Genomic DNA, 113,110 nt, shown 5'->3' with positions numbered 1-113,110 from the left:
GTCGTTAATCTGGGCACAAGTTTTGATCGACTGTGATTGTTTGAAGTTAACGAGAAAGGGAGTTTTAAATGATGAATATTAAGAAATGTGCCTTGCATACTGCGGTAGCGATGGCGTGTGGCCTGGGTGTGCAACTGGCAAATGCGGGTGCCACGATCAGCTTTGGTGAAGACAAGTATATCAGTGCTGGCTTTGGTTTTATCACGAGTTACAACTCTGTTGAAGATGCCGCTGCAAACGGCAGTGACCGCTCAAATGATTTTACGCTGGATAGTGCGCGTTTGTATTTGTCAGGTTCGTTCAATAAATACATCAAGGGCATGTTGAACACCGAGAAATCCGGTGGTGGTTCTGCAGGCAGTAACTTTGAAGTGATCGATGCCAACGTGCAGTTCCAGGTTACCCCTGAAATCTCTATCTGGGCAGGTCGTTTCCTGTCTCCAAGTGACCGCGCCAACATGGCAGGCCCTTACTACTCTATGGGTGGTGGCTACTGGGCAAACATCGCTTCCCGCTACGGCTGGAACGGTGGCGTGATCGGCCGTGATGATGGTGTGGCAGTGGTTTCCAGCTTTATGGAAGACCACGTGGCTGTTTCTTTCGGTGCGTTTGAAGGCGACAACATTTTCCGTTTCAGCGGTACTGGCGCGCAATCTGAAGCCAACGGCACAAAAGACAAATTGATGTATGCCGGTCGCGTACAGATCGACTTCTGGGATGCAGAACCAGGCTACTACGGTACTGGTAACTATTTTGGTGCCAAAGACATCCTGGCCATCGGTATCGCTGGCCGCATGAAAAAAGACGGCGTGGTCAGCACAGTGCCTGGCATCGTTGGTGACTATAAATCTTACAGCGTGGATTTCCTGCTGGAGAAAAAAGATGTAGGTCCAGGCACTTTCTCTGCTGAGGCTGCTTACTACTACTACGACACAGATGATGTCTTCTTGGGTGAACAAGGTAAAGCTTACTCTGCAGGCCTGGGCTATCTGTTTAACGACCCGATCGGCTGGGGCAAGATCATGCCTATCGTGCGTTACCAGAAATTTGACGCAGATGGCGTGACAACTGCAGCCAGTGTGAATACCCGTACCGGTGCAGATACCAAGCGTTTTGAAGTGGGTGCGAATTACATTATTGCCCCATACAACTCAGTCATCACCGCCACTGTAGGTAAAACCGATACACCGGCCACTTCTAGCGACAATTTCTTCCGTGTCGCCTTACAGATGCAATTTTAATCGGACCTTATAAACCTTTCTCACCTAAATTTATTTATTAGGAGCTGAGCGTAATGAAAACAATAGTGAAGTTGGATTTGGATAAAAAGCCATGGGAACAGGACGGTCAGATCCATAACCGCTGGCATCCTGACCTGCCCATGATCGCCATGGTCAAGCCTGGTGATGAGTTCCGCGTGGAATGTATGGACTGGACCGGCGGCCAGATCGGTAACAACGATAGCGCCAACGATATCCGTGACGTGGACCTGACCCAGGTGCACTACTTGAGCGGCCCTATCGGTGTTGAAGGTGCCGAGCCAGGTGACCTGATGGTGGTAGAGATTCTGGATGTTGGTACCTTTGACGACCAGCAATGGGGCTTTAACGGCCTGTTTGCCAAAGAGAATGGCGGTGGTTTCCTGACTGACCATTTCCCTAAAGCCAGCAAGTCGATCTGGGATTTCCACGGCGTATATACGACTTCCCGCCATGTGCCTAAGGTCCGTTATGCCGGCATCATGCATCCGGGTTTGATCGGCTGCCTGCCATCACGCGAACTGCTGGAGACCTGGAATGAGCGTGAAGCGGCGCTGATCGCCACCGATCCAGACCGCGTGCCAGCACTGGCGCTGCCACCTGAGCCTAAATCTGCTGTCATGGGCCGTTTGTCCGGTGACGCTGCCAAGAAAGCGGCGGCAGAAGGTGCGCGTACTGTGCCACCACGTGACCACGGCGGTAACTGCGACATCAAAAACCTGACCAAGGGTTCGAAAATATTCTTCCCGGTCTACGTGAAGGATGGCGGCCTCTCCATGGGTGACCTGCACTTCTCCCAGGGTGATGGAGAGATCACTTTCTGCGGCGCGATCGAAATGGCTGGCTATCTGGATATCAAGGTCAGCCTGATCAAAGACGGCGTGAAAAAGTACGCGATTAAAAACCCGATTTTCCAGCCTAGCCCGATCACACCGACTTATCGTGATTACGTGATTTTTGAAGGGATTTCTGTCGATGAAGCTGGCAAGCAGCATTACCTGGATGTACACGTCGCTTACCGTCAGGCTTGCCTGAATGCGATCGAGTACCTGAAGAAATTCGGTTACAGCGGTGAACAGGCAGTGGCGATCCTCGGTACCGCGCCGGTAGAAGGCCATATCAGCGGCATCGTGGACATCCCGAACGCGTGTGCCACTTTGTGGATCCCGACTGAGATCTTCGAGTTTGATATCCGTCCGAATGCCGATGGACCGAAGATCGAAGTGCCGCCGGGTATCAGCGTGGCGCCGAGTACTTAAGAGATAAACGCTTAAGGTCAAGTTTTCAAAAGCCAGGTTTGCATAGGCCAAGTTTAAAAGGGAAGTGTACAGATGCCTCTTTACGAATATGAGTGTGATAGTTGTGGCGTGTTTACTGCGCTACGCAAAATGAGTGAATCCAGTTTGCCAGCCGATTGCGACTGCTGTGGGTCTGAAAGCCCGCGCATCTTGTCGGTGCCCAAACTGGCCATCATGGGCAAGCAGCAGCGGTCCGCACATGAACGTAACGAGAAGTCTGCCCACGAGCCACGCAGTGGTCGCCGTTCAAGTTGTGGTTGCACAGGGTCACATACCTGCAAAACCACCACCAAGGTGAACCCTGATAACGGCAAACCGGCCATGCAGATGCAAACCAAGAAAACGGCCAGGCCCTGGATGATCGGGCATTAGCCTGATCGACCAAGTAAAGCTGATCGGACACTAGTCTGATCGACCTGGTATAGCTGATAGGGCATTAAGCAGTCATCCATCAGTCATGCAGTCCCTGAACACAGTATGTAGTGAGCAATGTTTAATTTTGAAGTTAACTGATTTTTAAAGGAGAAATGTAATGAGTACCTTGAACAGAAGGGGTTTTATCAAAGGCGCGATGTTAGGTGCCATGATGGCAGCGGGTCTCGTTACCGGACACGTATTTGCCGCAGACTTTCCCACGGCAAAAGTGAATACCACCGGCCTGGCAGTGACTGATACCACCGTGAAAGTCGGTATCCTGCACTCCGCTACCGGCACTATGGCGATCAGTGAAACCGGCTCTATCCAGGCTGAAAAGCTGGCGATCGAGCAAATCAACGCCATGGGCGGTATTTTGGGTCGCAAGATCGAAATCGTGCAGGAAGACGGTGCTTCTGACTGGCCAACCTTTGCTGAAAAAGCGAAAAAACTGCTGGAAAAAGACAAAGTGGCTTCTGTAATGGGCTGCTGGACCTCTGCTTCACGTAAAGCCGTATTGCCAGTGTTTGAAAAAGACAATGGCTTGCTGTTCTACCCGACTTTCTATGAAGGTCTTGAGCAATCCAAAAACGTGTTCTACACAGGTCAGGAAGCAACACAGCAGATCCTGGCAGGCGTGGACTGGATCGCCAAAGAGAAAAAAGCCAAAACTTTTTACCTGATCGGTTCTGACTACATCTGGCCACGTACTTCCATGAAGATCGCCCGCAAACACATCGAGCAGCATCTGGGCGGCAAAGTGGTGGGCGAAGAGTACATCGCTCTGGGTGACACGCAATTTGGTTCTGTGATCAACAAAATCAAACTGAAAAAACCTGACGTGATCTACGCAGCGGTGGTAGGCGGCAGTAACGTAGCCTGGTTCAAACAGTTGAACGCAGCTGGCTTGAACTCCAGCAAGCAAACCATGTTGACCATCTCCGTGACTGAAGATGAAGTATTAGGTATCGGCGGTGAGAACCTGGCTGGTTTCTATTCAGCAATGAAATACTTCCAGTCGCAAGACAATCCTGAAAACAAGAAATTTGTTGAGGCTTTCAAAAAACGCTGGGGTAAAGATGCTGTGATCGGCGACGTAACCCAAGCTGCTTACCTGGGCCCATGGTTGTACAAGGCTGCTGTTGAACGTGCTGGTAGCTTCGATGTAGATAAAGTACAAGCAGCATTGCCAGGTTACACCTTGAAAGAAGCGCCAGAAGGCCCTGTGACTGTAGAAGCCAACCATCACCTGACAACCAAGTTGCGTATTGGTCAATGGGGTAAAGATGGCCAGGCCAAAGTGGTTTACACCTCTGATTACATCAAACCTGATCCGTTTCCAAAAGGCTACCAATAAACCGGTGTTGTCTTAAATAGCTGACACGGTAGCCGGTAACCCCGGCTACCGTTTGGCGCAAGTGATAAAACCAGGTCACAAATACCAAGTAACAAAACTCAATACAGAATCATTATAGAAATGGCATTTAACAGGAGACCGCTATGTTTGGTTATTCGATGGCAGAAATAGGCAATATTGTGGTGATGCAGGGCTTTTCGGGCCTGAGCATGTTTACAGTGTTGCTACTGATGGCACTAGGTCTCGCGATTATTTTCGGGCAGATGGGTGTGATCAACATGGCGCACGGTGAGTTTATGACCATAGGTGCTTACACCACAGTCATGCTTTCCAAAGTGGCTGCCACTTACGGGTTCACTAATTATTACTTTGTGTTTGCCATTGCGATTGCCTTTGTACTGGCGTTCGCCGTCGGTTACTTCATTGAATTCATTATGATCCGGCATCTCTACAAGCGGCCGCTGGATACCTTGCTGGCGACCTGGGGTTTGAGCCTGGTCATGCAGCAGATCTTCCGTTCCTCATTTGGCGCTAAAGAAGTGAGTGCCGAATTGCCCGAGTGGATGCTGGGTTCTGTGAATCCAACCCCGGATATCGATATTCCGATCAACGGTCTGTTCGTGATGGTGCTGGCAGCGCTGGTGACCTTTGGCGTGTACATGTTTATGTATAAATCACGCTGGGGCCTGCGTGTGCGTGCCACCGTGCAAAACCGCACCATGGCTGGTGCAGTAGGGATTAACACGGCCAAAGTCGACCGGGTGACGTTTGCCCTGGGCTGTGGCATTGCCGGTATCGCGGGTGCCGCATTTACTACCATTGCTTCTACCGGACCGACTACAGGCACGCTGTACATCGTAGACAGCTTTATGGTGGTGGTGTTCGGTGGTGCCGCCAGTATCGTCGGTACGATTGCTTCCGCCTTCGGTATCGCCCAGGCGCAATCAATACTGCAATTCTTTATGACCAGCTCTATGGGCAAGGTGTCTACTTTGCTGGTCATCGTCAGCATTTTGATGATGAAGCCAGAGGGCTTGTTTGCCTCCAAACTGCGTAAATAGCGGGTGATGGCAACGTGTGAACAGGTTTCTCACGCGTTGCCATAAGTAAATGAACGTATTAATTGTTTCCACCCGCCGCAATAGAATCAACGCATCAACAGAGGAGAATCTTGATGACATTATGGGAAAAAATGAAAGCCAGCCCGTTACTGGGTGGTAAGGAGGGTGTGATCAGCCTGGCTGTGCTGGCTGTAATCATCTTCGTTGTACTGCCACTGGGCGTAGATATCTTCCGCCTCAATTTAATCGGTAAATACCTGACTTACGCGTTTGTGGCTGTCGGCCTGGTCATGCTGTGGGGGCACGGCGGTATCCTGAGCCTGGGCCAGGGCATCTTCTTCGGCCTCGGCGGATATGCCATGGCCATGTTCCTGAAACTGGAAGCGTCTGACCCGCTCAGTACCAAGATCCAGTCTACGCCAGGGATTCCTGACTTTATGGACTGGAACCAGCTCACCGCCTTGCCATGGTTCTGGGAGCCGTTCAAGAGCTTACCATTCACTATCTTTGCCGTACTGACCATTCCGGCATTGTTTGCCTACATCATCGGTTATGCCATGTTTAAACGGCGTGTGGGTGGCGTGTATTTCTCCATCATCACGCAAGCGGTGGCGCTGATCCTGAGCATCCTGATCATCGGTCAGCAAGGGTATACCGGTGGTGTGAACGGCATGACGGATTTGCGCACCCTGCTGGGCTGGGATATCCGTACTGACTCTGCCAAATATATCCTGTACTTTGTGAATGGCCTGTTGCTGTTCGGTGCGATCTTCTTATCTAAATACATCATGAGCAGCAAGTTCGGCATGTTGCTGCTGGCGATGCGTGACAAAGAAGAGCGCGTACGTTTCTCTGGTTACGACGTTTCCAATTTCAAAATCTTCATCTTCTGCCTGGCAGCCATGATGTCTGCGGTCGGTGGCGCCATGTTCACCTTGCAGGTAGGCTTTATGTCACCTTCTTTCGTCGGCATCGTGCCATCGATTGAAATGGTGATCTTCTGTGCGGTAGGTGGTCGTGCCTCACTGGTGGGCGCGGTGTATGGCACCTTGCTGGTCAACTACGGTAAAACCGTGTTCTCAGAAACCTACCCTGAAATGTGGTTGTTCCTGATGGGCGGCCTGTTTATCGCGGTGGTGATGTTCTTCCCAAGCGGGTTGGCAGGTATCTGGGATAAATACGCCACAAAATATGGCTGGTTCAAAGACAAAGCGCCAGCTGCAAAAAAGCCTGAGGTAAGTACTTCTAAGGTAGAAGCACAGGCAGTACTTACCGAAACAGCCATTGAAACAGCCATTGAAACAACCCTGGTCACTGAATCTACCGGTGTGGCCACCAGCAAATCAACACGCAAGAAAGCAGATGCCACTTCTGCGATCGAAAGTAACAAATTGAGAGGAGCAGAAGCATGAGTAATACAGACTTCGTCTTGGCTGTAGAAGATTTAACCGTCTCCTTCGATGGCTTTAAAGCCGTGGATAAGCTCACCATGTATATCGATAAAAATGAATTGCGCGTACTGGTCGGCCCTAACGGCGCCGGTAAAACCACTGTGCTGGACCTGATCTGCGGTAAAACCAAATCCACCGCCGGGTCTATCAAGTTCAACAATATCGAACTGACCAAACTTTCGGAACACGAGATCGTGCGCTCCGGCGTAGGCCGCAAATTCCAGAATCCGTCTATTTATGAAAACCTGACGGTCTACCAGAACCTGGAAGTGTCTTACCCCAAAGGCCGTGGTGTGTTTGGCAGCCTGACTTTTAAACGCACGCAGGAAGTGGAAGACCAGGTGCGCCGGGTCGCCGATGACATCATGCTGACCGAGTTCCTGGATATGGAATCTGCCTTGCTTAGCCATGGCCAGAAGCAATGGCTGGAAATCGGCATGCTACTGATGCAAGAGCCTGAACTGTTAATGCTGGATGAACCGGTGGCCGGCATGAGTGCCAAGGAACGTGACCAGACCGCAGCACTGCTCAACCGCATCTGCCAGAACCGTTCGGTGATTGTGATTGAACACGATATGGAGTTCGTGAAGAAGATCGCGCACAAAGTCACCGTGTTACACCAGGGCAAGATCCTCGCCGAAGGGCCGATGGAAAAGGTGCAGGCGGACGAAAAAGTCATTGAAGTTTATTTAGGCCATTAATTCAATTGGATCATTCATTAAATAGGCCAGCAGAGGAGCACAGCATGTTTGAAATTGAGAATTTGCAGGTGAGTTATGGCCAAAGTCAGGTGATACACGGCCTGAATTTTAAAGCCAACAAAAATGAAACCCTGGCCATCATGGGCCGCAACGGCATGGGTAAAACGACTTTATTCAAGTCGCTGATGGGCATTTTGCCGAGCAAAGCCAGCAAAGCCACTGTGGATGGTGTGGATCTGCAAGGCGCTGCCACGCATGACCGCGTCATGAAAGGCCTGGCCTATGTGCCGCAAGGGCGCTGGATTTTTCCTAACATGACGGTGCAGGAAAATATCGAAACCGGGCTGGAGAAGTCTGCCACGCGCGAAATTCCCGAAGATATTTTTGCCTTGTTCCCGGTGTTGCATGAAATGCGCAAACGCAAAGGCGGTAACTTGTCTGGCGGGCAGCAACAGCAACTGGCGATTGCCCGTGCGCTGGTGACTAACCCTAAAGTCCTGTTACTGGATGAGCCAACCGAAGGCATACAGCCATCCATTATTAAAGACATCGCCAAGGTGCTGAACGAGATTCGCAAGATGCGCGAGATCACCATCATCGTGTCTGAACAGGTGTTGAGTTTCACCATGGAAGTCGCCGATCGTATTATCGTGATCGATAAAGGCCGCTTTATTCATGAAGACACGCGCGACAATGTCGATGCCGCCAAGGTGAAAAGTTATTTATCTGTGTAAGTGCTTTTTTAGCCACAGCGGACACAGAGCTCACAGAGAAAAACTAATTCAACAAGTGTTTGCATTTGAAATCTCTGTGCACTCTGTGGCAAGTATTAAAAGAGTAATCTTGATGAGCTGTGGCATGATGCCGGTATGGATGATTTAAAGCCTGCGATTTCATCGCCACCTTTACAAAGTACTGTTGCAAAACACTGGCAAGCCAGACTGGAACTTGGCTTTGCCAGACGTGATGCACGCTCTTATCTGGCGCATAGGCTGCATCATGGACCATTAGTCGTTCAGAAAAGTCTGCATCCTGAAGGCGAGGATATCTGTCATGCGGTGGTAGTGCATCCGCCCGGTGGCGTAGCAGGTGGCGACGCATTGCATTTGCAGGTCAATGTAGCACCCGGTGCGCGAGCCCTGTTAACCACGCCAGGCGCGGGTAAATGGTATAAGGCGAACGGCACCAAAGCCACGCAAACCTTGCAGTTCCAGTTAGCTGCAGGCAGTGGGCTGGAATGGTTGCCGCAGGAGAATATTTTATTTAACGCGGCAGAAGTGGCTTTTTCTGCCGAGATCGCATTAGCTGCGGATGCTACCTTAGCCGCCTGGGATATCGTCTGCCTGGGCCGCCAGGCGCAACAGGAAGTCTGGCAGCACGGCCTGTATCAGTTAAATCAGCGCATCTCGCGCAATGGCCAACTGATCTGGAACGAACGTGCACACATGCAGGCAGAGGATGTGGTCAGGACCAGTCGTGCCGGTTTAGGGAGTGCGGCGGTATTTGGCACGTTTCTGGTGTGTGCTGGTGTGGTGCCTGCCGAAGTAGTGCAAGCCTGCCGAGATATTGTGGTCGCAGATGCCAACGTAGGCATCACGGCTTTACCGGAAGTGCTGTGCATCCGCTATGTCGGCAATGCCTCGCAGCAAGCCAGGCAATACTTTGAGCAGTGCTGGCAGTTATTGCGGCCATGGTATTATCAAAAACAAGCCATCAGGCCACGTATCTGGAATACCTGACCTGCCGCAGAAAAAGACTTAGAGAATCAGCCTACTGGAACACACCGTTTATGGAACTCACCCCAAGAGAAAAAGATAAATTATTGATTTTCACCGCCTCGCTATTAGCTGAGCGACGCAAGGCCCGTGGTTTAAAACTGAATTATCCTGAAGCGGTGGCTTATATTTCAGCCGCCATTATGGAGGGGGCGCGTGATGGCAAAACGGTGGCCGAACTGATGAGTTATGGCACTACCTTGCTGGCGCGGGATGAAGTGATGGAGGGGGTGCCGGAAATGATTCCGGATATACAGGTGGAAGCTACTTTTCCCGACGGAACCAAGCTAGTCACCGTCCACCACCCCATTCCATAACGGCTCGATGTTGCAAGCGCAGATGGCGGTGTTGCTTATCCTTGCCGTACTTATTGTACTGTCTGCGGATGCGCGCCTTGCCCTCTACGCTTGCAACATCAAGCCTGCGAATTAAGGTTAACGATTAAAAGAATGCGGATTTTTAGGTTCATAGGAGCATATAAATGATTCCCGGCGAAATGCAGGTCGCAGCAGGCGACATCGAATTAAACACAGGGCGTGAAACGGTGACGCTGGATGTCGCTAATCAAGGCGATCGGCCTATCCAGGTCGGGTCGCATTACCATTTTTACGAGACGAACGAAGCGTTATCGTTTGACCGCGCATTGGCCTATGGCGCCCGCCTGAATATTGCCGCAGGCACTGCGGTACGTTTTGAGCCGGGCCAGACGCGCACCGTGCAACTGGTTAAACTGGTGGGCAAACGCGAAGTGTATGGCTTTGCCGGCAAGGTCATGGGCGCCCTGAAGTAGTTAGGCCAATACAGTACAAGTAACAAGGATAAGCAATGACAGTCAAAATGGATAAACGCGCCTATGCCGAAATGTTCGGCCCCACTGTCGGCGACAAGGTGCGCTTGGCAGATACCGAGTTGTGGGTGGAGGTGGAGAAAGATTTCACCATCTATGGCGAAGAAGTGAAGTTTGGCGGGGGCAAGGTCATTCGTGATGGCATGGGCCAGGGGCAAGGCCTGGCGGCTGAAGTGGCTGATACCGTGATCACCAACGCATTGATCATTGATCACTGGGGGATCGTCAAAGCCGATATCGGCATCAAAGGCGGCTATATTTCTGCCATCGGCAAGGCCGGTAACCCTGATATCCAGCCCGGCGTGACGATTGCGATTGGTGCGGGTACCGAAGTCATCGCTGGCGAAGGCATGATCATCACAGCCGGCGGCATTGATACGCATATCCACTTTATCTGCCCGCAACAGATTGAAGAAGCGCTGATGTCAGGCGTCACCACCATGATAGGTGGTGGCACCGGCCCTGCGACCGGCACGTTTGCCACCACCTGTACGCCTGGGCCGTGGCATATCCACCGCATGCTGCAGGCCGCAGATGCTTTCCCCATGAACCTGGGCTTTTTAGGCAAAGGCAATGCGAGCCTGCCGGAACCGTTGCGTGAGCAGGTGCAGGCGGGCGTGATCGGTCTTAAACTGCATGAGGACTGGGGCACGACCCCGGCGGCGATTGATAATTGCCTGAGCATTGCCGACGAAATGGATGTGCAGGTCGCTATTCACTCCGATACCCTGAATGAGTCTGGCTTTGTAGAAACCACCATAGGCGCTTTTAAAGGCCGCACCATCCATACCTTCCATACCGAAGGCGCGGGTGGCGGTCATGCGCCGGATATTATCAAGGCAGCGGGCTACCCTAATGTGTTGCCTTCATCGACCAATCCCACACGGCCGTTTACTGTAAACACCATCGATGAACACCTGGATATGCTGATGGTTTGTCATCACCTGGATCCGGCGATTGCCGAAGATATCGCGTTTGCCGAAAGCCGCATCCGCCGCGAAACCATCGCAGCGGAAGATATTTTCCATGACCTGGGCGCATTTTCCATGATGTCATCTGACTCGCAGGCCATGGGGCGCGTGGGCGAAGTCATTATCCGTACCTGGCAAACCGCGCATAAAATGAAGATCCAGCGTGGCCCGTTGGTGGAAGACGCACCGGGTAATGATAACTTCCGTATCAAGCGCTATATCGCCAAATACACCATCAACCCGGCCATCACGCATGGCGTCTCGCATGTGGTGGGTTCGGTCGAAGTCGGTAAACTGGCCGATCTGGTGGTCTGGAAACCCGCATTCTTTGGGGTAAAGCCTTTTACCATTATTAAAGGTGGCATGATCGCCGCTGCGGCGATGGGCGACCCGAATGCTTCCATCCCGACCCCGCAACCCGTGCATTACCGCCCCATGTTCGGCGCGTATGGTGGTGGCTTGAAAACGGCAGTCACTTTTGTCTCACAAGCCGGGCTGGATAACCCCGAGCTGAAAGCACTGGGTTTGCAAAAAACGCTGGTGGCGGTCAAAGGCACACGTGGCGTGAAAAAATCCGATATGGTGCATAACACCTGGATGCCAAAGATAGAGGTGGATCCGGAAACCTATGAGGTATTGGCAGATGGTATGCCTTTGATTTGCGAACCGGCGGAAGTGTTGCCGATGGCACAACGTTATTTCCTGTTTTGATCAATGACTATGCGGGAAAATTGCGGCGTTACGCGGTTTTTTAGTGACGGCATAACCTTAAGGTTACCGTACACTGAAACTGCGTTTTCGAAATCCTCATGTACTACATGTACATTGGTTTCGGCCACTTCGTTTAACATCGCTACGCGAGTTAGCCTACGCCGCAACACTGCGTTAGTTGTCCGGTTTCTGCGTTCCGGATGCCTTGCACTTTATCCCGCGCGCATTGATTTTTAATTGAGCTCTTATGATTCATTTAACTGAACGTATCACTGTCAGCGGCCACATCGATGACACGCTAGAATTACCTTTTGACCTGCGGCAGAAAAGTCGCCTGCGCGTGACGCTGGCCTCAGGTAATGAGGCGGCACTTTTTTTAAGCCGCGGCATTATTCTGCGCGGTGGCGATTTGATCCAGTCTGCAGATGGCAAGCTGGTGGTGCAGATCGTGGCTGCACAAGAGCCGGTGTATAACGTGATCGCACCGACGCCACGCGACCTGATGCGGGCTGCTTATCATCTGGGCAACCGGCATGTGCCGCTGCAGATTGGTGATGGCTGGTTGCGGCTGGAGCAGGACTATGTGCTCAGAGATATGCTGGTGGGGCTGGGCATGCAGGTGAGTGAAGTACAGGCGCCATTTGAACCGGAGGCCGGTGCTTACGGCGGTGGCCACAGGCACGGTCACGAAGACGATGGCTTGCAATCCTTGCGTCCGCGTCTCAAAGGGCAGGGTAGCTAGATGGCCAATGCCCTCGCATTAAGCCGTTTATTGCAATTGGCTAGCCCTATGCTGCCGGTAGGCGCCTATTGCTATTCGCAAGGGCTGGAGTGGGCGATTGAATCAGGCGAAGTGAAAGATGTGGCTTCGGCCCAGGCCTGGATCAGTGATAGTTTGCAGATCTACCAGGCGCGCTTCGAGTTGCCGGTGTTATATCGTTTATACCAGGCATGGCAGGCAGGTGACCTGGTTGCAGTGCGTGAGTGGGACAGTTTTTACCAGTCCGGGCGCGATACGGCAGAAGGCTGGGCTGAAACACGGCAGATGGGCTACTCCCTGCGCCGTTTACTGAATGACCTGAAACCCATGTCAGAGGAATTAGTCGCGCAGGTAAATACCCTGGAATCGCCGGCTTTTCCCACCTTATACGCCGCGATTGCCCATCACTGGCAGATTCCGCCTGAACAGGCTTTGCATGGCTACGCCTGGGGCTGGCTGGAGAACCAGGCCAGTGCCGCCATGAAAACAGTGCCGTTAGGTCAGGTTGCCGGACAAACCATTTTATTCGCCATGGGTGAACAGTTGCCACACGTGGTAGCGAGCGCCATGGCTTTACCTGACGATGCCATGAGTAATTTCAACCCTTTACTCAGCATCGCCGGTTGCCAACACGAAACACAATACAGCAGGTTATTCAGATCATGAAAATACATACCCAGTTTGATACTCCCACTCCGGCAGTCACTGATTTTAAAGAGCCATTACGCGTAGGCATCGGTGGCCCGGTCGGCTCCGGTAAAACGGCACTGACACTCGCGCTATGCCAGCGCTTGCGCGAGGCATATAACATCGCCGTCGTCACCAACGATATCTACACCAAGGAAGATGCCGAGTTTCTGACGCGCAACGAAGCCTTGTCGCCCGAGCGCATTATCGGCGTGGAAACCGGCGGCTGCCCGCATACGGCCATCCGTGAAGATGCGTCCATGAACCTTGAAGCGGTCGCGCAATTGAGCAAACGTTTCCAGACACTGGACATCGTGTTTGTCGAAAGTGGCGGCGATAACCTGGCGGCGACGTTTAGTCCTGAACTGTCGGATTTAACCATTTATGTGATTGATGTGGCGGCAGGCGAGAAGATCCCGCGCAAAGGTGGCCCGGGTATCACCAAGTCAGACCTGCTGGTGATTAACAAGATAGACCTGGCGCCTATGGTTGGCGCCTCGCTGGAAGTGATGGCTCAGGATGCCAAACGCATGCGTGGTGAAAAACCGTTTATTTTCAGTAACCTGAAGAGTGGGCAGGGGTTGGAGGAGATCATCACCTTCATCGAAAAACAAGGCCTCATGCAATAAAGCTGAACGCTGCCTGCCTGTGGCGGTGTTGCATGGGCTTGCCGTACTATTTGTACTGTCTGCGCCCATGCGCCTTGCCACAAACAGGCAGCGTTCAGCTTTGAGTAGCGTGTTCATGGGCGAGCTAAGTAATATAGTTACAATTCTGTGGGAGAAGATTTAATGAAAAAAAGTATTCTGTTAGCTATCGGGGCGAGCGTGGTTTCAGGTTCTGCATATGCACATCCGGGGCATGATTTGCAGGTGGGGTTTGCGAGCGGGTTTTTGCATCCGCTGACGGGCTGGGATCATTTGCTGGTCATGTTGTCATTGGGTATCTGGGCGGCGCGGCGTCCGGCGCAGCAGGGCTGGCAGTTGCCTGTATTGTTTGTCAGCGTGATGGCGGTATTTGCGGCGCTGGCCATGGTTTGGCTGCCGATGTCACTGGCTGAAGTACTGGTCGCGGCCAGTGTGCTGGTGATGGGTGGCTTGCTGATTGTTAAAGGTCAATTCTCCAGAGGGGCACAATTTTCAGTGGTGGCATTGGTAGCGGCGGCCCATGGCTATGTGCATGGTACAGAGCTGGGCCAAAGCTGGAATGCCTTGGGCGGCATGGTCTTGGCGACTGCTGGCTTGCATGGGTTGGGCTGGGTGCTGGGCCGGCAGCAGCAACCATGGCTTAAAATGGTGACCCGGCTGCTGGGTGCGGTGATGATGGGCCTGGGGGCTTACTGGCTGGTGGCCTGATCCAGTAATTTCCACGCCACACAGTGTAGTTTTAAAAGCGGATCATGCAGGTCCGCTTTTTTATTGTGTTGATCTAAATGTAAAGCCCTGTCAGTATTCTTGCCTTAGCCGCCTGCGTCAATTAACGTAGTGATTGATTGGCCTGCCCGTTTTAAGATAGCTTCGGGCAGCGCTATGGCCTTGTGTCAAGGCATCGTCATTGCTGCGTTCTGAATACCTATCCTCTTTAAGGGTTTTGATTGTCTATACCGTCTGCCGGAATATCCGCTGAAGTCACTGCCGAACCGATACAGCGTATCGTCAAGATCCGTCGCGACTATAACAACTGGGTAGCCAACGAAACAATTGAAGATTATGCGTTGCGCTACACGCCACGCGCTTTCCGCAAGTGGTCTATTCTTCGCGTCTCCAATACCGCGCTGGGTGCGATCTCTTTCCTGGTGCTGGAGGCGATTGGCGGCACGATCACCATTAATTATGGTTTCCCCAATGCTTTATGGGCGATTCTGGCGGTAGGTGCGATCATCTTCCTGACCGGGTTGCCTATCAGCTATTACGCGGCCAAGTACGGGCTGGATATGGATCTGCTGACCCGCGGCGCCGGGTTTGGCTATATAGGCTCGACCATATCTTCGTTTATTTACGCTTCGTTTACGTTCATCCTGTTTTCGCTGGAAGCGGCGATCATGGGCTATGCGCTGGAACTCTATTTCCATTTGCCGCTATATCTGGGTTATCTGGTCAGCGCGCTGATCGTGATTCCGCTCGTGACGCATGGCGTGACGCTGATCAGTCGTATCCAGATGATCACGCAGCCGATCTGGATCGCGCTGATGTTCCTGCCTTTTTTCGCGATTCTGCGCGCAGACCCGAATGTGTTAAGCCGCTTGAGTGATTTTGCCGGTGTATCTGCCAACGGCGGGCATTTCAATTGGTTGATGTTTGGCGCGGCGACTGCGGTGGGTGTGGCGCTGATTCCGCAAGTGGGCGAGCAGGTGGACTTTTTGCGTTTTATGCCCGCGCGCACTAAAGAGAATTACTGGCGCTGGAACCTGGGTGTATTGCTGGCCGGGCCTGGCTGGGTGATCCTGGGGATGCTGAAAATGCTGGCAGGGGCCTTGCTGGCTTATCTGGTATTTAACCGCGACATGCCGCTGAGTTCAGCAGTCAACCCTACGCATATGTACCTGGTGGGCTTTGAGCATGTGTTCAGCAACCACGAGATCGCGCTGGCGGTGACAGCACTGTTTGTCTGTGTCTCGCAAATCAAGGTCAATATGACCAATGCCTATGCCGGTTCACTGGCGTGGTCTAATTTCTTCGCCCGGCTCACGCATAGTCACCCTGGTCGCATAGTCTGGGTGGCATTTAACGTGATGATCGCCATCGTGTTGATGGAACTGAATGTGTTTCAGGCACTGGAAGAGATTTTAGGGTTATATGCCAATATTGCCATTGCCTGGATTGCCGCAGTGGTGGCTGATCTGGTGATCAATAAGCCACTCGGCCTAAGCCCGAAAGGCATAGAGTTCAGGCGCGCTTATTTATATGACATCAACCCGGTAGGCGTCGGTGCAATGTTCATTGCTTCGGCTGTGTCTATCGCTGCCTATACCGGTTTTATGGGGGTAGTGGCGCAATCCTTTTCTACCTTTATTTCATTGTTCACCGCGCTGTTGTTATCGCCGCTGATCGCCTGGTATACCAAAGGCAAGTATTACCTGGCCAGGCAACGGCCGGTCTATCTGCAACCCGCCGCGACTAAGCAATGCGTCATCTGCGAGCGCGAATATGAACTCAGTGATATGGCGCAATGCCCGGCTTATGGCGGCGCGATCTGTTCGCTGTGTTGCTGCCTGGATGCCAGGTGTCATGATGCCTGTAAACCGCAGGCGCGACTGAGTGCGCAGTGGGAAGCGCTGAACCGCAAGATTCTGCCAAAAAGCTTATGGCCGCATCTGAATGGGGGTGTTGCCCATTTTTTGTTGCTGATGGTCATTGCCATGCTGTTGTTCGGCGCCACTATAGGTTTGATTTACCTGCATGATTCGCTGACCATAGGCCAGGAATCGCCTGAGCTGATGCGGCGCTTCCGCCTGGGTTATCTCAAGGTATTTGTCGCATTGCTGTTTCTGGGCGGCATTGTCGCCTGGTGGCTGGTACTTACTTCTGCCAGCCGTCGCGTGGCGCAGGAAGAATCCAACCGGCAAACCGGGCTGTTGCTGGAAGAGATCGAGTCGCACAAAAAAACCGATACCCAGTTGCAAAAAGCCCGTCGCCTGGCTGAAGAGGCCAACCAGGCCAAAAGCCGCTACATCACCGGTATCAGCCATGAGTTGCGCACGCCGCTCAACAGTATCCTGGGTTATGCGCAGTTGCTGACCAATGATGACAGCATCCCGGACCACCGCAAGCAGGCGATCAAAACCATTAGCCGTGGTGGTGAGCATTTGCTGTCACTGATCGAGAGTACGCTGGATATTGCGCGTATTGAAAGCGGCAAAATGGCGTTTGATGTCAAGCCGCTGCATTTCCCTGAATTCATCACGCATATCGTCAGCATGTTTGAGATACAGGCGCAAAACAAAGGCCTGACTTTTCATTTTGAACAGGTCGGCAGCCTGCCTGAATATGTGCGGGCAGACCATAAACGCCTGATGCAGATACTGGTGAATATTCTTGGCAACGCGGTGAAATTCACCACCAAAGGCAGTGTGACTTTCCGCATCAGCTATGCCCGCGAAATTGCGCAGATCGAGATACAGGATACCGGCCCCGGCATTGCGCCGAATGAGGTGGAGAAAATATTTGAGCCGTTTGAGCGTGGCAGCGCGGCCAATGTGGTCGGCATAGGCGGCACTGGCCTGGGCCTGACCATCAGCAAGCTGTTGACGCAACTGATGGGTGGCGAGATCCATTTCGATAGCGTGGTTGGCTATGGCACGCGTTTTGATATCCGTTTGTTTTTACCGCAGATCCGCGAAACGGCGCATTTGTCCAAACAGGCAGTGCGCCAGCGTACCGGCTATGAAGGCCCGCCACGTACCATCCTGGTAGTGGATAATGAAGACGCAGACCGCGAGTTATTACGCGACACTTTGCAGCCACTGGGCTTTATCATCCACGAGGCGGCTAACGGCCAGGCCTGTGTGAACCAGTACCAGGCAGTGAAGGCCGATTTGATACTGATGGATCTGGCCATGCCGGTGATGGACGGCTGGGAAGCCGCTTATATCATCCGCGAGGTGCATCACTCGCAGATCCCGATCGCGATCGTGTCGGCCAATGCCTATGACCGCAGCCTGGACAACCAGGCCAAGATCCCGGCACAGGATTTCTTTGTCAAACCGGTCAATCTGGACGAAGTGCTGGATTGGGTGGGGCACCGGCTTGGCCTGACCTGGCGCTATGTGGATAGCAGCCTGGACCGACAGGCGCTTTCAGTCGCCGAGTCTGCCGTGGCGATTGAACCTGTCGATACTAAAGCGATCCCCGAAGCCTTGCTGGATAACCTGATGCAGTTTGCCAAGGTTGGCTATGTCAAAGGCGCGCGCGAGGTGATGGCGACACTGACACGCGAATACTCACACCACCAAACATTGATTAACGCGCTGAATGCGGCCATGGAACGCTTTGATTTTGCTACACTGCAGCGCCTGATTGAGGATGCGAAATGACCAACCCACACTATACCGTCCTGATTGTGGATGATGTGCCGGAAAACCTGGCTTATCTGCATGACGCCCTGGATGAATCGGGCTATCAGGTTTGCGTTGCCAATTCCGGCGAAATGGCCTTGCAGGTCGCGCATCTGGTGCAACCGCATGTGATATTGATGGATGCCATGATGCCAGGCCTGGATGGGTTTGCCACTTGTAGACGTATCAAATCCACGGCTGAAACCCAGCATATCCCGGTGATTTTCATGACCGGCCTGACCGAGATCGAACATGTGACCATGGCATTTGATGCCGGCGGGGTTGATTATGTCACCAAGCCGGTACGTCCGGCAGAAGTACTGGCGCGCGTGAAAGCGCATGTGCAGAATGCCACCAAAATGCATCAGGCCACTTCGGCTTTAGACGCGTTTGGTCAGGCCACCATCGCCATTTTACCGGCGGATAAACGGCTGGTATGGCAGACGCCGTTAGCCAAGCAATATCTGGAACAGTATTTTGCCGAATGGGTAGCCAAAGAAGCCTACAGCGCAGTGCAAACCCTGCCGCCCATGATTTACCAGTGGCTGGAAAGCTGTGTGCAGCAATTCGCCGCCGGGCAGGGCATGCAAACCCTGAGTGTCAATCAGGGCAATGCGCGGCTCAGCCTGACCGTGGCCAACACCAGTGAAGAGCAATGGGTGATCGTGTTGCGCGAGCACTCTGATGAGTTGCAGATCGAGTCACTGGGTAAAGTATTCCAGCTCACCAAGCGTGAGTCGGAAGTGTTGTACTGGACGGTGAAAGGCAAAACCAATAAGGATGTCGGCGAGATCCTGGGCACCAGCCCGCGCACCATCAATAAACATCTTGAGCATGTGTTCCAGAAACTGGGTGTAGAAACCAGGACCGCGGCTGCTTCGCTGGTAACTTCAAAAATCAAGTTTTAACGGCATGACCTTTTGCCGCCAGTTCCTGCTTTATAAATTGGATAAGCAGCTTCACATTGGGTAATTGCCCAGGCTTCTGCGTGGTCATCGCGTTGAGCGGCGCACGTTCTGCTTCATAATCAGTCAGCGCTGCCACCAGTCTGCCCGCCTGCAAATCCTCAGCCACATCCAGCCGTGATTTGTAAGCGATGCCGTATCCGGCCAATGCCCATTGACGAACGATCTCACCATCATTCGTGACTTTGCTGCCAGACACTTTGACATGTATCACGTTGCCATGATGTTCAAACCGCCACTGGTTGTGCACGGCGCTCTCCAGCATAAAACACAGACATGCATGGTTGAGCAACTCTTCAGGGTGTGCTGGCACGCCATGCAATTCCCAGTATTCAGGGCTGGCGCAAATCACCCGTTGATTGGCGGGCATCAGGGAAGTGGCGAATAAATTTGAATCGTCGGGGACACCATAGCGTATCGCCATATCTACCGTTGATTGGTAGAGATGCGTGACTTTGTCGCTCACCAGTAGTTTGATTTCCAGCTTGGGATGCTGGTGCTGGAATTGATCTATCAGTTTTCTCAGTATGCCCCGACCTAGATCCGAAGGTGCGGAAATCGTCATGCGGCCACTGATCTCCCGTTGTTCCTGATGTAACACTTGCTGGCCTTCACGCATGGTATCCAGCGTGGCTTTGGCAAATGGCAGGTAACGCTGGCCGGCCTCGGTCAGTGCCACATGGCGCGTAGAGCGTACCAGTAATTGCGTATCCAGATGTTGCTCAAGGCGCTTCAACGCCAGGCTGGCGACAGCAGGGCTGATCTCCAGCACCTTGCTGGCAGCAGAGAATCCCTGATATTCACAGACAGTCACAAATACTTGTAAATCGTTAAGGGTAATCATTGTTAATAATTTATTGATTAATAATCAAATAATACATTGTTTTTTATTGATAATCGTAAATGTAAGATACGTGCAGTGAATCAATAAAGGACACACGTATGAAAGCGATTGGGTTTTATCAAAACTTGCCTGTGCAGCAAGCCGACGCATTACAAGAGATCGAGCTGCCTATACCAACGGCCAGCGGGCATGACCTGCTGGTGGAAGTGAAAGCGGTATCCGTCAACCCGGTGGATACCAAACTGCGTCTCGGCAGTGCGCCGCCCTCAGGGCAGGCCAAAGTGCTGGGCTGGGATGCGGCTGGGGTGGTCAGTGCGGTGGGTGAGCTGGTGACACTTTTCAAGCCAGGCGATGAAGTCTGGTATGCTGGCTCGATTACCCGCCCGGGCAGCAACGCCGAATATCAGTTGGTGGATGAGCGTATAGTCGGTCGCAAACCTGCCAACTTGTCCTATGGCCAGGCCGCTGCTTTGCCATTAACGGCACTTACTGCCTGGGAGTTGCTGTTTGACCGCTTGCAGGTGAGCAAGCTGGATTGCCAGGTGACAGCCTGGGAGTTACTCCATGACCGATTGCCGCCCAACAGTGAAGATCACAAGGCCAGTATACTGGTGGTCGGGGCTGCTGGTGGCGTTGGTTCTATCCTGATCCAGCTATTAAAGCAGCTCACTGATTTAACCATCATCGCCACCGCCTCACGGCCTGAGAGCCGTGACTGGTTGTTGCAACGGGGCGCCCATCATGTGCTCGATCATAGCGCTGCTGGAAAAGAGCAGGACATGCCAGCACAATTACAGCGACTGGGTTTGCCAGCGGTAGACTACGTGATTGGCCTGAACAAGACAGAGCAGCATTTTGCTGCCATGATTGAGATGCTTAAGCCACAAGGCAAGCTGGCACTGATCGATGACCCGGAGTTGATCGATGTGCGTCTGCTCAAGAAAAAAAGTCTTTCTTTGCACTGGGAACTGATGTTTACACGCTCACTGTTTGGCACCGCGGATATGATCAGGCAACATGAGATATTGAATGCGGTGGCTACAATGGTGGAACAGGGGCAGATTCAATCCACCGTGCAACAGCATCTTGGCAGGATCAATGCGGAAAACCTGCGTCGAGCACATGCCTTGATAGAGCAGGCGCAATCTATAGGCAAAATTGTTCTTGAAGGTTTTTAAACACGACAGCTAAAGGAAAACATATGGACTTGCAACTGGCAGGCAAAAAAGCATTGGTGTCCGGTTCTACGGCAGGCATTGGCCTGGCGATTGCGCGTTTGCTGGCACAGGAAGGCGCAGAAGTGATTATCAATGGCCGCTCCGATGCTTCGGTGCAGCAGGCAGTTGCGGACATCCAGCAAACGACTGGCAAAGCGGTGTCGGGTTTTGCAGGCGATCTGACACAGGCCGCTGTGGCAGAGGCTCTGGTTTCCCGCTATCCGCAAGTCGATATATTGGTGAACAACCTGGGTATTTTTGAACCGAAAGCGTTTGAAGATATCCCTGATGCCGACTGGCTACGTTTTTTTGATGTGAACGTATTGAGTGGCGTACGCCTGGCCAGGCTCTACCTGGCGGGTATGAAGCAAAAAGACTGGGGCCGGATCGTGTTTATCTCCAGCGAGAGCGGGGTGCAGATCCCTCCGGAAATGATTCACTACGGCATGACCAAATCTGCACAGATCGCAGTGGCGCGCGGCCTGGCAGAATCACTGGCTGGCACGCAGATCACCGTCAACAGTATATTGCCCGGGCCTACGCGCTCACGTGGTGTTGGCGATTTCGTTGAGGCGCTGGCGCAAGCAGAAAACAAATCGCAAGCGGCATTTGAACAGGACTTTTTTGAGCATGTCAGGCCGACCTCGCTGATCAAACGCTTTGCAAGCACAGAAGAAGTCGCCAGTCTGGTGGCTTATATTGCCAGCCCCTTATCCTCAGCCACTACTGGCGCCGCTTTACGTGTCGATGGCGGCGTGATCAAAAGCGCGTTTTAGCCTGCTATTCGCTCTCCCGGCCAGGCGCTTTTGCTGTTGATGTCGTGCCAGGCAGGGTGACTCTGCTGGCCGGGCATGTTAATGTCACCCATCATCGATCATTCACGGATTAGACTTGATGCGGTTGTTCCGGCATGCACACTCCTTTGACGCACTAGCGCAACACTATGGCGAGCAATATAAATGGATGGTGCTATGCATCATCGGCCTTGGCACCATTGCCGGGGTGTTGTGCACCTCCAGTTTTAATGTGGCGGTGCCAGCGCTCACCAGAACCTTCCATCTGGGCCAGGACCATGTGCAATGGGCGATGACCGCCTTCCTGGCTGCCATGACTATCGCCATGCTACCTGCCGCCTGGCTGCTGGAGCGCTTTGGCTTGCGGCGTGTGTTTATGGCGGCATTGTGGCTGCTGATCGCGGCCAGCATCGCCGGGTTCTATTCGCATACCTTTGTGCACGTCGTGATTGCACGCCTGGTGCAAGGACTGGCAGCCGGCGTGTTGCAACCTTTGGGTATCATGGCGTTGATGCGCTTGTTTCCACCCAACATTCAGGGACGCGCGTCTGGCATCCTGATCGTCGGCATTGCTTTTACGCCTGCCATCGCGCCTTCCATCAGTGGCTGGATGCTGGACCAGTTTGGCTGGCAGGCTATTTTCCTGTTAGGTGTGCCGTTTGCTTTTCTGGCCCTGATCGCTGCCCGCATCTGGTTGCCGGCCCCGCGTAAAAGAGAAGTACAACCGTTTGACTGGGCTGGCCTTGGCTGGTTATCGGCTGCCTCGATAGGGTTAATCGAGTTTGTGTCCAGCTTGCACCATAGTGGGGTGGCCGCATTCTGGACCTGGGGCTATGCCATCTTGCTGGTTGTCTCCATGACTTGCTACATCCGGCATGCGCATCGTTTGCCGCATGCGATTATCCAATTACACCTGTTCTCCCGGCCTACATTCAGCCGCGGTACTTTCGTGGCATTTGCCTATGGCTTTGGCTTATTTGCCTCGACGTATCTAATCCCGGTATTTTTGCAAACAGCAATGTCTTTCAGTGCAACCGACGCCGGTCTGCTACTGCTGCCTTCCGGCATTGCGCTGGTGCTGACCATTCCATTTGCCGGGCGTATGGCGGATCAACTCTCGCCCAGGCGCATCACGCTGGCAGGCTTAACGATATTCGGCGCCTCATTTCTGGTGTTTGTCTTCGCTGCCGATACGGTGCAATACTGGGAGATCGTCGCCGCCACTGTGGTTGGCCGCATAGGCCTGGGCATGATACTACCCGCACTCAATCTCGCCACCTTGCATGAAATGGAGCCGCAACATCTGGGGCAATCTTCTGTGGTCGTCAGTTATGCCAGACAATTAGGCGGCGTGGTCGGCGTGACCATGATGGCGGTTTTTCTCGAGTGGCGGCAAGAGATGTGTGGCGCCAGTGCTGCCGGCATCTTCCAGGCTTATGCGCAGGGCTTTTTGTTACTTTCTGTGGTGTTTGTGCTGGCGATTATAGTCGCCACAGGCATGAAAGACGCCAGGCGTTAAAGTTTCAATCTCCAGGCCTGCATGCTGGACGGTTCAAACCCGTGCTGTTGGTAGAGTTGCTGGGCGGCAATATTGTCGTGATCAGTCAACAAGGTCATTCTGAGTATCTGCTGGCTACGTGCAAACGCCAGGGTATATGCCAGCAATTGCGAGCCTATGCCCTGGCTACGGTATGCCTGGTGCACGACCATATCTTCCAGTAAGGCGGCACGGCCACCCAGAGCGGTAGAAATCGTGAAGAGTAAACTCACCATGGCAATCACTTCACCCTGATGTCTTGCCACCAGAATACGGCCGGTGTCCGGTTGCTCAAGGATGGCACTCAGGCCGCGTTGCTGGGCGGTGATATCAGGCGTGAATTCGTGTTCTTGCGAGAACAGCAATGTGAGCAGGGCGTTTAATGCAGGCAGGTCAGCCAGTTGCGCTGGCGCAAAAGAAATCGCAGTGTCAGATATCTTGTTCATACTTTAGATATCTGCACACTGCGATCATATGGCTGTGCTAGTTTTTTGATGAAGGCTTATTTTTCTACGAAAGCTTTTTCAATCACGTAGTCACCGAGCTCACCGATACGTGGTGAAACCTTGAAGCCACGTTTGTCCAGCATGTCGGCAGTATCCTTAAGCATCGCCGGGCTACCGCAGATCATGGCGCGGTCTGTTTCCGGGTTCAGTGGCGGCAGGCCGATATCTTCAAATAGTTTGCCACTTTCAACCAGGTCAGTCAGACGGCCCTGGTTTCTGAACGGCTCACGTGTCACTGTCGGGTAGTAGATCAGCTTGTTTTTCACTTCTTCGCCAAAGAATTCATTATTTGGTAACTCCTGGCTGATAAAGTCGGCATAGGCCAGTTCATTCACATAGCGCACACCGTGAATCAGGATCACTTTTTCAAAGCGGTCATACACTTCGATATCCTGGATCAGGCTCATGAACGGGGCCAGGCCGGTACCGGTAGAGAAGAAATACAGGTTTTTGCCTGGTTTCAAATCGTGCGTCACCAGGGTGCCTGTTGGTTTGCGGCTCACTAAAAGCGGATCGCCCACTTTCAAGTGCTGCAGGCGAGAAGTCAGCGGACCGTTAGGTACCTTGATGCTGAAAAACTCCAGATGTTCTTCGTAGTTCGGGCTGGCGATACTGTAAGCACGGGTCAGCGGCAGGCCGTCTACTTCCATGCCTATCATCACAAACTGGCCGTTTTCAAAACGCAAACCTGGGTCGCGCGTGGCCTTAAAACTAAACAGGGTGTCGTTCCAGTGATGAACGCTCAAGATCGTTTCGGTGGAATATTTTTTATTACTCATGTCTTATTTTTACTCGCGACTAGGCAAAGGATTTGAATTTAAAGGGTTTATTCTAAGCGACTATTATAACGCAGCTGTCAGTTCTGGCACGGCTTCAAACAAGTCAGCCACTAATCCGTAGTCAGCAATCTTGAATATCTGCGCTTCCGGGTCCTGGTTGATTGCGACCACCACCTTGCTGTCCTTCATGCCATAAGCATGCTGAATCGCGCCAGATATACCGACAGCGATATACAACTCAGGCGCGACCACTACACCAGTTTGGCCCACTTGCAGGTCATTCGGCGCGTAACCGGCATCTACCGCGGCACGGCTGGCGCCAATCGCGGCATGCAATTTATCCGCCAGTGGTGCGATGACCTGGGCGAAAGCGTCAGCACTGCCTAAAGCACGGCCACCGGAAACCACAACTTTGGCCGCGGTCAGGGCAGGGCGTTCGGATTTATTGAAGGCTTCGGAGACCCAGCGGCTGCCTTGTGGTGCTGCAGGTGTGTCAATCGCTTTGATCTCGGCCGTTGCGCCTGTAGCAGCAACCGCAAATTTGCTGCCGCGCACGGTTAATACCTGTGTTGCATCCTGGTTATGCACGGTTGCCAATACGTTACCGGCGTAAACGCCACGCACGTAAGTATTACGATCCTGGATCTCCAGCACGTCGGACAGCATGTTCACATCCAGCAACGCGGCCACGCGTGGCAGCACATTTTTGCTAAAGGCGCTGTGTGCAGCCAGCACCACGTTGTAATTGGCGGCCAGCGGCACGATGATATCAGCCAGGTGCTCGGCGGTCGGATGTTGCAAGGCCGCGTCAGTGGCGACTAACACTGTGCTGATACCTTGCAGGGCAGCCACTTGTGCGGCCAGTGTTTCTGGTTGTGCGCCAGCGATGAGCACGTCAACCGGCTGTTGCCAGTGTTGCGCCGCAGTTACGGCACGGGCTACTTGTTCGTTTAAATGCTGGCCGTCATGTTCGGCAATGATCAGTGTTCTCATGAAATAATCCCTTGATGTGTCCGCAGTTTGCTTAATAACTCATTCACGTCTTTCACCATCACGCCAGCAGGGCGTGCCGGTGGCGCGGCTACTTTCAACTGTTGCACATTGTGGGTGAGAGTAACGATGAGCGAATCGAGCGGGATGTTTTCCAGCGGTTTTTTCCTGGCCATCATCAAATTAGGCAGTTTTACGTAGCGCGGCTCGTTCAGGCGCAGGTCAGCCGTGATCACGGCAGGCAGGTCGACCACCAGTGTCTGTGTGCCGCCATCAATTTCGCGGACTACAGTGGCCTGGTTATCGGCAATGGTGATTTGCGAAGCGTAAGTCGCTTGCGGCAGTTTCAGCAACGCAGCGAGCATTTGGCCGGTTTGGCCGGCATCGTCATCAATCGCTTGCTTGCCGAGTAAAATCAGCTGCGGCTGCTCACGCTCTGCCACGGCTTTCAATACTTTGGCGACGCCCAGTGAATGCAGGGTTTCCTGGGTTTCTACCAGCATGGCGCGGTCTGCACCCATGGCCAGGGCGTGGCGTAAAATATCCTGATTGGCAGCGCCACCAATGGTGACGGCGATGATTTCAGTCGCAATGCCTTTTTCTTTCAGGCGGATGGCTTCTTCAATCGCGTTTTCATCAAATGGGTTAACGCCCATTTTCACGCCTTCAATCTCCACATCCGAGCCGTCTGCCTTGACGCGCACCTGGATGTTGTAATCGACGACCCGTTTAATCGCCACCAATATTTTCATAAACCTAATACTTTCATAGAACGTTTGATTTGGTAAAAAATTGCTTGCACGTTGCCGAGCATTTTAAGCTAGCTTATAATATTTATTAAATTGATTATTATAATAATATATATCTGTTTTTTAGATGGATTTGATGCCGCTCAATATTGGCGTGTATAGCCTAATGACAGTACCGTTATCATCTCAATGAAATATACCCTCAGGCAGTTGGAGATATTTGTCGCTATCAGTCGCGCTGGCAGCGTTTCACGCGCCTGCGAGCAATTGGCGTTATCGCAATCTGCCGCTAGTACCGCGCTGATCGAGCTGGAAAAACAATTTGAGATCCAGCTGTTTGACCGCGTCGGCAAAAGCTTGCGTATCAATGAGTCTGGCCAGCAACTACTGCCCAAAGCGGTGGAGTTACTGGACCGCGCCCGTGAGATTGAACGCATGCTACATGGCCAGCAGGGTTACGGGCACTTGAAAATAGGCGCCACGCTCACTGTCGGTAATTACCTGGTTGCATTATTGGTCGCTAAATTCCTGCAACAATACCCGCAAAGTCATATCCAGCTACAGGTGCAAAATACGCGCACCATCGTTGAGCAAATTGCGAATCATACACTGGATTTGGGTATGATAGAGGGCGAATGTAATCACCCGGATATTGCCGTAGCGCCATGGATCGCCGATGAATTGGTGATTTTTGCCGCCCCGTCGCATTCGCTGGCGAAAATCGCACAGACTGGTAAAACCATCTACAAGTCTGATTTATTATTGCAGCCATGGATAGTCCGCGAAAAAGGCTCAGGCACACGCGAGACATTTGACCGCGCGTTCAGCCAGGATTATTCCAGGCTGAACATCACGCTGGAGCTGGAGCATACCGAGGCGATCAAGCGTGCCGTGGAATCTGGCCTGGGCATAGGCTGCATCTCCAGGCTGGCGCTCAAGGACGCGTTCCGTCGCGGTAGCCTGGTGCCTATCGAAAACCATAGTTTGCAGTTTCACCGGAATTTTTATTTTTTGTGGCACAGGCAAAAATATCAAACCGGCGGTATCCGCCAGTTTCTGGCGTTTTGTCAGGCGTTCACCCAAGGCGCAGCGCGCAGTGACCTGATCGATATCCCGGCGATTGCCTGATGGCTCAAGTCTGATTGTAGGAGGAAGTATGGAAAGAGATGTAATGGAATATGATGTGCTGATTGTCGGCGCTGGCCCTGCCGGACTGTCCGCAGCCATCCGTCTCAAACAATTAGCACAGGCGCAAGGGCAGGAACTGGGCGTGTGCGTGCTGGAAAAAGGCGCCGAAGTCGGCAGCCATATATTTTCAGGCGCAGTGCTAGACCCGAGAGCGTTACAAGAACTATTGCCAGACTGGCAATCACTGGGCGCGCCGCTCAATACGCCGGTAGATAAAGATACGTTTGTTGTGCTGGGTGAGCAAAAAGACTGGGCGTTGCCTGAATGGACATTGCCACCCCTGATGCGCAACCATGGCAATTACATCGTCAGTCTGGGCGAAGTATGTCGCTGGCTGGCGACGCAGGCGGAAGAACTGGGTGTAGAGATCTACACCGGTTTTTCTGCACAAACGCCAAGTTATGACGAAGCCGGCCGCATGATAGGTGTGATCACTGGCGATATGGGTCTGGATAAACAAGGCAATCCCACCGCCAACTACACGCCGGGGATTGAAATCCGCGCCAAATATACCCTGGTCGCCGAAGGCACGCGCGGCTCACTGACCAAACAGCTGGAAGCGCGTTATGGCTTGCGCGCAACTTCCAGTCCGGCCAAATACGGCCTGGGGTTCAAGGAAATCTGGCGCGTGAAACCGGATCTGCATCAAAAAGGCCTGATTGAGCATACGCTGGGCTGGCCGCTGGATGCCAACACTGGTGGCGGTGGCTTTATTTACCATCATGGTGAAAACCAGGTGTCGGTCGGCTATGTCGTGCACCTGGATTACAGCAATCCATATTTGTCATTATTTGATATTTTCCAGACCTATAAAACCCACCCGAAACTGAAAGCGCTGCTGGAAGGCGGTCAGCGCCTCAGCTATGGCGCGCGTGCTATTTCAGAAGGCGGCATACAGTCGCTGCCAGAACTGGCCTTCCCGGGCGGCGCATTGCTGGGTTGCAGCGCCGGCCTTGTGAACGTGCCCAAAATCAAGGGCAGCCACTATGCCATGAAATCCGGCATGCTGGCGGCAGAATCGGTGTTTGACGCCATTCAGCAAGGCGCACCTGAAATCTTGGCCAGTTATCCGCAAAAACTGCGTGCATCGTGGATCTGGCAAGATCTAACTGCGGTGCGCAATGTGAAACCCTACTTGTCCCGCTGGGGCACCTGGGTAGGCACCATGCTGGGCGGTGCGGAAATGTGGTTATCCGGCTTTGGGATCACCTTGCCCTGGACCCTGCAACATACCGCTGCCGATCATTCCACCCTAGAGGAAGCTGATAAAAGCCGCCAGCCTGTGTATGCCAAACCAGATGGCGTACTGACGTTTGATAAACTCAGTTCAGTAAGCCTGTGCAATATCGGCCATGATGATCAGCAGCCATGCCATTTGAAACTGACGGTGCAGGATATCCCGGAACGCGTCAATCTGCCCAAATATGCCGGGCCGGAACAGCGCTATTGCCCGGCGGGGGTGTACGAGTTTATTGAGCAATCTGGTGAGCAGGTATTGCAGATCAATGCGCAGAATTGCATCCATTGCAAAACGTGCGATATCAAGGACCCGACGCAGAATATTAACTGGGTGCCACCGGAGGGTGGGAGTGGGCCTAATTATGTTTCGCAGTGATTTGGTTGCACGCGTAATGGCTGTTTAAGCGGCCAGTCTGCACGGTATGTAGAAAACCAGTGACTATCTATCTCCTCGCGTAGGTGAGGGGCGTAGTGAGTGATGTGCGCGTGCAAGAGGGCCGGCTTATTTGGTCGCATTATGCGCCAGAATGACGGTCTGTTGCAGCACACAACAGCTTTCGCGGGTTAAAGAATAGACTTCAGATGCGCGTGGCCGCTCAGCGTTTCTGCGTCAAAGCAATAAACGCCGCTATCCAGCCTATCAACGTCGAGGCCAGTAAAATCAACCCGCCAATATTCACCAGGTGGAACACAAGCTGAAAACTACTCTGGTAATTATTAGCCAGCAGCTGCACCGGCTGTTTCAAGTTCCAGACGATTGCGAATAACAAGCCGACGGCGATTAAGCCACCACCCAGGCCATAAACACTGCCCATATATAAAAACGGGCGGCGGATAAAGCTGTGCGTGGCACCAATCAAACGGCTGACTTCGATCTCGGGCTCATGCGTGAGCACCTGCATGCGCACGGTGTTGCTGATGACTGTGACCATGGCAATGCCCAGCAGGCAGGCGAAGATCAGGGCGATGCGTTTGCCTAATAGCAGCATGGCGTTCAGGCGTTCGATCCAGACGCTGTCGATGACCAGTTCTTCGACTTCATCGCGCGCTTGTAGCATTTCCTGTACCGGTTTAGCAGTGTTGGGCTGTGTGTCAGCCAGGGTGATAAACAGGGCGTCGGGCAGCGGGTTTTGCGGCAAATCGGCGAGCAGGTCTTTTTGCAGGAACTGTTGGCCCAGTTGCTTGATCGCTTCTTCCTTGGGCACATAGCGCACTTCTTTGACTTGCGGTAGTTCCTGCACGTCATTGATCAGGCGTTGGATGACGTTGCCGTTAAGCGCCGGTTTGAGGAAGGCACTCATTTGCGCGTCCTGCTTGATGGAGCGCGAGGCGTCCTGCAGGTTGTCCACGCCAACGAAAAGCAGGCCTGGTAGCGTGACGGTGATGCCTATCACCAGCCAGATGGTGAGTGTGTTGAGCCAATGCGCTTTCAGTCGCTGCAAGACCAGTTGCATGGCCAGGGTGTGTTGATTCAGCCAGTTTTTCATGCTTGTACCCTCATAGCATGCCTACCTGGGCGGGCATGGCCGTGATCGTTTGCTGGTCTATATGCAGGGTTCTATAAGCGATGGTGCTGACCTGCGCCACATCGTGCATGGCGATGACGACGGTGACGCCGACATCGTTAAATGCTTTGAGCAGTTGCATGATTTCCAGTGAGGCAACCCTGTCCAGGCCGCCGGTTGGTTCATCGGCAATCACGATAGAAGGGCGGCTGACCACCGCGCGTGCAATCGCCAGGCGTTGCTGTTCGCCACCGGAGAGGGTGATGGGCATGGCTTTTTCTTTGTTCAGTAATCCTACTTTGTCCAAGGCGGCGCGCACGCGGCGGGCGGCTTCTTCGCCGGTAATGCCCTGGATGCTGAGCGGCAGGGCGACATTGTCAAAGCTGTTACGGTCATACAGTAGTTTATGATCCTGGAACACCAGGCCAAAACGGCGGCGCAGGTAAGGAATGGCGTTTTGATGTAACTGGCTGATGTCTTGTTCATTGATCAGGATATGGCCGCCGGAGGGCGCTTCTATGCCTGCCATCAGTTTGAGCAGGGTGCTTTTGCCGGCGCCGGATTGGCCGGTGATCAGCACAAAGTCGCCTTTTTCAATATTAAAACTGACCTGGCGGAACAGGTGCGCGCTGTTGGGATAGCGCATGCTGACATTATTAAATGCGATCATGGGTTTGCAATCTGGTTTGATGATCCATAGTTAAAGAGTGTCATGGCTAATCAATCAATGCATCGATAAAGTCATTGGCTTCAAACGGGCGCAAGTCATCAATGCTTTCACCGACGCCGATAAAACGGACCGGAATCGTGTGTGCGGATTGTCCGCTTAAATGGGCAATCGCTGCAATCACGCCGCCTTTGGCGGTGCCGTCCAGCTTGGTCAATGCCAAACCGGTGACGCCTAAAGCCTCATTGAAAGCTTTGAGCTGGTTAACCGCATTCTGGCCGGTGTTGGCGTCCAGCACCAGCAGAATCTCATGCGGCGCGCCTGGCAATGCCTTGTCAATCACGCGTTGCACTTTCTTGATTTCATCCATCAGGTGCAGCTGTGTGGGCAGGCGGCCAGCCGTATCGGCGATCACTACATCTATTTTTCGGGCAATCGCAGAATTGACTGCATCATAGATCACGGCGGCGGGGTCCCCACTTTCCGAGGCAATCACCTGCACCTCGTTGCGTTCACCCCAAACCTGCAATTGTTCACGCGCGGCAGCACGGAAAGTATCCCCGGCGGCAATCAATACGCTGTGGCCTTGCCCTTGCAGGTATTTCGCCAGTTTGCCTATGGTGGTGGTTTTGCCTGCGCCATTGACGCCGACCATCATCATCACATAAGGCTGGTGGCCGCTGACATCCAGCGGCGCTTGCAAAGGCGAGAGCAGGTCAGACAAGGTTTCTTTCAGCGCCTGTTTCAATGCGATGGTGTCTTGCAACTCTTGCCTTTTCACGCGGGCGCGCAATTGCTCAAGCAGGTGCCCGGTGGCACTCACGCCCACATCCGAGGTCAGCAGGATGGTTTCCAGCTCCTCGTAGATATCTTCATCTATCTTGCCGCCACCAAACAGCGCACTGAGTTGCCCGCCCAGTTGCTGGCGGGTTTTTGCCAGGCCGTTTTTGAGGCGCTGGGCCCAGCTCAGGCTGGTGGTTTCTTCGGGGGCAGGGGATGAAGACTCGGTTTTTTTGGCAAATGGATTGAACATGGCAGCTTAAAACTCGGTAATATGCCTATTTTAAGCCGAATCGACATTTACCGCCACGACCATGGCTTTGCAATGAGTGACAAAAGCCCATGGATGTATTTTAAACCCGGCTTGTATCAATAGATTCATGCGAACTAAGTCGTGACGGCATCAGTCACACCCACTGCTTTTACAACCTGTCTCTTATAGTGATTTCATCATGAAAAAAAGTTTCCCTCATCGCAGCCGCCCACTATTGTTATTGGCTGCGTTGCTCAATGTCTGCACCGCGCAGGCCGCTGAAATCGTCCAGACTACGCTGAAAAATGGCTTGAAGGTCATTGTGCAGGAAGATCACCGTGCGCCGGTTGTCGTGTCGCAGGTTTGGTATCGTGCCGGGTCGCTGGATGAAGTCAACGGTAAGACCGGGGTGGCGCATGTACTGGAACATATGATGTTCAAAGGCACCAAAAGCGTTCCTGCTGGGCAGTTTTCACGTCAGGTCGCAGCCGCTGGTGGTAAGGAAAACGCGTTTACCAGCAAGGATTACACCTGTTATTTCCAGCAGCTGGAAAAATCCAAATTGCCACTGTCTTTCAAGCTGGAGGCAGATCGCATGGCTCATTTGCAGATCACCGATGCCGAATTCGCGAAGGAGATTGAAGTCGTCAAAGAGGAGCGCCGCTGGCGCACAGAAGACAAGCCGCAATCCCGCGTCAATGAACAGTTCGATTCTTCAGTCTATCGTGCCCACCCGTATGGCCGCCCGGTCGTCGGCTTTATGAATGACCTGGATAATATGACCGCCGCCGATGCGCGCGAGTGGTACAACACCTGGTATACGCCGAATAATGTCACCGTGGTGGTGGTTGGCGATGTGCAGGCTCAAGCCGTATTCAAGCTGGCGGAAGAAACCTTTGGCAAATTGGCAGCCAAACCCTTACCGGCGCGTAAACCGCAGGTAGAGCCTGCGCAATTGGGTGAGCGCCGCGCGATTGTTAAAGCGCCCGCCAAATTGCCTACTTTTGTGATGGGTTTCCAGGCCCCGGCCATGAAAAATGGCGCAGGTTACAGCGAGCAGGATTGGGAGCCTTATGCGCTGGAGGTGTTATCCAGTGTGTTAAGTGGCAATGGCTCCTCACGCCTGAATCAGAAACTGGTACGCGAACAGGCGATTGCACTGGATATTGATAGCGGTTATGACGGCACTAACCGGGGCCAGTCCTCAGTATTTGAAATCGCTGCTTCGCCCAGCGAGGGCGTAGCGCTGGAGGACTTGCAAAAAGCCATCTGGGCAGTGGTGGATGAAGTGAAAAACAAAGGCGTGACGGCTGCCGAATTGCATAGGGTAAAAGCGGCAGTGATTGCTGCTGATGTGTATAAGCGCGATTCCATGTTTTACCAGGCCATGCAGATCGGGCAACTAGAAACCATGGGCTACCCCTTGAGCCTGCTGGAAAAAAACGCTGCGCGGGTAGAAGCGGTGACTTCAGAGCAAGTACAGGCCGTGGCTAAAAAATACCTGCTACCCGACCAGTTAACCCTGGTGACGCTGGACCCGCAACCTATGGACCCGAACGCCAAACCGGCCGGGCGACCTCACCAGCACTAGCTTGAACCATTATTGTAAATAACCACAGGTTATTTCGTCTCACCAGTGATGTAGGAAACAGAATGAACGCTTTGAATGTATTGAAAATCACCGTGCTGGCATTGCTGCTGCAAAGCCATGCCATCCATGCACTGGCCGGGTTGAATATCCAGCACTGGACCACCAGCCAGGGCAGTGAGGTCTATTTTGTTGAAAACCATGCTTTGCCTATGATGGATATCAGCGTGAACTTCCCCGCGGGTAGCGCACGTGATACACCAGAAACCTCAGGTGCTGCAGGTGTGACACATCACCTGATGGCATTGGTGGCAGGCGGGCTGGATGAAGAAGCGCTGACCAACCGTTTTGCCGATATTGGCGCCGTACTAGGCGGTAATTTTGATGCAGACCGTGCCGGATTCAAGTTGCGCACCCTGACCAGCGAGCAGGCCAGTGCGCTGGAAGCTTTCAGCTTTGTGTTGCACAAACCTGATTTCCCCGAAGCGGTGCTAAAACGTGAACAAGCCCGTATCGTGGCCGGATTGCAGGAAGCAGAAACCGAACCCGACAGCATTGCGCAAAAAGCGTTTATGCGTTCGGTGTATGGCATGCACGCTTACAGCCTGGACCAAAGCGGTGAGATCGATACCGTGCAATCCTTGACGGTGGCGGATTTATCCCGGTTTTACCAGACGCATTACACGGCAAAATCAGCCGTGATCGCCCTAATAGGAGACTTAACCCTGACGCAGGCCAGGCAGATTGCAGAACGCTTAAGCACAGGTTTGCCGCAAGGCCCGGCAGTTGCGCCAGTCGCACCGGTGCCCGCCTTAAAAACAGCCAGCGTGAAAAAACTACCGCACCCGGCCTTGCAAGCGCACATCCTGCTCGGCCAGCCGGGTAATAAACGTGGCGATGCGGATTTCTTCCCTCTATACGTCGGCAACTATATTCTGGGTGGCGGCGGTTTTGTTTCGCGCCTGACGGAAGAGGTGCGTGAGAAACGCGGGCTGGCCTACAGCGTATACAGTTATTTCCTGCCCATGGCCGAACTCGGCCCTTTCCAGATCGGTCTGCAAACTAAAAAAGAGCAGGCGGAAGAGGCGCTGAAGCTGGTGAATGCAACCGTGCAGAAGTTTGTGGAAAAAGGCGTGACCGAGCCAGAGCTCAAGGCGGCTAAAGATAACCTGATCGGTGGTTTCCCGTTGCGCATAGACAGTAATGGCAAAATACTGGAATACCTGAATATCATCGGCTTCTACAAACTGCCGCTGGACTATCTGGATAGTTTTAACGATCACGTTGCACAAGTGACCGTGCAGCAGGTGAATGACGCATTTAAACGCCGTATCCATCCTGAGAGTTTTGCCACCGTGATCGTTGGCGCTGAGTAAGCTTTATAAAATATAAAAGCCGACGATTGTCGGCTTTTGATTGTGTGACGCTAGATAAAAGATGCTTCTACAGCAATGCACCCTTGCGTTTTTTGCGCGCCAGAAAGTAATACAGCACCGCGCCCAGCAGGTTCAAAAAGAAAATCACCAGGAACCAGACCAGTTTATCGTCCTTCTGATCAGCCAGGCAATCCACCAGCATCCATAGCCAGAATACAGTCAGTGCTAGCCCGATCACGCTGCCCAGCAGGCCGAAACCAAATAAAAATTCCATGTCTATTTTCCTTATCAATTTTTATGAATGATAGCACGAACCGTTTTTCAGCCAGGCAATGCAAATCCCGCCATTGGCTGGAACCCATTTATAATAACGCTTTCTGCTCGCTGATCGATTGAATTACCTTCATGAATCAAGTTCGTATTAATGCCGGTGTCTGGCGTAGCCGGGTACTCAAGTTCCCGGATGCCGATGGCTTGCGCCCCACGCCGGACCGTGTGCGCCAAACCGTGTTCAACTGGCTGGGGCAAGAATTAACCGGTAAAACCGGCCTGGACCTGTTTGCCGGCACCGGTGCGCTGGGCTTTGAAGCGTTGTCACGCAATGCCAGCCAGGTCACCATGCTGGAACTGGCCAAAGGCCCATTCCAGGCCTTGTTGCAAAATCAGGCCTTGCTGCAAGCCACCAAGGCCGATATCCGGCAGGCCGATGCGCTGAAATTCCTGGCGAAAAATACACAACGTTACGACGTTATTTTCTGTGACCCGCCTTATCACAAACAGTGGCTGGATAAACTGTTGCCACTGCTCGCAGGGCATTTGTCTGCAGAAGGCTGGGTTTATGTAGAAGCCGAATATGCGTTAAAATCCGATTCGGGCTGGCAAGTGGTCAAATCTGGCAAAGCCGGGCAAGTGTTCTATCACCTGCTGCAACCCGCCGCCACATCAGCGACGCACCCTTGAGTGCACACAGACTTTCGGGATATTGGGAATGAATAAAACCAGAATTGCAGTCTATCCGGGCACCTTTGACCCGATCACCATGGGGCACGAAGACATCGTGCGCCGCGCAGCCAACCTGTTTGACCAGGTGATCGTGGCCGTGGCCGGCAGCACCAGCAAGCAGACCCTGTTTAGCCTGCAAGAGCGCGTGGTACTGGCGCAATCAGTCTTCAGCGGCGAAAACATCAAGGTCGTCGGCTTTGATGGCCTGTTGATGCAGTTCGTCCAGTCACAAGGCGCGCAGATGGTCATTCGTGGCCTGCGCGCCGCCAGTGATTTTGAGTACGAATTCCAGCTGGCCGGCATGAACCGCAAGCTGTATCCCAAACTGGAAACTCTGTTTATGACGCCAGCAGAAGAATACATGTTTATTTCTTCCAGCCTGGTGCGCGAGGTGGCGCGCCTGGGCGGCGATGTAAACCAGTTCGTATCACCCGGCGTTGAAACTGCCATCAAGCAAAAACTGATTGTATAAATGTCCCTGTTTATTACCGACGAATGCATAAATTGCGATGTTTGCGAGCCTGTGTGCCCAAACGAAGCCATTTTTCAAGGCGAAGAGATTTATGAGATCAATCCGGATCTGTGCACCGAATGCGTAGGCCATTTTGACAAACCGCAGTGCCAGCAGGTGTGCCCTATCAGCTGCATTCCGCTTGACCCTGACCGCGTGGAAACCCAGGAACAGCTGATGCAAAAGTACTTGCGCATTACCCAAGCCTAAATCCTGTCTGCACCCTCCCAGAACAAAGACGATAAGCAGCCTGAAATGGCTAAATACAGCCAGTTTGGCTATAAACAGCCAATTTAATTCTGATTCAATTAAATTTTATTTTACAAAGATATTCATAATCAATAGCTTGATGTGAGGTCAGGTGCCGGGAATGGCCCTTGCTTGATTCTTTCAAAGCATTTTTTTGAAAAGCATCTGCAATGAATTCCTCGATCGAATGGCATGGCATTAATTTAAGGTGGGCATACAGCGAGTTGCTGCCTGCCATTTATAACGACATTCGTTGCCGTCATAAAGCCTACGATATCCTGCATGATGCGCTATTGAAATTCGCTATTTCGCCGACCGCCATCAACCTCGAAAAACCGCATGCCTACCTGCGCGTCATCGCGCAAAACCTGGCCAATGAAGACCGCAGGGTCAGTAAAAGATTAATTGCATTTTCAGCCAGCGAAGAGTTCAGCCTGCCGGAATTTATCAATGATCCGACAAGACTGGCGCCGTCGCCGGAGGAATTGACCTCTATCAAACAACGGCTAGAAGCCTTGCAAAGAGTCATTAACCGGCTCCCGCCCAAGTGCCGTGAAGCGTTCTGGTTATATCGCGTAGAGCAAATGCCACTCAAAGACATTGCTGAAAAACTGTCTATCACGGTGAACATGGTGTCACGCCACATCACCCGCGCCATGCTGGATTTAACAAAACTGCAAGACCAGATCCGCTAATCATGCCCGCCACCCATACCGACAAATTGCGCGAATCGGCGATTGCCTGGTTTATCCGCATCAGGGATGCTGAAGCAGATGACGCCGTTCGCGGCAAGTTTGAGCAATGGCTGATGGCAAGCCAGGCACACCAGCAAGCCTATGCGGACGTGTCCAAGGTATGGGAATCGTTTGACTCTACCCCTGAGCTAGAAAAGCTGGCCGGTATTGCCGAGCAAAATACTTTCTTCCAAAAAGCAGAGCGCGCGCAACGTATCAAAAAATACGTGGCCGGGGCGATGGCTGCGGCAGTGATCGGCCTTGGCGGATTATTGGGTCTGCAAACCTGGCATGCACAACCCACCTTGCAACTGGTGGCTCAGGCCGAAGTCGGCGAAGTGAAATCGCAACGCCTGGATGATGGCACCTTGCTGACCATGAACACCGGTGCCGAGATTGAAATCACGTATTACCGTGATCGACGCCTGGTAACCCTCAAACAAGGCGAAGCCATTTTTGAAGTGGCACGCGACGAACAACGCCCGTTTATTATCGATAGCGGCAAAGCGCAGATTACAGTACTAGGCACGCGTTTTGCGGTAAACAGGCTGAAAAAACTCGTGCGCGTCAGCGTTGATCACGGCACTGTTAAAGTCGAACAGCATGACGCTGATAACACCTTCAACCCGCATGCATTGATATTGCACGATGGTGAAGTGGCTGAAGTGAACACCGGTGGCACAGCGCCAGTGCACACCAAACGTCAGGCCGCTGATGCCTTCGCTTTCGAAAAAGGCATGGTGATTTTTGAAGAGGCCGATATGGATGAAATTGCTGAGACGTTATCCAGGTATCGTAAATTGCCGCTAATCGCTGAGCAGCCGATATCCGCAAAAGTACATATTAGCTCAATGCTAAAAGCGGATTCGATTGAAACCTTTATCAATCAAATGCCTGAAATGGCCCCGGTACGTATTGTGCAAACAGCCAAGGCCACGATGATTAAAAACGCTTCATCAAATAAAGGAAATGCGCAATAAATGTTTGCGCGGGTAAATTGCTGCGTTGCGCGGTACTCATAGCCTCGTTGTATATCACATACTATCTCGGCTTCTGCGTTCCGTGCGCCTTGCACTTTATCCCGCTCAACGACTTATTTCATGTTTCCTAAATAATTTTAAAATAGACATCACAACTTTGCTCTCTCAAAACATCATTGCGGTAATAAGATGAAATTCAGGGATGGGCAATGGCGAGGAAGTTCACACAAACACGAAGCCTGATAGCAGGGGCCGTGTTATCAATACTGGGTATAGATCAGGCTGGGCTGCATCATCTGCATGCCGCCGAACTCAACACCAAAGTGCCTGCAACAGTTGACGGAACCGGCTTTCCGCAGCAATTCAACTTGCCTGCCCAGCCTTTGAACCAATCCATCAGGCAACTGGCCAACCAGACCGGCTTAAGCATCTCGTACGATAGCGAACTCACTAAAAATAAAACCGCACCTGCGGTTAAGGGTTTGCTTTCTCCGCAAGATGCCTTAAAAAAAGTACTGCAAGGCAGTGGCTTGCAACTCAATATCACTGGCGATTCTGCTGTTATTAAACCTGAGCCAGAACCGAGTTCTAAAAGTCTAAAACTTGAAGGCGTTGAAGTCCGGGCAAAACGTTTTTACGAGATTGGTCCTTTACCAGGCCTTGGTCTTACCAAAGAGGAAATCCCAGGCAATGTCCAAAGTATTTCTGCCAAAGAAATTAAAGAAGCACATTCGCTTAGCTTGACTGATCTTATGAACCGAAAACTGCAATCAGTGACGGTAAACGATTACCAAGGCAACCCATTTCAAATGGATGTGCAATACCGTGGCTTCACCGCAGGTCCGCAAATTGGTACGCCCCAAGGGCTAAGTGTGTTCTTGGATGGTGTTCGCATGAATGAGCCATTCGGTGATGTTGTGAACTGGGACATGCTCCCAATGAATGCGCTGGCAAGTGTTGATGTTTTCCCAGGATCTAACCCAATCTTTGGATTGAATACCTTGGGAGGCGCTTTTGCATTAAAGACTAAAGATGGTTTTAATAATGCTGGCGTTGATGCAGATGTACTCACTGGTTCGTTCGGACGTAAACAATTACAAGTCGAAGGTGGCTGGAACAATGGCACTGTGGGTTTGTTTGCTGCAGGTAATTTCTTTCTAGAAGATGGCTGGCGCAAAAACTCACCTAGTAAGGTAAACCAGCTCTTTACAAAAGCCAGCTATCGTGGCGATAAGATAGATCTCAATCTAAGCGCCTTATTAGTCCAAACCGATTTAGTTGGTAACGGACTGGTTCCAAGTGAAATGTACGAGCGTGATAGGAACGGAGTCTTTACTTCCCCAGATACAACTAAAAACCGACTACAACAATTCCAGTTAAGCAGCAGTTATTTTGTAAACGATACTTTCTCTATCACAGGCCAGATTTACCGCAGGAATAGCAAGCGGAATCAAAAAGGGTCAGATGTCATGACAGGCTACGATGAGCAATTGACTGCAAAGCGATTACCCAATCCTGGCGACCCTGCGAATGGTATTCCTGCTGAAGAGTTTACATGTACATTCACCAGCACTACTAGTAGTAATCGGTATGGCCTTCCTGACTATTTTGTAATCCCTGTTAACGTCACCTCGGGGAACGATAGCGATCTCTCTAACTTTCTTGCCGATGTCGATACAAATTTAAATGGAGGAACCGTTGACTTACGTGCTAGCTATTCAAGTTTTCTTAACTCTGCTATCACACAGCAAGGTTTCGTTGACTTCTATCGCCACTATTTCAACGAATCTGCTAATTTTACAGAGAATAATTTTTATAACCGAGACTCTCCGCCGCCGCCTTCCGATAGAGGAGCTATTGATCCTGCTGCTGGAGACTTTTCATACCTTAGTGACTTCAACGCGTTATTTCAAAGTTTTGATAGCCAAGGAAGTGGCATTTTGCTGTCTGATAGTAACTATTTCTATAGTTCAGGTGGGAATTCCGGAACTGAAGTAATTAAGAATTATGTATTTGTACTTGCCGCTACTAACGAAGCGCAGTGTTTGTCGCTACGTCCTCCGACGTCACCTGGGTTTGTAATAAAACAACCTAATGGTATTGATGATACATACATTGATGGTGCAGGGACAGGTCAGCCTGGGTATGTACCGGGCACGCCTACTGCATTACTAACTGATAACCAGATTGATCAAATTGTAGACGGCGCTTCTATTCAATTTAACTGGAACTTAGAGAATCATAAATTTATGGTTGGTGCAGCCATCGATGCAGCAAATGCCGACTATACCAATTCGCAACGACTGGGGTTCTTTGATGCAGATAGAGATGGCTATTTAGACCCTGCACAAGCACATCCGCAATTTGTAGGTGCATTTATTCCTATCGAGAACAATAATTTTAAAGGTACACAGACCACAAAGAGTGTTTATTTCTCTGAAACCTGGAGCCCTGTTGATAGCTGGCACTTCAATGTATCAGCCAGGTATAACGAAACACAAACTCAAAACAAAATTGCTGCACGTCGTGGATTGTTTGCCTATGAAATTGGCGATGTGATTGCAATTCCTAGTGAGCTTGCCGTTTGTCCAAATGGTGATTGCTCTAATGTGCCCCTGAACTTCAGAATTCCGAACTTATATAATCAACTGGATTCTGCAGAGACAGAGAAGTTCAGCTACTACTCATTAAATCCTTCTATCGGTGCGACTTGGCAGGCCAAAGAAAACCTCAATATATATGCCAATGTGGCACAGGGTACCCGAACCCCAAGCGTGATTGAATTAGGTTGTGCACTTGACCATACTCCGACAGGAGTATTTTCAACCGATGGTCAAGGAGGGCTCTACCAAGTGCCTAAAAGCATTCTAGAGAACCGTCAGTGTACCTTGCCTACAACGCTATCCGGCGACCCATATCTGCCTCAAATTAAAGCCACTACCTATGACATCGGGATGCGTGGCACGTTTGGAGAAAATATGCGTTGGAATTTGGGAGCTTTCCAGACGGATTTGAAAGATGACATTTATTTTGTGGCAGTGGGTAATAGTCAGGGGTTCTTTGACACCATAGGAAAAACCCGTCGCCGTGGGGTTGAGGCTGGTCTATCTGGTAAAGAAGGTCGGCTGGGTTTTGGTCTTAACTATAGTTTGACAGACGCGACCTTTCAGGATGACTTTTATATGATAAGTGCAGATAACAGTAGCTCATTTTTCATCCCTGCTTTAGGTAGAGGAGTCATAAAAGTTAAGCCCGGTGATCGTATGCCAGGCACTGCGTTGCATAACCTGAACGCTAACCTGACTTATGACCTCACAGATAAGTGGGTAGTTGGGCTTACTGCGGTGATGCACTCTGATAGCTATGCGCGAGGTAACGAGAATAATGAGCATAAACAGGGCGTGATCATGTACAGAGAACTGGCAACCAGTTTTGGGCAAACCGCACTGGTGCCCCGGCAACAAACGACCAATCCAGGAACATTGCCTGGCTATGCCACCTTAAATTTCCAGACAAGCTACAAGCTCAGTAAGGAGTGGACGGCGACAATGATCGTGAACAATATTTTTGACAAAGAATATTTCAGCGCAGGTCGTTTAGGGCGTAACCCATTTTCACCGAGTATTTTGGGGGCGATTGGTCCTGATGGTTATAACCATAACTCCAGCGATTGGCTAAGCACTAACTTCATCGCACCAGGTGCCCCTCGTGGCGTCTGGTTTAGTTTGAATTGGCATTTTGTGCCGGATTAAAACAGCTCGAACAGTGAGTGGTTTACAAGTTTAGGGATGGTTGCACAGATGAATGCTGAGATAGAAATAGTTACAGGAATTGTGGACCCGCCCAGATTGAACTTTTCCTCAATCGACTTAGAGTTTGCGACAGACTAAACGCATTGGGGTGAAGATTGCACGGGCTATCACAAATGCCCTTTTATTTTAACGCGATAAGGACTAATCATGAAAACTGTTATGAGATTAGCGGTAGTAGGAACGTTAGGTTTCGCTTCGATGCAAACATTTGCATTAGGTTTTGAACCACTACCATCTTCCCCTTCTGGTTCAGCTTATATAAATTGTTACAATACTAATAGGGTGATACCGCCTACTAATGCGGATGAAGTAAAAGGTAATTTTGGATCCTATCCTATCCCAGCTACAAGTGTACCTACTACTACAGCTAACAATACTTGTTTTGTAGCAAAACCAACTTTCGAGTCTACCGCCCCTCTTTCTGGCTATACACTCATAGCAACTCGCAGCACTGTTATTCCAACTTCAATGGGTGCGGGAGGTGATATTGGTACAATTGTTGATCGTGTCTGGCGAAATGCTGCAAACGATACGTGCCTGTTTGGTACGAGAATAACCATGAACTCAAATGATCATGATTTGACCACTCCAAGTACTCAATACTTTGCAGTGAATGACATTGCGCGTGGAGGTTACAGTGGTTCTGGTACTGTAAATATTGCTTACACTATTTTCAGTACATCGAATACTTCAGCGCCTATTTATCGCGTAGGAAGAAGCTTCACCTCAGTGCAACATCGAGCTAAATCATATGACACTCTTGCTAACAAAACACAAAATGGAATTGGTTATCTAGATTTACCAACTATTGGAGGATCTAGCACGCTGAATATCAATGGGGTTCATTTGCCAATTGCATCATGGGTGACGGCCACAGCCACAGCTAGCCAACAAGAGGCACAAATTAATAGCAATTGGGTTGATTTCACAACCGACACCATATACTCGGATGGTAATGGTTCCGGTAGCCCACTTTCGGCCACAACATATATCCAAGCTTCTTGCGATGCTTCTAATCCTAATGATACTAACAGTCCATGGCTAAAAGCTGGAGCAATTCGTTTGCGGCAAACGGGGCAAGAGAACTCTAACTTTAAAGAATTTGTACTTGATGGTTATGCCCCTCCAGGAGCGACTGTCCCTTAATCGACTTTCAATCTTCAGTATGTATTTTTACCTAGAAACCAGCTAAGAGCTTGCTTTTATAGAAGATGGTAACTCCTTTCTTTTAACCTCTGCACTTGTGACTTTTTGCATTAGGTGCAGAGGGATGCGGTAACATCCACGGTGGTCATTTTCATGAAGGCAATCAGATAATCTTGCATTGGAGCCAAAAAGAAACTTTCCCAAAAATGGTATGATCAAATCTCATAATAATAGGTTGGGGTGAATAATGAAGTATTTGCATACCATGGTACGTATTAGCGATGTTGAAGCATCTTTAAAATTTTTCAGGGATGCGTTAGGTCTAGAAGTCACCAAGGAAATGAAAAATGATCAAGGGCGATTTACCTTGATTTATCTGGCTGCACCGGGCAACCCTGAAGCTGAAGTTGAGTTGACCTATAACTGGGACCCTGAGGAATATACCGGCGGTAGGAATTTTGGGCATATCGCTTTTGAGGTTGAAGATATTTACGCAATCTGTGATCGCTTGGCTAAGCATGGCGTGACGATTCTGCGCCCGCCACGCGATGGTTATATGGCGTTTATCAGGTCACCGGATAATATCTCTATTGAATTGCTGCAAGCAGATAAACCTTTGCCACCTGCGGAGCCTTGGGTTTCAATGAAAAACACCGGTTCCTGGTAGGTTTTCAAAAGCATGTCTAACCATGCCCATTTGCTGGAAGCCGTGACGCTGGCACAGGCGGGTGACTGGGATGCTGCGCATCATATTGCGCAGGATTACAGTGACCACGCGGCAAACTGGATACATGCGGTGCTGCATAAGGTCGAGGGCGATGTGTGGAACAGCAAGTACTGGTATGGCAGGACCGGCGGCCGCCAGTATGAGGATTTTGCTGCTGATATTGCGCGGGAGCTGGAAGAGATCAGGCAGTTACTTGCTGCCAGTATTGATTGATTGAGATTTTCACTAACCAGTCTGGGTTTAGTTATCCGCTTCAGTGAGGTGATGGTTGGTGATAAAAATCCCCCATAAGGATTGTATAAACAAACCTAGCACGGTGCCGGTAAAAAACAGCATCACCACTGCAATCACGCTCATAAACACTAAAAAAGCATCCTGATGCCATAGGCTATCAGCACCTATGGATTGCCAGGTTTGTAACACCTGCTGTATTAATCGATTTTCATCCATCTGTTTACCGCCCACATGATCTGGCCATCTCACAATTCATTGTAGATGCCAGATGGTTTTCCACCGCTCGCACTCAGCAGATTCCAATCGAGCCAAATCGGTGCATTTTTACTTTTAATGCACGTGCATACGGCACGATGACTTTTGCAAGCGCATGATTTATATATAAAAAATCACAATATAAAGGTGGCCTGCTTGTTGCTAGTGTATCACTGAGCTAGGGGAGAAGACACCATGATAAAAAAACTTGTGGCCACTGCCACGGTTTCGGCAGAGACGCGGCTGTCTGACAATATTCAATTACTGGGCAATTTGCTGGACCAGGCGATTCAGCAAGTGGAAGGGCAGGCGGCGTTTGACCAGATCGCGGCTATCCGCCAGGCCGCGATCAAATTCCATCAGACACATGACCAGAACGCTTCATTGCAGCTGGAGCAATTGCTGGCGGCACTGACCCCTGCGCAAACCGTGTGTGTGGTGCGCGCCCTGAGTTATTACAAGCACCTGGTCAATCTGGCTGAGGATCTGTATGGCCAGCAACTGGCGAATAGCCACGAACCTGTGCCGGTCGCCGGCATGCTTGCTTATTCACTGAGCCAGTTACGTGAGGAGGGCGTGTCTGCGGCAATCATCCGGCAATTTTTTGACGATGCGCTGGTTTCGCCGGTGTTAACGGCACACCCAACAGAAGTGCAACGCAAAAGCGTGCTGGATATTGAGCGCAGTATCGTCGAGCTGCTGGCGGATCGCGCGCATGTATTTGCAGAGCGGCAACTGGCGCGAAACACCTTGTTACTGCAAGGCGCTGTTTCCGCATTGTGGCAAACGCGCATGCTGCGTTTTTCCAAGCTGACGGTGGTGAATGAAATTGAAAATGCGCTGACTTATTACGACAGCACTTTTCTGCATGTGATCCCGGAATTGTTACAGGACCTGGAGCGTGACTTGCTTGCACTAATGCCCGCTGGCAGCGATTACTGCTTGCCTGCTTTTTTACGCATGGGCAGCTGGATAGGCGGCGACCGCGATGGCAATCCGTTTGTCGACGGCACCACCTTGCGCGAAGCGGTGCGCTTGCAGGCGGTGACAGTATTCCACTTTTACCTGGACGAGCTGGCCGAACTCAAACGCGAATTGGGCGTTTCTACCCGGTTGATAAAAGTTGAAGAGGCGGTGATCGCACTTGCCCAAGCCTCGCGTGATCAATCCGCCCATCGCATGGATGAGCCATACCGTTTGGCCCTGAATGGCGTATATGACCGTTTGCTGGTGACAGCCGAAAACCTGTTAACCGGCTGTGGCTGGGCCATAGACGATGATGTAGATGCTTTACCCTATGACAGTCCTGAAGCGTTATTGCTGCCTTTGCAGGCCATCGCCGACTCCTTGCGCAAGCATCACGGCGAAGCGCTGATTTATCCGCGTCTGGGCAAGCTGATGAAGGCGATTGAGTCTTTTGGCTTTCATCTGTCTACGGTCGATGTACGTCAATCTTCAGATGTACATGAAGCGGTGATCAGCGAGCTACTGCAAAAAGCCGGCTATGAGTTTGATTACACCGAGTTTAACGAAGACGAAAAAATAGGGATATTGCTGGAAGAGTTGAAGCAGCCACGCTTGCTGTTTTCGCCTTTCCAGCAGTATTCCGAACTGGTGCACAAAGAAATTGGCGTGCTGGAAGCTGTGCGTGAGATGCGCGAGCGCTTTGGCGGCCATACTGTGCGCCAATATATTATCTCGCACACCGAAACCCTGTCTGACCTGCTGGAAGTCGCCCTGCTGCAACGCGAAGCCGGTTTGCTACGTGGTGTCTGGGGTTCGGCCAATATCCAGGTCGATTTAAATATCGTGCCGCTGTTTGAAACCATTGCCGACCTGCGCGATGCGCCCATGATCATGGGCAAATGGCTAAGTTTGCTGGGCATACGCCATGTCATCCGTAACCAGAGCAGCGAGCAGGAAGTCATGCTCGGTTATTCCGATAGTAATAAAGATGGCGGTTTCCTGACTTCTAACTGGGAATTATATAAAGCCGAAATCTCACTGGTGGAACTGTTCAAGCAGGCCAAAGTGAAGTTGCGCCTGTTCCATGGCCGTGGCGGCACGGTCGGGCGGGGCGGCGGCCCGAGTTATCAGGCCATCATGGCGCAACCGCAAGGCACGGTAGATGGCCAGATCCGCCTCACCGAACAAGGCGAAATCATCGCCAATAAATATGCTGACCCGGTGGTCGGGCGCCAGCACCTGGAAACGCTGATCGCGGCGACGCTGGATGCGACTTTATTCCCCTCTGATCAGCTGGAACCGGCCAGGCGACGAACTTTTGAAAGCGTGATGGAAACGCTCTCGGCCACTGCCATGACCAGCTACCGCAGCCTGGTGTATGAAACACCGGGCTTTGCCGAATACTTTTTTAACACCACACCGATCGAAGAAATTGCCGGGTTGAACCTAGGCAGCCGTCCCGCCTCGCGTAAATCCACCCGGCGGATTGAGGATTTACGTGCTATCCCCTGGGGATTCTCATGGGGTCAGTGCCGCTTGCTACTGCCGGGCTGGTATGGGCTGGGCAGCGCCATTCATCAATACTTGCATCAACCGGGGAGCGTGAAAGAGACGCGCCTGGCATTGCTCAGGGAAATGCTGGTCGGCTGGCCTATCTTCAAGACACTGATTAACAACGTTGATATGGTGCTAGCCAAAACCGACCTCATCGTTGCCAGGCATTACGCACACTTGTTGCCAGACCGCACGCTGCGCGAAGAGATCTTTAGCCGCATTGAGCAGGAACACCAGCTCACCACGGAAGTTGTCAACCTGCTATTGGGCAGCACACAACGGCTTGCCAGCCAGCCGGTATTGGCTAAATCTATCCGTGAGCGCCTACCTTATCTCGACCCGCTCAATCATCTGCAAGTCGAAATGATTCAACGCTACCGCAATGGCGAGACGGACGAAAAACTCAAATTGGCGATTCCGCTGACGATCAATGGTATTGCAGCCGGATTAAGAAATACTGGTTAAAAGCGTTTTTACTGCGCCCACTCTGCTCGTCATGCGTGCTTGTGCATAGCATGAACTCGAATAGACAATCTGCAAAAAACATGTGAAATTAACCTTTTTTAACATATGTATATTACTCACTCTATATGCTAGGCTGCGAAATAGAGCTGTTGTTTTATTCGACGGAAGATTTAGAGCTGATGACAAATGGTGAAGCCCATTTCCAAAAAGAAACTTTTAAATGATCTCTACATCAATGCCCGCATTCATCAAATGATTGCGTCATATCTTTTCAATGTGGTTGCCAGGGATAAAACAATTGCCGGGAGATCATGCCGTCTGGCTGAAAAGCTACAGTACCGGGCAATCAATTACTATCAGCGCGCTGCGATGCTGGAAAATCTTGATATTGATATGATTAACGACAAGCAGTTGTAAACCAGTTTTTTGTGATTTTAAAACGTGGTTAGCCACATGAAAAAAGGACAAGCCTGGCTTGTCCTTTTTTTGGGAGTGACACATCAGATTAATGATGGTTATCTTTTTCCCAGGTATTGATTTGCTTTTCAGCTTCATCTTTGCTGATGCCATAACGTTCCTGGATTTTACCCACGACCTGGTCGCGTTTACCTTCAATCACGTCAAGGTCATCATTGGTCAGCTTGCCCCATTGCTCCTGTACTTTACCTTTAAGTTGTTTCCAGTTGCCCTCGAAAATATCTTTATTCATGATTAAATCTCCTTAGTTTTAGAATCGTATCTCGGTCATCGACCTGTGAACTATAGTAGCCACAAGCAACTTGTGTAGCAGTCGGACGATTTTGTATTTATGCGTAAGACTTGGCTGACAATCCAATTCTGTCCTTTTTAAAAGCATTACTTGCATACGCCACCAGCTGATCATCACGCGTACGATTTTCTGTTGAATCGGCTGCGGGTTCGCAGCAAATTACGCTTTAAACCTGTTAACATGCGTGCATGAATAAAGCCTCTTTTTCTGCGTTTAAACACGCGCTGGCCCAACGGCTACCTTATGAATTGTGGATAGGCTGGCGCTATACACGCGCCAAACGTAACAATCATTTTATTTCGTTTATTTCACTGACCAGCATGATAGGCATCGCTTTAGGCGTGATGGCCTTGATCGTCGTATTGTCGGTTATGAATGGGTTTCAGGACGAGCTACGTAAACGCATTCTCGGGGTGGCGTCGCATATCGAAGTGCGCAGTTTTGATGCCGGGCTGTCTGACTGGCAACATGTGCAGCGCCAGATCCAGTCTTTGCCGCCCAAAACATTTTCCAGCTCGGTGCAGGGCATGGCGCCCTATGTGATGGCGCAAGGCATGTTGACGCGAGACCAGGCCGTGCAGGGCGTGCTGATACGCGGTGTGCTACCGACTGCCGAAGGCGCGGTATCTGATTTATCCACGCAAATGAAGATCGGCAAATTGCAGGATTTGCAGGCCGGAAAGTTCAATATCGTACTCGGTGGCGACCTGGCGCAGGCGCTGGGTGTGCGCATAGGCGAGAAAGTGGTGCTGATGGCGCCACAAGGGCAGGTAACGCCTGCCGGGCTGGTGCCGCGTATCAAGCAATTCACCGTGACTGGTATTTTTCAGGTCGGCATGTATGAATATGATGCCGGGCTGGCGCTGATCCACCTGGATGATGCTGCCAAGCTCTATCGCATGGGTGACCAGGTATCTGGCCTGCGCTTGAAACTGGCCGATCTGTTTGCCGCAGACCGGGTCAGCCGCGAATTGATGCAGGCACTGGGGCCTAATTATTACATTACCGACTGGACGCAGCAGCATGCCAACTTCTTTAAGGCGATCCAGCTGGAAAAACGCGTGATGTTTATTATCCTGGCGCTGATCGTGGCGGTGGCTGCGTTTAATATTGTTTCTACGCTGGTGATGGCGGTGACGGACAAGCGCGCCGACATTGCCATCTTGCGCACCATGGGGGCGACGCCGCAAGCGATCAGGCGGATGTTTGTGGTGCAGGGCGCCATGATAGGCGTGATCGGCACCATCTCTGGTGCACTGCTGGGGGTGATATTGGCGCTGAATATTGAAACCGTGGTGCCCTGGATAGAACGTACGTTCAATGTGCAGTTTTTATCAAAAGACGTGTACTACATCAGCGATTTGCCTTCCAAACTGATGTGGTCGGATGTGACGACCATTATCGGTTTATCCATTTTCCTGAGCCTGGTGGCGACGCTGTATCCAAGCGGACGTGCTTCTAAAATGAATCCGGCGGAGGCCTTGCGCTATGAGTAATATGATTTTGCAGTGCCAGGGCCTGGCTAAAACCTATCACGGCCTGGATACTTCTGTGTTGACCGGCGTGGATCTGACTCTGGCAGCAGGTGAACATGTTGCAATTGTCGGTGCGTCTGGCAGCGGCAAAAGTACGTTGCTGCATTTGTTAGGCGGGCTGGATGCGCCTACCCAGGGCGAGGTGCAATGGTTAGGCAAACCGCTGACAACGCTTTCCGAAGTTGAAAAAAGTGCCATGCGCAACCAGTATCTGGGTTTTGTCTACCAGTTTCATCACTTGTTGCCAGAGTTCAGCGCGCTGGAAAATGTGGCCATGCCTTTATTTATCCGCCGCATTCCACGCGCACAAGCGCTGGCGCAAGCAGAATATTATCTGACGCTGGTGGGGCTGGCTCATCGTCTTGAGCATACGCCGGGCGAGTTGTCCGGTGGTGAGCGACAACGTGCTGCGCTGGCACGCGCGCTGGTGACAGAGCCACGTTGTGTACTGGCAGATGAGCCTACCGGTAACCTGGACAGGCAAACAGCAGAGCAGGTGTTTGAGCTGCTACTGCAGATCCAGGTTGAGCGGGGCACTGCACTGGTGGTAGTGACACATGACTTATCACTGGCAGCGCGTATGCACAAGCAATACCGGCTGCAAGACGGCACATTGCAAGCCATTGGGCCGCTTAATGAACAGGCAGTTACCCCGGTGTAAATAATCCATGCTGCCGGGCGCCACAGTCGGGTTGTTGTTTGGTGTATGGCTGTTTCAGCAACAACCCCGTCTTTGGTCGCTGGGAGTCTGGTTATGCTGGTTGCTGGTGCTAGCGCTGAGTGGGTTGTTTGCCCATCGCAGTGCGTCTGCAGGTGCCCGTTTTCATTCTTATCCCTCTCTCTTCCGTAAACTGTTTGTTATTCTACTTATAGCGGCACTCGGCTTTGCCTGGGCGCAACTGCGCGCCTGGCATCGCTTGCAGGCACAATTGCCAGCAGCCTGTGAGCAGCAGGTGATTGCGTTACAGGGCGTGATTGTCGGCGTGCCTGAGCGCGATGCGCGTGGGCAGCATGTAGATGTCGCGATTGAGCGCAGTTTCAATACAGATTGCCCGCTACCAAAGCGTGTCAGGTTGCATCTTTATCAGCAATCGTATCGCGGCGGCGCGGCGACAGCATCGGCTGCCTTGCCGCAGTTACAAGCAGGCGAGCGCTGGCAATGGCGTGTCAGGCTCAAACGTCCGCACGCCACCAGAAACCCGCACGGGTTTGATTACGCAGGCTGGAGCCTGGCTAACCAGATAGGCGCTGGCGGTTCCATTGTTAGCAAAGCGCCTATGCGCAGATTGCAAACACTGGTCTGGCAGCCAGCCGCTTTGATCGCATATTGGCGCGCGGGCGTGGGTGAACGCATAGAAAAAGTATTGGGCAGCACACCGCAAAGTGCTGTGCTGCGGGCGCTGGTGATCGGTGACGACAGTCAGATCGCCAGGGCTGACTGGCAATTGTTTGTGGATACCGGTGTAAACCATTTAGTGTCGATTTCTGGTTTGCATATCACCATGCTGGCTTCTCTGGGTTATGTGTTCGTCGGCTGGCTGTGGCGGTTGCGCCCGGGCTGGGCTTTGTATATCCCTTCCCGCGTGGCGGCCGGCAGCGGCGGCGCACTGGTGGCCATTGCCTACGCGACGTTGGCCGGGTTTTCTATCCCCACCCAGCGTACGCTATTCATGTTGCTGACCATGATGGCGATGCTGGGTTTAAAACATCGCGTGCCTTTTTCCTGGGTATTAAGTGCAGCGGTCTGGGTGGTGCTGATGCTGGACCCCTGGGCAGTGATGGCGCCAGGGTTTTGGCTATCATTTGGCGCAGTGGCTGTTCTGGCTTTTGCGCTGGGCGGCCGTTTACGGCCTGCACGCTGGTGGCACAATGCCCTGCAGACGCAATGGGTGATCACGCTGGCATTTGTGCCGGTGCTGATCTTGCTATTTAATCAGTTGTCAGTGATTTCACCTCTGGCGAATGGCCTTGCCATCCCTGTCGTCAGCCTGGCGGTAGTGCCACTGGCGATCGCCGGGGCGATTCTGCCACTGGATTTCCTGTTACACCTGGCCGCCACCCTGTGGGCATGGTGCGCGCATGGCTTGTACTGGTTGCGCCAGTGGCCGGGCGCGGTCTGGTATTTACCTACACCTCCACTCTGGGCGTGGTGCCTGGCAATGGTAGGCATGCTGGTCTGGCTGCTGCCACGCGGCTGGCCATTACGCTGGGCGGGGTTGGTGTTATGGCTGCCCTTGTTCCTGCCTGCGCAAGCAGGGATGCAGCCCGGTCAGATGCGGGTGACAATACTGGATGTCGGGCAAGGGCTGAGTGTGCTGGTGCAGACCGCGCGGCACAGTATGCTTTACGACGCCGGGCCAGCTTATAACGAGCAGAGCGATGCCGGGCAGCGCATCGTGTTGCCCTATTTACGCCACCTAGGCGTGCGTCAGTTGGATACTGCGGTGATCTCGCATGATGATAACGACCATTCCGGTGGCATGGCTTCAGTGCTGGCGGGTGTTCCCGCAGTCAAACTACTGAGTTCGCTCACACCGGAGGCGGATTTTTTTAGGCAGATGCAAGCGCTGCCGTACGCGCCCGCTTTGCCACATCAATCGTGTTATCAGGGGCAGCAATGGCAATGGGATGGCGTAACTTTCCGCGTGCTTTCTCCGTCGCAAGATGCCACTGCGGATGTAAAAGATAATGACAAAAGCTGCGTGATCAAAGTGACATCTGCTCACGGCAGCCTGCTGTTGACCGGGGATATCGAAAAGGAGGCTGAGCGCTGGTTAGTGGCAGCCACTCCTGACCAGTTAGCCGCTACCGTCATCACCATGCCGCATCATGGCAGTAAAACTTCTTCTACACTGGGTTTTATCAACGCGACGCAGCCCGCCATTGCGATTGCCACAGCGGGATACCTGAACCGCTTTGGTCACCCCAAGGCCGAGGTGACCGCCCGCTATGAGGCGCAGGGCACGCAAGTGCTGCGTTCCGACCGGGATGGTGCAGTCCTGATTGATTTCCTGTCTGGTCGACAGCCTGTCGTGCGACGCTGGCGTCAGGTCGAACCACGCTATTGGGAATAGCCACCGTTGGCAATTGTAACGGTGGCGATACCGGACAAAACTTGCCCTCAGGGCTGGTTAACGCTAAAGTAGCGGAAGTTTAAAAACAACTGGAGTGTTTGCTGTGTGGGAAATCATTTTAGCGGCCGGATGGCCAATCTGGCCTCTGGTTATTGCTTCAGTCATTGCACTGGCGATTATTGTGGAGCGTTCCTGGGCCTTGCGCGCATCGGTCGTCACTCCTGAACAATTACTGCCTGAAGTACAGAACTGGCTCAAACAAGGTGGCGTCACCCGCGAAACCTTGAGCCGCCTGGAAGCACACTCCCTGTTAGGTAAAGTATTCGCCAGCGCACTTGCCAATATCGGTAATTCGCGTGAGATCACCAAAGAAGCCATTGAAGAGACCGGCCGTGCAGTCGCCCATAAGCTGGAGCAATACCTGCCGACACTGGGTACTATCGCCACGGTCGCCCCATTGCTGGGTTTGCTGGGTACGGTGATCGGGATGGTGGAATTGTTTGGTTCGTTTACCAATAGCGGCCACGATGTCGCCCAGTTTGCCCGTGGTATCTCAGTTGCCCTTTACAACACGGCTGCGGGTATTGTGGTAGCGGTGCCGGCCATGATTGCCTATCGTTATTTCCGCAGTAAAGTGGATGGTTTCCTGGTCGATATGGAGCAGCAAGCCATTAAACTGGTTGAGATTATTCACGGCGATCGCAACTAAAGATTTAGAGCAGATTTAGGGCAAACTATGAATTTCAAGCGTGGTGTTCGCGACGAAGAACTGGAAATCAACTTTATTCCACTGATCGATGTGTTGCTGGTGATTATTATTTTCCTGATCGTCAGTGCCACTTTTTCACGTACCAGCGAACTGCAGATCAATCTACCGACAGCGGACGCCAGTTCGCCACAGGAAAAACCATTGACGATTACTGTGGAGGTGGACGCCAATGGCCGTTACCTGGTGAATGGCAAAGAAGCCAATGGCGCAGTGGTGTCCGAATTATCCACTGCGTTAACGCAGGCCGGTGCCAAGGGCCCGGCAGGTAAGGAGCCGACGATTATCATCAATGCAGATGCCAAGGCTACGCATCAGTCTGTGATCAATATTATGGAAGCATCGCGTCTGGCGAATTACACCCATATCACTTTTGCGACCCAGGTGAATTCAAACTAGGTGCACTCAAGTCATCGTATCACCTGTATTTTGTTTCAACTGTCTGTTCACAGGCCCGTCAATTTGGCGGGCTATTTGTTTAGGAAACTTGCAGTAAGTGTGAGCGCGGGATACGTAGCAGGCCGCGCACAGATCGAGCAGCGACTTTATAGACGCAGTAAAGCAGTAGCCCTCGCTGATATCACACTGGCTTTTTTTTTTCTTAATTGTTTTCCCGAGAAGTGGCATGGCCCGCAAACAGAAATCTGAACAACATAAAATCGTCAATCCCGGCAAGCTGTATCGGCGGTTGATCGCCTACGCCTGGGAATACAAGATGCATTTCCTGGTGTCCATGATCGCCACTGCCATTCTGTCCTCCAGCAACACGGCTTTCCTGGCACTGATCAAGAAGATCACTGATGAAGGCTTTGTGAAGGAGTCTGCGCAGGATATGTTGATGTTGCCTTTCCTGCTGTTCGCGTTAATGACCGTACGTGCGCTGGCTGGCTTCTTTTCTTCCTATAGTTTGCGTATCGTTGCCCGCCGGGTGGTGGAGAAATTACGTAACCAGGTATTCTCCAAACTGTTGATGTTGCCGGTCAGTTTCTTTGATGCCAACTCTAACGGCTTACTGGTTTCAAAACTCACTTACGACATCGAGCGTCTCTCCAATGTGGTGACCCGCTCCGCCCTAAATGTGTTGCGCGATGTGCTGACCGTGATCGGGCTAGTGGCATATATGATTTACCTGGACTGGAAACTGACGCTGGTATTTGCTGCAGTGGCACCTATCATGGGGATGTACCTGGCGCGTTCTACGCCCAAGTTGCGCGCCAATGCCAAAAAAGTGCAAGAGGCGGTGGGCGAGATCACCAAAACGGCTGAGGAAGCGATTTCAGCACAACGCATCGTCAAGATTTTTGGCGCGCAGGCGTTTGAGAATGAGCGTTTTGCCAATGTGGTCGCCAAAAACCGCACGCTGGAATTACGCACGGCCAGAATCTCCGGCCTGAATAGTTTTGTGATTGAAATCCTCTCTGCGCTGGCGCTGGGGCTGGTGGTCTACTATGCCCTGGGCCAATTCACGGTGGGCGAGTTTGCGGCGTTTATTGGCGCCTTGCTGATGCTGATCGCGCCGATTAAACATATCACGGCCGCCAACGAAGATGTGCAAGTCGGGCTGGCCGCGGCACAAAGCGTGTTTGAACTGATGGACCTGGACAATGAACTTGAGAGCGGCACTTATCGCCTGGCGCATGCGCGCGGAGAATTACGTTTTAAAGACGTGACCGTGCGTTATCCGCAAGCCAAGAAGAGTGCACTAAGCGGGCTGAGTTTTGAGGTCAAAGCTGGTGAGAAGGTGGCGCTGGTCGGCCGTTCGGGTAGTGGAAAAACCACTTTGGTGAATTTGTTGCCGCGCTTTTATGAAGTGCAGGAAGGTGCGGTGTTCCTGGATGGTGTTGATGTCCGTGATTATCAGCTGGATAGCCTGCGCGCGCAGTTCTCACTGGTAAGCCAGGATATCGTATTATTCAACGACACGCTGTTCAACAATATTGCCTATGGTGCCTTGCGCAATGCCAGCGAAGAAGAAGTGATTGCCGCCGCCAAAGCTGCCAATGCGTGGGAATTTATCCAGCATATGCCATTAGGATTGCAAAGTGAGATCGGTGACCGCGGCGTGCGTTTGTCCGGCGGGCAGCGGCAACGCATTGCGATTGCACGCGCCATCCTGAAAAACGCGCCTATATTATTGCTGGATGAGGCGACTTCTGCACTGGATAGCGAATCCGAATTACATGTGCAAAACGCACTGGATGGCCTGATGCAGAACCGCACTACAATCGTGATCGCGCACCGTCTGAGTACGGTTGAGAATGCAGACCGCATTCTGGTGATGGATCATGGCAACATCATTGAGGCGGGTTCGCACAAAGAGTTGCTGGCGCTCAATGGCTATTACAACAAGCTGTATCACAAAGAGTTTCAAGACGACTGATGTTGCGCCTATGGTTTGAACGGCAATGGCAATATAAAGGGTGGGCGCAATGCCTGCTTTTGCCATTTGCGTGGCTGTTTGCAGGCCTGGCGGCGTTACGTCGCACGCTCTATCGCTGTGGTTTCTTCTCCAGCACCAAGTTACCGGTGCCGGTGATTGTGGTGGGGAATATTTCTGTCGGTGGGGTGGGCAAAACCCCACTGGTGATTTATCTGGCCCAGGCACTGCGCGCGGCAGGCTACACGCCCGGTATTTTAAGTCGCGGCTATGGTGGCCAGCAGACTGGTGCAGTCACCGCCACCAGTGATCCTGCGCTATATGGTGACGAGCCGGTGCTCATCGCGCAGCGCAGCGCTAGCCCGGTATGGGTGCATCCATTGCGCGCAGAGAGTGGTCGGGCTTTGCTGCAGATACATCCTCAAACCAATGTATTGATTTGCGATGATGGTTTGCAGCATGCTGCTTTGCAGCGCGATATTGAGATTGCCGTTGTGCAACGACCGCATGGCCTGGGTAATGGCCGTTTGCTACCTGCCGGGCCATTGCGTGAGCCTTTGCGCCGCTTGCAAACGGTAGACCTGGTCGTTGAAAGCGGACAGTTGCCTGAGATAAACAATGCTCTGCCAAGCTTTCAGCAATCTTTGCAGCTGGGGGAGTGGACATCAGTGTCTGATTTTTCTACCCGCACGACAATTGAAGTGTTACAAGAGCAGCCTTTAGTGGCTATCGCCGGCATCGGCCATCCGCACAGGTTCTTTCAGGCTGTGCAAGCCATGGGGCTGGCCTGTGAAACGAAAGTGTTTGCCGATCATCATGCCTACACGCCAACAGACTTTAGCGGTTTAACTGGTAAAACCATTCTGATGACAGAGAAAGATGCCGTAAAATGCAGGCATCTAAAGTTAACTGATGCCTGGTTTTTACCGGTGACTGCTGAACTGACACCCATCGGGCATCTGCAACCATTCACAGGCTGCGTGATCAGCCTGTTAAAACAACGCGAAGGAAAAGTGAAATGAATCCCAAGTTGCTGGAAATCCTGGTCTGTCCGGTCACCAAAGGGCCGCTGGTGTATGACAAACAGAAACAGGAACTGATTTCAAAATCTGCCCGCCTGGCTTACCCGGTGCGCGATGGCATTCCTGTCATGCTTGAAGACGAAGCCCGCCGTCTGGAAGAGCACGAGTATACCGAGTAAGGCTGGCGCATATGTTCAAGGTTGTGATTCCTGCCCGTTTCGCCAGCAGCCGCTTGCCTGGCAAGCCTTTGCTGGATATCGCCGGTAAACCCATGGTGATCCAGGTGGCGATTCAGGCCAGTAAAAGTCAGGCCAGTGAAGTGGTGATCGCCACCGACCATGCGCCGATTTTGCAAGTCGCACAACAACATGGTTATGCAGCAGTCATGACCCGCGATGATCATCCTTCTGGCACCGACAGGATTGCCGAAGTAGTGCAGGCCATGGCTTGGCCTGACGAGACTATTGTGGTGAATGTGCAAGGCGATGAGCCTCTGATCGACCCTTTGCTGATTAATGAAGTGGCGCTGGCGTTGACCAATGATGCGCAGGCGGTGATGGCAACGGCCTGCCATCCTGTGCATGATATTGCTGCGTTGGAAAACCCTAATGTAGTTAAAGTGGTGTTCAACGCTCACAGGCAAGCGCTGTATTTCAGCCGTGCCCCTATCCCTTATCCACGTGATGCTGAATACCGGAACAATTTGACTGCGCATAGGCATATCGGCATTTATGCCTATCGTGTCGGTTTTCTCAAGCAATATGCAAGCTTGCCTGTAACCACTCTTGAGCAAGTTGAGAGCCTGGAGCAACTACGTGTGTTGTACCACGGTTACCAGATCGCTGTGACTGTAACGGATAATGCACCAGCCAGTGGTGTGGATACTCAGGCGGATCTGGATAGTGTGCGCGAGATATTTGCTGGATTTAAAGAATAAAAGTTTAGCTAAGTATTTAATTTGTGCCCATGAAAAAAGCCTCACAGTGTGAGGCTTTTGACTTTGCAATCGTGAATCTGAAACGATGGCTTAGTTTTTCTGGCGACGTAATGCAATCGTGCCCATCAATGCCAAACCGATAAACATCATGCTGTAGGTTTCTGGTTCTGGTACTGGTGTGCTAACGGCTGTCGTTGTATAGCTACCAATGTAATTGCCACCACCAGCCAGGTTGAATTTCAACGTATAAGTACCTGCGGCAAGATTTGAGAAGCTGAATGTATATCTAGTCAGATCAAGGTCATGCAAAGGCAAGATGATCGGTGAATAGACGAATGTATCATCACCATCGCGTACGAATTGAACACCATCAAACAGGCCAGAGTTGGTCGTATTCAGAAGCCTGAAGCTTGGGTCCAGAACGCCGGTCAGGTCGAAATTGCCAGCAGTGTAAGAGATGGTGACTTTGCTGGTCAGTGCTTCAGTCGTACCACGTAGGTCAGTACCGTGGAATGTGGTCGTAGTAGCGAAAACAGAAGTGCTGGCTAACATGAAAGCTGCGGCAAGAAATTTTTTCATCATATGTGTCCCTGATTAACGAGGTTTATTGGATTTGTTAATGTGGCAATCATAGCGATGCGGACTATGGAATGAAATAGCCCGTTAGGGTCAGCAGAAAGGTTTACAGCAGGATCAGTTTCTGAAAATAAAGTAGACCGCGCCTAGGATGCACAGGCCCGCCCACAGGTAATCCCATTTCAGGGGCTGTTGCATGTAGAAGACAGCAAAAGGCACAAAGATCACCAGCGTGATCACTTCTTGCAGGATTTTAAGCTGTGCCAGGTCGAATTGCGTAAAGCCTATGCGGTTGGCTGGTACCTGAAACAGGTATTCGATCAGCGCAATGCCCCAGCTGATGAGTGCGGCAATGATCCAGGGCTTGCTGCTTAGGTTTTTTAGGTGGCCATACCATGCAAACAGCATGAACAGGTTGGAAATGCTGAGCAGGATAATGGTTTTAAGCAGTGTAAAACTCATTGGCTGTGCTGGTTTGGTCTAGGGAATGGCAACTTGCGTACAAGCTGCCATAGTGTGAATATGCGTGAGCTTAGATAGCAGCTTCGCCAGTTTCACCGGTTCTGATACGGATCACTTGCTCAACAGACGTCACGAAAATCTTGCCATCACCGATCTTGCCAGTATGGGCCGCCTTGATAATCGCTTCAATTGCGTTATCCAGCATGTCTTCACCCAGTACTACTTCAACTTTGATTTTTGGCAGAAAATCCACTACATATTCTGCGCCGCGGTACAGCTCTGTATGTCCTTTCTGGCGACCAAAACCTTTGACTTCTGTCACGGTGAGCCCGTTGACACCAATCGCTGACAAGGCCTCGCGCACTTCATCGAGTTTGAATGGTTTAATGACGGCTTCAAGTTTTTTCATATGTGCTCCGTGGTTAGCTTTTAAAACATTCTACGCAACCACTGCTTTTAATTCAAATGCCGCAGTTGCAAAATGGACTAAGGGTTTCAAAATGTCAGTTGGCAGGTGATAGGGTAGCGGCGGTCTTTGCCAAAGCCGCGTTCGGTAATGCGCACACCTACCGCCGCCTGCCTGCGTTTGTATTCGTTACGGTCTATCAGGCGGGTGACCCGCTCTACATCAGCGCGGGCAAAGCCCTTTTTAATAATGTTTTCTATGCCCTGGTCTTTTTCAACGTAGGCTTCCATGATGGCATCGAGGATCTCATAGGCGGGCAGGCTGTCCTGGTCGGTCTGGTCCGCGCGTAATTCTGCACTTGGCGGGCGGGTGATGATTCTTTCCGGGATCACCTGCCCAAGGCTGTTGCGGTAGTTGGCTAGCTTGTAGACCAGTGTTTTAGGCACATCCTTGATCAGCGCAAAGCCGCCCGCCATATCGCCATACAGTGTGCTGTAGCCAACGGCAGTCTCGGATTTGTTACCGGTGGTGATCACCAGGTGTCCGAATTTGTTGCTAAGCGCCATCAGCAACATGCCACGGATACGCGCCTGCAGATTTTCTTCAGTGGTATCAAATGCTTTACCGGTGAATTCTTCAGCCAGCGTTTCACAAAAACCGTTGAATAAGGGTTTGATAGGCAATACGCTGTATTCCACATCGAGCAGCTTGGCCATCTCGGCAGCATCTGTCATGCTGATATCCGCGGTGAATTCTGAAGGCATCATCACCGTTTTGACGCGTTCTTTACCCAAGGCATCCACCGCGATGGCCAGAGTCAAGGCTGAATCTATGCCACCGGATAAACCCAGCACCACGCTGGGAAAACGGTTTTTATCCACGTAATCTTTCAGGCCCAGCTGCAAGGCCTGGTAAACAGTTGCTTCTACTGATGAATGTTCGCTGATGACGGTTGGCACTGGTTGATTTTGCGCCAGCGTGACAAAAGCCAGGCAGTCTTCAAACATCGGCAGCTCCTGCATCAGTTCGCCCTGGCTGTTCATGGCGAATGAGGCGCCGTCAAACACCAGTTCATCCTGCCCGCCCACCATATTGGCATAAATAATCGGCAGGCCGGTTTCCTGGATGCGCTCGCGCAACACCTGGTAACGGGTCTGCTGTTTATGCAGATGGTAAGGGGAGGCATTGATGACCAGCAGCACTTGCGCGTTTGCCTGCAAGGCTTGTAGCGCAGGGGCGGGCTCCCAGATGTCGGCACAGATTAAAACGCCGTAACGAGTGCCTTGCCATTCAAACACCACTGGTAAGTCGCCTGCTTCAAAATAACGCTCTTCATCAAACACATTATAGTTAGGCAGATGATGTTTGTGATAAGTCGCCTGGATGCGACCTGAATGAATCACCGAAGCAGCGTTGTAACGCTTCCCGGCGACTTCATGCGGATGGCCGATCACCACTGCCAAGTCAGACGGTAATTGTTGTTCCAGCCACTTTAATGCGCGTTGATTGGCGGCGTAAAAATCCTGCCTGAACAACAAATCTTCAGGGGGATATCCGCATAGCGAGAGTTCAGGTGTCAGTAACAGGCGTGCACCCTGGTCATGGGCCTGCCTGGCCAGATCCAGAATACGCTCGGCATTTTTCTGCATGGCGCCTACCATGCTGTTCATTTGGGCAATGGCGAGTTTCATACAACCGTCATTCAGTATTTGCCACCCGCCGCTTTGATCAGTTCGACCATGGCAGGGTTTTGCGCCTTCAGCGCATAGACATAAGCTGTGAGGCCATATTGGTCGCGCGTTTTGATGTCGGCACCGTGTTTGATTAACAAATCTGCCATATCAGGAGAGTTATTGCTCACCGCCAGATGCAACAGCGGTGTGCCTTCGCTATCTTCGTGGTCGATATCCGCCTTGCGCTCAAGCAGGGCTGTGGCAACTTCTTTCTGGTCTTTTTTCACGGCCCAAGTCAACGCGGTCCATTCATGTTCGTCTTCTTCATCCACTTTTGCGCCGTTTTCGAGCAGGGTGATCACCGCAGGCGTAAAGCCTTCCCTGGCTGCGATCATCAGGGCGGTGGTGCCGAGTTTGTCTTTCAGGTTAGCGTCAGCGCCATTTTTGAGAATGGCAGTAATCGTAGGTACATTGCCACTTTTAGCGGCATACATCAGCACCGTTTTGCCATCGCTGGCGCGCACGTTGGCATCAAAGCCTTTGGCAATGATCAGGCCGACGATCTCACTGTAGCCAGAGGTGGCCGCCAGGCCTAGTGCACTCCAGCCATCCGGGTCACGTACTTTGACATCCGAGCCTTTGTCCAGCAACACTTTCACGGCATCGAGGTTGTTTTTCTTGGCGGCGAACATCAGGGCCGTCCAGCCGCCCTGGTCTTTGGCATTGATATTGGCACCACTTTCCAGCAGTACACGTACGACTTCTGCCTGGTTTTTACGTGCGGCATACATCAGTGGCGTGATTTTCTCTGCATCGGTCACGTTAGGGTTGGCACCGCTTTTCAGCAAGGCTTTCACCGTGGTGATATCGCCTTTGGAGGAGGCGATCAGCAGGTAAGAGATATCTGCGCCACTGTCAGCCGTTGTTTTTTCTGTGGCGGCGGCTTCAGGCGCTGCTTTGTTTTTGTGTTTGCTGGCAGCTTGTGCATGAAACGAAAGCCCCAGCAACAAGGCAGCACATAGCCACAGGCTAGAACAGAATGTCGTCCGGGGAATACGCTTCATGCTGTCTCCTAACAATTTATTTTGCAGCACGTTGAATCGCCGCCAGTACCGCTTCACCCAGCCCGGCCGGTGAGTCAGCCACTACACAGCCTGCAAATTCCAGCGCGGCGATCTTGTCTTCCGCGCGGCCGGAGCCACCGGAGATAATGGCGCCGGCATGGCCCATGCGTTTGCCTTTAGGCGCAGTTAAACCCGCAATGTAAGCTGCTACGGGCTTGGTCACGTGGTGCTTGATATAGTCCGCTGCGGCCTCTTCATCGCTGCCACCAATTTCACCGACCATGATGATCGCTTCAGTTTCCGGGTCGTTCTGGAATAATTCCAGGCAATCGATAAAGTTCAGGCCTTTGATCGGGTCGCCACCTATGCCGACACAGGTGGTTTGACCTAATCCCAGCGCAGAGGTTTGATGCACGGCTTCATAGGTGAGTGTGCCGGAGCGCGAAACCACGCCTACTTTGCCACGTGTGTGTATGCTGCCCGGCATAATGCCTATTTTGCATTCGTCCGGCGTGATCACGCCCGGGCAATTTGGTCCAATCAGCCTGGTGCCATTGGCGCGCAGGGCGGCTTTCACATTCAGCATATCCAGTACCGGGATACCTTCGGTAATGCAGACGATCAGTGCGATACCTGCATCCGCCGCTTCGAGGATAGAGTCGGCGGCAAACGGCGGCGGCACGTAAATCACGCTGGCGTTGGCCTGGGTTTCTTTCACCGCTTCGCGCATGGTATTGAATACCGGCAGATTTAAATGCTGCTGGCCGCCTTTACCCGGCGTGACACCACCAACCATCTGCGTGCCATACGCCAGCGCCTGTTCGGAATGGAATGTGCCCTGTTTACCGGTAAAGCCCTGGCACAATACTTTGGTATTTTTATTGACTAGAATCGCCATGACTACACACCTTTGCTTACTGCTTTAACGGCCTGTTCGGCCCCATCGGTCAGGCCATCTGCCGAGATAATATTGAGGCCGCTTTCGCGTAACATCTGGTTGCCCAGTTCTACATTGGTGCCTTCCAGTCGCACTACCACCGGGATGGTCATGCCGACTTCTTTCACCGCCGTGATAATGCCGGTGGCAATGATGTCGCAACGCATGATGCCGCCAAATATATTCACCAGGATGGCTTTCACGTTCTGGTCAGCCAGGATGATCTTGAACGCTTTGGTCACGGTTTCAGCCGTTGCACCACCGCCCACATCGAGGAAGTTGGCTGGCATGCCGCCATGCAGCTTGATCAGGTCCATGGTCGCCATGGCCAGGCCTGCGCCATTGACCATGCAGCCGATATTGCCGTTGAGGGCGATGTAATTCAGACCGCTATGGTGCGCCTCGGCTTCCTTGGTATCGTCTTGTGACCAGTCGCGGATCTCCGCAAACGGTTTCTGGCGATAGAGTGCGTTGTCATCCACCGTCATCTTGCAATCGAGGGCGACCAGTTTTCCTTCTGTGGTGACAATGAGCGGATTGATCTCCAGCAAGGATAAATCGTTATCCTTGAATAGTTTGTACAAGCCTTTCGCCAGTTTGCTGAACGCAGCGATCTGGTCACCGCTCAAGCCCAGGCCAAATGCCAGATTACGTGCCTGGTAATCTACCAGGCCATTCAGTGGGTCGCAGATTTCCTGCAGAATCTTGTCTGGCTGGGTCGCCGCAATCTCTTCGATATCCATGCCACCGGCGCTGGAAGCGACCATCACCACGCGTTCCAGGCTACGGTCTACCAGCATGGACAGATACAGTTCACGCGCGATCGGCAAGGTTTGCTCTACCAGCACCTGGTGTACCGGCTGGCCATCAGGGGCATTCTGGTAAGTCACCAGATGTTTGCCCAGCAGGCCGCCTGCCACTGTTTGCGCTTCGAGTGCCGATTTCACGACTTTGACGCCGCCTGCTTTACCACGGCCACCGGCATGCACTTGCGCTTTGACCACCCAGGCTTCGCCACCCAATTCTTTGGTGGCAGCTGCAGCGGCTTCTTCGGATTGGACAACCAGACCGGCTGGGGTCACTAAACCATACTTTTGCAGTAATTGTTTAGCCTGATATTCGTGCAGATTCATGAAAATAAACTGTTTTTATGATTAAGCTGTCATTTTGGCGCAAATGCCTACTCAAAGCTAGGCTGCAAACAAAAAAACCGCAGCTAAGTGCGGTTTTTTATCGGGTATGCCTGTGAAATCTTACAGGTCTTCCGCCCAGGCATTGCCATAGACTTTGCCATTGCGCGACAGGATCAGCATCTGGTACATGCTGATAATCCACATATAGGTAGAAGCCAGGCTATAACCCATGCCGCCGATAATGGTCAGCCAGGCAAAATGCGGCGACCATTTGGTCAGCCACCATGACATCACATCGGCAATCAAAAACGCGAACGGGAAACCGATGGCGATCACTTTAGCCGTTTTTGGCACATTCACCGCAAAGCTGAAAATCAGGCCAATGAAAAAGAAGATAAAGCTGATGCCAAACAAATGGATATGCGACACCCTGGTCAGGCCGCTGATGGTAGCGCCTTCGTTGACTTCCGCGCGGGCTTTGACTTCTTCGTATTTGGTAAAGTCAGGAATGCCAGGGATATTGCTGTGACACATGACACAGTGCTGGGCAAAAATAGGTTTGTAATGCGATTCCCACTGATCTTGCGGTGCGCCTAACTGCGCCCATTTGATAATGTCCTGGCGTACTTCCAGCGGCGCTTTGTCAGACATGGAGCCATTTAACTTGCTTGCCAGTTTGGTACCGCTACGGTCGCCATAATAGCTGTACACGATATCGTTGACGGATAAACCGAATTTACCATCGGCCATGCCGTGTGTGAGCATGATTTGCAAACCGGCCATGCACAAGCCTACGCCTACTACAAGCAGATAACCGACAAACAGGGCTTTCAGCGGTAGTGGAAGATTAGGCAGGTTTAGCCATGGTAATGTTTGAGACGCTTGTTTCATTACATTCCTAAGTATCTGAATAAGGTAATCTGAGTGGTACAGTTTTAAAACACTAATTGTTTGAATTTTTGGCAAGCATACCATCGCCTGATAAAATCCTAAAACAGAAATATTCCTTCGCGATGGCAAATCAAGCATTGCGGCTTACGCTGGTATAATCCAGCCTTTCAATTCCAGTAGGTTTTATCATGCGCTTAGTGGTTCAGGGGCCTGCCATCAGCATGGCTCATCTCACGCATATTCATGGCCTGGTCGGCGGTTATACCCAGTTCGCACAAGTCGCTGAACATGCCTATTACCTGCCGGTTGCCGAAGGCGATTACCTTGAAGTAAAAGCGTTCTGCGCCAGCGAACAGATAGATTGTGCGCTGGTAGCCGATGCCCACAGGCTGCAAAAATTTGGCCTGTGTGTGATGGATATGGATTCCACCCTGATCTCAATTGAATGCATCGATGAGATCGCAGACATGATGAACCTCAAACCGCAAGTCGCTGAAATCACAGAAGCCGCCATGCGTGGCGAGCTGGATTTTTCTGCCAGTTTGCGCAAACGGGTAGCCTTACTTGAGGGCTTGCCAGAGACGGCCTTGCAGCAAGTGATAGCGCAGAGATTGCGTTTTAATCCCGGCGTCCAGCAGTGGATAGCAACCTGCAAACAGCACGGTATTAAAACCATGGTGGTATCAGGCGGTTTCACTGTGTTTGCAAACTATGTGCAACACACATTGGGGCTGGATTTTGCTGTTTCCAACACGCTGGAAATCATCGATGGCAAGCTGACCGGACAAGTGCTGGGTGATATTGTCGATGCGCAGCGCAAAGCCGATGAGTTGATCAAGCTGCGTGACCAGCTGGGCTTAACGGCCCAGCAAACCATCGCCATTGGCGATGGTGCCAATGACTTGAAAATGATGGCCGTGGCCGAGGTCGGCGTGGCTTACCATGCCAAACCGGTGGTGCAGGAGCAAGCTAAATATGCCTTGAATATTGTCGGGCTGGATGGCGTGGCGAATTTGCTCACCATGTAGTGATCAGATGACCTTCGTTTAGCATCGCAAATATATTGTTGAAAAAGCGGTGGCATGCGAGTGATGACAAAAACAGACTCTCCCCCTGACACCGTTTCGCTGAAAGAGGCCAGCCTGTACTGGCTTAAACTCGGATTCATCAGTTTCGGTGGGCCAGCCGGGCAAATAGCGATCATGCACCATGATCTGGTAGAGCAAAAACGCTGGATATCAGAAAGCCGTTTTTTGCATGCGCTCAATTACTGCATGCTGTTACCCGGCCCGGAAGCACAGCAACTGGCGACCTATATCGGCTGGCTCATGCACCGTACCACTGGCGGGCTGGTGGCCGGTATCCTGTTTTTCCTGCCTTCTTTTTTTATGCTTTGCTGCCTGGCCTGGGTTTATATGGCTTACGGTTCTGTCCCCCTGGTCGCAGGCGTTTTTCATGGCATCAAGCCTGCGGTCATTGCCATTGTGCTTTTTGCTGCCTACCGCATGGGGTTAAAAACCTTGAAGAATCCGCTTTTGTGGGCCATTGCGATGCTGGCATTCATTGGTATCTTTGTTTTCAAGCTGCCTTTTCCTTTAATCGTGCTTTCGGCAGGCATGATAGGCCTGATAGGCGGCTATCTGGTGCCAGATTATTTTCAAGCAAATAACGGGCATGCCATTAAGCAGCAAGCTTATGGCCTGGCATTGATTGATGACGCTACGCCAACGCCTGAGCATGCCAGATTCAGCTGGTCACGCGTCAAGCAGGTGATGTTGTGGGGAATAGGCCTGTGGGCATTGGTCATGCTGACGCTGATCGCGCTATTCGGCTGGCAGGGCGCATTCACGCAGATGGGCTGGTTTTTTACCAAAGCAGCGTTTTTAACCTTTGGCGGGGCGTATGCGGTGTTGCCATATGTCTATCAAGGTGCAGTAGAGCACTATCACTGGCTGACGCCCGGTCAGATGATAGATGCCCTGGCATTGGGGGAAACGACTCCAGGCCCACTGATTATGGTGGTGACGTTTGTTGCTTATATTGGCGGGTGGCATGCCCAGGCTTTTGGCAGCAACTATGCCGGTTTGTCAGGCTTGATGGCAGCCACCATCGTTACTTTTTTCACTTTTTTGCCTAGCCTGATATTTATCTTTCTGGGCGGGCCTTTCATTGAAACAACCCACGGTAACCTCAGGCTTACCGGGCCATTAAGAGCGATCACGGCAGCTGTGGTCGGTGTGATTTTCAACCTGGCATTATTTTTTGCCTGGCATATCTACTGGCCGCAAGGACTGGCCAATGCTGTGGACTGGTTCTCAGTTGTGCTCAGTTTGATGGCGCTTGTAGCTGTGCTGAAATATCGCGCGAATGTCGTGATGGTGATTGTTGCCAGCGGGTTAGCGGGCGCATTGGCGCAGTTTTTCTAGTCTGATTGCGCCTCCTGATCGATTGCAATGTAATACCACATTGATTTATTTTTACTTTATTTATAAGTAACGATTGCAATTCTTGCATTTAAAGTGCATAGTGTGCGCACGCGAAGTTCAAGCATTGTTGTTTTCTCTGGTGTATCTTTCGGTTCTATCGTTAATCCCACTACCTTGACCCTCGCCCTAAATTAGGGGAAACCCTTTCATTATTTAAGGAAATAAAATGGCAACAGGTGTTGTAAAGTGGTTTAACGATGCAAAAGGTTTTGGTTTCATTACTCCGGATGACGGCGGTGACGATTTGTTTGCACATTTCTCAGCGATTCAATCTGGCGGTTTCAAAAGCCTGGCAGAGAATCAGCGCGTTTCTTATGAAGAAACAACTGGTCCTAAGGGTAAACAAGCATCAGAAATACAAGTAATTGCTTAATTACATGTGTTCGGGTGATTAACCCTAGATATAAAGCCCGTTTGTACGGGCTTTTTTGTTTTTATTTTAAGGAAACCGCATGGCTAAAGAAGAATTGATTGAAATGCAGGGCGCAGTGACTGAAATTTTGCCGGATGCACGTTATCGTGTCACGCTGGAAAATGGTCATCGGCTGATCGCCTATACCGGCGGTAAAATGCGCAAACATAAAATACGTATTCTGGCAGGCGATAAAATCACCATTGAAATGTCACCATACGATATGGAAAAAGGCCGTATTACTTTCCGCCACCTGCCACCAAAAAGACCTGTTTGATCCGGCCTCAGTAGGTGTCTGCATTTAAATAGGCGAGTTCTGCTTCGGTGAAACCTGCCCGTTTACGTGCTTCCATATTAAAAGGCGGCCGCAGTTTTGGCGCCTGGTATTGCTGACGCAATACTTCAAAAGTCTCAAGCAGATCCAGCCCGCGTTGATCACATAAATACTGGAACCAGCGGTTACCAATCGCGACGTGGCCGATCTCATCACGCAAAATAATATCCAGAATGGCCGCCGCCGCATGGTCGCCGGCCTGCGCCAGCTTGTTTTTTAAAGGCGGTGCGGCATCCAGCCCGCGTGCTTCCAGCGTCCTCGGTACCAGTGCCATGCGCGCCAATACGTCAGATTGCGTTTTTTCGACCATCTCCCACAAGCTGTTATGGCCATCAAAATCGCCGTAATCGAACCCCAGGGTTTGTAAATGTTGCCGCAGTAAGCTGAAGTGGTAAGCCTCTTCTTTAGCCACCAGCAGCCAATCGTTGTAGTAATCTGCAGGCATCTCAGCAAAGCGCCACACGGCATCCAGTGCCAAGTTGATGGCATTGAATTCGATATGCGCCAGTGCATGGATCAGGGCGGCGCGGCCATCCACCGTATTCATGGCGCGGCGCTGTAATAGCCGCGGAGGCACTAATGCTGGCCGTTCAGGCCGGCCGGGAATGGGGGCTTCAGCGATTAATGGCAGTGATACATGTAATTGCAACTGGCCAGCGCGCTGGCTTTCCCACAGAGATTGCACTTGTGTACATTTGAGGTGCGGCTCACTGAGGGTCAGTGCTTGCAGGGCGAGTGTTCTCAGGCAAAGCGTCATAGCACTCGAATTTTACCGTGAATTGGCTGCCGGTGTCGTGTGTCACCGGATGTTCCAGCCCGTGGCTGATATTAATAATGGCATTGTGGTGCTCGGCGACTTCGGCTACGATCGCCAGGCCGAGGCCGCAGCCATTGCCCTGGTTGGGGTTCAGCCGGTAAAAACGCTCGAAGATACGTGCGTTTTGCTCTGGCGGAATACCGATGCCGCTATCGGTGACTTGCAGCAGTAGGTGGTTTCCGCTCTGCCACAGCCTGATCTGAATCTGCCCCTTAGGCGTAGTGTACAGAATGGCATTTTCCAGCAGGTTGTTGAGCATTTCCGACAACATCAAGGCATCGCCCCAGACGTGATCATGCTGGGTTTCGATCAGTACTTCGAGTTCTATGTCTTTGTCGGTGGCAGGACCTATCCAGCGTGCGCATTCTTCGTAAATAATGCTGGTCAGTGACACAGCCTGAAACTTTAATTGTGTGGTGGCTGCATCTGTCCGTGCCATGCTCAGCAGGCGCTGGATCAGATGGGAGAGGCGGGTGGTGCTGCGCAACATGAAGTTAAGCGGTTCTTTCACCGAATCCGGCGGGTCGCGGCGCAATGCCAGTTCTGCCTGGGTCTGCAATCCGGCAATCGGGGTGCGTAACTGGTGTGAGGCGTCCGCAATAAATTGCTGCTGTTGCTGCAAACCTGCGGTGACCCGCCCTAACAGGGCATTCATCGCCTGGATCAAGGGTTGCAGTTCCAGGGGGGGCGAATTGGTATCCAGCGGGCTCAGGTCGCGGTAAGAGCGTTCGTACAACGCTTCTTTCAGGTCATGCATGGGTTTGAGTGCGAAATAAATGCCCAGCTCGATGACAATAGCAGCCAGTATCATCATCAGCACTTGCGGCAACAACATTTCCTCTACCATCTCGGCCACCATGGCATCCCGTTTGACTGTGGTTTCTGCCATGCTGATCAGGATGTTGCGTGCATTCGGTTCCGGGCTGACCGGCAACGCAAAAGTGACTACGCGTATAGCCTCGCCTTTGTAGATACTGTTGTAATAAAACTCCTGGTTGCCGCCTGTGGGCGACGAAGGCAGCGGCAGGTCTGCTTCACCAAACACCAGTTTGCCATCCGGCCCGGTGATGCGGATATAGATATGGTCGCCCTCGTTATAACTGAGCAGATGGCTGGCAACTTCAGGCAATTCGATTTTTACTTCGTTATGTTCATCGACAATCACTTCATCAGACAAGGCGAGCACGGTGCGCAAAAGGGCCTGGTCGTAAGCCTGTGTGGCGTAATGCAAGGCACGCGAATAAGAAATGGCAGCAGAAATACCCAAGACCGCGAGCATGGTCAATAGCAGCCACAAGCGTAGCTGGTTCTTAAGTGAACGCGGCGCTGCCATCATAACGGCGTGTGTTCAGCTTCCAGCATATAACCCAGGCCGCGCACAGTGCGGATGCGTGCGCCACTGGGTTCGATTTTTTTGCGCAGCCGGTGGATGTAGACCTCGATCGCATTATCACCGAGTGACTCATCCCAATTGCACAGTGATTCCATGATCTGTTCTTTGGCAATAATTTTGCCCATGCGCATCATCAGGGTTTCCAGCAAGTGCAGTTCGCGGGCAGACAGTGTGATCGCGAGATCATTAATACTGGCCAGTTTGTTTGGCACATCCAGTTTCAGGTTACCGCATTGCAAGGGCAGGTTGTTGCCAAATTTACTGCGGCGTATCAGCGCACGTACCCGTGCCTCAAGCTCTTCCAGGTGGAAGGGTTTGGTCAGGAAATCATCCGCGCCCAGATCCAGCGCCTGTACGCGGGTAGCAACGTCTTCGCGAGCGGTCAGGATAAGCACAGCCACCGGGTTGGATTGCTGGCGCAAATGGGATAACACCTGTGTGCCATCCATGGTCGGTAGACCCAGGTCAAGGATCACCAGGTCATAGACGCCATCCTGGATCGCACGAATTGCCTGTTTGCCATCGGCCACATGATCCACGGCATATTCAGCCTGCGTCAGTACACGCACCAATCCATTTGCTATGACCAGATCATCTTCAACAATTAATAAGCGCATTTTGTTTGCCTACCCATATAAACGAATGCAGTGTACTCCAAATTATCTGTCTTTTTTTGTTTGTAAGTTGAATGTAAGGCGGGGCGCGTATTGTGCAGTGGTGAAGACACGGAATAGAAAGTCACCGTGCGTATGTAGCTGAAGAAAGCACTATTGGAACGTATGAAGGAGCGATGATGAGGAAGCGTTCAATCGTATTGCTGGGCTTGCTGGTTTCTATTGCTTGCACGGCGAGAACCAACCCCTCTCCGCAGGAACAAGTCGAGATGCATAAGCATCTCAGGTCTGCCAAACACGCTGGTGCGCAGCCAGTGGTCAATCCCCGCAAGGAGATTGACAAAAAATCTGCGCAAAGCAAGTCACTGTGACATTGCCAACGTCCACTGTATTCCCTGCGGTGGACTGCGACAATTAGCGGTTTCGTGTGTATCCTCTCACTTCAACCACGCGCAAGCGTGGTTCTTTTTTGCCTGTTGCTGGCGTGAGCAGCTATTTCAAACGGATCACATCCAGCACGCCTGCTTTCATGTCAGGTACTAACAAATGATGGTCATCCTGGCTGAGTGCGATATCTGCGGCTGATTGATAGCCTTCATTCAGCAACACCGCCTTGTTGTTATCTACACGATAAACCTTGCCGTTTTTCCAGTCGCTGACATAAATAGTGCCATTGGCCTGCCTGACGATGCCATCACCGCCGCCAAAGCCGCTGGCGACTTCCTGCAGACGTTTGCCGGCGACATCATAGTTATAAAGCACGCCGGAAGTGAAATCAACGATCAGCAGATGCTCGCCTTTGGCGTCCGCTAATAAACCGTTTGGCGCTAATACGCGCGGGTCGGCTTTACCATCTATGACCAGGCTGAGTTTGCGCTGCGGGGTGATTTTATAAATCGCACCGCCTTTGCCAGTGCCCATGATATCGCCACTGTCACTGACATACAGATTGCTGTTTGCATCTGCGGCCAGGTCATTTAAAAACTGCGGCACTTGTGGAAACTCGGTGGCAGCGATATAGACCTCGGCTTTAGCCGGGGCTTGGTTCAGAGGCACACGCCATATCCTGCTTTTATCAGCCACAAACAAATCATTACCGATAATCGTCAGTCCTTTTGGGTCATCCAGTCCTTGCACAAGCACGCTGCTTTTGCCATGGTCAATCACGCGGATCTGGCCATCACCATCTTTGCCGAACTCATTGATCTCGGACACATAGAGTTTGCCATCAGCCGCCTGAACCACTGATTCCGGTGTCAGCAAGCCATTCACAGGCTCCAGCCCATGTGCCTGGCTGTGGCCGCTCAAAGTCAGCAATGCTGCGGTGACTACGCTGGAAATAAGACGTTTACGATAAGCCAGCAACATAATTGCTCCTAGAAAAATAATTTTGGTTGTGAGAGGGTATTGATGCTGGTGCATAAAGCTTCAAAGGTTTGCACAGGCGCCTGTTCTACGGATTGCTGGAAGGCCGGATTTTTCTGTAGTTGCTGAATCACCTGATCGAATGCTTGCTGGTAAGATTTATTGGCAGAGTTTTCCACGTTATAAGTGATCCAGCCGCGTGACTGGCCTTCACCCTTGACTGTCATCAGGGGCTTGCCCAGCGCACTGTCTGCTGACGCCTGGGTAAATACCCTGGCAGTGATTTCAGTATGGAAAACCCCCATCTGTGGGTTGTAAAACATATTGGGCTCAATCACCACTAGGGCCTGACCTTTAGCTTCTGCCGCGCAGCTTGAGGTGCTGTAATGCTGTTTCTCAAAGCTGGACAAGCCTGCTTTTTCAGCCGCTTCGCCACGGTTGTGCCAATAATTGGCATAGGGGTGTAATAAGCGCACCGGGTGCTGGTAGAAAGTCTCAGGCACCTGTATCACCAGCGATGGCGGATTAGCTGCGTGGCCGATATTGAGCCAGCTGATACACAGCAGACTGCCTAAAGAAATTAAAATGCGTTTCATTTATTGCTCCTGTCATACCGGCCTTAAATGGCCGGTCTATTCAATCTTTGCCATCACGGTTTTGTGGGCACTACGTATGCGTCAGGGTTATTCACTGCGCACACGATAAATCCAGCCAGTGAGGTCATCGCTGACATATAGCCAGCCATCAGCGCCCACTATCACATCAACTGGCCTTCCCCATGCCTGGTTGCCTTGCAACCAGCCTTCAATAAATGGGACGCTCTCAACCGGCTGATGGTTCCTGAATTTTACACGCTGCAAGGCATATCCGCTTGCTTGTTGTCTATTCCATGAACCGTGCAAAGCAACAATAGCATCCTGCCGTATGCTTTCAGGTAAACGGCTGCTATGCAAAAACGTCAATCCTATGGGTGTGCTGTGGGCCGGCAAAGTCAGAGTAGGGGCTTGGGCCTGCTTGCAGATATCGGCTCCACCCGTAAAATCAGGGTCCTGGAACATTTGCGCAGGGTGCTTGGTTTCTGCCCAGCAATACGGCCAGCCATAGTGTTTTCCCGGCGAGATATTGTTGAAATGTTCAGGTGGTAAATCATCATTGACGGGGCCGTTTTTAGAAGCGCTGCGATTATCTGCCCCATTATTGGTAGCAAACAGGTCGCCACTTTGCGGGTGCCAGGCAAAGCCTTGGCTATTGCGCAAGCCGGTGGCCCAGATAGCGCCTTGTGCATGGCGGCCCAGCGTAAGCAACGCACCCGCAGGCCGGCCATCAGCACTAAAGCGTAGCAAGGTGGCGCGTAATGGGTTGCTCTCAATGCAGACATTGCAGCTGGAGCCTACATTCACGTAGATAAAGCCATCAGGAGACACTTTTACCGTTTTAAAACGATGCCCACCATCCGGCAAGTTGCGGATAAATGGCTGTGGCGCACCCCAGCCATTGCCTTGTTTGGGTAACTTAACCACGCCGGTTTGTTCTGCAACTAGCAAGTCGTCGCTTAGCAGCGCAATACCATGCGGCGCATTCAGCCCTTGCGAGATTAACTCAACCTCGCCCTGCGTGTTAAGTCTGATGACACGGCCTTGGTCGGACAAGCTGACCAGCAGCCGGCCTTGTTTATCCAGCGCCAACATGCGTGGCGAGCCCCACTTGCTCACATCGCTGAATTGCTCGATCTTAAGCCCGGCGGGTAGCTTCAATGTCGAGAGTGCCTGCTCGACTTGCGGGCTTTGGGCCATAGCGCACTCTGTGATTAAAGCGATGTATAGCCCAGAAATAACGATGAAGAGATATCTGGGCAGGTGCAACAAAGGGAATAGACTCACCATTTAGGTCAACGTATCGGCCCAGATATTTTGTGCCCAGGCTTGTGCATAGTCACCTTCCTGCACGCTGGCCTTGGCCGAAACGCCGCCGCCTTCGGCCGAGACCATGGATTTTTTTGCCGGATCATAGCGATAGACATTGGCCACATGCATGGCTTGTTTGTCATCGACAAAGCTGTAGCAGGTGTTGGCGAATACCGGCAGTGGATTTGGCGGGTGGCCTGACTGCAAATCAATGATGGCTGCCGCGCAGATTTTGGCCTGCGAGGTCGCCATATGCGCAGATTTTGGCAAACCGGCCGAAATGCTGTCACCAATTATGTGCACATTGAGGTTGAGGGATGAGGCATAGGTCACAAAGTCTACCTCGCACCAGTGCTGATCGACATTGGCCAGGCCTGCCGACTGCGCGACTTTGCCAGCCAGTTGTGGCGGGATCACATTCAGCACCGAGGCTTTGACGGTTTCAAAGTCTGTTTTAATGGTGTAGCTGGCGGTATCCAGCTGCAGGATCTCGCTATTGTTATGGTATTCGATCATGCCCTGGTAATCACCCTGGAAGCTTTGCAAAAACAAGCCCTTTTTAGAGGTGATGTCAGCGTTGGCGTCGAGGATGATCACTTTGCTGCGTGGTTTATGTTGCTTGAAATAATGCGCTACCTGGCAGGCGCGTTCATAAGGGCCAGGCGGGCAGCGGTAGGGCGCTTTGGGTATGGTCATGACAAACACGCCGCCATCAGGCATGCTTTCAAGTTGCTGCCTGAGTTGCAATGTTTGCCTGCCTGCTTTCCAGGCATGCGGAATATCATCAACCGGTTTGGGCATGCCTGCAATCCGGCTGTAATCAAAGTCTACACCGGGCGCCAGAATCAAGCGGTCATAAGCGACTGTTCCGCGCATCAGCATCACCTGTCTAGTGGCGGCGTCTATCGCGGTCACTGTATCCTGTATCCAATTCAGCTGGTGCTGTTTACGCGACAGCGCATAAGAAAAACTCAGTTCATCCATGGTCCGGCTGCCGCCTAACACCAGGTTGCTTTGCGGACAGGAGATAAACTGTGGATTCGGCTCTATCACGGTGACTTTGATATTGCCTGCGCTCCATTCGCGCAAGTATTTGGCGGCAGCCAGCCCGGCAAAGCCTGCGCCGACGACAACGACATGACCCAGCGGCGGGCGGCTGGCGCGGGCGTAGGCAGGCATGCCATAAAAAGCGAGCCCGCCATAAATAACAGAGCGTACAAACTGCCTGCGGGATTGGGTTTCATGCATTGAAGGGGCGATTCTGGCCATTATTGTTCCCCCAGAAAGGATTGTTGCGGTGCAGGTGCTGGTGCCCGTATTGGTAGCGCAGCAAAATAACCCGCCAGTGCAGTGATTTCATCGTCCGTCAGCCCTTTGGCATGATGATGCATCACGGTGGAAGGGAGGGAGCCACTCTTAAAGCCCTGCATGCGCTGGATAAAATATGTTTTGTTCAGCGCCGCTAGTGTGGGCGTACCGCCCAGGCTGTTCCCTATGGGGCCATGGCAGGCGGCGCAAGAGGCTGCCAGGGTAGCGATTGTCTGGGAGGCGTTTTCTTGAGCATATGACGCTGCCCACTGCAAACAACATGTCAATGCGAGACTCAAGTGCAAACGTTTCATCATTTCCCCAGGGTAGCCACTTTAATTGTTGTGATGTCGTTGATTATTCTAGAAACCACATCTGCCGTGCGTGACACAAGTTACATTGATCAGCATATTATAGTCTGCCATGACTGCAGGAATCTTGCTCAAGAAAACGCGGATGGATCGCAGCCTGACCGGCTACATGTTCATGGCTGACTACAGCGCGTTTCATTAGCTTGCCCGGTGCTTTGATACAAAAAAACGGCCATGCAATACATGACCGTTTTTTAGTGTAACCGTTGCTAGCTGCAAACGATTAAAAACATTTTTCTTCCTTACAGCCATCATCCTTGGTGCCCAGTTCAGTCAATAAATCGACCATAGGCTGGTTGTGTTCTTCCCGGAAAAAACGGATCAGCGACACATCGCCCTTGAGCTTTTTATTCACATCCACACCTACTGAGGCCAGGTATTTCATCAACGGCGCATCATTAATAAACGCGGCCATATGAAAAGCGGTGTTATTGCTGGCTGGGTGGACATAGTCTTTATCGGCACCTTTAGCGATCAGGTACTTTACGACATCCATGCGGCCTTTGGAAGCAGCCATTTGCAGTGGCTCCCAGGCAAAGAATTTCTGGTTGACCAGCGCCGGGTCAGCCTCAATGAATTTTTTCACTACTTTGAGGTTACCACCTGTGATCGCCTCAGTGAATTCCATATAGTCTTCGTCTGTCAGTGCGAATGCCTGTAGCGAAAATGACAGCGCGACCAAGGCCAGTAAACATTTAATTGATTTCATAATTTCTCCAAACACCTGATTTTCATTTTTTAAAATTAACTACTTTGCTTTATTACTTATGCTTTAATTGCGTAAGCCAAAGCTTACTTACCCCACAAACTTGCGTGCATTACGGAACATGCGCATCCATGGACCATCTTCCTGCCAGTCATCCGGATGCCAGGAATACTGTACGGTTCTGAATACGCGCTCCGGATGCGGCATCATAATGCTAAAACGCCCGTCTGGTGTGGTAAATCCGGTCAATCCCTGGGCTGAACCATTGGGGTTAAACGGATAGACTTCCGTTGGCGTTGACGCATGGTCAACAAACCGCACGGTGGCCAGTTGTTGTTTTAGCACATTTGAGACAGCGTTGGCATCAGGAAATTCCGTAAATCCTTCACCATGGGCCACGGCGATAGGCATGCGGCTGCCTGCCATGCCATTAAAGAAGATAGAAGGCGAGCTTAATACCTCGACCAGTGAGACACGCGCTTCAAACTGTTCTGACTTGTTGCGCACAAAATGCGGCCACTGCTTAGCGCCTGGGATGATGCTGTGCAGGTTGCTCATCATCTGGCAGCCGTTACATACGCCTAAAGCAAAAGTGTCTGTCCGGTTAAAGAAACTGCTGAATTCATCACGTGCACGGCTGTTGAACAGGATGGATTTGGCCCAGCCTTCACCGGCGCCGAGTACGTCACCGTAAGAGAAGCCGCCGCAGGCAACCAGGCCGGCAAAGTCAGTCAGTGACACACGGCCACTGATGATGTCGCTCATATGCACGTCGACACTGTTAAAGCCGGCACGGTCAAATGCCGCTGCCATTTCAGTCTGGCCATTGACGCCTTGCTCACGCAAGATCGCCATATTCGGCCTTTTGCCCGTGTTGATGTAAGGCGCAGCGATATTGTCGTTGAGGTCGAACGTCAAATGCGCATGCAGGCCGATATCATCGGCATTCAGGATACGGTCATATTCCTGTTGTGCGCAGACCGGGTTGTCACGCAGGCTTTGCATGCGGAAAGTGGTTTCTGACCACAGACGGTGTAAATCTATACGTGAAGCCTGGTAGCGCGTTTCGCCATGGGCAATGACGATGTCGTGACCATTATTCACCTGACCTATGCGATGCACGCAAGCGCCCAGTGATTGTTGCAGGCTGCTTGCAATGGCCGCTGCCTCGCTTGCACGCACTTGCACCACTGCACCCAATTCTTCATTAAACAATACGCTGATGCTGTCGCCCGGTAGGCTGTTCAAATCCACGCTCAAACCACAGTGCCCTGCAAACGCCATTTCTGCCAGTGTGGCAAACAGGCCGCCATCAGAGCGGTCATGGTAAGCCAGCAGTTTGCTGTCGCTATTCAATTGCTGGATTGCGTTGAAAAACGCTTTCAGCTGTGACGGTTGATCGACATCCGGCACGGTGTCGCCCAGTTGGCTGTAAACTTGTGCCAATGACGAGCCGCCCATACGGTTGTGGCCATTGCCCAGATCGATCAGGATCAACTCAGTATCACCAAGGTCGGTACGCAGTTGCGGTGTCAGCGTTTTACGCACATCCAGCGTATTGGCAAAAGCTGAAATTACCAGTGAAATAGGCGAGGTCACGGCTTTATTCTGGCCGTCATCATTCCACACCGTTTTCATGCTCATGGAATCTTTACCGACCGGGATGCTGATGCCCAGGGCCGGGCAGATTTCCATGCCCACGGTTCTCACCGTTTCATACAAGGCTGCATCTTCGCCCGGGTGACCCGCAGGCGCCATCCAGTTGGCGGATAGTTTCAGGTTGCTGATCTCGCTGATTGAAGCGGCGGCGATATTGGTGATCGCTTCACCAATCGCCATACGGCCGGAGGCCGGCGCATCCAGCAAGGCCAGCGGTGCTTTTTCGCCAATGGCAAATGCTTCACCCGTGTTGGTTTCAAAGCCGGCAGCGGTCACAGCCACATTGCTGACCGGCACCTGCCATGGGCCTACCATCTGGTCACGCGCAATCAGGCCGGTGACCGTACGGTCACCAATGGTGATCAAAAAGGTTTTGTCAGCCACGCCAGGTAAACGCAGTACGCGGGCAACAGCATCTTGCAAATCGATCTTGCTGGTATCAAAAGCAGTCAGTGATTTTTTCACTGATTTCACATCGCGCAACATTTTCGGTGGCTTGCCTAGCAATACCGATAAATCCATATCCACTGGTTTGTTGGCAAAATGGCTGTCTTCTACCGCCAGGTGGCGCTCAGCCGTGGCAATACCGACGACAGCAAACGGGCAACGTTCGCGGGCGCAGATTTCTTCAAACAGGGGTAACTGGTCCTGGGTCACGGCCAGCACATAGCGTTCCTGTGCTTCATTGCTCCATAATTCGCGCGGCGCCATGCCAGGCTCTTCGTTATGCACATCACGTAACTGGAAAATAGCGCCGACTTTGGCATCGTTGACCAGTTCCGGGAAGGCATTGGAAATGCCGCCAGCGCCCACATCATGAATGCTCAGGATGGGGTTTTTGTCCGCCATCTGCCAGCAACGGTCAATGACCTCCTGTGCACGACGTTGCAATTCAGGGTTGCCGCGTTGTACCGAGTCAAAATCAAGGTTTTCAGTGTTGGCGCCAGTGTCCATGCTCGAAGCAGCACCGCCACCCAGGCCGATCAGCATGGCGGGGCCGCCAAGCTGGATCAGCGCCGCACCATCAGGAATAGCGTTTTTATGGCTATGGCTGTCTGAAATATTACCGACACCACCGGCCAGCATAATGGGTTTGTGATAGCCGCGCACTTCAGCCTGACCATTGGTATCGGTCGCTTCCAGCTCAAAGGTGCGGAAATAACCAGCAATGTTGGGGCGGCCAAACTCATTGTTGTAGGCTGCGCCACCCAGCGGACCATCGATCATGATCTGCAACGGGCTGGCGATGCGGCCAGGTTTGCCGTAGTTCGATTGCTTATAGTAATTTTCCCAGGGTTGCTCAAAGTCAGGCAGGTTGAGGTTGGAGACTGAGAATCCAGCCAGGCCTGCTTTGGGTTTGGAACCGATGCCGGTAGCACCTTCATCACGGATTTCGCCGCCCGCGCCAGTCGCTGCACCGGCAAACGGTGAGATCGCAGTCGGGTGGTTATGCGTTTCTACCTTCATCAGGTAGTGCATGTCGTCTTCGACAAACTGGTAGCTATTGTCGGCAGCAGGGTAAAAACGTCTGGTTTTCTGGCCTTGCACGATAGAGCTGTTGTCCGAGTAAGCGACCACTGTGGTGCCCGGATTCAGCTTGTGCGTATTGCGTATCATGTTGAACAGCGATAACTCTTGCTGCACGCCGTCTATCACCCAGTCGGCATTGAATATTTTATGACGACAGTGCTCGGAGTTAGCCTGGGCAAACATCATCAACTCGACATCGGTCGGGTTGCGGCCCATCTTGCGGTAGTTTTCCAGCAGATAATCCACTTCGTCTGGGGAAAGTGCCAGGCCCATGTCGTTATTGGCGGCTTCCAGAGCAGCTTTGCCACCAGCCAGGATATCAATGGTAGACAGTGGTTTCGGGTCGGCATGGTGATACAGTTTTTCGGCATCGGCCACGCTGTAAATCACGGTTTCAGTCATGCGGTCCTGGATCGCAGCGCGCAAAGCCTGTTTTTCAGCATCATTGAGTGCCTGGCCATTGTGGGTGGTCACGTAATAGGCAATGCCGCGCTCCAGGCGCAATAGCTGCACGCCACAGTTATGTGCGATATCCGTCGCCCGTGAAGCCCATGGCGAAATCGTGCCTATGCGCGGAATCACCAGCAATAATTCACCATTGGCTGACTCAAGCTCGGTTTTCGGGCCATAGGTCAGGATCTGTTGCAGGGTGCTTTGGTCTGCGGCGCTTAATGCACTGTCGCTAAACGCAAAATGCACGAATTCCGTATAGATATGCGCAATATTGGGAGCGCTGACTTTCAGTGTGCTGTAGAGTTTATCGAGACGGAACTGGGAGAGGGCGGCACTGCCGCGCAGGCTTAAAAATTGCGCTTGACTGGACATGAGGCGATTGGATTTTTCAGTGAAAATACAAGCCGGTATTTTAGCAGAAAGCCGGCAGTCCCGCAGTCACAAAGTAGTCGTTTGAATAAAAACAGCAACCCGCAGGTTGCTGTTAAATGCTTCGATGATCAGGGAGCCGTTTTAATCTTGAACGGTTTTGTTGATTTTTTGCTGTTTAGCCAGTTTTCCAGCTTACCTGGCATTTTGCAGCTTGGTTAGTCTTTGCCAATTTCATAGACTTCTTCTTCGGTCTCGCCGATGGCGCCAGTCACTGCATTTACTTCAACTTCAACTTCTTTGCCATTGGCCTGCTTGATGTCGAATTCATAAACGGGGTTGCCATTTTCCAGTTCATATTCAATGCTTTCAATCTCTCCCGGATATTTGCCCAGCGCTGTTTTTTTCGCTTGTTCCAGGGTTACTTTGGCTTTGGATTTGAATTCTTCGTTGTTTGGATCTACGTCAATTTCTTCTTCATAGACTTTGCCGGTTTTGGCATCGCATTCGACTTCCCACTCTTTGCCATCGGTGCCGACGATATCGAATTCATAGATAGCACCACGGCCTTTTTCGATTTCAGCTTCCAGCGAAACCACTTTGCCGGGGTGTTTGGCCAGCGCGGCTTTCATGCATCTTTCCATCGGGCCCTTATGGGTATCCTTGGCGGCAAATGCTGACGCGCTAAACAGTGCGGCAAGGGTGACTACCAATATTTTTTTATTCATGACAGCAATCTCCTGTTGTTTGACAAGATGAAACATTCACTTGTATGGAAAGTATACATTCCCGATGGCGGATTGATTAATCAATATCGCGATAGGTAAATGACGTTGCTGTTTTCCTTGAATAAATGTGGTTTTTTTGCAGATTTAATAGCCGAGTGCGCGCGCGGCCTGGTAGAAAGCAAAGCTGATCAGCCATGCCAGGCCCAGTGACCACGCCAGCGACAGCCACATAAAAGCCCTGCTTTTACTTTCTGAACGCAGGGTGGCGATGGTAGACAGGCAGGGCGTATAAATCAGCGTGAACAACATGAAGCTCATGCCTTGCACCCAGTCAATATTGGCGGCGATCTGGTGGCTGAGGGCGTCGCCTTGTAAGCCATAGATCACGGCCAGAGAGCCAACCACGATCTCTTTGGCAACAAAACCAAAGATCAGCGCAATCGCCAGGTGGTTATCAATGCCGATAGGGTCGAGTACCGGTGCAAAGAAGCGGCCTATGCTGCCAGCCCAGGTCTCGGCGCTGGCGGGCACCGCAGTGGTTGGCAGGTGGGTCAGTAGCCACACCATTAACACACCAATGACGATGAATTTAGTGGCGCGCAACAGGAAATGCTTGACCTCTTGCCAGCCTCGTAGCCAGATTTGGTTGGGCGTGGGGAAGCGATAAGGCGGTAATTCCAGCACAAACGGTTCGCTGCTGGCAAATTTCTGTTTGAACAGTACCGCCGTCAGGAAGATAGTGAAAAAACTCACCATATACAGTGAAAATAAGGCCAGTGCTGCCTGTGAAGCCGGGAACAGGATGGCGATCATAAACAGGAACACCTGCAAGCGCGCGGAACACAATGACAGCGGGATCGTCAGCATGGTCAGCAAACGCATAGGCCGGCTGCGCATGACGCGGGTACCCATCAAGGCAGGGACGTTACAGCCAAAGCCCATCAGCACCATGACAAAACCGCGCCCATCCAGGCCCATTTTTGCCATCAGTGTATCCATCAGGAAAGCGGCCCGCGACAGGTAGCCGCTATCTTCAACCATGCTCATGACCAGGAAGAACAGCACAATGATAGGCACAAACGCAGCCACGGTGCTCAAACCGGTATACAGACCATCGAGCAGCAATCCGTTCAGCCAGCTCGGTAATCCGGCCACTAGCGGTTCGAGTGCTTCGCTGCGCAAGGTGTCAAACAGCCAGGCAGTGGCTTCCTGTAATGGAGCGCCTATGGTGAAAATAAACTGGAACAGCAGGAAAATCGCCAGGAAAAATAACGGCAAGCCTAGCCATGGATGCAGCAACACGCGATCAATACGGTCGGTGGTCGATGTATTCAGCTGCAAAGGCATTTGCACCGCGCGGTCAATAATGCGTTGCATCTCCTCCTCAACGGCATTATCGGCCTGCAGCTTGCTGGCAATCAGCTGTGGGTCTACAGGTGCGGCATTTTTGTCGATGACGCTGGCGGCTAATTGCAGTGCTTGCGGGCAACCGCTGCCGTATTTTGCACTGATGGTGAGCACAGGCATGCCCAGTTGCTGGCTCATGGCCTGGGTATCTATGGTGATGCCGGCACGTTTGGCCTCATCTTCCATATTCAGCAATAACACGGTGGGCAAACCCAATGCGCGAAGTTGCAAAGCCAGTGACAGTTGCCTGTCGATCTGCGCGCTATTGAGAATGATCAGTGCCAGATCTATCGGGTGATGGCTCAAAAAGTGGCGGACAACTTCTTCATCATCAGAAAAACCGTGCAGGTCATACAACCCAGGCAAGTCGACCAGTTCGGCAATATGGCCGCCTAGCAGTATTTTGGCACTCAGCAGGTCTACTGTCATGCCTGGCCAGTTGCCTACCCGGGCCGAGGCACCACTCAAGCGATTGAACAGGGTGGATTTGCCCGTATTGGGCATGCCGAGTAAAGCAACACGTTTCATGCGGATCTGGATTTTGAGTCAGTGAGTGATGTGTGCAGATGAATCGCCTGCGCATCCTGCAGGCGAATCACGACATCTGTAGAGCCGATGCGGATATGCAAGGGGCCGTTGAATGCTGCCTGGCGGACGACTTGTACCTGTTTGCCTGGGCGGAATCCCAGTGCGTTCAGGCGTTGTACCAGGGCCTGTTCTGCCTGTATGCCAGCGATGATCGCTGACTCACCGGGTTTAAGTGCATTGAGTTGCATGGATGCGGGACAAAGCTGCAAATGAGAACAATTCTTGATTTTATCGCAGAAACTGCAGGCAGGGAAAACTTAAATGGTAAATAAGGCGAATCGCAGCGCTGAATGTTAAAAAGCCAGCAGGTGCTGGCTTTTTAATTCAATACTCAGATCGCTCTGTATCGGGTGCTGGGATTAAGGTGTTTTTTTCTCAGCGCCAGTCACTTCGATTTTGGCTTTATCTTTCAGGCTCAACATGTACTTCTCCAGCTTGCGTTGCTGGATCGTACGCTCGATGCCATCTTTCACTTTATCGTAAGGCGGCACTTGCAATGCACGGGTGTCTACCAGTTTGATGATGTGCCAGCCGAATTGTGACTGCACAGGCTCTTGTGTCGTTTCACCTTTTTTCAGGATCAGCAAAGCATCGGCAAAAGGTTTCACCATGCCAGCCGGAGAGAACCAGCCCAGGTCGCCACCTTTGTCTTTAGAACCAGGGTCCAGTGATTTCTCTTTGGCAATTTTTGCAAAGTCTGTACCTTTTTTCAGGTCAGCTACGATCGCTTTGGCTTCAACATCGGTTTTCACCAGAATGTGACGCGCGTTGTACTCTTTGTCGCCCAGTTCTTTTTTATACTGCTCGTAGCCTTCTTTTTTCTCAGCTTCAGTCACCGGATTTTTTCTGATGAAATCAGCCAGGAAAGCATTGACCAGTAATTTGCGGCGGGCGAGTTCTTCGCTGGCAATAAAGTCAGGCTGCTTATCAATACCGGCTTTTTGCGCTTCCTGATAAGCCAGTTCAGAGCCTACCAGCTCATTCACAACGGCGGCTTTCATGCCATCGTTGGCTTTTTGGCCAGTACGGGCTTCAGCATCCCTTAAGATGAACTCAACCCAGGTTTTCTTGATTGGCTTGCCGTTAACGGTCGCAATCGCATCAGCATCAGCTGCATAAGCATGTGGCAACGCACTGAAGCATGCAATCGCCAACATCATTTTCAAAAATTTCATGCAATATCCTTAAAAAACGAAATGGTGCAATATTAAAAAATAGAATTGTTTCAATCAGATGACTCATCAGAAGATAATGCGTTGATACTGAGCGCGTGGATGCGATGAGGCATCAAGTCATGCAAGCATTGATATACCATGCGATGGCGCATTATCTGTGATTTTCCTGAAAATAGCGAGCTTTTTACCGTGATGGTGAAATGCCCGCCGCCCGTGTTTCCTGCGTGTCCTTGATGCAAAGCGCTGTCGTCTTGAATGTCTAATTGTTCAGGGTTTAAGGCTTGCAGACGCTGCTTGATTTCGGTTTGCAGCATTTTATGGCAACGTCTTGCGGAAAGGGTTCACAGAAACTTTGCCATAGACGCCTGCGTGTACAAACGGGTCATTATTCGCCCACTCGGTGGCGGCTTGCAAAGAATCAAATTCTGCCACGATCAGGCTACCGCTGTAACCCGCTTCGCCCGGGTCTACATTGTCTATGGCCGGTAAGGGGCCAGCCAGTATCAGGCGGCCTTCGCTTTGCAGTTGTTGCAGACGTTCTAGGTGCGCAGGGCGGTGCTGCAAGCGCAATGGCAAGCTGTTGGCGGTATCCTGTGCGTAAATCATATATAACATAAGGTCATTCCGTTGGTTGGATCAGGTAAAACGCAGTTTTCATGCGCAGGGCCATGATCAGTAAATTTTCTAATCAGCCAATTTATCTAATCAGCCAATTTATCTAATCAGCCAATTTAATAGTGCGATCATGCTGGAGGCGTGTGCTCTATCCAGTAATCTTTCAATACAAAGACCTGGCTGATGATAAACACGAACATCAGACTGGTCGTGCCAAATAGTTTAAAGTTAACCCAGTCTTCTTCAGTGTAGTGAAAGGCCACATACAGATTGAGACTGCCAAGCCCGATTAAAAAGAGCACCCAGCACAGATTCAGCTTATCCCACACGCTGGCTGGTGGCGCTATGATTTTGCCGAGCATGCGTGCGATGAGGTTGTTCTGGAACACGTAGCGGCTGAATAAAAGTGCCAGTGCGCCTATCCAGTAAATCACGGTCGGCTTCCACATGATGTATGTTTTGTCGTGCAGTAATAAGGTGATACCGCCCAGCACGGTAATCACGGCGCCGTTGATCATGAGCATCTTGTCGATTTTGCCGCGCTTGATCCAGACGATGAGCATGAGGACCAGCGTGCTGATGATAGCGACTGAGGTGGCGACAAAAATCCCCGCTTTTTTGTAGGCGATGAAAAAGAGGATGACGGGTAATAAATCGATAATGACTTGCATGACGGGTTGGGTGACTGAATTCCTGCTATCTGTGAGGGCACTATTTTGCTATGATTTCTGTCGAAATGTAAAGTTAGTTTCCTGATTGCTCAGGCAAGCGGCTTCCCATCCACTCATCGAATCGCCATTATCCATCCACCATGACAGTCCCTATCGACCTCCATTGCCACTCTACCATGTCGGATGGCCTGCTCACGCCTGAGGAGCTGGTGGCGCATGCGGCCAGCAAGGGCGTGCGTGTGCTGGCGTTGACGGATCATGATGAAGTCAGCGGCCTGGCCCGTGCGCGCGCCGCGGCTGAACAGCATGGCATTCATTTTATTGATGGCGTGGAAATATCGGCCACCTGGAGGAAACGTACCTTGCATATTGTCGGCTTGCGCGTGAACCCCAACCATCCGCCGCTGCTGGAGGCGTTTGCCAAAGTGCGTGAAGGGCGTGACTCGCGCGCGCGGCAGATCGCCGAAGGGTTGGCCAAGGCGGGCATTGCCGATGCTTATGAAGGCGCCAGGGCGATCGCCGGCAACAGCGTGATGACGCGCAGTCATTTTGCCCAGTTTCTGGTGAAACAGGGCCATGCCAAAAATATCAAATCAGTGTTTAAAAAATATATGGTCAAGGGCAAGCCTGGCTATATCAATTATGAATGGATGAGCCTGGAGGAGGCACTGACACTGATTAAAGACAGTGGCGGCGTCGCAGTGCTGGCGCACCCCGGGCGTTATGACCTCGGGTTCGTCAATATGCATTTATTGCTCAATGAATTCAGGGATAAGGGCGGTGTGGCACTGGAAGTAGTCACCGGCAGCCATCAGCCACCGCAATATGTGCAGTTTGCCAAACTGGCGCACAGCTTTGACCTGAAAGCTTCGCAAGGTTCTGATTATCATGGGCCTGGCTTGTCTTATATGGAAATGGGTCGCTTGCCCGATTTGCCCCTGGGCTGCGTGCCTGTATGGCAGGATTGGCCGGAAGCCAGCCAGTTGCAATAATCAGCCATGGCACAATACTTTATTATTCACGCGGAAAACCCGCAGGCGAGATTGATACAACAGGCCACCCAGCTGATCAAGCAGGGTGGTGTGGTGGCTTGCCCTACTGATTCCAGTTATGCCTTGGTCTGTTCCATGGAATATAAGGATGCGCAAACGCGTATCCGGCGGTTACGTGGCGTGGACGATGAGCATCCATTCACGCTGATTTGCCGTGACCTGGCCGAGATAGGCACCTATGCCAAAGTCAACAACACCCAGTTCCGTTTATTGAAGGCACTCACGCCAGGCGCGTATACTTTTTTGCTGGAAGCCAGCCGCGAAGTGCCCAGACGTCTGCAGCATCCCAAGCGCAGTACCATTGGTTTGCGGGTGCCCAAACATATTGTGGTGCAGGCCTTGCTGGAAGCGCTAGATATGCCGCTACTCAGCATGACGCTGCAATTGCCTGATGATGAAGTGCCCATGTCAGTCGGCTGGGAGATCCGCGAAACCCTGGAGCACCAGGTCGATGCCGTGATTGATAGTGACATCGTGCATGTAGGCGCCACCACCGTGCTGGATTTAACTCAAGACCCGCCCGAGCTGGTGCGTGCCGGGGTTGCGCCGTGGCCTTGATGCAGGCCAGAAAATGACGATGCCTGGGAAACTAATGAGCCCAGGAAATGAATGGGTCCAGGAAAATTGACGGGCTCAGGAAAATTAAAGTGGAATCAGAAATCAAATGGAATTAACCGCTATACAAAAAATCGCAGCTTATGCCTTACCGATTCTGTTTGCGATTACAGTACATGAAGCCGCGCATGGTTATGCGGCCAAATACTTTGGCGATCTGACTGCCGAGCGCATGGGGCGCATCACGTTGAATCCGTTCAAACACATTGACCCTTTCGGTACCATCTTATTGCCTGCCTTAAGTGTGTTGCTGGGTGGGGTGCTGTTTGGCTGGGCCAAGCCGGTGCCGGTCAATTTCGCTAACTTGCGTCGCCCAAAGAAAGACATGTTATGGGTCGCGCTGGCTGGCCCAGCCTCTAATTTTGTGATGGCGATAGTCTGGGGCCTGATACTGGCAAGGATCGAATTTTTTCCGCCATCCGCGCAGGATTTCCTGGCGCAAATGAGTGTCGCCGGTATACAGATCAACCTGGTGCTGATGGTGCTGAATTTATTGCCATTACCACCACTGGATGGCGGCCGCATAGCCGTCAGCCTATTACCAATGAAAGCCGCGATTGCCTTTTCGCGTATTGAGCGTTACGGCATGCTGATTCTGATCGCGCTGCTATTCACCGGTATATTAAGCATGATTCTTTCGCCGGCCTTGCGTTTTTTCCAGCAACTGCTGATGGTGCTGGTGATGTGATTCGCATGGTCACAACCGTGACCATTTAAACGCAAATCAAGCCTAGCGTTTCATCACATCCAACGTCAGCTTGCTAGGCACCTGGTCATGGTCAGCTTTCACAGCGGCAGGCGGCGCCGATGCTGCTCTATCCGCACTCACTCCCGCCTCGCTCAATACTTTCTGAATCGCCTCGGCACGCGCTTTAGCCAATGATTGCAGGTCGATGTCAGACACCTGAATGCTGGCAGTCAAGGCTTCCTGTGCCTGCGCATAAAAACCTGCCGGCGCTTTTTCCAGTTTGGCAGCCAAACGCTTGAGCAAGCCTTTATTGGTCAGGCGGTCATGTAAGGTCTGAATCGCTGCTTGCACTTTGGGGTTGTTGAGGTCTATTGGTCCTGCCGCCTGATTCGCTTCCAGGCGCACGCCCATTTCTTCTGCCACTTGTCTGCGCAACGTGGTTTCCTGGATGGCACGCGTATCAGTTGCGCTGTCGTAGCCGGGGATGATGCCCAGTTTTAATTGCTGGCGTTTAGCCAGCGCAGTGCTGACCGCGTGCAGTTTCTCCAGTTCTGGCGGGGAAACAATAGACTTGCCTGGCTCAAACACAATTGCCTCCAGCTTTTCGCTGCTGCCAAACAGCTTGCCTAGTGCGCTGAAAGGGGAAGTCACAATTTTAGTCAGCACATTGGTAAAGGCTTTCCACAAAATGCTGCCGTAACTGAATTTCGGGTCATCCAGGCTGCCGCTGATCGGCAAATCCAGGTCGATCACACCATCACTGTCTTCCAGTATGGCAATGGCAAGGTCCAGCGGCAGGTTAGGTGCATCTTTGCTATCGACCTTTTCACCCAGCGTGAGTTTTTTGATGACGAATTTATTCTCACCAGCCAGTTGCCGCTGTTTGATTTTGTATTCCAGGTTCACCGATAGTTTTCCTGACTCGATTTTTCGGCCAGCGAACTTGCCCGAATAAGGCGTCAGGTGATTCATTTCAAGATTGCTGAACGCCAGCTTGATATCGGTGAAATCGGTAGCTTTAAAAGGTTGCAATGCACCATAGATGCGCGCAGAACCATAGTCATCGACTTTACCATCCAATTCTACCTGCGCTGTCGCCGCAGGGTTAGTCGAAACGCCATTAATCACCCCGCCCAGCGAGTGAATGTGCGTGCCAAAGGGCTGCGGCAATGACAGGTCGGCAAATTCCAGCTCAGCGCCATTGATGCGCACGGTATCAATTACCACAGGGAAATCTGCTGACTTGTTTTTATCATTGCTGTCGGCAGCAGTCTTGGTGGAAGGCGGTGTACCGGGTGGCTTGGCGATTGCCGGGTTAGCAGCAGATGGTTCATCAGAAGCCGGTGCCGGATTGCGCATCACTTTTGAAATATTCAGGCTGCGGTCCGGGTAAATAATGAATTTTGTTTGCGGATTATTCAGCGTCAGCGTACTGATCTGCAAACGGTTGGGCGCCAATGACAGTGCCAGGCCATCGCCTTGCAATTTTCCCCATCGTAAAAAGGGTTGCTGGCTGGACTCTTCGAGTAATGACCAGTGGTTGACGCTAAAGCCGCCATCAAAAGTCGTCGTACCGCTGGCAGTTTGCTGCAGTTTCCCCTGCACGCTGGCACTGCCATCTTGCAGCTTAAGCAGCGCGACTTGCTGGATATAAGGCGCAAAAGGGTTGAGTGACAGATCGACCAGCGATAACTGCAAATCCGTTTTAAACGGCGCCGGTGACAATTTGCCCTGGGCGCTGAACTGCCCGCCCTGTTTCAACTTAAAGGCCACTTTGAGCGGTAAGGCGCGCGCCATCTGCTGGCTCAGATCGGCGACTTCAATCTTGCCATCCGTCACATCGAGTATCACTGGCGTAGAAGTGGTTTGATCTTCAATATGAATATCTGCATGTTGCAAGGCGAAACGCTTTAACCCAAATGCCCAGGCAGATTTTTTAGCTGGCGCAGAAGAGGGTGTTGAGGTGTTCACTGGTTGCACCTCTGCTGTGTTTTTGAGTGTAGCTGGTGCTAGTAAGGCTTGCCAGTTCATCTGCTGGTCAGCTTGGCGGATAAGGCTGGTTTTCAGACCGGTCAGTTGCAATGCACCCAGACTGATCTTTTGCTGCGCCAATGCTACGCTGCCATCGGTCAATGCCAGGCTGGCCAGTTGCGCCAGGGGTTTCTTATCCGATTGCACGCTGAGCTGATTGGCTTCAACTTTGATCTGCTTAATCTCTAATTCTGTCTGCTGGTTCAGTGCCAGTTGAAGGTTAAAGTCAGACACCGTTGCTGCCAGTGGTTTGGCAAATTGCTGGTCAAGGTAAGCGAGTTGCCAATGTGCAAGCGCAATATCCCCGATAATGAACTGAAAAGGCGTTTCGGCCTTTTCTGCAACAGGCACAGTCTCCTGATTTTCAGCTGTTTTTTCGGTGGTCTGCACAGAAACAGCTGAGGCGAATGCTTGTTGCCAATCCAGGGTGCCGTCGGCGTGATGCGTGGCGGTGAGTTTGCCATCTGCCAGCAATATTTTCGCGATAGAAGCGCGACGCTCGGCCAGGTCAAGGCTCACTTGCTCTATCGTTAAGGCAGGTAATTGAAACAGGTTTTTTTGCTGGTGTTGTAACTGCAACTGGCTGAACTGCAGGTTCAGGTTTTCAAAATTGAGTTGCGCATGGTTGCTGTGGCTAAATGCCAGTTGCGGCAATGTGGCATTGGCCGATGCCAGCGAGAGGGTGGCTTGCGGCTTTTGTAACTGGAGTTGATCCAGTTTGAAGGTGATTGTTTGCGTTGTGATATTGGTGGCGGATGGCTGCTCCAGCAATAACTGCTTGATAAATAAGGTGAGTTGGTTCAAGGCGAGGCGGTCGCCTTGCGCCAGTTTGCCTGCCAGTGCGTTGACCTCTAATTTGGCATCGGTGAGCAATAATCTCGGATGCTGGTCCGGCAAGGAGAAATCATATTTGAGCTGACTGGAAAAAGTACCGGCATCTGGCTGGAAGGGCAGTGATTGCGTATTGACCCATTGCGCGACTTTGGCGATTTGCAGACCTTCGATCGCCAGCGTGCCTTGCGACGCTAGCGGATTGACGCCGAAATTACCTTTCCATTTTAAAGTGCCGCCCTGATAAGGTAATTTGGCGGCAATCAAGTAGTCGCCACGGTCTTCAGGTAAGGTCGAAAAACCATCCAGCTCAAAGTCTAGCGGCTTTAAGGAAGCCTGCAATGGCGTGGCATGATGGTCATCCAGGTATTCGATATCTCCCTGACGGATATCGATATTTTCAATGATCACACGCGGTAAATCTTTCTCTGGCGGCGATGGGTCTTCATTGAGTTTGGCAATCAGGTCTGCCCAGTTCAGGCGTCCTTGTTTGGAAATATGCAGATTGATACGCGGCGAAGCGACTGCCACCTGCTTGAGTTTCCAGGCCAAGCTGAACAGGCCGCTGAATTCCAGATCTACCACCAGCCTGTCAAATGAGGCCAGTGGTGCGCCATTTGTATCGGTCAGCGCAAAGTGGTCTATCGTAGTTGTCAGCCGGAAAGGGTCAAACGTGACTTTTTCAACGCTGGCTTTACTTGCCAGTTGTGATTCAGCCACCTTGGGCAGCAACCACTTTGCCAGCGGGTTGACTGCCAGCCAGGCAAACAGGAAATAGAACACAACGAGTCCGGCAATGATCTTGGCAATCAGGGATTTGCGCAGTGCAGTAAGCACAGGAGTAAGGCGATTTAACATAGGCAGGTAATTTAGCAGATTTGTGCCAAAAAGTGCCAGTCACTGCATGAAATGACGCACAAAGCGTTGATTCCAGGGTTGCTGAAGGTGACATATTCATGGTTTTTAATGTATGCTTAAATCATCTCTTTACACAGGATGCTGTTTTCAGCAGTACGTATGGCTTCTGAGCCGGAAAAGTTGTCACATAAACCCTCTTTATTAGAACGATTAAGTCATTTTCTTCTGCGCGAGCCAGAAGATCGCGAGCAGCTGGTTGAGTTGCTGCATGGGGCTTATGAAAACCACTTGATGGATGGCGATTCCCTCGCCATGATTGAGGGTGTCCTGCAGGTCAGTGAAATGCAAGTGCGCGATGTCATGATTCCGCGCTCACAAATGGATGTGATAGACATTGAGCAGCCGCCTGAAACCTTACTCCCGTTTGTCATTGAAACAGCCCACTCCCGTTTCCCGGTCATTGAAGACAATAAAAATGATGTCATAGGCATACTGCTGGCCAAGGATCTGTTGCGTTATTACGCTGACCAGTCTTTTGAGTTACGCGATATGCTGCGCCCGGCGGTATTTATTCCGGAATCAAAACGCTTGAATGTATTGCTGAAAGAGTTTCGCAGTAACCGTAACCATATCGCCATTGTGGTGGATGAATACGGCGGTGTGGCGGGCATGGTCACCATTGAGGATGTGCTAGAGCAAATTGTCGGCGATATCGAAGATGAGTACGATGACGACGAAACCGAAGGCAATATTATCCATCAAGAGGCGGGCACCTTTCGTGTCAAAGCCCTGACGGATATTGATGAACTCAATGAAGTGCTGGGTACCCAGTTTAGTGATGAAGAATTTTCTACCGTGGGTGGCCTGGTGGTGAACCATTTTGGCCATTTACCGAAACGCGGTGAGCAAATCCGCATTGATAACCTGAGTGTCACGGTGGTGCATGCGGATAGCCGTCGCGTACATGTGCTGCTGGTAGAGCAATTGCCGGAAGAACCTTACCCGATAGAGTCTGTGTAATATCCGCCGCGCAATGTTGGCGCGAACCAAAGGTTGTTTTGATTGCCTGACTATCTGAAAAGGAGCGTTAAGATGAGAACACAATCCTGGTTTTATCTGTTGGCAGCGGCGTTGCTGTCTTTAAGTCAGCCTGTATGGGCTGGCCAGACGACTGAAAAACCTGCCGCCGAAAAGTTACCGCTGGACGAGCAGGGCTTTGTCAATGCGGTAAGCAAACTCAAGCGTTCGGAGATTATCGCATTGCTGGGCGAGCCTGCACGAGCCGAAGACGTGAAATTAAAGGATAGTGGCCGTGTGGTGGCATCCATCTGGCATTACCATAATATCAACAAAGACGAGCAGGGCGCATTCTATCCGACCACCGAACTGGATATTATTGATGACCAGGTCAGTGTGATCGTGTTTCTGAATAATGATGGGTCAGATGCTACACAAGGTCAGACATACGAAGTGCAACCCTATGAAGGGCAACCTTTTTAGCAAGAAAACTTAATTCCCAGGTAATTAATTAATTACTTTTTTATAGTTTTAATTCATCTCTCGGGTCTGCAGCATCACCCGTAAATATAAAAGGGCGCCAGAGGCGCCCTTTTATATTTCATGCGAAAGAATCCGGGTGTTATTTTTTCAGATTGTCACGGATTTCACGCAGCAATAACACGTCTTCAGGTGTGGCTGCAGGGGCTGGTGGCGGTGCAGCTTCTTTCAGGCTGTTCATGAATTTGACCATTTGAAAAATAATAAAGGCCAGGATAATGAAATTCAGCACGATGGTAATAAAGTTACCGTAGGCCAGCACTGCGCCTAATTTCTTCGCTTCCACCAGTGCCAGGTCAGCAGATTGGCCATTGAGTGGCACATACATATTGCTGAAATCAAACCCGCCAAAAATCTTGCCGATGATAGGCATAATGATATCGTTAACCAGTGAGTCAACGATTTTGCCAAACGCGCCGCCGATGATCACACCGACTGCCAGATCCATCACGTTGCCCTTTAGTGCAAACTGTTTAAATTCGGATGCCACACTCATAAGTCATACTCCTCTAATTGTTAATTTTTGTTTACATCAACTCACACAACTGACTATAGTCGTTGATTCGCCTATTTGTCAATTCCCTGCGGCCAACCTTTAAAAAATGGGCCGTGTTATATAATGCTGCGATATTAAGCCCAGAGGTCAAGCGCTCATCCATGCAGTTGTTTCATACTTTGCGCGAGTTGCGCGCGTTTCTTGATAGCCAGACTGGCAAGTCTGTCGGTTTTGTTCCCACCATGGGCAATCTGCATGCGGGCCATTGTGAACTGGTTAGCCAGGCTAAAAGCCGGGCAGGCATTGTGGTGGTGAGTATTTTTGTGAACCCGTTGCAGTTCGGTGCGAATGAGGATTTCGGCAGTTATCCACGCACATTGCAAGCCGATTGCGAGCAATTGCGTGCCGTGGGCGCAGATGTTGTTTTTGCCCCGGCAGTGGAGGAGATGTACCCTGACTTTAATGGCCAGGATTTGCGTCAGCAAATCATCGTACAGCCCCCGCCAATGGCAGATGTTTTGTGCGGTGCCAGCCGGCCTGGGCATTTTGCCGGTGTGGCGACAGTGGTGACCAAGCTGTTTCATATGGTGAAACCTGACTTTGCCGTATTTGGCAAAAAGGATTACCAGCAGTTGATGGTGATACGGACACTGGTGCGGCAGCTTAATTTTGGCATTGAAATCGTGGGGGTGGATACCAGGCGCGAAGTTTCCGGGCTGGCCATGAGCTCCCGTAATGGCTATCTGACTGCGGAACAAAAAACGCAAGCTGCCCAGCTGTATGCACAATTGCAACAAGTGCGGGTAGCGCTGGAAAATGGCCGCCGTGATTATGAGGCTTTGTGCAAGCAAGCGGTTTTGGCCCTCCAACAAGAGGGCTGGCAGGTAGATTATGTAGAGATTCGTGCGCAACAGGATTTGAGTACGCCTTCAGCCAGCCAGACGGAACTAGTGGTGCTGGCCGCGGCCAAACTGGGTAATACGCGTTTGATTGATAATTGTGAAGTGAACCTTTAGGAAAATCGTCACGTTTTTATGAAAATTATTTTGCGCTAAGCTATTGATAACTTTATAATTACGACCTTTTCCGCGCTGGCGGGGAATTAACTGAAGGGATGCAATGCAAAGAACCATGTTGAAATCAAAGCTGCATCGGGTGCGTGTGACGCACAGCGAGCTGCACTACGAGGGTAGTTGCGCCATCGATGAAGCCTTGTTGGAAGCTGCCAATATTCACGAATATGAGCAGATCCAGATTTACAACATCAACAATGGCGAGCGATTTACGACTTACGCGATTCGCGCTGAGCGTCACTCCGGTGTGATTTCTGTCAATGGTGCGGCTGCACACAAGGCAGACCCGGATGACCTGATCATTATCGCCAGCTATTCACAGTACACCGAAGCTGAGTTAGCCAGCTACCATCCACAACTGGTCTATGTCGATACACATAACCGTATCGTTGAACAAAAAGACCATATCCCGGCGCAAGCTGCCTGAATCCATTGAGTGTGCCTATGCAACCTACAGATAAAAATATCTCTCTTGAAGAGATGAAACTGGCCGTCGTCGACGCGCTGGAAGATATTAAAGCCTTTGATATTACCGTCATGGATGTGCACAAGATGACGACGCTCACCAGCTACATGATTGTGGCGAGCGGTAATTCCACGCGTCAGTGCAAGGCGATTGCGGATAATGTCCGCGAAAAGCTGAAAGAAAAAGGCGTGGACGCACGTGGTATTGAAGGTGAAAAAGACGGTGAATGGGTATTGGTTGACCTGGACGAGATCGTCATCCATGTCATGGTGCCTGCCACGCGCGCTTACTACAACCTTGAGCAATTATGGAGCGAGTCGCAATCGCGACGCGCAGCTTCAGCCGCTTAATCAAAAGCATCTGCACTATGTGCGCGCAGAGCAGGGTGCAAGCTGCACTCCACATTAAACCCGGCGTGGCCCGCAAGCTTCGCCACGATTTTAAGTGGGCCTGCGCACAGATTTCCTCCCGTTTCATAACAGTCGCCATCACTTCATGAAGCTGAATATCATCTCGGTTGGACATAAAATGCCTGACTGGGTTGAATCCGCCTGCGCCGAGTATTTAAAGCGCATGCCGCGTGAGCTGGAAACGCGCATCATCGAGATCAAACCCGACAAACGCGCGGCGGGCAAAAACAGCGAAGTCGTGCAAGAGGCAGAAGCCAAACGTATCCTCGAAGTTGCTGGTAAAGATTTTCTGGTGGCGCTTGATGAGCGTGGCCAGGCTGTGACTACCCTGCAACTGGCAGATAAGTTGAAAAGCTGGCAGGAGCTGGGCCGTGATGTGTCGCTGGTGATAGGCGGGGCTGATGGTTTGCACCCGCAATTGAAGACGCAAGCGCAATGGTTGTTCAGCCTTTCAAAGCTCACCATGCCGCACGGCATGGTGCGGGTGATGCTCGCTGAGCAACTCTATCGCGCGCATACGGTCCTAAGTGGTCATCCTTATCACCGGGAATAAACATGTCTAAAGCTTTGGTCTGGTTGCGTCGTGACTTGCGCCTTGAGGATCATGCCGCCTTGTATCACGCCTTAAAGCGGCACGAGCAGGTCTATGTGGCGTTTGTATTTGATACCGATATCCTGGATGCCCTGACTGACAAGCACGACAGGCGCGTCGAATTTATCTGGGAAAGTGTCGCCGAGCTCAAAGAAGTGTTCCAGCAATCAGGCAGCGATTTGCTGGTTCGGCATGGCAAAGCGCTGGAAGAGATACCCAAACTGGCGCAGCAGCTTGAAGTGGCCGCTGTTTATGCCAATCGCGATTACGAGCCGTTAGCTATTGCGCGTGACGAGCAGGTGGCGCAGGTTTTATTGCGCGCTGACCAGACCCTGCACCTGTTCAAAGACCAGGTGCTGTTTGAGCAGGATGAAATCCTGACGCAGACCGGCAAGCCTTATGGCGTATTCACCCCTTATAAAAGAGCGCACCTGGCCAAGCTGAACCCGTTTTACCTCAAAGCTTATCCCGTGCAGCGTTACCTGGATTCTTTGGCTAAAATAAGCAAAGAATCCATGCCATCGCTGGAAAGCCTAGGTTTCTCTCGCACCAATTTAAAAACCATGCGTTTGCCGACCGGTATCGCAGGTGGGCAACAACTCTTCAACGACTTTCTGCAACGGATAGAAGATTATGAGGAGGCGCGCAACTATCCCGCCATCAAAGGTGTCTCTTATTTATCGGTGCATTTGCGCTTTGGTACCATTTCGATCCGCCAGCTGGCGCATGCGGCCTGGCAATTGTCCCTGGCTGGCAATGCGGGCGCAGCCACCTGGTTAAGCGAGTTGATCTGGCGTGATTTCTATTTTCAGGTGTGTTATCACCGGCCAGATATGCAACTGGATGGCCATGCCTACCGGCAGGAATATGACCAGTTACCTTTTCCCAATAATCGTGACTGGTTTGCGGCCTGGTGTGAAGGGCGGACTGGTTTTCCACTGGTCGATGCGGCCATGCGCCAGCTGAACCAGACCGGTTATATGCATAACCGTTTGCGCATGGTAGTGGCCAGTTTCCTGGTGAAGGATTTGCTGATCGACTGGCGCTGGGGCGAACAGTATTTTGCCGAAAAATTAATTGATTTTGATTTTTCTGCGAACAATGGCGGCTGGCAATGGGCAGCTTCTACTGGCTGCGATGCGCAACCGTATTTCAGGATTTTTAATCCGCAGTCACAGTCAGAAAAATTTGATGCACAGGGCAAGTTTATCCGTAAATATGTACCTGAATTAGTCGCGCTGAATGATAAGGTCATTCATGCGCCATGGGCAGGTACGTCAAGCAAGAAAGGCCAGCTGGTCAGCATGCCGGAAGTGGACTATCCGATGCCAGTTGTAAACCATGCTGTACAACGGCAAGAAGCGCTAGCGCTCTACAAAAATAATGTGAAGCAAAAATGACATTTGATGTAGAATAATCTCGGTTTACGCTGCAGTTGGTAAGGTGGTAGTAAGGTTTTCGTTGTAGACCGTCATTGCGTTGTTGCCCTTCAATTTTTGAAATGGGCGCCGTAAAAGTGATAGCAGGCTATTTGTAGGATAGATAAGCTTCTTACATGCCACGACTAAATTTATAAAGGCATTTATACCAATTTGCTTCATCTAAATATAATGAAAAATATGAAAAAACTAAAATCCGTTTTATTGATAGCCGTGCTCGTAGGTCTTTCAGGGTGTGCAACCACCAATAAAGACCCGCTGGAAGGCGTCAACAGGGGAATATACAAATTCAATGATGTGGTGGATCAATATGCCATGAAGCCGGTTGCCAAGGCTTACAAGGCAGTGACCCCCACACCAGTGCGTACCGGCATCAGCAACTTCTTCAACAACCTGGGTACTTTGACTACGGTTGTGAATGACCTGCTGCAATTGAAATTCGCGCAGGCATTTACCGATGCCGGTCGTTTTGTGATCAATACCACTTTCGGTATTGCTGGTTTTATCGATGTCGCCAGCAAAGACAACATCCCAAAACACCAGGAAGATTTTGGACAAACCCTGGGTCACTGGGGGGTGGGTTCAGGCCCATACCTGGTATTGCCGATTTTAGGGCCTAGCACTGTGCGTGACGCTGGTGGCCTGGCATTTGATACGGTGACTTCTGACCCTATCACTTACCTGCACAACACTGGTCAGATCCGTGCCCATAACCAGGTGCGTATCGTGCAGTTTGTGGACAAGCGTACCCAATTGCTGGATGCCAAAGACCTGGTGGATGATGCGTCGATTGACCCATATGCGTTTATGCGTGATGCTTATCTGCAACGCCGCGCCAGCCTGGTGCAGGATGGCATCGTGCCGCAAGAGTTGTTACAGGATGAGTTTGAGCCGGAAGATGAAGAGCCAGCTAAGCCAGCCAAAGCGACTGCAGTGGAGCACCCAGTGGCTGCGGATACGGTTGTTTTGCAATCAGATGTACCGATTGAAGAAAATGTCAGCGCGATGACTAGCCAAATTCAACAACCTGAAGTTCAACAATCTGAAATTCAGCAACCTGCGGTAGAAGACATTGCGGTGACTAGTGAGCAATCTGTCTCAGATCAGGCGGTATCAGATCAAACACTGCCAGATGTGGCAGCGGATTCTACTGACACACCTGCGGCGACACAATCTCAGGAAGTATTGCCACCGCTGGTTGATCAAGTCAGTCAGCAAGCTGTGGAAGAGTCTGTGGCCACCGATGATCACGCCGCTAATGTAGTGGCAGGCATTGATGAGACGTTGCTGACTTTGGAAGCCCCTGCAAAATAAAAGTTGTTTGCGGGTGATTTAGAAGTAAGTCGCAGAAACAAGTTAAAAAACAGTTTAATAAAAAAGGCTTTGCATTGATTGCAAAGCCTTTTTTATTTGTGTCGCAGCCAGCTTACTCGGCAGAGGCGATCGTCATGCGATCGATCAATATCGAACCGGTTAGTTTTGAGCTGTTCGGGATCGTGTCGTTGCCAATCGCAATAATGCCTTTCAGCATCTCCTGCATGTTGCTGGCAATGGTGATCTCTTCCACCGGGTGAACAATTACGCCTTTTTCTACCCAGTAACCTGCGGCACCGCGTGAGTAATCGCCAGTGATCATATTCATGCCATGACCAAGCAACTCGGTCACCAGCAAGCCGGTATCCAGTGTTTGCAACAGTTGCTCTAATGACTGCCCGGTAGAGCGCACCAGGATGTTGTGCGAGCCGCCGGCATTGCCGGTGGATTGCATGCCCAGCTTGCGTGCCGAATAGCTGCCCAGTAAGTAGCCTTGTAATACGCCATTTTCGACCAGAGTACGCTTTTGGCAGGCGACACCTTCATTATCAAACGGACTGCTGCCTGCGCCTTTGAGGATGAACGGGTCTTCCTCGATATGCAGCAACGGGCTGGCGATCGTCTGTCCCAGGCTATCCAGCAAGAATGAAGATTTACGGTATAAATTTCCGCCCGAGATGGCGCTGATCAACGTCCCGATCAGGCCGCTGGCCAGCGGGGCTTCAAACAGCACCGGGTACTGGCCGGTTTTAATCGGGCGCGCATCCAGCCGTTTAACTGTGCGTGAGCCTGCGATCTGGCCAACTTGTTCAGGCGATGCCAGGTCTTGCGCATCGCGGGCACTGCTGTACCAGTAATCTCGCTGCATCTGGTTGTTTGATTCTGCGATCACCGAACAGCTGATGCTGTGACGCGAACTCGGGTAGCCTCCCACAAAACCATGGCTGTTGGCGTAGGCGAACGCGCCACTCTGGCTATAAACGCTCGCACCCTCACTGTTGCTGATGCGCGTATCGACCGCCAGAGCTGCCGCCTCACAGCGTGTTGCCAGGGCGAGCGCCTGTTCTACATCGATCGCCCAAGGGTGGTGTAGTGACAGGTCTGGAAATTCTGTGGCCATGCGCTCGGCATCTGCCAGGCCGCAAAAGGTATCTTCCGCAGTATATTTGGCAATATTACAGGCAGCCTGTACGGTATCTTTAAGCGCCTGCAAGCTCAGGTCAGAAGTGCTGGCGTAGCCTTTTCTCTGCCCGAAATACACGGTGACCGAGCAGCCTTTGTCACGGTTATATTCGATATTTTCAGTCTCGCCCTGACGCACCGAGACATTCTGGCCGGTGCCAAAACTCACGTCAGCTTCTGCACTGCTTGCGCCTGATGCCTTGGCCAGTTGAATGATGTCTTGCGAGATTTGCTTGAGTTGATCCAGTTGCATGCTATGGGCGCTTGTTTTTTGCTTGGCAGTTAAAGCTGGTATCATACCGTGATTTGGCACAGATTGCTTTTCCCATGACCGCAGAACCTCTTGATGAATCTCTCCCCCCCAGTAAAACCAAACTAAAGGCAGAGGCGGATGCCGCGCAGGAAATCGGGCGTCAATTGCTTGAACTGCCTAAAGACAGGTTGAAGAAATTACAACTGGATGAAGCCTTGAGTGACGCGATCGTCGAGGCTAAACGACTGACCGCTAACGGTGCCATCCGCCGCCAGAAGCAATATATCGGTCGTCTGATGCGTGACATTGACCTGGCGCCGATTGTCGAACAACTGCAAAAGTGGGAAGGCAAGCACCTCGAAGAGAATGCCCGCTTTCACCAGATGGAGCGCTGGCGCACCCGCCTGATAGAAGACGCCAAGGCATTTGAGCTGTTTCTTGTCGAGTATCCGCGTACTGATGTGCAGCAGATGCGTACATTGATCCGCAATGCGCAAAAAGAACAGGCTGCCAACAAGCCACCAAAAAGCAGCCGTGAATTATTCAAGATGATCCGTGAGCTGGCCGAAGGCGCCAGCAGCGCAGCGGATGAGTCCGCTGAATAAGTCATTGCTAGTGTATGTTTAGCACACTTAATCAATCACATATCATTTAAAACAGGCTGGCGCACTTGCAGAAAAGTGCCAGCCAGCAGGGGAGTGCCGTGCATAACAATATTGATCTGGAACTGGATTTAACTGGCCTGGAAAGCCCGGAGCCGATGTTAAGGACCAAAGACGCCATAGATCATTTGCCGCTTGGGCAGGTGATGCTGGTTAAAACAACGGCATTAGGCAGTGAGCAGAATATCCGTAACCTGATTAGCAATCACCCGGTGACCTTGCTCTCTTTCAGAAAAGAGAATGGGGTGTTTCACTTTTTGATAGAAAAAGTTTCAACCCCCGCTGCAAGCAATTAAGGCTCTGTCTTTTTGGGCGGCAGCAAAAACTTCCATGGCTGGCGATATAGCAGGGAAAGTAATTCCAGCGCGAACGCTTTCCAGTGCCGGTAGCGCACCTGCCGTGATTTCATGGCTACAAAAATAGCCAGGCCGAAACTGGTCAGCAAATTGACCGTTCCCACCGCCACAATACCGAGTAAGGCGGTGCCCAGCAGGTAATAAGTCAACTGAAAGTCCAGCGCAGAAAATGCATAGCCGGAGAAAGCCGCGACAAACGTGACATGGCGGATATCCAGCGGCAAGCCCAGCATGACACCCAAGCCAGAAGCAAACCCGAGCAGACAACCAAAATAGAAGTTACCCGCCAGCGCGCCGAGGTTGTGGCGGATATATTCCGCGATACGCGATAGACGCTCTTTGCCCAGCCAGCGCTGCAAGCGGGGCAGGTTGGCAATACGTTCCGGGATGCGGTTATAAGCGGCCAGGTTGTCATGGTAGCCAGCGATCAACCCCGAAAGAAACAGGCAGACACCAGCCACGGCGGCATACAGTACGCTGAGGCTGATCATGGGGTTGTTGGAATCAAGCAGAATATGCGCTTTGGCTTCGCCAATAAAATGGTGGCCGCTGTATTGCACCACCAGCCAGTCGATCAACATCGCCATGGGGATCACCACAATCACATTGCCCAAAATGGCGATGGTCTGGCTGCTGGTGGTCTGCGCCACGATGTTGACCAGGTTGTTGATGTTTTTACTGTCATGCCCGTCGTCGTCAATGGTGGCTGCAATGGTGGCCGCCGTCATCGCCGGCTGTTTGGTAGCAACGGTAAAATGCAGCAGGTGGATGAGGACAAAGCCTAGGCCGTAATTGAGGCTGAAGAAAATGGCTTCAGCCAATGGTGCGAAGTGATAGCTGGCGATGATGATTTTAAACATGGCCATAAACGCAATAATCACCCCGGCACCCATGGCCGAGCCCATCAGCTTGTAATAGCCATGCCTGTTTTGCGCAATATAGTGTTCGCCGGTGTGGCTGGCATTTTCCGTTACGCGTAAAGCCAGTAGTTCAGTGTTCTGGCGCCAGTAATCAGAAAGATTGTTCTTTTTGCATTCTGCGTACACCAGCTGCTTAAACAGCCGCGCAATCGCATCACTGACATCATGCTTGAGCAGCAAGCCATGCAGGATATCCACCAGTAACTGCATGCGGTGGATTTGCTGCAGCATTCTTTGCATCAGGGCCGTCAGTGAAATGCTGGTGCCGGTTTTGGCATTCGCCTTGCGGATGTCATTGGTCAGTTGCTCGCAACGCTTGAGCACCTCATACAGATGCTGGATATCGTCGGCGTTAACCACCGTCAGCGTGAGAAATTTCTGTATCTCAATATTTTGCGTGATAAACGGGGAGTCATTATTCTCCAGGTCCTCGTGCTGCAAAATCAGCTCAGGGTCCAGGCCAGAGGCAGAGAGGCGGTAGGAGAGTACCTGTAACGCATCCTTCAATTCCTGGGTACAACTGAGCTGCTGCGCGTGGTTGCCTTCGCCCAGCGCCAGCGTATGCATAAAATCGCGCCAGACTGTATTGGGCACGCCGGTGATCCAGTAGGCATCACTATTGCGGTAAAAAATCTGCCCGAATACATCTTTCAGGTATCTCGGGTCAGGGACTTCCGGCAGCAGTTTATGGGAGAAGCGGCGGTATATTTCGGTAAAAAACCCGAGGTCAGACTGGATGCCATGCTCTGAATACAGTGAAATGACACTTTTTTCATCCAGCAGGCGCAGGATGCTATTGCGTAACGCCAGGGCGAATTGTGGTTGTTGCTGCAACAGAAAACATAGCGCCTGTATGGATTTGCTGGCACTTTCGGTATCCGTGGCGTGGTGCGGGCGGATGTCTTCAAATAATGCGCGTAAAAACGCGATGTCGTCGATATGACCGGAGGCGATACGTGCCGCCTGATGGTCGAATGTCACTTGAAACATGTGAAACACTTTCTTTTTTTGATGGGGCTGGCAATGAGCAGGTAAAACCTGCTGTTACAGAGTCACTTGTAGTGAGAGTGGTTCAGTTTTTCGCTGGACCTTTAAAGTCACGGTATTGCCCTTGAATTTTCTGACCAGGACGGACAAGGTCGCAGCATCGTTGACTTTTTCCTGGTTTATACTCAGCAACTGGTCGCCTCGTAATAATCCACCTTGTTCAGCAGCCGAGCCATGAATCACGGCAATCACACGCACCCCCTCACTAGGTGAGGCCGGCTCATCAGCACCTTGCGAGGATGGGCGGGACACCAGTTTAATGACGTGTATGCCCAGTACCGGCGGCGGTAATTTTGCCCAGAAAGTGGCGTAATAGCGATATTTTCCCGGTTCGGCAGCCACATCTTTTTCGGTCAGTGATTGCCCTTTTTTAATCGCCTCTTTAATCAACTCCATTTTTGAGGAGGGCGAAGCATTGCCGGCTTTTTTAACGTAAACCAGGATCTTATCTGCCTGGATAGCGCGGCCATGGCTGCGGGCTTGTTCTGGTGGCACTTCTCCCGCTTCAAAGCCGCTGAAACCCATCAGGTCATAGCCGTTTTCCAGCATGGTGATATTGTCATCATCACGGCGGTTGCCGCTGAATAACTCAGGCTCGGGGTTGGCTTGCAGTGAATGCAAGTCACCCTGGTTTTGTGCCTGATAGTTTTTGGCGTAGAGATTTTCATCGGCAAACGCGGCCTGCGAAGCGATAAATAAGGTCATCATCACCAGCAGCAGTGCTCTAAAAAAAACATGGCTGGATGCGCTGGTTTTAGAGGTGAAGTGCGCTGTGTTACATAAAACTTTCATCTGCTTTCTCCATAATCAATGACACGTTTTAGTCTTACGCAGGTGCCGGGTAATGTTATGATGTGCTGGTACATTAACACAGACCACCTGGATTCTGAGCAATTCAATCCTGCCCGTTTCAATCCAGGCCAATGCAACTAAACCTCAACGTTCATAGACCTACAGTTATGCAAGCACAACTCACGCGTATCGGGCTGGTTTCCATCAGTGATCGCGCATCTCAGGGCGTGTATGAAGACAAGGGTATTCCCTCTCTATCCGCCTGGCTCGAAAAAACCCTGATTTCCCCCTATGAAACTGTTACCCGCTTGATTGCCGATGAGCAGTCGGTGATTTCAGAAACCCTCAGGCAATTAGTCGATGACGCGCATTGTCATTTGATCCTCACCACCGGTGGCACCGGGCCTGCGCTCAGGGATGTCACGCCAGAAGCCACGCTGGCCATTGCGGATCGCGAAATGCCCGGCTTTGGTGAGCAGATGCGGCAGATCAGCCTGCGCTTTGTGCCGACGGCCATCTTGTCCCGTCAGGTGGCGGTCATCCGCAAACAGTGCCTGATTATCAACCTGCCAGGCCAGCCCAAGGCGATACAGGAAACTCTGGAAGGCTTGAAAGAGGCTGATGGCAAAGTACTGGTGCCCGGTATTTTTGCCGCCGTGCCTTATTGCCTGGATCTGCTGGCCACTGACAGCCAGCCCATGCCATATCTGGAAACAGCAGAGGATATCGTCAAATCCTTCAGGCCAAAATCTGCCCTGCGCCCCAGCCCACTTGTTAAAGAATAAATGAATCATGAATTACAAAAGCATTGCTACGCTGATTTTTATCGCGTGTTTCACCATTCTCACCTATTTGTTACTGATGGAAATGCCACCCAGCAATGATGGCTCGCTGTACAAAGATAAGATAGAGCATATTATTGCGTTTGGCGGCGTGACGTTTTGGGGGCTGATGGCTTTCCCCGCGCACCGGCTGCCGATTGCGCTTGGATTGACCGTCTTTGGTGGCTTGATGGAGGTGTTACAAGGGGTGATGACGACCACGCGACAACCTAGTATTTATGACTGGTACGCTGACCTGGTCGGCATCGCATTGGCATGGGGCATGGTCATCCTGCTACAACGCTGGTGGAAAAAAAAGCATGGCTGAGTTTGACCTGATCGCTCAATACTTTACGCGCCCCGGTCGCACAGGCTTGGGCGCAACGGATCTGGGTGTGGGTGATGATGCCGCTTTAATCAGCGTTGCTCCCGGCTATCAACTGGCTATCTCCGCCGATATGTCGGTGTCTGGCACCCACTTTTTCGCAGAGGCCGACCCTTACGCCATCGGGTGGAAATCCATGGCAGTCAACGTCAGTGATATGGCGGCCATGGGCGCAACGCCTAAATGGGCCACCTTATCGATTGCGTTGCCTGAGATCAATACGGACTGGTTAAGTGCATTTAGCCAGGGCTTATTCGCCTGCGCCGATGCCTATGGTGTCATCCTGATCGGTGGCGATACCACGCGTGGGCCATTGAATATCGCCATTAATATTTTGGGTGTAGTGCCAGTAGGAAAAGCCATTAAACGAGATGGCGCACAGGCTGGCGATGATATCTGGGTCAGTGGCACACTGGGGCAAGCCGCTTTGTGGCTTCAGCACCGCCTGGGTAAGCTAGACCTGCATACAGACGATGTGGCTGATTTTGCGCCCGCCATGCATCAGCCACAACCGCGTGTGGCGCTGGGTCTGGCCTTACAGGGAATCGCGCATGCGGCGCTTGATATTTCTGATGGCTTGCTGGCGGATTTAAGTCACATTCTTAAAGCTTCCGGCAAAGGTGCACAACTGGATTGGGCGTTGCTGCCTAAACCGGCATTGCTTACAGCTCAATTACCTTTATCGGTGATACAACAGGCAGTACTGGCAGGGGGCGACGATTATGAGCTCTGTTTTACCGCTTCACCCGAGCGGCGAGATGAAATATTGGCGTTGGCAGGCACACTTGCCATCCCTTTAAGCCGGATTGGCAGTATCACCCAGGCACCAGGGCTCACAGTGTTCGATGGAGGAACCGCCATTGAATTGTCACAGAAAGGCTATGTGCATTTTGACTGACCATCATTCACATACCAGGCCTGGCAACGCCATCGAACCTGACGGTGCGCTGCTTCTCTCGCATCCTTTGCATTTTCTCAGCCTGGGCTTAGGCACCGGCCTGTTCCCCAAAGCGCCAGGCACGGCCGGTACTTTGCTGGGATTTCCATTATTCTGGATGCTTGTGTCTTTGCCAATCTGGCAACAATGGCTGGGGCTGTTACTGTTATTTCTGTTCGGTATCTGGTGTTGTGCATTTACCGGCCGGGCACTGGGCGTCAGCGATCATGGTGCCATCGTCTGGGATGAGATCGTCGCCATGGCCGCGATACTGGTTACCGTGCCTGTGACCTGGGCCTGGTGGGGCGTCGCATTTATATTATTCCGCTTGTTTGATATCTGGAAACCTTTCCCTATCAGCTGGGCAGACAAACATGTCGGTGGCGGTTTTGGCGTGATGCTGGATGACGGGTTAGCGGCAGTCATGGCGATTGTGGTGTTACAACTTATGCAAAGGGGGCTGTGATGTCGTCGCTGGAAACCTTGCTGGAAACTGTAAGTACTGAGTTAGGCCAGGTTTTACAAGCCAAAGGCTGGCAGTTGGCGCTGGCTGAATCCTGCACCGGCGGCATGGTGGCGCAGGCAATCACCGCTATTGCCGGTAGTTCTGCCTGGTTTGACCGTGGCTTTGTGACTTACAGCAACGAGGCGAAGGTGGATATGCTAGGTGTACCGCAGGCGCTGATCCAGGCACATGGTGCGGTGAGTGAGCCAGTGGCGCAGGCCATGGCGACTGGCGCATTGAAATACAGTCTTGCGCGCATGAGTGCTTCGGTGACAGGTATTGCAGGCCCAAGCGGGGGCTCTTTAGAAAAGCCGGTCGGCACAGTGTGTTTTGCCTGGGCTATCAGTGTGGATTCGGCGCAACCAGCCAAGCTGGTCGTCGAAACGCGTCATTTTGAAGGGGGTAGAGCTGCTATCCGTCAGCAAGCTGCCAGCCATGTGCTGACGGGCTTGCTTAAGCTGGTGAAAGCCTCACCTCAGGCTTAGTGATGATGGTGGCCGTGATCATGGCCGCCACGTCCCCAGCCACCACCTCGCGGTCCGCGTGGGCCACGGTCATAACCGCGATAGCCGTTATTACCATAACCAAACTGGATGAAACCTTGCGCTGGTGGCGCATAAGCATAGCCTGGCGCGCCGTAATAGCTGCTTTGCGGATGGCGGTAGATCACTACTGGCGGTGGTGCGTAATAGACGGGTGGTGGCGCGTAATACACGGGCGGCGGCGCATAAGGGTTGCCTATGACAACACCGGCTGACCAGTTATTGTCCGCCTGGGCGGATAATGCCGCCACGCTTAACGCTATTCCAAAAATGTATTTAACGATGATCATAAAGGTTCCTCTCACGGAAAACGTTTAATGCTTTCTTGCTATTAAACGTGTGCACCTTATTACGGTTGACAATTCACTGCATTAATCGTTCGAATGCCATATCACTGATGGTCGATTTATGAAATAATTAGCAGTTATTTATCTGATTATATAGCGTTTAAACGAAAAGCGCTTTTTCCTCACACACAAAAGGCAACACCATGGATGACAACAAAAGCAAAGCACTCGCCGCCGCACTTTCCCAGATTGAAAAGCAGTTTGGCAAAGGCTCTATTATGCGTATGGGCGATGCTGATATCGGTGAAGATTTACAAGTGGTCTCTACTGGCTCATTAGGCCTGGATATTGCACTTGGCGTAGGTGGTTTGCCACGTGGACGTATCGTCGAAATCTATGGTCCTGAATCCTCAGGTAAAACCACATTGACCTTGTCAGTGATTGCGCAAATGCAAAAACTGGGCGGCGTCGCGGCTTTTATCGATGCCGAGCATGCGCTGGACCCGCAATATGCAGCCAAACTGGGCGTGAATGTGCCTGATCTGTTGATTTCGCAGCCAGACACTGGCGAACAGGCGCTGGAAATCGCCGACATGCTGGTGCGTTCAGGTTCTGTGGATATCGTGGTGGTTGACTCTGTCGCCGCGCTGACTCCGCGTGCAGAGATTGAAGGCGAAATGGGCGACAGCCATATGGGCCTGCAAGCACGCCTGATGTCGCAAGCCTTGCGTAAACTGACTGGTAACATCAAGCGTACCAATACACTGGTGATCTTCATTAACCAGATCCGTATGAAAATCGGCGTCATGTTCGGTAACCCGGAAACAACGACCGGCGGCAACGCGCTTAAATTCTACGCCTCTGTGCGCCTGGATATCCGCCGTACTGGCGCCATTAAAAAAGGCGATGAAGTCACAGGTTCGGAAACCCGCGTTAAAGTCATTAAAAATAAAGTCGCGCCTCCGTTTAAACAGGCTGAGTTCGACATCATGTACGGTGAAGGTATTTCCCGTCTGGGCGAAGTGATCGAGTTGGGTTCTAATGCCAAACTGGTCGAGAAATCAGGCGCATGGTACAGCTACAAAGGCGAGAAGATCGGCCAGGGTAAAGAAAACGCCAAAGAATTCCTGCGTGAAAACCCAGCGATTGCCGCTGAGATCGAAGCGCAGATCCGTGCTAATTCCAACATCCTGGCAGATGGCATGACAGCCGCCAGAACCGAGGATGATTAAGCCAGTTGCGTCAGCAGCCTGAAAAGTCGCTGCGCCAGCGCGCCCTGGAATACCTAAGCAAGCGGGAATACGCCGCAGCGGAACTGGCGCAGAAGCTCAAAGCCTATGCCAGCGAAACCGATGATATTGCGGCACTGATCGCAGATTTCAAAACGCGGGGCTGGTTAAGCGATGCCCGTTATGCCGAGCAGATGGTACACGCCCGTCAGGCCAAGTTTGGCGCTGCCCGGGTCGCCAATGAGCTGCGCGAGAAGGGCGTTGATGATGTGCTGGTTGCTGAAGCAGTGGCTGTATTACAGGTAAATGAAGTAGAACGCGCCAGCGAAGTCTGGCGCAAAAAGTTTAAAGCGTCCCCGACAACGCGTGAAGACTGGGCAAAACAAGCCCGCTTTTTGCAGAGCCGGGGGTTTACGTTTGATGTAATTAAGAAAATTTTGAATAGACACGCAGAAGATGACAGCGCAGAAGACCACCATTAGTTACGGCAGTAACCCCAGCAGCAAACAGATCCGCCAGGCCTTCCTGGACTTTTTTGCTTCTAAAGGCCATCAGGTCGTAGCCTCCAGTTCGCTGGTGCCGCATGGCGACCCAACCCTGCTGTTCACCAATGCCGGCATGAACCAGTTCAAGGACGTGTTCCTTGGGTTTGATAAACGTGCTTATACGCGTGCGGCTTCTTCGCAAAAATGTGTGCGCGCTGGCGGCAAGCACAATGACTTGGAAAACGTGGGCTATACCGCGCGCCACCATACGTTTTTTGAGATGCTGGGTAATTTCAGTTTTGGCGATTATTTCAAGCGCGATGCGATCACGTTCGCCTGGGAGTTGCTGACAGAAGTCTACGCCTTGCCAAAAGAACGCCTGATGGTCACTGTTTACGCAGAAGATGACGAAGCGTATGACATCTGGCACAAAGAGATAGGTGTGCCTGCTGACAAGATCGTACGCATAGGCGATAACAAAGGCGCACGCTATGCTTCCGATAACTTCTGGATGATGGGGGACACCGGCCCTTGTGGTCCCTGTACCGAGATTTTCTACGACCACGGTGCGCATATTCCTGGCGGCCCGCCTGGCAGCCCCGATGAAGATGGCGATCGCTTTATCGAAATCTGGAACAACGTGTTCATGCAGTTTAACCGCGATGAAGCGGGCGTGATGCATCCGTTGCCCAAACCATCGGTTGATACCGGGATGGGTCTGGAGCGGATTTCTGCCGTTTTGCAGGGGGTACACGCTAACTACGAAATTGATTTGTTCCAGGCGTTGATCAAAGCCGCAGCCCGTGAAACCAAAACCGCTGATCTGGATAGCCCCAGCCTGAAAGTGCTGGCGGACCATATCCGCGCTTGTTCCTTCCTGATCGCTGATGGGGTGATCGCAGGCAACGAAGGCCGTGGCTATGTCTTGCGCCGTATCATTCGCCGGGCGATTCGTCATGGTTACAAACTGGGCTGTCGCGCCGCATTTTTCCATAAACTGGTGGCCGATCTGGTGCTGGAGATGGGCGAAGCTTATCCTGAATTGGTCAGCAATCAGGCGCGTATCGTTGAAGTACTCAAGCAGGAAGAAGACCGTTTCTTTGAAACCATTGAAAACGGCATGCAGATCCTGGAAACCGAATTGGCGACCAAGCCAGCGGTTTTCAATGGTGACCTGGCTTTTAAACTGCATGACACTTTTGGTTTCCCGCTGGATCTAACCGCTGATGTTTGCCGTGAACGTGGCGTCAGCGTTGATACCGCTGGCTTTGATGCAGCCATGGCGCGCCAGAAAGAGCAGGCGCGGTCGGCAGGTAAATTCAAGATGGCGCTTAACCTGGAATATGAAGGCCAGGCCACGAGTTTTCACGGCTATGACAAGCTGGAAACACCAGCCAAAGTGCTGGCGCTGTACAAAGACGGTAGCCCGGTAAAATCATTGAATGAAGGTGATCTCGGCGTCGTCGTGCTGGATGACACGCCTTTCTATGCCGAATCCGGCGGCCAGATTGGTGATAGCGGTGAGCTTAAATCAGCTAACGGTATTTTTGCCGTGGAAGACACCCAGAAGATCCAGGCCGCAGTGTTTGGTCACCATGGCGTATTAAAAACCGGTACTCTGGCCGTAGGAGATGCGCTGACCGCCAAAGTCAACCTGCAGGCGCGTCATGCGACCATGCGTAACCACTCGGCCACCCACCTGATGCATAAAGCCCTGCGTGAAGTACTGGGTGAGCATGTACAGCAAAAGGGCAGCCTGGTCGATACTGAAAAAACCCGTTTTGACTTTGTGCATAATGCCCCGGTTACCGATGCGCAAATCGCCAAAGTCGAAGCCATCGTCAACGCAGAAGTTCTGACCAATACTGACACGCTGGCCAAATTAATGGATATTGAAGCTGCGCAACAAACCGGCGCCATGATGCTTTTCGGCGAGAAATATGGCGACGAAGTGCGGGTGCTGGATATCGGGACTTCTAGAGAATTGTGTGGCGGTACGCACGTGCGCCGCACCGGTGACATCGGCCTGTTCAAGATCACTTCTGAAAGTGGTGTGGCAGCTGGTGTACGCCGTATCGAAGCGACCACGGGTGAGGGCGCACTCAAACTGGTACAGACGCAACAGGCCTTGATCAATCAGGTCGCGGGTGAATTAAAAGCACCGGCGCACGAACTGCCGGCTAAGATTTCCCAGGTGCTGGATAACGTCAGAACCTTAGAAAAAGAACTGGCACGGTTGAAGTCTAAACTCGCCAGCGCACAAGGCGATGACCTGCTCAACCAGGCGCAGGAGATCCAGGGTATCAAAGTGCTCGCGGCGAACCTGGAAGGCGCAGATGCCAATACTTTGCGCGAAACCATGGATAAACTGAAAGACAAACTCAAATCAGCTGCCATTGTGCTGGCCAGTGTGTCTGAGGGCAAGGTGAGTTTGGCGGCAGGTGTCACGGCAGATTTGATCGGCAAACTCAAAGCAGGCGAGTTGGTCAACCATGTTGCGGGCCAGGTCGGCGGTAAAGGCGGCGGCAAGCCGGATATGGCAATGGCAGGTGGTACAGATGCCAGCCAGTTACCGCAGGCGCTGGCCAGCGTCCCTGAATGGGTAAAGCAAAAATTAAGTTAATTTTATCGTTAGCATTTATTTGATAGTTAGAGCGAAATAATGGCATTAATTGTACAAAAATACGGTGGAACCTCAGTCGCAAACCCTGAGCGTATCCGCAATGTGGCAAGGCGCGTTGCGCGCTACAAAGCCATGGGCCATCAGGTCGTGGTAGTGGTATCGGCCATGTCGGGCGAAA

Annotated in this window: 114 protein-coding genes (1 of these 114 only partly in view); 72 read left to right on the top strand and 42 right to left on the bottom strand. The window is 51.8% G+C overall.

The window, feature by feature from the left end:
• The first annotated feature begins 68 nt into the window (after positions 1-68).
• From ACTS9Y_RS02305 to ACTS9Y_RS02220, 18 genes are all read left to right on the top strand, one after another.
• Positions 69-1,241 carry a porin gene (locus ACTS9Y_RS02305; protein WP_442584398.1) on the top strand — a complete coding sequence of 391 codons (1,173 nt, stop codon included), beginning with the start codon at positions 69-71 and terminating at the stop codon, positions 1,239-1,241.
• A 53-nt stretch (positions 1,242-1,294) separates the two neighbouring features.
• Positions 1,295-2,518, top strand: a complete 1,224-nt coding sequence (fmdA, locus tag ACTS9Y_RS02300) for a formamidase (RefSeq protein ID WP_442584397.1) — start codon at positions 1,295-1,297, stop codon at positions 2,516-2,518.
• A gap of 72 nt (positions 2,519-2,590) precedes the next feature.
• Positions 2,591-2,929 carry an FmdB family zinc ribbon protein gene (locus tag ACTS9Y_RS02295; protein WP_055826332.1) on the top strand — a complete coding sequence of 113 codons (339 nt, stop codon included), beginning with the start codon at positions 2,591-2,593 and terminating at the stop codon, positions 2,927-2,929.
• A 160-nt stretch (positions 2,930-3,089) separates the two neighbouring features.
• On the top strand, positions 3,090-4,328 hold the full coding sequence (gene urtA / locus ACTS9Y_RS02290; RefSeq protein WP_442584396.1) for an urea ABC transporter substrate-binding protein: 1,239 nt from the start codon (positions 3,090-3,092) through the stop codon (positions 4,326-4,328).
• Positions 4,329-4,471: 143 nt separating this feature from the next.
• Positions 4,472-5,389, top strand: a complete 918-nt coding sequence (urtB, locus tag ACTS9Y_RS02285) for an urea ABC transporter permease subunit UrtB (RefSeq protein ID WP_442584395.1) — start codon at positions 4,472-4,474, stop codon at positions 5,387-5,389.
• 113 nt (positions 5,390-5,502) lie between these two features.
• Positions 5,503-6,801, top strand: a complete 1,299-nt coding sequence (urtC, locus tag ACTS9Y_RS02280; RefSeq protein WP_442584394.1) for an urea ABC transporter permease subunit UrtC — start codon at positions 5,503-5,505, stop codon at positions 6,799-6,801.
• Entirely contained in the window at positions 6,798-7,541 is a 744-nt protein-coding gene (gene urtD / locus ACTS9Y_RS02275) for an urea ABC transporter ATP-binding protein UrtD (RefSeq protein WP_442584393.1), read from the top strand. Before urtC ends, urtD begins: the two co-directional genes overlap by 4 nt.
• A 44-nt stretch (positions 7,542-7,585) precedes the next feature.
• Entirely contained in the window at positions 7,586-8,275 is a 690-nt protein-coding gene (gene urtE / locus ACTS9Y_RS02270) for an urea ABC transporter ATP-binding subunit UrtE (protein ID WP_442584392.1), read from the top strand.
• Between the two features lie 135 nt (positions 8,276-8,410).
• Positions 8,411-9,280: an urease accessory protein UreD gene (locus ACTS9Y_RS02265; protein ID WP_442584391.1), complete on the top strand. Its 870-nt coding sequence runs from the start codon at positions 8,411-8,413 to the stop codon at positions 9,278-9,280.
• Positions 9,281-9,330: 50 nt separating this feature from the next.
• Positions 9,331-9,633 carry an urease subunit gamma gene (ureA, locus tag ACTS9Y_RS02260; protein WP_325241167.1) on the top strand — a complete coding sequence of 101 codons (303 nt, stop codon included), beginning with the start codon at positions 9,331-9,333 and terminating at the stop codon, positions 9,631-9,633.
• Between the two features lie 164 nt (positions 9,634-9,797).
• Complete coding sequence (locus ACTS9Y_RS02255; protein ID WP_442584390.1) at positions 9,798-10,106, top strand: urease subunit beta; 309 nt, start codon at positions 9,798-9,800, stop codon at positions 10,104-10,106.
• Positions 10,107-10,141: 35 nt separating this feature from the next.
• Positions 10,142-11,845, top strand: a complete 1,704-nt coding sequence (ureC, locus tag ACTS9Y_RS02250) for an urease subunit alpha (protein ID WP_442584389.1) — start codon at positions 10,142-10,144, stop codon at positions 11,843-11,845.
• A gap of 247 nt (positions 11,846-12,092) precedes the next feature.
• A complete protein-coding gene (ureE, locus tag ACTS9Y_RS02245) occupies positions 12,093-12,587 on the top strand; it encodes an urease accessory protein UreE (RefSeq protein ID WP_442584388.1) in 495 nt (164 codons plus the stop codon).
• Positions 12,588-13,271, top strand: a complete 684-nt coding sequence (locus ACTS9Y_RS02240) for an urease accessory protein UreF (RefSeq protein WP_442584387.1) — start codon at positions 12,588-12,590, stop codon at positions 13,269-13,271.
• A complete protein-coding gene (gene ureG / locus ACTS9Y_RS02235; protein WP_442584386.1) occupies positions 13,268-13,921 on the top strand; it encodes an urease accessory protein UreG in 654 nt (217 codons plus the stop codon). The genes ACTS9Y_RS02240 and ureG overlap by 4 nt, the downstream gene beginning before the upstream one ends.
• A gap of 162 nt (positions 13,922-14,083) precedes the next feature.
• Positions 14,084-14,647, top strand: a complete 564-nt coding sequence (locus ACTS9Y_RS02230; RefSeq protein ID WP_442584385.1) for a HupE/UreJ family protein — start codon at positions 14,084-14,086, stop codon at positions 14,645-14,647.
• A 239-nt stretch (positions 14,648-14,886) separates the two neighbouring features.
• Positions 14,887-18,324 (top strand): hybrid sensor histidine kinase/response regulator, encoded by a 3,438-nt coding sequence (locus ACTS9Y_RS02225; protein ID WP_442584384.1) that lies wholly within the window; start codon positions 14,887-14,889, stop codon positions 18,322-18,324.
• The gene (locus ACTS9Y_RS02220) at positions 18,321-19,253 is read left to right on the top strand and encodes a response regulator (RefSeq protein WP_442584383.1); all 933 of its coding nucleotides are present in this window, start codon (positions 18,321-18,323) and stop codon (positions 19,251-19,253) included. Before ACTS9Y_RS02225 ends, ACTS9Y_RS02220 begins: the two co-directional genes overlap by 4 nt.
• Here ACTS9Y_RS02220 and ACTS9Y_RS02215 read toward each other — a convergent pair.
• Positions 19,243-20,154 (bottom strand): LysR family transcriptional regulator, encoded by a 912-nt coding sequence (locus tag ACTS9Y_RS02215; RefSeq protein WP_442584382.1) that lies wholly within the window; start codon positions 20,152-20,154, stop codon positions 19,243-19,245. The genes ACTS9Y_RS02220 and ACTS9Y_RS02215 overlap by 11 nt on opposite strands.
• A gap of 98 nt (positions 20,155-20,252) precedes the next feature.
• Here ACTS9Y_RS02215 and ACTS9Y_RS02210 point away from each other — a divergent pair, with 98 nt between their 5' ends.
• The 3 genes from ACTS9Y_RS02210 (at position 20,253) to ACTS9Y_RS02200 (ending at position 23,684) form a co-directional block, all read left to right on the top strand.
• Complete coding sequence (locus ACTS9Y_RS02210; protein WP_442584381.1) at positions 20,253-21,332, top strand: zinc-binding alcohol dehydrogenase family protein; 1,080 nt, start codon at positions 20,253-20,255, stop codon at positions 21,330-21,332.
• Positions 21,333-21,355: 23 nt separating this feature from the next.
• Positions 21,356-22,147 carry an SDR family NAD(P)-dependent oxidoreductase gene (locus ACTS9Y_RS02205; protein ID WP_442584380.1) on the top strand — a complete coding sequence of 264 codons (792 nt, stop codon included), beginning with the start codon at positions 21,356-21,358 and terminating at the stop codon, positions 22,145-22,147.
• 118 nt (positions 22,148-22,265) lie between these two features.
• Positions 22,266-23,684 carry an MFS transporter gene (locus ACTS9Y_RS02200; RefSeq protein ID WP_442584379.1) on the top strand — a complete coding sequence of 473 codons (1,419 nt, stop codon included), beginning with the start codon at positions 22,266-22,268 and terminating at the stop codon, positions 23,682-23,684.
• Here the strand turns inward: ACTS9Y_RS02200 and ACTS9Y_RS02195 are convergent.
• From ACTS9Y_RS02195 to ACTS9Y_RS02180, 4 genes are all read right to left on the bottom strand, one after another.
• A complete protein-coding gene (locus ACTS9Y_RS02195; RefSeq protein ID WP_442584378.1) occupies positions 23,681-24,148 on the bottom strand; it encodes a GNAT family N-acetyltransferase in 468 nt (155 codons plus the stop codon). The genes ACTS9Y_RS02200 and ACTS9Y_RS02195 overlap by 4 nt on opposite strands.
• Positions 24,149-24,204: 56 nt before the next feature.
• Positions 24,205-24,987: a ferredoxin--NADP reductase gene (locus ACTS9Y_RS02190; RefSeq protein ID WP_442584377.1), complete on the bottom strand. Its 783-nt coding sequence runs from the start codon at positions 24,985-24,987 to the stop codon at positions 24,205-24,207.
• A gap of 63 nt (positions 24,988-25,050) precedes the next feature.
• Entirely contained in the window at positions 25,051-25,980 is a 930-nt protein-coding gene (locus tag ACTS9Y_RS02185) for an electron transfer flavoprotein subunit alpha/FixB family protein (protein ID WP_442584376.1), read from the bottom strand.
• On the bottom strand, positions 25,977-26,729 hold the full coding sequence (locus tag ACTS9Y_RS02180) for an electron transfer flavoprotein subunit beta/FixA family protein (protein ID WP_442584375.1): 753 nt from the start codon (positions 26,727-26,729) through the stop codon (positions 25,977-25,979). The genes ACTS9Y_RS02185 and ACTS9Y_RS02180 overlap by 4 nt, the downstream gene beginning before the upstream one ends.
• 186 nt (positions 26,730-26,915) lie before the next feature.
• Between ACTS9Y_RS02180 and ACTS9Y_RS02175 the strand changes: the two genes are divergently transcribed.
• Positions 26,916-27,854 carry a LysR family transcriptional regulator gene (locus tag ACTS9Y_RS02175; RefSeq protein WP_442584374.1) on the top strand — a complete coding sequence of 313 codons (939 nt, stop codon included), beginning with the start codon at positions 26,916-26,918 and terminating at the stop codon, positions 27,852-27,854.
• A gap of 28 nt (positions 27,855-27,882) precedes the next feature.
• Positions 27,883-29,529 carry an electron transfer flavoprotein-ubiquinone oxidoreductase gene (locus ACTS9Y_RS02170; RefSeq protein ID WP_442584373.1) on the top strand — a complete coding sequence of 549 codons (1,647 nt, stop codon included), beginning with the start codon at positions 27,883-27,885 and terminating at the stop codon, positions 29,527-29,529.
• A gap of 220 nt (positions 29,530-29,749) precedes the next feature.
• On the opposite strand, the gene ftsX is transcribed toward ACTS9Y_RS02170, so the two are convergent.
• The 3 genes from ftsX to ftsY are packed head-to-tail and all read right to left on the bottom strand — an operon-like array spanning position 29,750 to position 32,358.
• Entirely contained in the window at positions 29,750-30,640 is an 891-nt protein-coding gene (gene ftsX / locus ACTS9Y_RS02165) for a permease-like cell division protein FtsX (RefSeq protein WP_442584372.1), read from the bottom strand.
• 10 nt (positions 30,641-30,650) lie between these two features.
• Positions 30,651-31,328 (bottom strand): cell division ATP-binding protein FtsE, encoded by a 678-nt coding sequence (gene ftsE, locus ACTS9Y_RS02160; protein WP_442584371.1) that lies wholly within the window; start codon positions 31,326-31,328, stop codon positions 30,651-30,653.
• Between the two features lie 46 nt (positions 31,329-31,374).
• Positions 31,375-32,358: a signal recognition particle-docking protein FtsY gene (ftsY, locus tag ACTS9Y_RS02155; protein ID WP_442584370.1), complete on the bottom strand. Its 984-nt coding sequence runs from the start codon at positions 32,356-32,358 to the stop codon at positions 31,375-31,377.
• 199 nt (positions 32,359-32,557) lie between these two features.
• Between ftsY and ACTS9Y_RS02150 the strand changes: the two genes are divergently transcribed.
• Together ACTS9Y_RS02150 and ACTS9Y_RS02145 are read left to right on the top strand one after the other, a co-directional pair.
• Entirely contained in the window at positions 32,558-33,949 is a 1,392-nt protein-coding gene (locus ACTS9Y_RS02150; protein ID WP_442584369.1) for a M16 family metallopeptidase, read from the top strand.
• A 62-nt stretch (positions 33,950-34,011) separates the two neighbouring features.
• Positions 34,012-35,322 (top strand): M16 family metallopeptidase, encoded by a 1,311-nt coding sequence (locus ACTS9Y_RS02145; protein WP_442584368.1) that lies wholly within the window; start codon positions 34,012-34,014, stop codon positions 35,320-35,322.
• A 67-nt stretch (positions 35,323-35,389) separates the two neighbouring features.
• Here ACTS9Y_RS02145 and ACTS9Y_RS02140 read toward each other — a convergent pair whose 3' ends face one another.
• The gene (locus ACTS9Y_RS02140; RefSeq protein ID WP_442584367.1) at positions 35,390-35,596 is read right to left on the bottom strand and encodes a PLDc N-terminal domain-containing protein; all 207 of its coding nucleotides are present in this window, start codon (positions 35,594-35,596) and stop codon (positions 35,390-35,392) included.
• A 131-nt stretch (positions 35,597-35,727) separates the two neighbouring features.
• On the opposite strand from ACTS9Y_RS02140, the gene rsmD reads away from it, so the two are divergent.
• The 9 genes from rsmD (at position 35,728) to ACTS9Y_RS02095 (ending at position 44,696) form a co-directional block, all read left to right on the top strand.
• Entirely contained in the window at positions 35,728-36,282 is a 555-nt protein-coding gene (gene rsmD / locus ACTS9Y_RS02135) for a 16S rRNA (guanine(966)-N(2))-methyltransferase RsmD (protein ID WP_442584366.1), read from the top strand.
• 28 nt (positions 36,283-36,310) lie between these two features.
• Positions 36,311-36,796, top strand: a complete 486-nt coding sequence (coaD, locus tag ACTS9Y_RS02130; protein WP_442584365.1) for a pantetheine-phosphate adenylyltransferase — start codon at positions 36,311-36,313, stop codon at positions 36,794-36,796.
• Positions 36,797-37,045 (top strand): YfhL family 4Fe-4S dicluster ferredoxin, encoded by a 249-nt coding sequence (locus tag ACTS9Y_RS02125; RefSeq protein ID WP_442584364.1) that lies wholly within the window; start codon positions 36,797-36,799, stop codon positions 37,043-37,045.
• A gap of 209 nt (positions 37,046-37,254) precedes the next feature.
• Positions 37,255-37,779: an RNA polymerase sigma factor gene (locus ACTS9Y_RS02120; protein WP_442584363.1), complete on the top strand. Its 525-nt coding sequence runs from the start codon at positions 37,255-37,257 to the stop codon at positions 37,777-37,779.
• Between the two features lie 2 nt (positions 37,780-37,781).
• Positions 37,782-38,798, top strand: coding sequence for a FecR family protein (locus ACTS9Y_RS02115; RefSeq protein ID WP_442584362.1), 1,017 nt, complete (start codon positions 37,782-37,784; stop codon positions 38,796-38,798).
• Between the two features lie 209 nt (positions 38,799-39,007).
• The gene (locus ACTS9Y_RS02110) at positions 39,008-42,550 is read left to right on the top strand and encodes a TonB-dependent receptor domain-containing protein (RefSeq protein ID WP_442584361.1); all 3,543 of its coding nucleotides are present in this window, start codon (positions 39,008-39,010) and stop codon (positions 42,548-42,550) included.
• A gap of 207 nt (positions 42,551-42,757) precedes the next feature.
• Positions 42,758-43,756: a hypothetical protein gene (locus ACTS9Y_RS02105; protein ID WP_442584360.1), complete on the top strand. Its 999-nt coding sequence runs from the start codon at positions 42,758-42,760 to the stop codon at positions 43,754-43,756.
• A 247-nt stretch (positions 43,757-44,003) separates the two neighbouring features.
• Positions 44,004-44,423, top strand: coding sequence for a VOC family protein (locus ACTS9Y_RS02100; RefSeq protein ID WP_442584359.1), 420 nt, complete (start codon positions 44,004-44,006; stop codon positions 44,421-44,423).
• Positions 44,424-44,435: 12 nt separating this feature from the next.
• Positions 44,436-44,696, top strand: a complete 261-nt coding sequence (locus ACTS9Y_RS02095; protein ID WP_442584358.1) for a hypothetical protein — start codon at positions 44,436-44,438, stop codon at positions 44,694-44,696.
• Positions 44,697-44,723: 27 nt separating this feature from the next.
• Here the strand turns inward: ACTS9Y_RS02095 and ACTS9Y_RS02090 are convergent, their stop codons facing one another.
• A complete protein-coding gene (locus ACTS9Y_RS02090; RefSeq protein WP_442584357.1) occupies positions 44,724-44,966 on the bottom strand; it encodes a hypothetical protein in 243 nt (80 codons plus the stop codon).
• Positions 44,967-45,167: 201 nt separating this feature from the next.
• On the opposite strand from ACTS9Y_RS02090, the gene ppc reads away from it, so the two are divergent.
• Positions 45,168-47,957: a phosphoenolpyruvate carboxylase gene (gene ppc, locus ACTS9Y_RS02085; RefSeq protein ID WP_442584356.1), complete on the top strand. Its 2,790-nt coding sequence runs from the start codon at positions 45,168-45,170 to the stop codon at positions 47,955-47,957.
• 186 nt (positions 47,958-48,143) lie between these two features.
• Positions 48,144-48,374 carry a hypothetical protein gene (locus ACTS9Y_RS02080; protein WP_442584355.1) on the top strand — a complete coding sequence of 77 codons (231 nt, stop codon included), beginning with the start codon at positions 48,144-48,146 and terminating at the stop codon, positions 48,372-48,374.
• 88 nt (positions 48,375-48,462) lie between these two features.
• Here the strand turns inward: ACTS9Y_RS02080 and ACTS9Y_RS02075 are convergent, their stop codons facing one another.
• Positions 48,463-48,666 (bottom strand): CsbD family protein, encoded by a 204-nt coding sequence (locus ACTS9Y_RS02075; RefSeq protein WP_379031573.1) that lies wholly within the window; start codon positions 48,664-48,666, stop codon positions 48,463-48,465.
• A 248-nt stretch (positions 48,667-48,914) separates the two neighbouring features.
• Between ACTS9Y_RS02075 and ACTS9Y_RS02070 the strand changes: the two genes are divergently transcribed.
• The 9 genes from ACTS9Y_RS02070 (at position 48,915) to kdsB (ending at position 58,437) form a co-directional block, all read left to right on the top strand.
• A complete protein-coding gene (locus tag ACTS9Y_RS02070; protein WP_442584354.1) occupies positions 48,915-50,222 on the top strand; it encodes a lipoprotein-releasing ABC transporter permease subunit in 1,308 nt (435 codons plus the stop codon).
• Positions 50,215-50,922 carry an ABC transporter ATP-binding protein gene (locus tag ACTS9Y_RS02065; protein ID WP_442584353.1) on the top strand — a complete coding sequence of 236 codons (708 nt, stop codon included), beginning with the start codon at positions 50,215-50,217 and terminating at the stop codon, positions 50,920-50,922. Before ACTS9Y_RS02070 ends, ACTS9Y_RS02065 begins: the two co-directional genes overlap by 8 nt.
• Positions 50,923-50,929: 7 nt before the next feature.
• Entirely contained in the window at positions 50,930-53,335 is a 2,406-nt protein-coding gene (locus tag ACTS9Y_RS02060; RefSeq protein WP_442584352.1) for a DNA internalization-related competence protein ComEC/Rec2, read from the top strand.
• A gap of 103 nt (positions 53,336-53,438) precedes the next feature.
• Positions 53,439-54,044 carry a MotA/TolQ/ExbB proton channel family protein gene (locus ACTS9Y_RS02055; RefSeq protein ID WP_442584351.1) on the top strand — a complete coding sequence of 202 codons (606 nt, stop codon included), beginning with the start codon at positions 53,439-53,441 and terminating at the stop codon, positions 54,042-54,044.
• Between the two features lie 27 nt (positions 54,045-54,071).
• Complete coding sequence (locus tag ACTS9Y_RS02050) at positions 54,072-54,500, top strand: ExbD/TolR family protein (RefSeq protein WP_442584350.1); 429 nt, start codon at positions 54,072-54,074, stop codon at positions 54,498-54,500.
• Positions 54,501-54,726: 226 nt separating this feature from the next.
• On the top strand, positions 54,727-56,481 hold the full coding sequence (msbA, locus tag ACTS9Y_RS02045; RefSeq protein WP_442584349.1) for a lipid A export permease/ATP-binding protein MsbA: 1,755 nt from the start codon (positions 54,727-54,729) through the stop codon (positions 56,479-56,481).
• Positions 56,481-57,500: a tetraacyldisaccharide 4'-kinase gene (gene lpxK / locus ACTS9Y_RS02040; protein WP_442584348.1), complete on the top strand. Its 1,020-nt coding sequence runs from the start codon at positions 56,481-56,483 to the stop codon at positions 57,498-57,500. The genes msbA and lpxK overlap by 1 nt, the downstream gene beginning before the upstream one ends.
• Complete coding sequence (locus tag ACTS9Y_RS02035) at positions 57,497-57,679, top strand: Trm112 family protein (protein ID WP_379031554.1); 183 nt, start codon at positions 57,497-57,499, stop codon at positions 57,677-57,679. Before lpxK ends, ACTS9Y_RS02035 begins: the two co-directional genes overlap by 4 nt.
• Positions 57,680-57,690: 11 nt before the next feature.
• Positions 57,691-58,437 (top strand): 3-deoxy-manno-octulosonate cytidylyltransferase, encoded by a 747-nt coding sequence (gene kdsB / locus ACTS9Y_RS02030; protein ID WP_442584347.1) that lies wholly within the window; start codon positions 57,691-57,693, stop codon positions 58,435-58,437.
• Positions 58,438-58,527: 90 nt separating this feature from the next.
• Here the strand turns inward: kdsB and ACTS9Y_RS02025 are convergent, their stop codons facing one another.
• The 8 genes from ACTS9Y_RS02025 to ACTS9Y_RS01990 all read right to left on the bottom strand — a co-directional run bounded on the left by ACTS9Y_RS02025 (position 58,528) and on the right by ACTS9Y_RS01990 (position 65,579).
• Positions 58,528-59,019 (bottom strand): FxDxF family PEP-CTERM protein, encoded by a 492-nt coding sequence (locus ACTS9Y_RS02025; protein WP_442584346.1) that lies wholly within the window; start codon positions 59,017-59,019, stop codon positions 58,528-58,530.
• A 111-nt stretch (positions 59,020-59,130) separates the two neighbouring features.
• Positions 59,131-59,475, bottom strand: a complete 345-nt coding sequence (locus ACTS9Y_RS02020; protein WP_442584345.1) for a DMT family protein — start codon at positions 59,473-59,475, stop codon at positions 59,131-59,133.
• Between the two features lie 70 nt (positions 59,476-59,545).
• Positions 59,546-59,884: a P-II family nitrogen regulator gene (locus tag ACTS9Y_RS02015; RefSeq protein ID WP_442584344.1), complete on the bottom strand. Its 339-nt coding sequence runs from the start codon at positions 59,882-59,884 to the stop codon at positions 59,546-59,548.
• Between the two features lie 86 nt (positions 59,885-59,970).
• A complete protein-coding gene (locus ACTS9Y_RS02010) occupies positions 59,971-61,572 on the bottom strand; it encodes an NAD+ synthase (protein ID WP_442584343.1) in 1,602 nt (533 codons plus the stop codon).
• Positions 61,573-61,583: 11 nt separating this feature from the next.
• Positions 61,584-62,618 (bottom strand): ankyrin repeat domain-containing protein, encoded by a 1,035-nt coding sequence (locus ACTS9Y_RS02005; RefSeq protein WP_442584342.1) that lies wholly within the window; start codon positions 62,616-62,618, stop codon positions 61,584-61,586.
• A gap of 16 nt (positions 62,619-62,634) precedes the next feature.
• Positions 62,635-63,516 carry a succinate--CoA ligase subunit alpha gene (gene sucD / locus ACTS9Y_RS02000; RefSeq protein WP_442584341.1) on the bottom strand — a complete coding sequence of 294 codons (882 nt, stop codon included), beginning with the start codon at positions 63,514-63,516 and terminating at the stop codon, positions 62,635-62,637.
• Between the two features lie 2 nt (positions 63,517-63,518).
• Positions 63,519-64,688 carry an ADP-forming succinate--CoA ligase subunit beta gene (gene sucC / locus ACTS9Y_RS01995; protein WP_442584340.1) on the bottom strand — a complete coding sequence of 390 codons (1,170 nt, stop codon included), beginning with the start codon at positions 64,686-64,688 and terminating at the stop codon, positions 63,519-63,521.
• Between the two features lie 120 nt (positions 64,689-64,808).
• Entirely contained in the window at positions 64,809-65,579 is a 771-nt protein-coding gene (locus ACTS9Y_RS01990; protein ID WP_442584339.1) for an elongation factor-1 alpha, read from the bottom strand.
• Between the two features lie 188 nt (positions 65,580-65,767).
• On the opposite strand from ACTS9Y_RS01990, the gene serB reads away from it, so the two are divergent.
• The 4 genes from serB (at position 65,768) to infA (ending at position 68,754) form a co-directional block, all read left to right on the top strand.
• Positions 65,768-66,607, top strand: coding sequence for a phosphoserine phosphatase SerB (serB, locus tag ACTS9Y_RS01985; RefSeq protein WP_442584338.1), 840 nt, complete (start codon positions 65,768-65,770; stop codon positions 66,605-66,607).
• A gap of 54 nt (positions 66,608-66,661) precedes the next feature.
• Complete coding sequence (chrA, locus tag ACTS9Y_RS01980; RefSeq protein WP_442584337.1) at positions 66,662-68,005, top strand: chromate efflux transporter; 1,344 nt, start codon at positions 66,662-66,664, stop codon at positions 68,003-68,005.
• 226 nt (positions 68,006-68,231) lie between these two features.
• A complete protein-coding gene (locus tag ACTS9Y_RS01975; RefSeq protein ID WP_442584336.1) occupies positions 68,232-68,438 on the top strand; it encodes a cold-shock protein in 207 nt (68 codons plus the stop codon).
• Between the two features lie 79 nt (positions 68,439-68,517).
• Positions 68,518-68,754 carry a translation initiation factor IF-1 gene (infA, locus tag ACTS9Y_RS01970; protein WP_442584335.1) on the top strand — a complete coding sequence of 79 codons (237 nt, stop codon included), beginning with the start codon at positions 68,518-68,520 and terminating at the stop codon, positions 68,752-68,754.
• 7 nt (positions 68,755-68,761) lie between these two features.
• On the opposite strand, the gene ACTS9Y_RS01965 is transcribed toward infA, so the two are convergent.
• From ACTS9Y_RS01965 to ACTS9Y_RS01955, 3 genes are read right to left on the bottom strand one after another with little or no spacing between them, the layout of a single operon-like run.
• Positions 68,762-69,568, bottom strand: a complete 807-nt coding sequence (locus ACTS9Y_RS01965) for a ferritin-like domain-containing protein (RefSeq protein WP_442584334.1) — start codon at positions 69,566-69,568, stop codon at positions 68,762-68,764.
• The gene (locus tag ACTS9Y_RS01960; RefSeq protein ID WP_442584333.1) at positions 69,519-70,964 is read right to left on the bottom strand and encodes a sensor histidine kinase; all 1,446 of its coding nucleotides are present in this window, start codon (positions 70,962-70,964) and stop codon (positions 69,519-69,521) included. The genes ACTS9Y_RS01965 and ACTS9Y_RS01960 overlap by 50 nt, the downstream gene beginning before the upstream one ends.
• Entirely contained in the window at positions 70,961-71,638 is a 678-nt protein-coding gene (locus ACTS9Y_RS01955) for a response regulator (RefSeq protein ID WP_442584332.1), read from the bottom strand. Before ACTS9Y_RS01955 ends, ACTS9Y_RS01960 begins: the two co-directional genes overlap by 4 nt.
• A gap of 176 nt (positions 71,639-71,814) precedes the next feature.
• Between ACTS9Y_RS01955 and ACTS9Y_RS01950 the strand changes: the two genes are divergently transcribed.
• A complete protein-coding gene (locus ACTS9Y_RS01950; RefSeq protein ID WP_442584331.1) occupies positions 71,815-72,006 on the top strand; it encodes a hypothetical protein in 192 nt (63 codons plus the stop codon).
• A gap of 121 nt (positions 72,007-72,127) precedes the next feature.
• Here ACTS9Y_RS01950 and ACTS9Y_RS01945 read toward each other — a convergent pair whose 3' ends face one another.
• From ACTS9Y_RS01945 to ACTS9Y_RS01880, 14 genes are all read right to left on the bottom strand, one after another.
• The gene (locus ACTS9Y_RS01945) at positions 72,128-73,003 is read right to left on the bottom strand and encodes an SMP-30/gluconolactonase/LRE family protein (RefSeq protein WP_442584330.1); all 876 of its coding nucleotides are present in this window, start codon (positions 73,001-73,003) and stop codon (positions 72,128-72,130) included.
• Between the two features lie 8 nt (positions 73,004-73,011).
• Positions 73,012-73,596 carry a hypothetical protein gene (locus ACTS9Y_RS01940; RefSeq protein WP_442584329.1) on the bottom strand — a complete coding sequence of 195 codons (585 nt, stop codon included), beginning with the start codon at positions 73,594-73,596 and terminating at the stop codon, positions 73,012-73,014.
• Between the two features lie 87 nt (positions 73,597-73,683).
• Positions 73,684-74,793, bottom strand: coding sequence for a PQQ-dependent sugar dehydrogenase (locus ACTS9Y_RS01935; RefSeq protein ID WP_442584328.1), 1,110 nt, complete (start codon positions 74,791-74,793; stop codon positions 73,684-73,686).
• A 90-nt stretch (positions 74,794-74,883) separates the two neighbouring features.
• Entirely contained in the window at positions 74,884-76,173 is a 1,290-nt protein-coding gene (locus ACTS9Y_RS01930) for an FCSD flavin-binding domain-containing protein (protein WP_442584327.1), read from the bottom strand.
• Positions 76,173-76,526, bottom strand: a complete 354-nt coding sequence (locus ACTS9Y_RS01925) for a c-type cytochrome (RefSeq protein WP_442584326.1) — start codon at positions 76,524-76,526, stop codon at positions 76,173-76,175. Before ACTS9Y_RS01925 ends, ACTS9Y_RS01930 begins: the two co-directional genes overlap by 1 nt.
• A gap of 280 nt (positions 76,527-76,806) precedes the next feature.
• The gene (locus ACTS9Y_RS01920; protein ID WP_442584325.1) at positions 76,807-77,292 is read right to left on the bottom strand and encodes an ankyrin repeat domain-containing protein; all 486 of its coding nucleotides are present in this window, start codon (positions 77,290-77,292) and stop codon (positions 76,807-76,809) included.
• An 87-nt stretch (positions 77,293-77,379) separates the two neighbouring features.
• The gene (gene purL / locus ACTS9Y_RS01915; protein ID WP_442584324.1) at positions 77,380-81,303 is read right to left on the bottom strand and encodes a phosphoribosylformylglycinamidine synthase; all 3,924 of its coding nucleotides are present in this window, start codon (positions 81,301-81,303) and stop codon (positions 77,380-77,382) included.
• 215 nt (positions 81,304-81,518) lie between these two features.
• Positions 81,519-82,028 (bottom strand): PepSY domain-containing protein, encoded by a 510-nt coding sequence (locus tag ACTS9Y_RS01910; RefSeq protein WP_442584323.1) that lies wholly within the window; start codon positions 82,026-82,028, stop codon positions 81,519-81,521.
• Positions 82,029-82,172: 144 nt separating this feature from the next.
• Positions 82,173-83,963: a ferrous iron transport protein B gene (gene feoB / locus ACTS9Y_RS01905; RefSeq protein WP_442584322.1), complete on the bottom strand. Its 1,791-nt coding sequence runs from the start codon at positions 83,961-83,963 to the stop codon at positions 82,173-82,175.
• Positions 83,960-84,211, bottom strand: a complete 252-nt coding sequence (locus tag ACTS9Y_RS01900) for a FeoA family protein (protein WP_442584321.1) — start codon at positions 84,209-84,211, stop codon at positions 83,960-83,962. Before ACTS9Y_RS01900 ends, feoB begins: the two co-directional genes overlap by 4 nt.
• A gap of 171 nt (positions 84,212-84,382) precedes the next feature.
• The gene (locus ACTS9Y_RS01895) at positions 84,383-85,198 is read right to left on the bottom strand and encodes a peptidylprolyl isomerase (protein ID WP_442584320.1); all 816 of its coding nucleotides are present in this window, start codon (positions 85,196-85,198) and stop codon (positions 84,383-84,385) included.
• A gap of 50 nt (positions 85,199-85,248) precedes the next feature.
• Positions 85,249-85,512, bottom strand: a complete 264-nt coding sequence (locus ACTS9Y_RS01890; protein WP_442584319.1) for a BolA family protein — start codon at positions 85,510-85,512, stop codon at positions 85,249-85,251.
• A gap of 1 nt (position 85,513) precedes the next feature.
• Positions 85,514-85,813 (bottom strand): YciI family protein, encoded by a 300-nt coding sequence (locus tag ACTS9Y_RS01885; protein ID WP_442584318.1) that lies wholly within the window; start codon positions 85,811-85,813, stop codon positions 85,514-85,516.
• A 128-nt stretch (positions 85,814-85,941) separates the two neighbouring features.
• On the bottom strand, positions 85,942-86,484 hold the full coding sequence (locus ACTS9Y_RS01880) for a septation protein A (RefSeq protein WP_442584317.1): 543 nt from the start codon (positions 86,482-86,484) through the stop codon (positions 85,942-85,944).
• 140 nt (positions 86,485-86,624) lie between these two features.
• Between ACTS9Y_RS01880 and ACTS9Y_RS01875 the strand changes: the two genes are divergently transcribed.
• The 3 genes from ACTS9Y_RS01875 to ACTS9Y_RS01865 all read left to right on the top strand — a co-directional run bounded on the left by ACTS9Y_RS01875 (position 86,625) and on the right by ACTS9Y_RS01865 (position 88,839).
• Complete coding sequence (locus tag ACTS9Y_RS01875; RefSeq protein ID WP_442584316.1) at positions 86,625-87,476, top strand: PHP domain-containing protein; 852 nt, start codon at positions 86,625-86,627, stop codon at positions 87,474-87,476.
• A 6-nt stretch (positions 87,477-87,482) separates the two neighbouring features.
• Complete coding sequence (locus ACTS9Y_RS01870; protein ID WP_442584315.1) at positions 87,483-88,094, top strand: L-threonylcarbamoyladenylate synthase; 612 nt, start codon at positions 87,483-87,485, stop codon at positions 88,092-88,094.
• Positions 88,095-88,200: 106 nt separating this feature from the next.
• Positions 88,201-88,839, top strand: coding sequence for a site-2 protease family protein (locus ACTS9Y_RS01865; protein WP_442584314.1), 639 nt, complete (start codon positions 88,201-88,203; stop codon positions 88,837-88,839).
• 42 nt (positions 88,840-88,881) lie between these two features.
• Here ACTS9Y_RS01865 and ACTS9Y_RS01860 read toward each other — a convergent pair whose 3' ends face one another.
• Complete coding sequence (locus ACTS9Y_RS01860) at positions 88,882-92,559, bottom strand: DUF748 domain-containing protein (protein WP_442584313.1); 3,678 nt, start codon at positions 92,557-92,559, stop codon at positions 88,882-88,884.
• Positions 92,560-92,718: 159 nt separating this feature from the next.
• Between ACTS9Y_RS01860 and ACTS9Y_RS01855 the strand changes: the two genes are divergently transcribed.
• Both ACTS9Y_RS01855 and ACTS9Y_RS01850 read left to right on the top strand, forming a co-directional pair.
• Positions 92,719-93,579: an HlyC/CorC family transporter gene (locus ACTS9Y_RS01855; protein ID WP_442584312.1), complete on the top strand. Its 861-nt coding sequence runs from the start codon at positions 92,719-92,721 to the stop codon at positions 93,577-93,579.
• Between the two features lie 72 nt (positions 93,580-93,651).
• Positions 93,652-94,059, top strand: coding sequence for a hypothetical protein (locus tag ACTS9Y_RS01850; RefSeq protein WP_442584311.1), 408 nt, complete (start codon positions 93,652-93,654; stop codon positions 94,057-94,059).
• A gap of 139 nt (positions 94,060-94,198) precedes the next feature.
• Here ACTS9Y_RS01850 and mscL read toward each other — a convergent pair whose 3' ends face one another.
• Positions 94,199-94,612, bottom strand: a complete 414-nt coding sequence (gene mscL, locus ACTS9Y_RS01845) for a large conductance mechanosensitive channel protein MscL (protein WP_442584310.1) — start codon at positions 94,610-94,612, stop codon at positions 94,199-94,201.
• Between the two features lie 161 nt (positions 94,613-94,773).
• On the opposite strand from mscL, the gene panC reads away from it, so the two are divergent.
• From panC to ACTS9Y_RS01815, 6 genes are all read left to right on the top strand, one after another.
• Positions 94,774-95,628, top strand: coding sequence for a pantoate--beta-alanine ligase (gene panC, locus ACTS9Y_RS01840; protein ID WP_442584309.1), 855 nt, complete (start codon positions 94,774-94,776; stop codon positions 95,626-95,628).
• A gap of 103 nt (positions 95,629-95,731) precedes the next feature.
• Complete coding sequence (gene panD, locus ACTS9Y_RS01835; RefSeq protein ID WP_442584308.1) at positions 95,732-96,112, top strand: aspartate 1-decarboxylase; 381 nt, start codon at positions 95,732-95,734, stop codon at positions 96,110-96,112.
• Between the two features lie 17 nt (positions 96,113-96,129).
• Positions 96,130-96,501, top strand: a complete 372-nt coding sequence (rsfS, locus tag ACTS9Y_RS01830; protein ID WP_442584307.1) for a ribosome silencing factor — start codon at positions 96,130-96,132, stop codon at positions 96,499-96,501.
• Between the two features lie 145 nt (positions 96,502-96,646).
• Positions 96,647-97,114, top strand: a complete 468-nt coding sequence (rlmH, locus tag ACTS9Y_RS01825) for a 23S rRNA (pseudouridine(1915)-N(3))-methyltransferase RlmH (RefSeq protein ID WP_442584306.1) — start codon at positions 96,647-96,649, stop codon at positions 97,112-97,114.
• A gap of 2 nt (positions 97,115-97,116) precedes the next feature.
• Entirely contained in the window at positions 97,117-98,553 is a 1,437-nt protein-coding gene (locus ACTS9Y_RS01820) for a cryptochrome/photolyase family protein (protein WP_442584305.1), read from the top strand.
• A 219-nt stretch (positions 98,554-98,772) separates the two neighbouring features.
• Complete coding sequence (locus ACTS9Y_RS01815; protein ID WP_442584304.1) at positions 98,773-99,906, top strand: MlaA family lipoprotein; 1,134 nt, start codon at positions 98,773-98,775, stop codon at positions 99,904-99,906.
• Between the two features lie 112 nt (positions 99,907-100,018).
• Here the strand turns inward: ACTS9Y_RS01815 and pmbA are convergent, their stop codons facing one another.
• Positions 100,019-101,341 carry a metalloprotease PmbA gene (gene pmbA / locus ACTS9Y_RS01810; RefSeq protein ID WP_442584303.1) on the bottom strand — a complete coding sequence of 441 codons (1,323 nt, stop codon included), beginning with the start codon at positions 101,339-101,341 and terminating at the stop codon, positions 100,019-100,021.
• A gap of 74 nt (positions 101,342-101,415) precedes the next feature.
• Between pmbA and yjgA the strand changes: the two genes are divergently transcribed.
• On the top strand, positions 101,416-101,946 hold the full coding sequence (gene yjgA, locus ACTS9Y_RS01805; protein ID WP_442584302.1) for a ribosome biogenesis factor YjgA: 531 nt from the start codon (positions 101,416-101,418) through the stop codon (positions 101,944-101,946).
• Between the two features lie 65 nt (positions 101,947-102,011).
• Entirely contained in the window at positions 102,012-102,299 is a 288-nt protein-coding gene (locus ACTS9Y_RS01800) for a sulfurtransferase TusA family protein (RefSeq protein ID WP_442584301.1), read from the top strand.
• Here ACTS9Y_RS01800 and ACTS9Y_RS01795 read toward each other — a convergent pair.
• Both ACTS9Y_RS01795 and ACTS9Y_RS01790 read right to left on the bottom strand, forming a co-directional pair.
• Positions 102,296-104,269 (bottom strand): site-specific recombinase, encoded by a 1,974-nt coding sequence (locus ACTS9Y_RS01795; protein ID WP_442584300.1) that lies wholly within the window; start codon positions 104,267-104,269, stop codon positions 102,296-102,298. The two genes, ACTS9Y_RS01800 and ACTS9Y_RS01795, sit on opposite strands and share 4 nt — an antisense overlap.
• A 54-nt stretch (positions 104,270-104,323) precedes the next feature.
• Positions 104,324-105,118 (bottom strand): PDZ domain-containing protein, encoded by a 795-nt coding sequence (locus tag ACTS9Y_RS01790; RefSeq protein ID WP_442584299.1) that lies wholly within the window; start codon positions 105,116-105,118, stop codon positions 104,324-104,326.
• A 167-nt stretch (positions 105,119-105,285) separates the two neighbouring features.
• Here ACTS9Y_RS01790 and mog point away from each other — a divergent pair, with 167 nt between their 5' ends.
• Genes mog through ACTS9Y_RS01765 form a run of 5 tightly spaced genes read left to right on the top strand, consistent with a single transcriptional unit; the run spans position 105,286 to position 108,251 of the window.
• The gene (gene mog, locus ACTS9Y_RS01785) at positions 105,286-105,903 is read left to right on the top strand and encodes a molybdopterin adenylyltransferase (protein ID WP_442584298.1); all 618 of its coding nucleotides are present in this window, start codon (positions 105,286-105,288) and stop codon (positions 105,901-105,903) included.
• Between the two features lie 7 nt (positions 105,904-105,910).
• Positions 105,911-106,267: a VanZ family protein gene (locus tag ACTS9Y_RS01780; RefSeq protein WP_442584297.1), complete on the top strand. Its 357-nt coding sequence runs from the start codon at positions 105,911-105,913 to the stop codon at positions 106,265-106,267.
• Positions 106,260-107,222, top strand: coding sequence for a thiamine-phosphate kinase (gene thiL / locus ACTS9Y_RS01775; protein WP_442584296.1), 963 nt, complete (start codon positions 106,260-106,262; stop codon positions 107,220-107,222). The genes ACTS9Y_RS01780 and thiL overlap by 8 nt, the downstream gene beginning before the upstream one ends.
• Complete coding sequence (locus tag ACTS9Y_RS01770) at positions 107,206-107,727, top strand: phosphatidylglycerophosphatase A family protein (RefSeq protein ID WP_442584295.1); 522 nt, start codon at positions 107,206-107,208, stop codon at positions 107,725-107,727. The genes thiL and ACTS9Y_RS01770 overlap by 17 nt, the downstream gene beginning before the upstream one ends.
• The gene (locus tag ACTS9Y_RS01765; protein WP_442584294.1) at positions 107,727-108,251 is read left to right on the top strand and encodes a CinA family protein; all 525 of its coding nucleotides are present in this window, start codon (positions 107,727-107,729) and stop codon (positions 108,249-108,251) included. The genes ACTS9Y_RS01770 and ACTS9Y_RS01765 overlap by 1 nt, the downstream gene beginning before the upstream one ends.
• Here ACTS9Y_RS01765 and ACTS9Y_RS01760 read toward each other — a convergent pair.
• Entirely contained in the window at positions 108,248-108,598 is a 351-nt protein-coding gene (locus ACTS9Y_RS01760; RefSeq protein ID WP_442584293.1) for a hypothetical protein, read from the bottom strand. The genes ACTS9Y_RS01765 and ACTS9Y_RS01760 overlap by 4 nt on opposite strands.
• Positions 108,599-108,798: 200 nt before the next feature.
• Here ACTS9Y_RS01760 and recA point away from each other — a divergent pair, with 200 nt between their 5' ends.
• The 4 genes in view from recA to ACTS9Y_RS01740 are tightly spaced (at most 39 nt apart) and all read left to right on the top strand, a layout consistent with a single transcriptional unit that may run on beyond the window.
• Complete coding sequence (gene recA, locus ACTS9Y_RS01755; protein WP_379031410.1) at positions 108,799-109,827, top strand: recombinase RecA; 1,029 nt, start codon at positions 108,799-108,801, stop codon at positions 109,825-109,827.
• 5 nt (positions 109,828-109,832) lie between these two features.
• Complete coding sequence (gene recX, locus ACTS9Y_RS01750) at positions 109,833-110,306, top strand: recombination regulator RecX (protein ID WP_442584292.1); 474 nt, start codon at positions 109,833-109,835, stop codon at positions 110,304-110,306.
• A complete protein-coding gene (alaS, locus tag ACTS9Y_RS01745; RefSeq protein WP_442584291.1) occupies positions 110,281-112,932 on the top strand; it encodes an alanine--tRNA ligase in 2,652 nt (883 codons plus the stop codon). Before recX ends, alaS begins: the two co-directional genes overlap by 26 nt.
• 39 nt (positions 112,933-112,971) lie before the next feature.
• Positions 112,972-113,110, top strand: partial view of an aspartate kinase gene (locus tag ACTS9Y_RS01740; RefSeq protein ID WP_379031401.1) — the start only. Its footprint extends 1,091 nt past the window's final position; the window shows 139 of its 1,230 coding nt (coding positions 1-139); it begins with the start codon at positions 112,972-112,974; its stop codon lies off the right edge, out of view.

The organism is Methylophilus sp., assembly GCF_052173275.1.
In the GTDB taxonomy this organism is placed as follows: domain Bacteria; phylum Pseudomonadota; class Gammaproteobacteria; order Burkholderiales; family Methylophilaceae; genus Methylophilus.
This window is presented reverse-complemented; position numbering and strand designations above follow the sequence as displayed.

Excerpts from the sequence above, each read along its gene's own strand:
- purL (WP_442584324.1), bottom strand. The coding sequence starts at position 81,303 with ATGTCCAGTCAAGCGCAATTTTTAAGCCTGCGCGGCAGTGCCGCCCTC.
- urtB (WP_442584395.1), top strand. The coding sequence starts at position 4,472 with ATGTTTGGTTATTCGATGGCAGAAATAGGCAATATTGTGGTGATGCAG.
- panD (WP_442584308.1), top strand. The coding sequence starts at position 95,732 with ATGCAAAGAACCATGTTGAAATCAAAGCTGCATCGGGTGCGTGTGACG.
- ACTS9Y_RS02095 (WP_442584358.1), top strand. The coding sequence starts at position 44,436 with ATGTCTAACCATGCCCATTTGCTGGAAGCCGTGACGCTGGCACAGGCG.
- ACTS9Y_RS02070 (WP_442584354.1), top strand. The coding sequence starts at position 48,915 with ATGAATAAAGCCTCTTTTTCTGCGTTTAAACACGCGCTGGCCCAACGG.
- ACTS9Y_RS01910 (WP_442584323.1), bottom strand. The coding sequence starts at position 82,028 with ATGAATAAAAAAATATTGGTAGTCACCCTTGCCGCACTGTTTAGCGCG.
- ureA (WP_325241167.1), top strand. The coding sequence starts at position 9,331 with ATGGAACTCACCCCAAGAGAAAAAGATAAATTATTGATTTTCACCGCC.
- ACTS9Y_RS01930 (WP_442584327.1), bottom strand. The coding sequence starts at position 76,173 with ATGGCCAGAATCGCCCCTTCAATGCATGAAACCCAATCCCGCAGGCAG.
- ACTS9Y_RS01920 (WP_442584325.1), bottom strand. The coding sequence starts at position 77,292 with ATGAAATCAATTAAATGTTTACTGGCCTTGGTCGCGCTGTCATTTTCG.
- ACTS9Y_RS02170 (WP_442584373.1), top strand. The coding sequence starts at position 27,883 with ATGGAAAGAGATGTAATGGAATATGATGTGCTGATTGTCGGCGCTGGC.
- ACTS9Y_RS01855 (WP_442584312.1), top strand. The coding sequence starts at position 92,719 with ATGGCTTCTGAGCCGGAAAAGTTGTCACATAAACCCTCTTTATTAGAA.
- ureE (WP_442584388.1), top strand. The coding sequence starts at position 12,093 with ATGATTCATTTAACTGAACGTATCACTGTCAGCGGCCACATCGATGAC.
- mog (WP_442584298.1), top strand. The coding sequence starts at position 105,286 with ATGCAAGCACAACTCACGCGTATCGGGCTGGTTTCCATCAGTGATCGC.
- ACTS9Y_RS02205 (WP_442584380.1), top strand. The coding sequence starts at position 21,356 with ATGGACTTGCAACTGGCAGGCAAAAAAGCATTGGTGTCCGGTTCTACG.
- ACTS9Y_RS02220 (WP_442584383.1), top strand. The coding sequence starts at position 18,321 with ATGACCAACCCACACTATACCGTCCTGATTGTGGATGATGTGCCGGAA.
- ACTS9Y_RS02100 (WP_442584359.1), top strand. The coding sequence starts at position 44,004 with ATGAAGTATTTGCATACCATGGTACGTATTAGCGATGTTGAAGCATCT.
- ACTS9Y_RS01875 (WP_442584316.1), top strand. The coding sequence starts at position 86,625 with ATGACAGTCCCTATCGACCTCCATTGCCACTCTACCATGTCGGATGGC.
- ppc (WP_442584356.1), top strand. The coding sequence starts at position 45,168 with ATGATAAAAAAACTTGTGGCCACTGCCACGGTTTCGGCAGAGACGCGG.
- rsfS (WP_442584307.1), top strand. The coding sequence starts at position 96,130 with ATGCAACCTACAGATAAAAATATCTCTCTTGAAGAGATGAAACTGGCC.
- ACTS9Y_RS02185 (WP_442584376.1), bottom strand. The coding sequence starts at position 25,980 with ATGAGAACACTGATCATTGCCGAACATGACGGCCAGCATTTAAACGAA.
- ureG (WP_442584386.1), top strand. The coding sequence starts at position 13,268 with ATGAAAATACATACCCAGTTTGATACTCCCACTCCGGCAGTCACTGAT.
- ACTS9Y_RS02020 (WP_442584345.1), bottom strand. The coding sequence starts at position 59,475 with ATGAGTTTTACACTGCTTAAAACCATTATCCTGCTCAGCATTTCCAAC.
- ACTS9Y_RS02010 (WP_442584343.1), bottom strand. The coding sequence starts at position 61,572 with ATGAAACTCGCCATTGCCCAAATGAACAGCATGGTAGGCGCCATGCAG.
- ACTS9Y_RS01960 (WP_442584333.1), bottom strand. The coding sequence starts at position 70,964 with ATGATGGCAGCGCCGCGTTCACTTAAGAACCAGCTACGCTTGTGGCTG.
- feoB (WP_442584322.1), bottom strand. The coding sequence starts at position 83,963 with ATGAAACGTGTTGCTTTACTCGGCATGCCCAATACGGGCAAATCCACC.
- ACTS9Y_RS01990 (WP_442584339.1), bottom strand. The coding sequence starts at position 65,579 with ATGAAACAAGCGTCTCAAACATTACCATGGCTAAACCTGCCTAATCTT.
- urtA (WP_442584396.1), top strand. The coding sequence starts at position 3,090 with ATGAGTACCTTGAACAGAAGGGGTTTTATCAAAGGCGCGATGTTAGGT.
- ACTS9Y_RS01900 (WP_442584321.1), bottom strand. The coding sequence starts at position 84,211 with ATGCAACTCAATGCACTTAAACCCGGTGAGTCAGCGATCATCGCTGGC.
- ACTS9Y_RS02080 (WP_442584355.1), top strand. The coding sequence starts at position 48,144 with ATGGTGAAGCCCATTTCCAAAAAGAAACTTTTAAATGATCTCTACATC.
- ACTS9Y_RS02215 (WP_442584382.1), bottom strand. The coding sequence starts at position 20,154 with ATGATTACCCTTAACGATTTACAAGTATTTGTGACTGTCTGTGAATAT.
- ACTS9Y_RS02035 (WP_379031554.1), top strand. The coding sequence starts at position 57,497 with ATGAATCCCAAGTTGCTGGAAATCCTGGTCTGTCCGGTCACCAAAGGG.
- ACTS9Y_RS02005 (WP_442584342.1), bottom strand. The coding sequence starts at position 62,618 with ATGAAGCGTATTCCCCGGACGACATTCTGTTCTAGCCTGTGGCTATGT.
- ACTS9Y_RS02190 (WP_442584377.1), bottom strand. The coding sequence starts at position 24,987 with ATGAGTAATAAAAAATATTCCACCGAAACGATCTTGAGCGTTCATCAC.
- sucC (WP_442584340.1), bottom strand. The coding sequence starts at position 64,688 with ATGAATCTGCACGAATATCAGGCTAAACAATTACTGCAAAAGTATGGT.
- urtD (WP_442584393.1), top strand. The coding sequence starts at position 6,798 with ATGAGTAATACAGACTTCGTCTTGGCTGTAGAAGATTTAACCGTCTCC.
- rsmD (WP_442584366.1), top strand. The coding sequence starts at position 35,728 with ATGAATCAAGTTCGTATTAATGCCGGTGTCTGGCGTAGCCGGGTACTC.
- ACTS9Y_RS01815 (WP_442584304.1), top strand. The coding sequence starts at position 98,773 with ATGAAAAAACTAAAATCCGTTTTATTGATAGCCGTGCTCGTAGGTCTT.
- ACTS9Y_RS01945 (WP_442584330.1), bottom strand. The coding sequence starts at position 73,003 with ATGTTGCTGGCTTATCGTAAACGTCTTATTTCCAGCGTAGTCACCGCA.
- ACTS9Y_RS02195 (WP_442584378.1), bottom strand. The coding sequence starts at position 24,148 with ATGAACAAGATATCTGACACTGCGATTTCTTTTGCGCCAGCGCAACTG.
- ACTS9Y_RS02175 (WP_442584374.1), top strand. The coding sequence starts at position 26,916 with ATGAAATATACCCTCAGGCAGTTGGAGATATTTGTCGCTATCAGTCGC.
- ACTS9Y_RS02265 (WP_442584391.1), top strand. The coding sequence starts at position 8,411 with ATGGATGATTTAAAGCCTGCGATTTCATCGCCACCTTTACAAAGTACT.
- serB (WP_442584338.1), top strand. The coding sequence starts at position 65,768 with ATGCGCTTAGTGGTTCAGGGGCCTGCCATCAGCATGGCTCATCTCACG.
- infA (WP_442584335.1), top strand. The coding sequence starts at position 68,518 with ATGGCTAAAGAAGAATTGATTGAAATGCAGGGCGCAGTGACTGAAATT.
- ACTS9Y_RS02145 (WP_442584368.1), top strand. The coding sequence starts at position 34,012 with ATGAACGCTTTGAATGTATTGAAAATCACCGTGCTGGCATTGCTGCTG.
- ACTS9Y_RS01955 (WP_442584332.1), bottom strand. The coding sequence starts at position 71,638 with ATGCGCTTATTAATTGTTGAAGATGATCTGGTCATAGCAAATGGATTG.
- ACTS9Y_RS01890 (WP_442584319.1), bottom strand. The coding sequence starts at position 85,512 with ATGCTGCAAACCGAAATCAAGCAGCGTCTGCAAGCCTTAAACCCTGAA.
- urtC (WP_442584394.1), top strand. The coding sequence starts at position 5,503 with ATGACATTATGGGAAAAAATGAAAGCCAGCCCGTTACTGGGTGGTAAG.
- ACTS9Y_RS01935 (WP_442584328.1), bottom strand. The coding sequence starts at position 74,793 with ATGGCCCAAAGCCCGCAAGTCGAGCAGGCACTCTCGACATTGAAGCTA.
- ACTS9Y_RS02305 (WP_442584398.1), top strand. The coding sequence starts at position 69 with ATGATGAATATTAAGAAATGTGCCTTGCATACTGCGGTAGCGATGGCG.
- ftsE (WP_442584371.1), bottom strand. The coding sequence starts at position 31,328 with ATGATCGCATTTAATAATGTCAGCATGCGCTATCCCAACAGCGCGCAC.
- ACTS9Y_RS02210 (WP_442584381.1), top strand. The coding sequence starts at position 20,253 with ATGAAAGCGATTGGGTTTTATCAAAACTTGCCTGTGCAGCAAGCCGAC.
- ACTS9Y_RS01885 (WP_442584318.1), bottom strand. The coding sequence starts at position 85,813 with ATGTTATATATGATTTACGCACAGGATACCGCCAACAGCTTGCCATTG.
- alaS (WP_442584291.1), top strand. The coding sequence starts at position 110,281 with ATGACAGCGCAGAAGACCACCATTAGTTACGGCAGTAACCCCAGCAGC.
- ACTS9Y_RS01870 (WP_442584315.1), top strand. The coding sequence starts at position 87,483 with ATGGCACAATACTTTATTATTCACGCGGAAAACCCGCAGGCGAGATTG.
- ACTS9Y_RS02150 (WP_442584369.1), top strand. The coding sequence starts at position 32,558 with ATGAAAAAAAGTTTCCCTCATCGCAGCCGCCCACTATTGTTATTGGCT.
- panC (WP_442584309.1), top strand. The coding sequence starts at position 94,774 with ATGCAGTTGTTTCATACTTTGCGCGAGTTGCGCGCGTTTCTTGATAGC.
- ACTS9Y_RS01940 (WP_442584329.1), bottom strand. The coding sequence starts at position 73,596 with ATGAAACGCATTTTAATTTCTTTAGGCAGTCTGCTGTGTATCAGCTGG.
- ACTS9Y_RS01895 (WP_442584320.1), bottom strand. The coding sequence starts at position 85,198 with ATGAAATTTTTGAAAATGATGTTGGCGATTGCATGCTTCAGTGCGTTG.
- ftsX (WP_442584372.1), bottom strand. The coding sequence starts at position 30,640 with ATGAAAAACTGGCTGAATCAACACACCCTGGCCATGCAACTGGTCTTG.
- ureC (WP_442584389.1), top strand. The coding sequence starts at position 10,142 with ATGACAGTCAAAATGGATAAACGCGCCTATGCCGAAATGTTCGGCCCC.
- ACTS9Y_RS01925 (WP_442584326.1), bottom strand. The coding sequence starts at position 76,526 with ATGAAACGTTTGCACTTGAGTCTCGCATTGACATGTTGTTTGCAGTGG.
- ACTS9Y_RS01765 (WP_442584294.1), top strand. The coding sequence starts at position 107,727 with ATGTCGTCGCTGGAAACCTTGCTGGAAACTGTAAGTACTGAGTTAGGC.
- ACTS9Y_RS02180 (WP_442584375.1), bottom strand. The coding sequence starts at position 26,729 with ATGAAAATATTGGTGGCGATTAAACGGGTCGTCGATTACAACATCCAG.
- lpxK (WP_442584348.1), top strand. The coding sequence starts at position 56,481 with ATGTTGCGCCTATGGTTTGAACGGCAATGGCAATATAAAGGGTGGGCG.
- ACTS9Y_RS02110 (WP_442584361.1), top strand. The coding sequence starts at position 39,008 with ATGGCGAGGAAGTTCACACAAACACGAAGCCTGATAGCAGGGGCCGTG.
- ACTS9Y_RS02240 (WP_442584387.1), top strand. The coding sequence starts at position 12,588 with ATGGCCAATGCCCTCGCATTAAGCCGTTTATTGCAATTGGCTAGCCCT.
- ACTS9Y_RS02200 (WP_442584379.1), top strand. The coding sequence starts at position 22,266 with ATGCGGTTGTTCCGGCATGCACACTCCTTTGACGCACTAGCGCAACAC.
- chrA (WP_442584337.1), top strand. The coding sequence starts at position 66,662 with ATGCGAGTGATGACAAAAACAGACTCTCCCCCTGACACCGTTTCGCTG.
- ACTS9Y_RS01880 (WP_442584317.1), bottom strand. The coding sequence starts at position 86,484 with ATGCAAGTCATTATCGATTTATTACCCGTCATCCTCTTTTTCATCGCC.
- ACTS9Y_RS01795 (WP_442584300.1), bottom strand. The coding sequence starts at position 104,269 with ATGTTTCAAGTGACATTCGACCATCAGGCGGCACGTATCGCCTCCGGT.
- msbA (WP_442584349.1), top strand. The coding sequence starts at position 54,727 with ATGGCCCGCAAACAGAAATCTGAACAACATAAAATCGTCAATCCCGGC.
- ACTS9Y_RS02105 (WP_442584360.1), top strand. The coding sequence starts at position 42,758 with ATGAAAACTGTTATGAGATTAGCGGTAGTAGGAACGTTAGGTTTCGCT.
- kdsB (WP_442584347.1), top strand. The coding sequence starts at position 57,691 with ATGTTCAAGGTTGTGATTCCTGCCCGTTTCGCCAGCAGCCGCTTGCCT.
- ftsY (WP_442584370.1), bottom strand. The coding sequence starts at position 32,358 with ATGTTCAATCCATTTGCCAAAAAAACCGAGTCTTCATCCCCTGCCCCC.
- ACTS9Y_RS02050 (WP_442584350.1), top strand. The coding sequence starts at position 54,072 with ATGAATTTCAAGCGTGGTGTTCGCGACGAAGAACTGGAAATCAACTTT.
- ACTS9Y_RS02060 (WP_442584352.1), top strand. The coding sequence starts at position 50,930 with ATGCTGCCGGGCGCCACAGTCGGGTTGTTGTTTGGTGTATGGCTGTTT.
- yjgA (WP_442584302.1), top strand. The coding sequence starts at position 101,416 with ATGACCGCAGAACCTCTTGATGAATCTCTCCCCCCCAGTAAAACCAAA.
- urtE (WP_442584392.1), top strand. The coding sequence starts at position 7,586 with ATGTTTGAAATTGAGAATTTGCAGGTGAGTTATGGCCAAAGTCAGGTG.
- ACTS9Y_RS01865 (WP_442584314.1), top strand. The coding sequence starts at position 88,201 with ATGGAATTAACCGCTATACAAAAAATCGCAGCTTATGCCTTACCGATT.
- ACTS9Y_RS01760 (WP_442584293.1), bottom strand. The coding sequence starts at position 108,598 with ATGATCATCGTTAAATACATTTTTGGAATAGCGTTAAGCGTGGCGGCA.
- ACTS9Y_RS01965 (WP_442584334.1), bottom strand. The coding sequence starts at position 69,568 with ATGACGCTTTGCCTGAGAACACTCGCCCTGCAAGCACTGACCCTCAGT.
- ACTS9Y_RS02295 (WP_055826332.1), top strand. The coding sequence starts at position 2,591 with ATGCCTCTTTACGAATATGAGTGTGATAGTTGTGGCGTGTTTACTGCG.
- recA (WP_379031410.1), top strand. The coding sequence starts at position 108,799 with ATGGATGACAACAAAAGCAAAGCACTCGCCGCCGCACTTTCCCAGATT.
- thiL (WP_442584296.1), top strand. The coding sequence starts at position 106,260 with ATGGCTGAGTTTGACCTGATCGCTCAATACTTTACGCGCCCCGGTCGC.
- ACTS9Y_RS01860 (WP_442584313.1), bottom strand. The coding sequence starts at position 92,559 with ATGTTAAATCGCCTTACTCCTGTGCTTACTGCACTGCGCAAATCCCTG.
- fmdA (WP_442584397.1), top strand. The coding sequence starts at position 1,295 with ATGAAAACAATAGTGAAGTTGGATTTGGATAAAAAGCCATGGGAACAG.
- ACTS9Y_RS02125 (WP_442584364.1), top strand. The coding sequence starts at position 36,797 with ATGTCCCTGTTTATTACCGACGAATGCATAAATTGCGATGTTTGCGAG.
- ACTS9Y_RS02140 (WP_442584367.1), bottom strand. The coding sequence starts at position 35,596 with ATGGAATTTTTATTTGGTTTCGGCCTGCTGGGCAGCGTGATCGGGCTA.
- ACTS9Y_RS01850 (WP_442584311.1), top strand. The coding sequence starts at position 93,652 with ATGAGAACACAATCCTGGTTTTATCTGTTGGCAGCGGCGTTGCTGTCT.
- ACTS9Y_RS01975 (WP_442584336.1), top strand. The coding sequence starts at position 68,232 with ATGGCAACAGGTGTTGTAAAGTGGTTTAACGATGCAAAAGGTTTTGGT.
- ACTS9Y_RS02230 (WP_442584385.1), top strand. The coding sequence starts at position 14,084 with ATGAAAAAAAGTATTCTGTTAGCTATCGGGGCGAGCGTGGTTTCAGGT.
- ACTS9Y_RS02015 (WP_442584344.1), bottom strand. The coding sequence starts at position 59,884 with ATGAAAAAACTTGAAGCCGTCATTAAACCATTCAAACTCGATGAAGTG.
- coaD (WP_442584365.1), top strand. The coding sequence starts at position 36,311 with ATGAATAAAACCAGAATTGCAGTCTATCCGGGCACCTTTGACCCGATC.
- ACTS9Y_RS02075 (WP_379031573.1), bottom strand. The coding sequence starts at position 48,666 with ATGAATAAAGATATTTTCGAGGGCAACTGGAAACAACTTAAAGGTAAA.
- ACTS9Y_RS01780 (WP_442584297.1), top strand. The coding sequence starts at position 105,911 with ATGAATTACAAAAGCATTGCTACGCTGATTTTTATCGCGTGTTTCACC.
- ACTS9Y_RS01790 (WP_442584299.1), bottom strand. The coding sequence starts at position 105,118 with ATGAAAGTTTTATGTAACACAGCGCACTTCACCTCTAAAACCAGCGCA.
- sucD (WP_442584341.1), bottom strand. The coding sequence starts at position 63,516 with ATGGCGATTCTAGTCAATAAAAATACCAAAGTATTGTGCCAGGGCTTT.
- mscL (WP_442584310.1), bottom strand. The coding sequence starts at position 94,612 with ATGAGTGTGGCATCCGAATTTAAACAGTTTGCACTAAAGGGCAACGTG.
- ACTS9Y_RS02120 (WP_442584363.1), top strand. The coding sequence starts at position 37,255 with ATGAATTCCTCGATCGAATGGCATGGCATTAATTTAAGGTGGGCATAC.
- ACTS9Y_RS02115 (WP_442584362.1), top strand. The coding sequence starts at position 37,782 with ATGCCCGCCACCCATACCGACAAATTGCGCGAATCGGCGATTGCCTGG.
- ACTS9Y_RS02255 (WP_442584390.1), top strand. The coding sequence starts at position 9,798 with ATGATTCCCGGCGAAATGCAGGTCGCAGCAGGCGACATCGAATTAAAC.
- ACTS9Y_RS01820 (WP_442584305.1), top strand. The coding sequence starts at position 97,117 with ATGTCTAAAGCTTTGGTCTGGTTGCGTCGTGACTTGCGCCTTGAGGAT.
- ACTS9Y_RS02065 (WP_442584353.1), top strand. The coding sequence starts at position 50,215 with ATGAGTAATATGATTTTGCAGTGCCAGGGCCTGGCTAAAACCTATCAC.
- ACTS9Y_RS01950 (WP_442584331.1), top strand. The coding sequence starts at position 71,815 with ATGAGGAAGCGTTCAATCGTATTGCTGGGCTTGCTGGTTTCTATTGCT.
- rlmH (WP_442584306.1), top strand. The coding sequence starts at position 96,647 with ATGAAGCTGAATATCATCTCGGTTGGACATAAAATGCCTGACTGGGTT.
- pmbA (WP_442584303.1), bottom strand. The coding sequence starts at position 101,341 with ATGCAACTGGATCAACTCAAGCAAATCTCGCAAGACATCATTCAACTG.
- ACTS9Y_RS02025 (WP_442584346.1), bottom strand. The coding sequence starts at position 59,019 with ATGATGAAAAAATTTCTTGCCGCAGCTTTCATGTTAGCCAGCACTTCT.
- ACTS9Y_RS01770 (WP_442584295.1), top strand. The coding sequence starts at position 107,206 with ATGTGCATTTTGACTGACCATCATTCACATACCAGGCCTGGCAACGCC.